At 50.5% G+C, this 115,343-nt stretch carries 115 protein-coding genes and 1 tRNA gene (2 of these 116 running past the window's edge); 31 read left to right on the forward strand and 85 right to left on the reverse strand.

Annotated elements, in window-relative coordinates:
• Positions 1–267 carry the 3' portion of a GNAT family N-acetyltransferase gene (locus NGM66_RS00305; protein WP_208908879.1) on the forward strand. Its footprint begins 177 nt before the window's first position, so 267 of the gene's 444 nt are visible here — the last part of the coding sequence; the start codon falls outside the window, past its left edge; its stop codon occupies positions 265–267.
• 354 nt (positions 268–621) lie between these two features.
• Here the strand turns inward: NGM66_RS00305 and NGM66_RS00310 are convergent, their stop codons facing one another.
• The 3 genes from NGM66_RS00310 to NGM66_RS00320 form a co-directional block, all read right to left on the reverse strand.
• A complete protein-coding gene (locus NGM66_RS00310) occupies positions 622–2,199 on the reverse strand; it encodes an APC family permease (RefSeq protein ID WP_258115295.1) in 1,578 nt (525 codons plus the stop codon).
• Positions 2,200–2,522: 323 nt separating this feature from the next.
• Positions 2,523–3,230 (reverse strand): VIT1/CCC1 transporter family protein, encoded by a 708-nt coding sequence (locus NGM66_RS00315; protein WP_208908875.1) that lies wholly within the window; start codon positions 3,228–3,230, stop codon positions 2,523–2,525.
• A gap of 13 nt (positions 3,231–3,243) precedes the next feature.
• On the reverse strand, positions 3,244–3,930 hold the full coding sequence (locus tag NGM66_RS00320; RefSeq protein WP_208908872.1) for a VIT1/CCC1 transporter family protein: 687 nt from the start codon (positions 3,928–3,930) through the stop codon (positions 3,244–3,246).
• A gap of 411 nt (positions 3,931–4,341) precedes the next feature.
• Here NGM66_RS00320 and NGM66_RS00325 point away from each other — a divergent pair, with 411 nt between their 5' ends.
• Positions 4,342–4,839 carry a Fur family transcriptional regulator gene (locus NGM66_RS00325; protein ID WP_208908870.1) on the forward strand — a complete coding sequence of 166 codons (498 nt, stop codon included), beginning with the start codon at positions 4,342–4,344 and terminating at the stop codon, positions 4,837–4,839.
• Between the two features lie 560 nt (positions 4,840–5,399).
• On the forward strand, positions 5,400–6,482 hold the full coding sequence (locus NGM66_RS00330; RefSeq protein ID WP_208910997.1) for a peptidoglycan recognition protein family protein: 1,083 nt from the start codon (positions 5,400–5,402) through the stop codon (positions 6,480–6,482).
• Between the two features lie 921 nt (positions 6,483–7,403).
• Here NGM66_RS00330 and NGM66_RS00335 read toward each other — a convergent pair.
• The 3 genes from NGM66_RS00335 to NGM66_RS00345 form a co-directional block, all read right to left on the reverse strand.
• Positions 7,404–8,189: a YibE/F family protein gene (locus NGM66_RS00335; protein ID WP_208908868.1), complete on the reverse strand. Its 786-nt coding sequence runs from the start codon at positions 8,187–8,189 to the stop codon at positions 7,404–7,406.
• Positions 8,186–9,301 carry a YibE/F family protein gene (locus NGM66_RS00340; RefSeq protein ID WP_208908866.1) on the reverse strand — a complete coding sequence of 372 codons (1,116 nt, stop codon included), beginning with the start codon at positions 9,299–9,301 and terminating at the stop codon, positions 8,186–8,188. The genes NGM66_RS00335 and NGM66_RS00340 overlap by 4 nt, the downstream gene beginning before the upstream one ends.
• 667 nt (positions 9,302–9,968) lie before the next feature.
• Positions 9,969–10,394 carry a universal stress protein gene (locus NGM66_RS00345; protein WP_208908864.1) on the reverse strand — a complete coding sequence of 142 codons (426 nt, stop codon included), beginning with the start codon at positions 10,392–10,394 and terminating at the stop codon, positions 9,969–9,971.
• 252 nt (positions 10,395–10,646) lie between these two features.
• Between NGM66_RS00345 and NGM66_RS00350 the strand changes: the two genes are divergently transcribed.
• From NGM66_RS00350 to NGM66_RS00360, 3 genes are all read left to right on the forward strand, one after another.
• Positions 10,647–11,531 (forward strand): hypothetical protein, encoded by an 885-nt coding sequence (locus NGM66_RS00350; protein ID WP_208908862.1) that lies wholly within the window; start codon positions 10,647–10,649, stop codon positions 11,529–11,531.
• 279 nt (positions 11,532–11,810) lie between these two features.
• Positions 11,811–12,314: a MarR family transcriptional regulator gene (locus NGM66_RS00355; protein ID WP_208908860.1), complete on the forward strand. Its 504-nt coding sequence runs from the start codon at positions 11,811–11,813 to the stop codon at positions 12,312–12,314.
• A gap of 285 nt (positions 12,315–12,599) precedes the next feature.
• Positions 12,600–14,516 carry a M13 family metallopeptidase gene (locus NGM66_RS00360; RefSeq protein WP_209280013.1) on the forward strand — a complete coding sequence of 639 codons (1,917 nt, stop codon included), beginning with the start codon at positions 12,600–12,602 and terminating at the stop codon, positions 14,514–14,516.
• A 512-nt stretch (positions 14,517–15,028) separates the two neighbouring features.
• Here the strand turns inward: NGM66_RS00360 and NGM66_RS00365 are convergent.
• The 11 genes from NGM66_RS00365 to NGM66_RS00415 form a co-directional block, all read right to left on the reverse strand.
• Positions 15,029–15,625: a cob(I)yrinic acid a,c-diamide adenosyltransferase gene (locus NGM66_RS00365; protein ID WP_208908855.1), complete on the reverse strand. Its 597-nt coding sequence runs from the start codon at positions 15,623–15,625 to the stop codon at positions 15,029–15,031.
• Positions 15,626–15,727: 102 nt separating this feature from the next.
• Positions 15,728–17,977, reverse strand: coding sequence for a ribonucleoside-triphosphate reductase, adenosylcobalamin-dependent (gene nrdJ / locus NGM66_RS00370; protein WP_258115336.1), 2,250 nt, complete (start codon positions 17,975–17,977; stop codon positions 15,728–15,730).
• Between the two features lie 1,022 nt (positions 17,978–18,999).
• Positions 19,000–19,617: a hypothetical protein gene (locus tag NGM66_RS00375; RefSeq protein ID WP_208908853.1), complete on the reverse strand. Its 618-nt coding sequence runs from the start codon at positions 19,615–19,617 to the stop codon at positions 19,000–19,002.
• A gap of 397 nt (positions 19,618–20,014) precedes the next feature.
• Complete coding sequence (locus NGM66_RS00380; RefSeq protein WP_209280001.1) at positions 20,015–21,028, reverse strand: LacI family DNA-binding transcriptional regulator; 1,014 nt, start codon at positions 21,026–21,028, stop codon at positions 20,015–20,017.
• A gap of 123 nt (positions 21,029–21,151) precedes the next feature.
• The gene (locus tag NGM66_RS00385) at positions 21,152–22,615 is read right to left on the reverse strand and encodes a UDP-glucose--hexose-1-phosphate uridylyltransferase (RefSeq protein ID WP_208908851.1); all 1,464 of its coding nucleotides are present in this window, start codon (positions 22,613–22,615) and stop codon (positions 21,152–21,154) included.
• A gap of 2 nt (positions 22,616–22,617) precedes the next feature.
• The gene (gene galE, locus NGM66_RS00390) at positions 22,618–23,619 is read right to left on the reverse strand and encodes a UDP-glucose 4-epimerase GalE (protein WP_258115304.1); all 1,002 of its coding nucleotides are present in this window, start codon (positions 23,617–23,619) and stop codon (positions 22,618–22,620) included.
• Between the two features lie 238 nt (positions 23,620–23,857).
• Positions 23,858–25,027 (reverse strand): galactokinase, encoded by a 1,170-nt coding sequence (locus NGM66_RS00395; protein WP_208908847.1) that lies wholly within the window; start codon positions 25,025–25,027, stop codon positions 23,858–23,860.
• A gap of 172 nt (positions 25,028–25,199) precedes the next feature.
• On the reverse strand, positions 25,200–26,639 hold the full coding sequence (locus NGM66_RS00400) for a glycoside-pentoside-hexuronide (GPH):cation symporter (protein ID WP_208908845.1): 1,440 nt from the start codon (positions 26,637–26,639) through the stop codon (positions 25,200–25,202).
• 61 nt (positions 26,640–26,700) lie between these two features.
• Entirely contained in the window at positions 26,701–26,943 is a 243-nt protein-coding gene (locus NGM66_RS00405; protein ID WP_208908844.1) for a hypothetical protein, read from the reverse strand.
• A gap of 347 nt (positions 26,944–27,290) precedes the next feature.
• Positions 27,291–29,024 (reverse strand): phospho-sugar mutase, encoded by a 1,734-nt coding sequence (locus tag NGM66_RS00410; protein ID WP_208908841.1) that lies wholly within the window; start codon positions 29,022–29,024, stop codon positions 27,291–27,293.
• 681 nt (positions 29,025–29,705) lie between these two features.
• A complete protein-coding gene (locus NGM66_RS00415; RefSeq protein ID WP_208908839.1) occupies positions 29,706–30,728 on the reverse strand; it encodes an aldose epimerase family protein in 1,023 nt (340 codons plus the stop codon).
• 252 nt (positions 30,729–30,980) lie between these two features.
• Between NGM66_RS00415 and NGM66_RS00420 the strand changes: the two genes are divergently transcribed.
• The 3 genes from NGM66_RS00420 to NGM66_RS00430 are packed head-to-tail and all read left to right on the forward strand — an operon-like array spanning position 30,981 to position 33,883.
• The gene (locus NGM66_RS00420; protein WP_208908837.1) at positions 30,981–32,102 is read left to right on the forward strand and encodes an acyl-CoA dehydrogenase family protein; all 1,122 of its coding nucleotides are present in this window, start codon (positions 30,981–30,983) and stop codon (positions 32,100–32,102) included.
• 10 nt (positions 32,103–32,112) lie between these two features.
• Positions 32,113–32,904: an electron transfer flavoprotein subunit beta/FixA family protein gene (locus NGM66_RS00425; protein ID WP_258115311.1), complete on the forward strand. Its 792-nt coding sequence runs from the start codon at positions 32,113–32,115 to the stop codon at positions 32,902–32,904.
• A 13-nt stretch (positions 32,905–32,917) separates the two neighbouring features.
• Complete coding sequence (locus NGM66_RS00430) at positions 32,918–33,883, forward strand: electron transfer flavoprotein subunit alpha/FixB family protein (RefSeq protein ID WP_208908832.1); 966 nt, start codon at positions 32,918–32,920, stop codon at positions 33,881–33,883.
• Between the two features lie 341 nt (positions 33,884–34,224).
• Here NGM66_RS00430 and NGM66_RS00435 read toward each other — a convergent pair whose 3' ends face one another.
• The 3 genes from NGM66_RS00435 to NGM66_RS00445 all read right to left on the reverse strand — a co-directional run bounded on the left by NGM66_RS00435 (position 34,225) and on the right by NGM66_RS00445 (position 37,885).
• Entirely contained in the window at positions 34,225–34,566 is a 342-nt protein-coding gene (locus tag NGM66_RS00435) for a hypothetical protein (RefSeq protein WP_208908830.1), read from the reverse strand.
• Positions 34,567–34,800: 234 nt separating this feature from the next.
• Positions 34,801–36,519: a phosphoenolpyruvate carboxykinase gene (locus NGM66_RS00440; protein WP_208908828.1), complete on the reverse strand. Its 1,719-nt coding sequence runs from the start codon at positions 36,517–36,519 to the stop codon at positions 34,801–34,803.
• Positions 36,520–36,997: 478 nt separating this feature from the next.
• Complete coding sequence (locus NGM66_RS00445) at positions 36,998–37,885, reverse strand: LysR family transcriptional regulator (protein WP_258115314.1); 888 nt, start codon at positions 37,883–37,885, stop codon at positions 36,998–37,000.
• A gap of 165 nt (positions 37,886–38,050) precedes the next feature.
• On the opposite strand from NGM66_RS00445, the gene NGM66_RS00450 reads away from it, so the two are divergent.
• From NGM66_RS00450 to NGM66_RS00470, 5 genes are all read left to right on the forward strand, one after another.
• Positions 38,051–39,283 carry an MFS transporter gene (locus NGM66_RS00450; protein ID WP_208908824.1) on the forward strand — a complete coding sequence of 411 codons (1,233 nt, stop codon included), beginning with the start codon at positions 38,051–38,053 and terminating at the stop codon, positions 39,281–39,283.
• An 87-nt stretch (positions 39,284–39,370) separates the two neighbouring features.
• Positions 39,371–40,222: a quinate/shikimate dehydrogenase gene (locus NGM66_RS00455; RefSeq protein ID WP_208908822.1), complete on the forward strand. Its 852-nt coding sequence runs from the start codon at positions 39,371–39,373 to the stop codon at positions 40,220–40,222.
• A gap of 14 nt (positions 40,223–40,236) precedes the next feature.
• Positions 40,237–41,055, forward strand: coding sequence for an SDR family NAD(P)-dependent oxidoreductase (locus NGM66_RS00460; protein WP_125574997.1), 819 nt, complete (start codon positions 40,237–40,239; stop codon positions 41,053–41,055).
• Positions 41,056–41,281: 226 nt separating this feature from the next.
• Entirely contained in the window at positions 41,282–41,635 is a 354-nt protein-coding gene (locus NGM66_RS00465; protein ID WP_208908811.1) for a hypothetical protein, read from the forward strand.
• An 83-nt stretch (positions 41,636–41,718) separates the two neighbouring features.
• A complete protein-coding gene (locus tag NGM66_RS00470) occupies positions 41,719–43,956 on the forward strand; it encodes an SH3 domain-containing protein (RefSeq protein WP_258115317.1) in 2,238 nt (745 codons plus the stop codon).
• Between the two features lie 108 nt (positions 43,957–44,064).
• On the opposite strand, the gene NGM66_RS00475 is transcribed toward NGM66_RS00470, so the two are convergent.
• Entirely contained in the window at positions 44,065–44,994 is a 930-nt protein-coding gene (locus NGM66_RS00475) for a hypothetical protein (protein ID WP_258115318.1), read from the reverse strand.
• Between the two features lie 157 nt (positions 44,995–45,151).
• Between NGM66_RS00475 and NGM66_RS00480 the strand changes: the two genes are divergently transcribed.
• The gene (locus NGM66_RS00480) at positions 45,152–45,589 is read left to right on the forward strand and encodes an ASCH domain-containing protein (RefSeq protein WP_208908806.1); all 438 of its coding nucleotides are present in this window, start codon (positions 45,152–45,154) and stop codon (positions 45,587–45,589) included.
• Between the two features lie 70 nt (positions 45,590–45,659).
• Here the strand turns inward: NGM66_RS00480 and NGM66_RS00485 are convergent, their stop codons facing one another.
• Positions 45,660–47,072 carry an MFS transporter gene (locus tag NGM66_RS00485; protein WP_209280000.1) on the reverse strand — a complete coding sequence of 471 codons (1,413 nt, stop codon included), beginning with the start codon at positions 47,070–47,072 and terminating at the stop codon, positions 45,660–45,662.
• Between the two features lie 190 nt (positions 47,073–47,262).
• Here NGM66_RS00485 and NGM66_RS00490 point away from each other — a divergent pair, with 190 nt between their 5' ends.
• The 3 genes from NGM66_RS00490 to NGM66_RS00500 all read left to right on the forward strand — a co-directional run bounded on the left by NGM66_RS00490 (position 47,263) and on the right by NGM66_RS00500 (position 49,719).
• Positions 47,263–47,436: a hypothetical protein gene (locus NGM66_RS00490; RefSeq protein ID WP_208908804.1), complete on the forward strand. Its 174-nt coding sequence runs from the start codon at positions 47,263–47,265 to the stop codon at positions 47,434–47,436.
• Between the two features lie 142 nt (positions 47,437–47,578).
• Complete coding sequence (gene map / locus NGM66_RS00495; RefSeq protein WP_125575000.1) at positions 47,579–48,373, forward strand: type I methionyl aminopeptidase; 795 nt, start codon at positions 47,579–47,581, stop codon at positions 48,371–48,373.
• 629 nt (positions 48,374–49,002) lie between these two features.
• Positions 49,003–49,719 (forward strand): demethylmenaquinone methyltransferase, encoded by a 717-nt coding sequence (locus NGM66_RS00500; protein WP_208908801.1) that lies wholly within the window; start codon positions 49,003–49,005, stop codon positions 49,717–49,719.
• A 235-nt stretch (positions 49,720–49,954) separates the two neighbouring features.
• Here NGM66_RS00500 and NGM66_RS00505 read toward each other — a convergent pair whose 3' ends face one another.
• The gene (locus NGM66_RS00505) at positions 49,955–50,806 is read right to left on the reverse strand and encodes a helix-turn-helix domain-containing protein (protein ID WP_258115319.1); all 852 of its coding nucleotides are present in this window, start codon (positions 50,804–50,806) and stop codon (positions 49,955–49,957) included.
• Between the two features lie 306 nt (positions 50,807–51,112).
• On the reverse strand, positions 51,113–51,742 hold the full coding sequence (locus NGM66_RS00510; RefSeq protein ID WP_208908781.1) for a DNA-3-methyladenine glycosylase: 630 nt from the start codon (positions 51,740–51,742) through the stop codon (positions 51,113–51,115).
• Between the two features lie 55 nt (positions 51,743–51,797).
• Here NGM66_RS00510 and NGM66_RS00515 point away from each other — a divergent pair, with 55 nt between their 5' ends.
• Positions 51,798–52,190 carry a DUF488 domain-containing protein gene (locus NGM66_RS00515; protein WP_208908779.1) on the forward strand — a complete coding sequence of 131 codons (393 nt, stop codon included), beginning with the start codon at positions 51,798–51,800 and terminating at the stop codon, positions 52,188–52,190.
• On the opposite strand, the gene NGM66_RS00520 is transcribed toward NGM66_RS00515, so the two are convergent.
• The 6 genes from NGM66_RS00520 to NGM66_RS00545 all read right to left on the reverse strand — a co-directional run bounded on the left by NGM66_RS00520 (position 52,144) and on the right by NGM66_RS00545 (position 58,257).
• Entirely contained in the window at positions 52,144–52,821 is a 678-nt protein-coding gene (locus NGM66_RS00520) for an HAD-IA family hydrolase (RefSeq protein ID WP_245155314.1), read from the reverse strand. The two genes, NGM66_RS00515 and NGM66_RS00520, sit on opposite strands and share 47 nt — an antisense overlap.
• A gap of 171 nt (positions 52,822–52,992) precedes the next feature.
• Complete coding sequence (locus NGM66_RS00525) at positions 52,993–53,451, reverse strand: universal stress protein (protein ID WP_208908775.1); 459 nt, start codon at positions 53,449–53,451, stop codon at positions 52,993–52,995.
• Between the two features lie 263 nt (positions 53,452–53,714).
• Positions 53,715–55,328, reverse strand: coding sequence for a BCCT family transporter (locus NGM66_RS00530; RefSeq protein WP_373418439.1), 1,614 nt, complete (start codon positions 55,326–55,328; stop codon positions 53,715–53,717).
• Between the two features lie 311 nt (positions 55,329–55,639).
• Positions 55,640–56,251 carry a sugar O-acetyltransferase gene (locus NGM66_RS00535; RefSeq protein WP_208910992.1) on the reverse strand — a complete coding sequence of 204 codons (612 nt, stop codon included), beginning with the start codon at positions 56,249–56,251 and terminating at the stop codon, positions 55,640–55,642.
• Between the two features lie 548 nt (positions 56,252–56,799).
• A complete protein-coding gene (locus tag NGM66_RS00540; protein WP_208908773.1) occupies positions 56,800–57,270 on the reverse strand; it encodes a VOC family protein in 471 nt (156 codons plus the stop codon).
• A gap of 117 nt (positions 57,271–57,387) precedes the next feature.
• The gene (locus NGM66_RS00545; RefSeq protein WP_208908771.1) at positions 57,388–58,257 is read right to left on the reverse strand and encodes a ribonuclease H family protein; all 870 of its coding nucleotides are present in this window, start codon (positions 58,255–58,257) and stop codon (positions 57,388–57,390) included.
• A gap of 26 nt (positions 58,258–58,283) precedes the next feature.
• Here NGM66_RS00545 and NGM66_RS00550 point away from each other — a divergent pair, with 26 nt between their 5' ends.
• Positions 58,284–58,469 (forward strand): hypothetical protein, encoded by a 186-nt coding sequence (locus NGM66_RS00550; protein WP_258115320.1) that lies wholly within the window; start codon positions 58,284–58,286, stop codon positions 58,467–58,469.
• Between the two features lie 247 nt (positions 58,470–58,716).
• Complete coding sequence (locus NGM66_RS00555) at positions 58,717–59,190, forward strand: hypothetical protein (RefSeq protein ID WP_208908769.1); 474 nt, start codon at positions 58,717–58,719, stop codon at positions 59,188–59,190.
• A gap of 82 nt (positions 59,191–59,272) precedes the next feature.
• Here NGM66_RS00555 and NGM66_RS14360 read toward each other — a convergent pair whose 3' ends face one another.
• The 3 genes from NGM66_RS14360 to NGM66_RS00565 all read right to left on the reverse strand — a co-directional run bounded on the left by NGM66_RS14360 (position 59,273) and on the right by NGM66_RS00565 (position 61,512).
• Entirely contained in the window at positions 59,273–59,518 is a 246-nt protein-coding gene (locus NGM66_RS14360; protein WP_208908767.1) for a DUF1720 domain-containing protein, read from the reverse strand.
• 436 nt (positions 59,519–59,954) lie between these two features.
• The gene (gene codA, locus NGM66_RS00560; RefSeq protein ID WP_208908765.1) at positions 59,955–61,190 is read right to left on the reverse strand and encodes a cytosine deaminase; all 1,236 of its coding nucleotides are present in this window, start codon (positions 61,188–61,190) and stop codon (positions 59,955–59,957) included.
• Positions 61,191–61,215: 25 nt separating this feature from the next.
• Positions 61,216–61,512, reverse strand: a complete 297-nt coding sequence (locus NGM66_RS00565) for a hypothetical protein (RefSeq protein WP_208908763.1) — start codon at positions 61,510–61,512, stop codon at positions 61,216–61,218.
• 119 nt (positions 61,513–61,631) lie between these two features.
• On the opposite strand from NGM66_RS00565, the gene thiD reads away from it, so the two are divergent.
• Entirely contained in the window at positions 61,632–62,450 is an 819-nt protein-coding gene (gene thiD / locus NGM66_RS00570; protein WP_208908761.1) for a bifunctional hydroxymethylpyrimidine kinase/phosphomethylpyrimidine kinase, read from the forward strand.
• A gap of 369 nt (positions 62,451–62,819) precedes the next feature.
• Here the strand turns inward: thiD and NGM66_RS00575 are convergent, their stop codons facing one another.
• Positions 62,820–62,999, reverse strand: a complete 180-nt coding sequence (locus NGM66_RS00575) for a hypothetical protein (protein WP_208908759.1) — start codon at positions 62,997–62,999, stop codon at positions 62,820–62,822.
• On the reverse strand, positions 62,992–63,687 hold the full coding sequence (locus NGM66_RS00580) for an NAD(P)H-dependent oxidoreductase (protein WP_208908757.1): 696 nt from the start codon (positions 63,685–63,687) through the stop codon (positions 62,992–62,994). Before NGM66_RS00580 ends, NGM66_RS00575 begins: the two co-directional genes overlap by 8 nt.
• Before the next feature lie 175 nt (positions 63,688–63,862).
• Between NGM66_RS00580 and NGM66_RS00585 the strand changes: the two genes are divergently transcribed.
• Positions 63,863–64,624: an SDR family NAD(P)-dependent oxidoreductase gene (locus NGM66_RS00585; RefSeq protein ID WP_208908750.1), complete on the forward strand. Its 762-nt coding sequence runs from the start codon at positions 63,863–63,865 to the stop codon at positions 64,622–64,624.
• Between the two features lie 103 nt (positions 64,625–64,727).
• Here the strand turns inward: NGM66_RS00585 and NGM66_RS00590 are convergent, their stop codons facing one another.
• Both NGM66_RS00590 and NGM66_RS00595 read right to left on the reverse strand, forming a co-directional pair.
• Entirely contained in the window at positions 64,728–64,877 is a 150-nt protein-coding gene (locus tag NGM66_RS00590; protein ID WP_208908748.1) for a hypothetical protein, read from the reverse strand.
• A gap of 161 nt (positions 64,878–65,038) precedes the next feature.
• The gene (locus NGM66_RS00595) at positions 65,039–65,356 is read right to left on the reverse strand and encodes a hypothetical protein (RefSeq protein ID WP_208908739.1); all 318 of its coding nucleotides are present in this window, start codon (positions 65,354–65,356) and stop codon (positions 65,039–65,041) included.
• A gap of 126 nt (positions 65,357–65,482) precedes the next feature.
• On the opposite strand from NGM66_RS00595, the gene NGM66_RS00600 reads away from it, so the two are divergent.
• Positions 65,483–65,556, forward strand: a tRNA-Arg gene (locus NGM66_RS00600).
• A 232-nt stretch (positions 65,557–65,788) separates the two neighbouring features.
• Here the strand turns inward: NGM66_RS00600 and NGM66_RS00605 are convergent.
• From NGM66_RS00605 to mutY, 7 genes are all read right to left on the reverse strand, one after another.
• On the reverse strand, positions 65,789–66,070 hold the full coding sequence (locus NGM66_RS00605; protein ID WP_208908737.1) for a helix-turn-helix domain-containing protein: 282 nt from the start codon (positions 66,068–66,070) through the stop codon (positions 65,789–65,791).
• Between the two features lie 97 nt (positions 66,071–66,167).
• On the reverse strand, positions 66,168–66,515 hold the full coding sequence (locus tag NGM66_RS00610) for a type II toxin-antitoxin system RelE/ParE family toxin (RefSeq protein ID WP_208908735.1): 348 nt from the start codon (positions 66,513–66,515) through the stop codon (positions 66,168–66,170).
• Between the two features lie 392 nt (positions 66,516–66,907).
• On the reverse strand, positions 66,908–67,150 hold the full coding sequence (locus NGM66_RS00615; protein WP_208908733.1) for a cytochrome b5 domain-containing protein: 243 nt from the start codon (positions 67,148–67,150) through the stop codon (positions 66,908–66,910).
• Positions 67,151–67,329: 179 nt separating this feature from the next.
• Entirely contained in the window at positions 67,330–67,533 is a 204-nt protein-coding gene (locus NGM66_RS00620) for a cold-shock protein (RefSeq protein ID WP_024746588.1), read from the reverse strand.
• Between the two features lie 189 nt (positions 67,534–67,722).
• Positions 67,723–68,337 (reverse strand): alpha/beta hydrolase, encoded by a 615-nt coding sequence (locus tag NGM66_RS00625; protein ID WP_208908731.1) that lies wholly within the window; start codon positions 68,335–68,337, stop codon positions 67,723–67,725.
• 10 nt (positions 68,338–68,347) lie between these two features.
• Entirely contained in the window at positions 68,348–68,668 is a 321-nt protein-coding gene (locus NGM66_RS00630) for a hypothetical protein (RefSeq protein ID WP_208908729.1), read from the reverse strand.
• 79 nt (positions 68,669–68,747) lie between these two features.
• Positions 68,748–69,887, reverse strand: a complete 1,140-nt coding sequence (mutY, locus tag NGM66_RS00635; RefSeq protein ID WP_208908726.1) for an A/G-specific adenine glycosylase — start codon at positions 69,885–69,887, stop codon at positions 68,748–68,750.
• Positions 69,888–70,495: 608 nt separating this feature from the next.
• Here mutY and NGM66_RS00640 point away from each other — a divergent pair.
• Positions 70,496–72,151 (forward strand): peptide ABC transporter substrate-binding protein, encoded by a 1,656-nt coding sequence (locus tag NGM66_RS00640; protein WP_245155313.1) that lies wholly within the window; start codon positions 70,496–70,498, stop codon positions 72,149–72,151.
• A gap of 598 nt (positions 72,152–72,749) precedes the next feature.
• Here NGM66_RS00640 and NGM66_RS00645 read toward each other — a convergent pair.
• Together NGM66_RS00645 and NGM66_RS00650 are read right to left on the reverse strand one after the other, a co-directional pair.
• A complete protein-coding gene (locus tag NGM66_RS00645) occupies positions 72,750–73,070 on the reverse strand; it encodes a DUF7671 family protein (RefSeq protein ID WP_208908724.1) in 321 nt (106 codons plus the stop codon).
• Complete coding sequence (locus NGM66_RS00650) at positions 73,067–74,107, reverse strand: lipoate--protein ligase family protein (RefSeq protein ID WP_208908722.1); 1,041 nt, start codon at positions 74,105–74,107, stop codon at positions 73,067–73,069. Before NGM66_RS00650 ends, NGM66_RS00645 begins: the two co-directional genes overlap by 4 nt.
• Positions 74,108–74,292: 185 nt before the next feature.
• On the opposite strand from NGM66_RS00650, the gene NGM66_RS00655 reads away from it, so the two are divergent.
• Entirely contained in the window at positions 74,293–74,673 is a 381-nt protein-coding gene (locus NGM66_RS00655; protein ID WP_208908720.1) for a glycine cleavage system H family protein, read from the forward strand.
• A 37-nt stretch (positions 74,674–74,710) separates the two neighbouring features.
• Here NGM66_RS00655 and NGM66_RS00660 read toward each other — a convergent pair whose 3' ends face one another.
• Entirely contained in the window at positions 74,711–75,322 is a 612-nt protein-coding gene (locus tag NGM66_RS00660) for a histidine phosphatase family protein (protein ID WP_208908718.1), read from the reverse strand.
• A 126-nt stretch (positions 75,323–75,448) separates the two neighbouring features.
• On the opposite strand from NGM66_RS00660, the gene NGM66_RS00665 reads away from it, so the two are divergent.
• On the forward strand, positions 75,449–76,543 hold the full coding sequence (locus NGM66_RS00665; RefSeq protein WP_208908716.1) for a helix-turn-helix domain-containing protein: 1,095 nt from the start codon (positions 75,449–75,451) through the stop codon (positions 76,541–76,543).
• 310 nt (positions 76,544–76,853) lie between these two features.
• On the opposite strand, the gene NGM66_RS00670 is transcribed toward NGM66_RS00665, so the two are convergent.
• The 30 genes from NGM66_RS00670 to NGM66_RS00815 are packed head-to-tail and all read right to left on the reverse strand — an operon-like array spanning position 76,854 to position 102,461.
• On the reverse strand, positions 76,854–77,561 hold the full coding sequence (locus NGM66_RS00670; RefSeq protein ID WP_208908714.1) for a uroporphyrinogen-III synthase: 708 nt from the start codon (positions 77,559–77,561) through the stop codon (positions 76,854–76,856).
• A gap of 12 nt (positions 77,562–77,573) precedes the next feature.
• The gene (locus tag NGM66_RS00675; RefSeq protein ID WP_208908712.1) at positions 77,574–78,164 is read right to left on the reverse strand and encodes a histidine phosphatase family protein; all 591 of its coding nucleotides are present in this window, start codon (positions 78,162–78,164) and stop codon (positions 77,574–77,576) included.
• Positions 78,164–78,922: an adenosylcobinamide-GDP ribazoletransferase gene (locus tag NGM66_RS00680; protein ID WP_208908710.1), complete on the reverse strand. Its 759-nt coding sequence runs from the start codon at positions 78,920–78,922 to the stop codon at positions 78,164–78,166. Before NGM66_RS00680 ends, NGM66_RS00675 begins: the two co-directional genes overlap by 1 nt.
• Positions 78,923–78,931: 9 nt before the next feature.
• The gene (locus tag NGM66_RS00685) at positions 78,932–79,519 is read right to left on the reverse strand and encodes a bifunctional adenosylcobinamide kinase/adenosylcobinamide-phosphate guanylyltransferase (RefSeq protein WP_208908707.1); all 588 of its coding nucleotides are present in this window, start codon (positions 79,517–79,519) and stop codon (positions 78,932–78,934) included.
• Between the two features lie 2 nt (positions 79,520–79,521).
• The gene (locus NGM66_RS00690) at positions 79,522–80,268 is read right to left on the reverse strand and encodes a hypothetical protein (RefSeq protein WP_208908705.1); all 747 of its coding nucleotides are present in this window, start codon (positions 80,266–80,268) and stop codon (positions 79,522–79,524) included.
• Positions 80,261–81,556, reverse strand: coding sequence for a glutamate-1-semialdehyde 2,1-aminomutase (gene hemL, locus NGM66_RS00695; RefSeq protein WP_208908703.1), 1,296 nt, complete (start codon positions 81,554–81,556; stop codon positions 80,261–80,263). Before hemL ends, NGM66_RS00690 begins: the two co-directional genes overlap by 8 nt.
• Positions 81,543–82,538, reverse strand: a complete 996-nt coding sequence (gene hemB, locus NGM66_RS00700; RefSeq protein ID WP_208908701.1) for a porphobilinogen synthase — start codon at positions 82,536–82,538, stop codon at positions 81,543–81,545. Before hemB ends, hemL begins: the two co-directional genes overlap by 14 nt.
• A gap of 2 nt (positions 82,539–82,540) precedes the next feature.
• On the reverse strand, positions 82,541–83,464 hold the full coding sequence (gene hemC / locus NGM66_RS00705; RefSeq protein WP_208908699.1) for a hydroxymethylbilane synthase: 924 nt from the start codon (positions 83,462–83,464) through the stop codon (positions 82,541–82,543).
• A complete protein-coding gene (gene hemA / locus NGM66_RS00710; RefSeq protein WP_308706584.1) occupies positions 83,454–84,728 on the reverse strand; it encodes a glutamyl-tRNA reductase in 1,275 nt (424 codons plus the stop codon). The genes hemC and hemA overlap by 11 nt, the downstream gene beginning before the upstream one ends.
• A 14-nt stretch (positions 84,729–84,742) precedes the next feature.
• Positions 84,743–85,204: a precorrin-2 dehydrogenase/sirohydrochlorin ferrochelatase family protein gene (locus NGM66_RS00715; RefSeq protein ID WP_208908695.1), complete on the reverse strand. Its 462-nt coding sequence runs from the start codon at positions 85,202–85,204 to the stop codon at positions 84,743–84,745.
• Entirely contained in the window at positions 85,201–86,721 is a 1,521-nt protein-coding gene (locus NGM66_RS00720; protein ID WP_208908693.1) for a cobyric acid synthase, read from the reverse strand. Before NGM66_RS00720 ends, NGM66_RS00715 begins: the two co-directional genes overlap by 4 nt.
• A complete protein-coding gene (locus NGM66_RS00725) occupies positions 86,718–87,566 on the reverse strand; it encodes an energy-coupling factor ABC transporter ATP-binding protein (RefSeq protein WP_208908690.1) in 849 nt (282 codons plus the stop codon). Before NGM66_RS00725 ends, NGM66_RS00720 begins: the two co-directional genes overlap by 4 nt.
• Positions 87,563–88,258, reverse strand: coding sequence for a cobalt ECF transporter T component CbiQ (cbiQ, locus tag NGM66_RS00730; RefSeq protein ID WP_208908688.1), 696 nt, complete (start codon positions 88,256–88,258; stop codon positions 87,563–87,565). Before cbiQ ends, NGM66_RS00725 begins: the two co-directional genes overlap by 4 nt.
• Positions 88,259–88,286: 28 nt before the next feature.
• Positions 88,287–88,625 (reverse strand): energy-coupling factor ABC transporter substrate-binding protein, encoded by a 339-nt coding sequence (locus tag NGM66_RS00735; RefSeq protein WP_208908680.1) that lies wholly within the window; start codon positions 88,623–88,625, stop codon positions 88,287–88,289.
• Positions 88,622–89,374, reverse strand: a complete 753-nt coding sequence (locus tag NGM66_RS00740; protein ID WP_208908678.1) for an energy-coupling factor ABC transporter permease — start codon at positions 89,372–89,374, stop codon at positions 88,622–88,624. The genes NGM66_RS00735 and NGM66_RS00740 overlap by 4 nt, the downstream gene beginning before the upstream one ends.
• Positions 89,361–90,086, reverse strand: coding sequence for a cobalt-factor II C(20)-methyltransferase (locus tag NGM66_RS00745; protein WP_208908676.1), 726 nt, complete (start codon positions 90,084–90,086; stop codon positions 89,361–89,363). The genes NGM66_RS00740 and NGM66_RS00745 overlap by 14 nt, the downstream gene beginning before the upstream one ends.
• Positions 90,083–90,868: a sirohydrochlorin cobaltochelatase gene (locus NGM66_RS00750; RefSeq protein ID WP_208908674.1), complete on the reverse strand. Its 786-nt coding sequence runs from the start codon at positions 90,866–90,868 to the stop codon at positions 90,083–90,085. Before NGM66_RS00750 ends, NGM66_RS00745 begins: the two co-directional genes overlap by 4 nt.
• Entirely contained in the window at positions 90,840–92,258 is a 1,419-nt protein-coding gene (gene cobA, locus NGM66_RS00755; protein ID WP_208908671.1) for a uroporphyrinogen-III C-methyltransferase, read from the reverse strand. The genes NGM66_RS00750 and cobA overlap by 29 nt, the downstream gene beginning before the upstream one ends.
• Positions 92,255–93,007 (reverse strand): precorrin-6A reductase, encoded by a 753-nt coding sequence (gene cobK, locus NGM66_RS00760; RefSeq protein WP_208908669.1) that lies wholly within the window; start codon positions 93,005–93,007, stop codon positions 92,255–92,257. Before cobK ends, cobA begins: the two co-directional genes overlap by 4 nt.
• Positions 93,004–93,729 carry a precorrin-3B C(17)-methyltransferase gene (gene cobJ, locus NGM66_RS00765; protein WP_208908667.1) on the reverse strand — a complete coding sequence of 242 codons (726 nt, stop codon included), beginning with the start codon at positions 93,727–93,729 and terminating at the stop codon, positions 93,004–93,006. The genes cobK and cobJ overlap by 4 nt, the downstream gene beginning before the upstream one ends.
• Before the next feature lies 1 nt (position 93,730).
• Positions 93,731–94,810: a cobalt-precorrin 5A hydrolase gene (locus NGM66_RS00770; RefSeq protein ID WP_258115324.1), complete on the reverse strand. Its 1,080-nt coding sequence runs from the start codon at positions 94,808–94,810 to the stop codon at positions 93,731–93,733.
• Positions 94,794–95,573 carry a cobalt-precorrin-4 methyltransferase gene (locus NGM66_RS00775; RefSeq protein ID WP_208908662.1) on the reverse strand — a complete coding sequence of 260 codons (780 nt, stop codon included), beginning with the start codon at positions 95,571–95,573 and terminating at the stop codon, positions 94,794–94,796. The genes NGM66_RS00770 and NGM66_RS00775 overlap by 17 nt, the downstream gene beginning before the upstream one ends.
• A 5-nt stretch (positions 95,574–95,578) precedes the next feature.
• Positions 95,579–96,139: a decarboxylating cobalt-precorrin-6B (C(15))-methyltransferase gene (locus NGM66_RS00780; protein ID WP_208908660.1), complete on the reverse strand. Its 561-nt coding sequence runs from the start codon at positions 96,137–96,139 to the stop codon at positions 95,579–95,581.
• On the reverse strand, positions 96,132–96,728 hold the full coding sequence (locus NGM66_RS00785) for a cobalt-precorrin-7 (C(5))-methyltransferase (RefSeq protein WP_208908658.1): 597 nt from the start codon (positions 96,726–96,728) through the stop codon (positions 96,132–96,134). Before NGM66_RS00785 ends, NGM66_RS00780 begins: the two co-directional genes overlap by 8 nt.
• A complete protein-coding gene (gene cbiD, locus NGM66_RS00790) occupies positions 96,725–97,858 on the reverse strand; it encodes a cobalt-precorrin-5B (C(1))-methyltransferase CbiD (protein WP_209279999.1) in 1,134 nt (377 codons plus the stop codon). Before cbiD ends, NGM66_RS00785 begins: the two co-directional genes overlap by 4 nt.
• Positions 97,859–97,867: 9 nt before the next feature.
• On the reverse strand, positions 97,868–98,527 hold the full coding sequence (locus NGM66_RS00795; protein ID WP_208908648.1) for a cobalt-precorrin-8 methylmutase: 660 nt from the start codon (positions 98,525–98,527) through the stop codon (positions 97,868–97,870).
• Positions 98,524–99,492: an adenosylcobinamide-phosphate synthase CbiB gene (cbiB, locus tag NGM66_RS00800; protein ID WP_208908646.1), complete on the reverse strand. Its 969-nt coding sequence runs from the start codon at positions 99,490–99,492 to the stop codon at positions 98,524–98,526. Before cbiB ends, NGM66_RS00795 begins: the two co-directional genes overlap by 4 nt.
• Complete coding sequence (locus NGM66_RS00805) at positions 99,479–100,852, reverse strand: cobyrinic acid a,c-diamide synthase CobB (RefSeq protein WP_208908636.1); 1,374 nt, start codon at positions 100,850–100,852, stop codon at positions 99,479–99,481. Before NGM66_RS00805 ends, cbiB begins: the two co-directional genes overlap by 14 nt.
• A gap of 26 nt (positions 100,853–100,878) precedes the next feature.
• Positions 100,879–101,949 carry a threonine-phosphate decarboxylase CobD gene (cobD, locus tag NGM66_RS00810; RefSeq protein WP_208908634.1) on the reverse strand — a complete coding sequence of 357 codons (1,071 nt, stop codon included), beginning with the start codon at positions 101,947–101,949 and terminating at the stop codon, positions 100,879–100,881.
• A complete protein-coding gene (locus NGM66_RS00815; protein ID WP_208908626.1) occupies positions 101,949–102,461 on the reverse strand; it encodes an ECF transporter S component in 513 nt (170 codons plus the stop codon). The genes cobD and NGM66_RS00815 overlap by 1 nt, the downstream gene beginning before the upstream one ends.
• Positions 102,462–102,884: 423 nt before the next feature.
• Between NGM66_RS00815 and NGM66_RS00820 the strand changes: the two genes are divergently transcribed.
• Positions 102,885–103,457, forward strand: coding sequence for a cob(I)yrinic acid a,c-diamide adenosyltransferase (locus tag NGM66_RS00820; RefSeq protein WP_208908624.1), 573 nt, complete (start codon positions 102,885–102,887; stop codon positions 103,455–103,457).
• A gap of 132 nt (positions 103,458–103,589) precedes the next feature.
• On the opposite strand, the gene NGM66_RS00825 is transcribed toward NGM66_RS00820, so the two are convergent.
• Positions 103,590–104,036, reverse strand: a complete 447-nt coding sequence (locus NGM66_RS00825) for a flavodoxin (RefSeq protein ID WP_208908616.1) — start codon at positions 104,034–104,036, stop codon at positions 103,590–103,592.
• Between the two features lie 416 nt (positions 104,037–104,452).
• Here NGM66_RS00825 and NGM66_RS00830 point away from each other — a divergent pair, with 416 nt between their 5' ends.
• Together NGM66_RS00830 and NGM66_RS00835 are read left to right on the forward strand one after the other, a co-directional pair.
• Entirely contained in the window at positions 104,453–104,668 is a 216-nt protein-coding gene (locus NGM66_RS00830; protein ID WP_125575030.1) for a P8 family protein, read from the forward strand.
• Positions 104,669–104,814: 146 nt separating this feature from the next.
• Complete coding sequence (locus NGM66_RS00835) at positions 104,815–105,567, forward strand: SDR family NAD(P)-dependent oxidoreductase (protein WP_258115326.1); 753 nt, start codon at positions 104,815–104,817, stop codon at positions 105,565–105,567.
• Positions 105,568–105,638: 71 nt separating this feature from the next.
• Here NGM66_RS00835 and NGM66_RS00840 read toward each other — a convergent pair whose 3' ends face one another.
• From NGM66_RS00840 to NGM66_RS00870, 7 genes are all read right to left on the reverse strand, one after another.
• Positions 105,639–106,268: a histidine phosphatase family protein gene (locus NGM66_RS00840; protein WP_208908614.1), complete on the reverse strand. Its 630-nt coding sequence runs from the start codon at positions 106,266–106,268 to the stop codon at positions 105,639–105,641.
• A gap of 11 nt (positions 106,269–106,279) precedes the next feature.
• The gene (locus NGM66_RS00845) at positions 106,280–107,191 is read right to left on the reverse strand and encodes a DMT family transporter (protein WP_208910990.1); all 912 of its coding nucleotides are present in this window, start codon (positions 107,189–107,191) and stop codon (positions 106,280–106,282) included.
• Positions 107,192–107,965: 774 nt separating this feature from the next.
• Positions 107,966–108,640: a methionine ABC transporter permease gene (locus NGM66_RS00850; protein ID WP_373418441.1), complete on the reverse strand. Its 675-nt coding sequence runs from the start codon at positions 108,638–108,640 to the stop codon at positions 107,966–107,968.
• 9 nt (positions 108,641–108,649) lie between these two features.
• Positions 108,650–109,714, reverse strand: a complete 1,065-nt coding sequence (locus NGM66_RS00855) for a methionine ABC transporter ATP-binding protein (RefSeq protein WP_208908610.1) — start codon at positions 109,712–109,714, stop codon at positions 108,650–108,652.
• A 57-nt stretch (positions 109,715–109,771) separates the two neighbouring features.
• A complete protein-coding gene (locus NGM66_RS00860) occupies positions 109,772–110,581 on the reverse strand; it encodes a MetQ/NlpA family ABC transporter substrate-binding protein (protein ID WP_208908608.1) in 810 nt (269 codons plus the stop codon).
• Between the two features lie 519 nt (positions 110,582–111,100).
• Entirely contained in the window at positions 111,101–111,649 is a 549-nt protein-coding gene (locus NGM66_RS00865; protein ID WP_208908606.1) for a DNA-3-methyladenine glycosylase I, read from the reverse strand.
• Between the two features lie 146 nt (positions 111,650–111,795).
• Positions 111,796–113,436 (reverse strand): peptide ABC transporter substrate-binding protein, encoded by a 1,641-nt coding sequence (locus NGM66_RS00870; RefSeq protein ID WP_208908604.1) that lies wholly within the window; start codon positions 113,434–113,436, stop codon positions 111,796–111,798.
• Positions 113,437–113,878: 442 nt separating this feature from the next.
• On the opposite strand from NGM66_RS00870, the gene NGM66_RS00875 reads away from it, so the two are divergent.
• On the forward strand, positions 113,879–115,343 hold the 5' portion of the coding sequence (locus tag NGM66_RS00875) for a glycoside hydrolase family 3 C-terminal domain-containing protein (protein ID WP_208908602.1). The gene runs 791 nt beyond the window's last position; 1,465 of the gene's 2,256 nt are visible here — the first part of the coding sequence; the start codon lies at positions 113,879–113,881; its stop codon lies beyond the right edge, outside the window.

Consider the following 115,343-nt stretch of genomic DNA (forward strand, 5'->3'; position numbering starts at 1 on the left):
ATCGAACGCCGGCGCATCCACAAACTGGTCGCCTGGGGCGGCTTTCGCGAATTGGACCTGACCGCCCACACAGGTAAGATCGGCTTTTATGGCAAACGCCTGCCGGCCAGCGAGCAACAAGAAATCGTCGACCGCCTGGTGCACTTTGGTCATGAAGAATTACAGCTGACCACGCTAACACTCGCCGACGCTGGCAAATTAGACACAGCCGTCCTAGCCGCCGCGGGCTTCCAGAAACACGCAGATTCCTGGCAGTGGCGCGCTTAACCCCGTCTCTTCTGGATTGCCTCACTGCTCACCGGCGGCCATGCAGTAATTTTTAAACAAAATAGTCATCAGGATGTTTGCCAATTGCAAACGTCCTTTTTTCGTTCAACTAACTGCGGTTTAAAAACTGGCAAGAAACGCCAGCTGACCGGAACGACACAGCTAGCGAATCGATAACTAAAGGTTGCAAGCTCGAAAGTAGCCAGATTTATGGTGACACCAGGGTTTACGGGGATAAAACTAGTCTTTGAATGCACCTTGGTCCGTGCTGGCCGCCTGACCGTTCGCTAACCTAACAAAACGCACCCCAAGAAAAAAGGCCGCCCCGTGGACGACCCAGAACGAGCGTCAGACCTAGTCCTCGCTCACCCGTTGATTTAATTCTTCTGCAATTTCAAAGGATTCACTGACATACGCATCCCGCACGCCCAGATAGTAACAGGCTAGACTACCGACCGCAACGAACACGAAGTCCAGTGGGTATGGCAACCAGCCCGCGCCACCGAACTCGTGGCTCCCAGCTAACGACATGACCGTTAGCCAGACCATTTCGACCAGCAACCAGCGACTGCCCTTGAGACTGGCGCGCAAGGCTTGCCACCCCGCGGGCCGGCGTACCTCGTAATACACGTAGAAGACCAGTCCCAGGGCAATCACGCCAAAGACTTCAATGGTCGTCGGCCACTTGGCCCAGTAAATGGCGAGACTCGCCAGGACATAAGCCAAGGGGGCCCAGCCACGCAGGCCGTGTAGGTGAAATGGCCGCGCGAACTGTGGCGCCTGTCGCCGAAGAGCTGCGACCGTCACCGGCCCAGTCAGGTAGGCGATCAGCGTCGACGTGGAAATCACGTTGGACAGCGCACTCCAATTCCGGAAGCCCGCCACCAGGACGACTCCCAGGAGCATGTTGACGACCATGGCGCGCCGAGGCGTTTGGTATTTGCGGTTGACTTCACCCAGCCGTGTCGGCATGTGCTTAGTCCCCGTCATCGCCGCTAAAGCGCGACTGGTCGTGGCCACGAATGAGACCCCTGTTCCAAAGGGCGACACGAAGGCATCCAGATAAAGCAACGTCGATAGCCAACCTAGATTCAAGAGAATGGCCAGGTCCGCAAATGGTGACTGGAAGTTGACCCCTTGCCAGCCCTGCAGCAATTTACCCTGTGGCACGGCCCCAATGAAGGCCACCTGAAGCAGCGTGTAGATCACGGTACTGATACCAAAGGCAATGACGATGCCCCAGAGAATGTTGCGCTCGGGATGCTCGATTTCATTGCCCATGTTGATAGTCGTTTGAAAGGCGTTGTACGAAAAGATAATCCCGGCCGCCGTGGTAGCTGAGAAGATCGAAGCCGTTCCCCCGGGCATGAATCCCGCAGTCTGACTGAAGTTGTGCACGTCAAAGCCGGTCCAGATCAAGACGATGATCGTGACGGTCGGAATCAACAGCTTAAAGATTGAGATAAAACTGGTGAATCGCGTCAGTAATTTCACCGACCAAAAGTTAAGCAGCGTGAATGCCAGGATGAACAGGAACACCACGATCAAGCCTTCGTTGGTGATGTTGCCCTGTCGAATAAATCCTCGCGTCCAGTTGGCCCACGCCCATGGCCACGACGCCATGTACTGCACGGCCGCCACGGCTTCGATGGGAATAATCGTCAGCAGGGATAGCCAGTTGGCCCATCCGGCCACGAACCCCAGTAACGGTCCGTGGGAGAAGGCGGCGTACTGGCTCATCCCGCCACTCGTGGGAAACATGGTCCCCAATTCAATGTAATTCAATGCAATCAGGCCAATGACAATGGCCCCTAAAATCCATGATAAAACTGCGGCTGGGCCAGCGATTTGGGCTGCCATTCCAGCCCCAAACAACCACCCCGAGCCAATGATGGCACTCAGCGTTAGCATGACTAGAGAGAATAAACTCATCTTGCGCTTCAAGCCAAATTCCTCACTTTCAAAAAATAATCCGCCAAATGGGACCGGGTCTGATTCCCCCGGTTCACGGTGTTTCCGAATAATAGCGCGTGGGGTCTGGGACAAAAGTCTCAGGCCCTTTGTGTCTCCGAATATCTGGTGTTGAAACCTGGGCCAAAAGGCAGCTGGTTCCGCTTATCAGCCTTAATGCTCGCCAACTAACCGCCTTTTGTCCCACTCTCCAAACGCACACACATTGGTTCACCCATTTGACGTGTTCGATACATTGTACACTTGCTATCTGACAATGCAATAAGAAAGTGAGAATAATCTGCTTAGAAGAATTGACCGACGTAGTAGTGAATAAACATGGTAATAATGCCGACGATCACGTTGCGGATAATGGCTGTCTTGACCAGACCGTGCCCTAATTTAGCACTCAGAAACCCGGTCAAGGTCACGGACAATAGGACTGCTACGATGGTTGCAGGCCACTGCGTCGCGGCCGGGAACAAGGTCATGGCCGCCAGCGGAAAGATACCGCCCATGGACGCCGCAAACAGTGAAGAAAACGCCGCGTCCCACGGATTCATGTAGTGCCCGAGCTGGATATCATCCTTGACGTTGACCACCGTACCCAAGGCGTCCTTGGCCATCAAGTCCTTAGCGATGGCTAGCGACGTGGCCGCGGTCACACCACGGTCCTCGTAGAACTTTTGAACAGCCGCCTGCTGATCGGCGTAATTGCTCTTCAACAGTCGCGCTTCCTTATCCACGGCCGCTTTTTCCGTATCCTTTTGCGTGCTGACGGAGGCGTATTCCCCCGACGCCATGGAAAAGGCACAGGCCAAGAGGTCGGACAAGCCGGCAATGAAAATCGTAAACTGATTGTTCGTGGCTGCGGCGACACTGAACAGGACCCCCACGACGGTCAGGATACCATCATTGGACCCAAGCACCCCGGCCCGTAACGTATTCAGTTTTTCATCCATCGTTTGGTGTTGCTTAACTTTTTTCGTGTGTAATTCTTGATTGGCTACCATTTAGAACCCTCCCCTAGGCAAATAATCGGCCGATGCCGTAAGTGACCAGCATGGTCAAGATACCGGCAATCACGTTACGCGCCGTGCCATTGCGCCGGTTAGCGTTGCCCAAAATGGCGGCCACGTAGCCGGTGATCGACAGTGCGATCACGACGGCCAAGAACGTGCCAATGATCCGCCAGCTCTTCGGCAAGAGACTGATGGAGACCAGCGGCAAGATCGACCCGGTTGGAAATGAGATCATCGAGGCAATCGCCGCGGAAAATGGATTGGTATACTCCCCCACGTTGAAGCCAAAGCGCTCCCGCACCGTGGTCTTCAACGGATCCTTGGTCATCATTTCGTGGGTCGCTTGTTCGGCCAGTTCCGGCTTGATACCGCTAGCCAGGTACTTGTCCCGAACAAAGCCATATTCCGTGTCGTAATCCCGGTCCAACGCATTGGTCTGCGTTTGAATCGCCTTACGCTGCGCATCCTTTTGCGTATTGACCGAAACGTATTCGCCCATGGCCATGGATACCGTCCCGGCGATCATCCCGGCGATTCCCGAAATAAAGATGGCATAGCTGCTCGTTGCCGCACCGGCCACACCAATGACAATGCCGGCCACTGATAAAATCCCATCATTTGCGCCCATCACGCTGGCCCGCAACACGTTGATGCGTTGTGCCAAGGTGGCTGGTTTCTTCGTTCTCTCCATTGCTATCCGCCCCCAGATAAGTTTTGTTACATCCTTTTTTATTCTAACACTGTTCGAAATAAAAGTTCGGGATAACTAATAATATTAGCTACTTTAGAATCATTATTATCTGTCGCTAGACCCATTGTAATCATCCACTCGGGAAATGTAAACTCTCAATTCCCATATTTTGAAATTAATTGCGATTCATTCTAAATAAGTCGTTTTACTGGAAGTCTCGGCCAGGTGTGGTTTAATAGAGTCAGGCTAGAGTGATTCTCAAAAAGCGCTTTGCGTTTGCGCCGGAGATGGTTATAATGGTCAAGTTGTCCTTTCCAGTGGCAACGCCCGTGACTGAGGGGTCATCCCCTCAGTAGTGAACCACTGACCCTTTACTGACAGTAACACGTTCAATCCAAGGAGGGATTTATCTTGGCTGGTCAGCAGCAGCTTCTTACTCATGCTTTACAAACCTTAAAAGACCACCACGTTCGGGTGACGCCACAGCGGCAGACCATTCTGACCTACCTGGTGACGCACCACAATCACCCGTCCGTGGATACGATTTTTAACGCCTTAGCCGTTGAGGCGCCTAACCTCAGCATGGCCACGGTCTACAACACCTTGAATCTGTTCGTGGACCTGGGCATCGTGATCGAGCTTCCCAACGACAACGGTGGGATTCGCTACGACTTTTACGGTCGGCCCCACTACCACGTGATCTGCGAAAATTGTGGTAAGATCACCGACGTCTTTACGCCTGACTTTTCTAAGATTGAAAATGAACTGAACCAACAGGCCAGCGCACAGACTGGCTACCTGGTAACCAGTAATCACGTTGAGGTCTACGGTCTCTGTCCGGAGTGTCAACAAAAGCTCCACATTGACCCGGAACGGCAAAAATGGGCTCAGGAGGCCAATCACCTCTAAGTCCGTCAATCACATAAACAATCCGTTAGGTGGCCAGGGCACTCGTCTTGGCCCCTTTTTTCGTGTGGCCATCACCGGAATAAATTTACTGAACCGTTACCAAGTCAAGGCCTGGTTCCTTTCACAAGGATTTTCATGAAAGAGCCATTCAGCCCCGCCACGGCAATGTTACAGCCACATTACAGGTGTCGTTAAGTTTTAATCTTTTTGAAAACACCCCGAACAAAAGCCGTGGCTATCGTTATTACCATCGTAATATTGGCCATGAAGCCCCGTCTGGCGCTTGTCGTGGCCGCTGATAATGTATATAGTTGATATCGGATATTAATCGAAGACGACTGAGCGAGAGTGGGACAAAAGGCGGTTAGCTGGCGAGCATTAAGACTGATAAGCGAATAATCCCGGGTTTGGATTGTTTGCTTATCAGTTTTAAGCGGAACCAGCTGCCTTTTGTCCCAGGTTTCAACACCAGATATTCGGAGACACAAAGGGCCTGAGACTTTTGTCCTAGACCCGTCGTAAAAATGACTAGAAAGATATGAGGGATGATCAGGGTGAAAATGCACAAATTTGTTTTAACTGCACTGGCCACGTTAGGTGCTGCCGGAATCTTAGGTTTATCAACGACGACGGCTTCTGCCGCTACTTCTAAGGTCAACAGCTATATTGATAGCCAAGACATCAAGCCAGCCAAGGTGACCAAGTCGATCTGGAGTGGCTTCCCTAAGAACAAATACCGTCACGGTAAGGCCAAGCCAGAGGGTGTCGTCGTTCACGAAACGGCCAACCCTTCCTCCACCATTTACAACGAAATCGCCTATATGAAGCGTAACTACAACAACGCGTTCGTCCACAGTTTCGTTGATGGTTCACGGATCATTAACATCGCCAACACCGATTACCTGGCTTGGGGTGTCGGCTTCCCTGGCAACGCGCGCTTCGTTCAATTTGAACAAGTCGAAGTTCACAGCAAGTCCGCCTTTGCCCACGAAATCGCTAACGCTTCTTGGTACACGGCTTACCTGTTGAATGAATACAACCTGAAGCCTAACGATGCCGCTTACGATGGCAAAGGCACGGTTTGGTCCCATGGTTCCGTCGCTAAGCACCTGGGCGGCTCCACGCATACCGACCCCGTTGGCTACTATGCCAGTGCCGGCAGCAAGTACTTTGGGCAAAAGTACACCATGGCAATGTTCTACACGATGGTTAAAAAGTACTACAACGCCATGAACGTGTCACACACCAAGCTGGTCTCAGCCAAGTACACCTCTGTGAACAAGCAAGCCACGTTAAGCAAGAAATACAAGAAGTACTACCTGTACAACCACCTGAAGGGTGCCAACAAGAACGCCAAGCGTCAAAGTTGGTCTAAGATCTCCCCTAAGGTTGGCAAGACGTACTACATCGACATGGTTGGTAAGAAGAGCACGGGCCAAACGTGGTACCGGATCAAGCCTTCCAAGAACACCAAGAGTAAGACGCGTTACTGGGTCTACTCCAAGAACTTGTCTGGCGTGAAGAATGTCCCAACCACGACCAGCGAAAGTTCCAGCTCCGCCAGTTCTAGCAGCGTTGCCACCGCAGCGGCATCCAGTGCCAGCGGCAGCACCACGGCAACTAGCAGTGCTAGCAGCAACTAATTTAACGGTTAAATCAAACGACCACTCGGAGTTTTCCGGGTGGCCGTTTTTTTGACGACAATGTTCTTTGGCTGCGACACTGTATCGCGCTGGCCGCCTTGCCGTTCGCCAAATTTGGACCGTGACGCTATGGTAAGGACCAGTCGAAGCCAAAGTGCGGTCTTCAAACTCGCTTCGAGCCGAAAACCACGTCTCGAAGACGCCCGTTTCCAAGTAGGTCACTTGAAAACGCCCACGGCTGAGTCCAAATTTAGCTCGCTCACGGCTACGTGGTAGACTACCCCACTAACGTAGCTGAACGTTGTCATTTCACAACGATAGTCTGATTAACTTCGTGAGCGCCCTAACCTGAGATAGCTAGCGGTGGCGGATGCTTAAGCCATAAGTCCTGGTCGAATGGCCTTCTAACCGCTAAACCAAAAGCTCTGTCTGCTCTAGGAAAATGGGCTTCCGGTTCACTTGCGCCACTGAATACCAGCCGACTTCAGCGAATCGGTACTTCTCGGTGAAACTGAATTGGGCCAGCGTTTCTGTAACCCACCTGCTACCCAGCATTAAACTGATTGGTGGTTAATCATCCCCATAGCCGGAGTTCGCCAAATATGGGTTCAGCCGTGGGAGTTTTAAAAGCGACATGGTTCATGCCGCTTTTAAAACTGGCGTCTTTGAGACGTGAATTTCGGCTCAAAGACGAGGCGTCGAGACCGCCCTCTGGCTCGACCCGTCCGCCCACCGCGTTCCGACCCATATTTGGCGAACGGGAGGCGGCCAGTTCGGACCATGCGGCGGCGAATAACCCGTCTTATCGCACTGAGTTGGACGACAATAATACTTCTCAGTTTACAATGCCCAAAAAGACGTAGACCAGCAATCACTATCACTCGCCTACGTCTTTCTCAATTAATTGGTTAGGTGCATCCCCTATTTATCCGCAGACGCATTTTTAGCCGCTCGCTTGCGTTGACCCGCGACGGCCCGCGTCATGACCCAGGTCGTGATGGGTACGGTCAGGATTACGCTGACCATGGCGAAGAGGATCATGAGGATTTCTGACACAAAGATTTTATCGTTTAAGATTTCACCCACTGAGTAATGGACGCCGGTGAACCAGATGAACAGCGCGAGGAAGCCACCGAAGAAACCGAAGAACAGGGTATTAAAGGTCGTCCCGATAATTTGTTTGCCCACGGCGATGCCATCCCCCAGCAAGCTCTTTAAAGTGACCTGTGGGTGCTGCTCAAGGATTTCACTGAGCCCTGCAGCAATTGCCATGGCTGCCTCAGCAATCGCCCCTAACGTGCTTAAAATGGCCGTAGCGGTGGTCACCTGGACAAAGTTGACGCCAACTAAGACGGACAGGCCTTCCAAGTCCTCACTATCTTCAGGGCCGAATCCCTGGACCAGCGCCCAGTGCTCGACCGGCACGATCAACAGGACCAAGACCACCAGGACCACCGCAGAGGCGATAAAAGCCACCGTGCTGGAGAGGTCGTCGCCACTGCTCATGAAAATGGTCAGTGCCAAAACCAGCATGCCCACGACCAACGTCACGATCAGCGGTGGAAATTGAAAGGCCACCAAGACGATGGCTAAGAACAATAGACCAAAGTTCAGCAGTAACGCCAGAAACGATTGGGCCCCAGCCTTGCCACCCACCAGAATCATCAAGACCAGTAACACTAGCCCCAACACATTGATCGTACTCATGCGCGCACCTTCTTTTCCATGAAACGACTGGCTAAGAAACTGGCAAGTGGCACGGCCAAGACGATACCGATCCCACTGATCAGGCTTTGGACGACCCCCATCGACATGTTCATCGAGAAGGTATAGCCCCAGCTATTACCATTCTTCAGATATAACATGGCCATCGGGAAGGTGTCGGCCACGAAGATGAAGAACAGCACGTTGATCAGCGGCCCCATGATGGTACTGCCAATCTGCCGGCCGGACTTGAACACCTGCGCGGCTGAGAGCTCCGGCCGTTCCCGTTTCAACGCGAATAACGAGGAAATGATGTCGGTCGACTCGTCCATGACCGCTCCCAGGGATCCCAGTAAGGTCTCGGCCAAAAATAGCGGCCGCGGCAATTGGGTGACGTACTGCATGGATTCGTAGAACATCCCCCGCTCATGGGTAAAATGAAAGACTAGCAACGCAACCACAATGGCGATGGCGGTCCCCCCTAGCGTCGTCGCCAGGGTGATCAGCATTTGCCGATTGGCACCGAGCACCAACCATAGCGTTAGCGCCGCAAAGACCACGGCCAGGCTACCGAAGATCCACAAGACCTGAGCGCCTTGCGTCGAACCATTTAGCAGAATCGCGATCAAGAACAGGACGCCGTTGGCCGCCACACTTAGAAAGGCCATGAAACCACTGAATTGCATGATCAACAACAATAAGCCCACGACTAGCCAGATCATGAAAAGCAACGGCGTATCCCGCTTCAAGTCTTTGGCCGTGGCCGTCAGGTGAGCACTCTGATGATCATGGACCACCACGAAGAGTTGGCTGCCCACGCGGTAACGCTGATCCATGGCGCCGGAACGCGAGTACGTATTGGTCACGGTCAGGCGTTGGCCACGATAACGGCCGTTTAAAATTTTACCGTGCAAGGTCTGCTTGGTCTGGGTATCCGTGTTGTGGAAATCATCGGTTTCCTTGCTCGGCTGCCCCGTCGTGACCTGTGTGACCTGCATGATCGGGTCGTGGTACAACGCCGCATCGTGCTGCGTCCCCCAGACGATCAAGCCGCCCAGTAGTAGCGTCACTAACCAGGCCAGCGCACGCCCCCGGTTTGTCTTTAAGAATTGCATGTTCCCGTCCCTTTCTTGCTATTTTGTGACAACGAATCTAATATACCACTCTCTGACAGGTTAAATTCCCGTTACCAAAAATTTTAATAAAATCACAGGAACCCGCGGGCTGTCAACCCTCCTGACCGGAAAAGTCTAGCGAAATCCCGTGAAAGCCTTGCATTTTGGCTTAAAAACCAGTACACTTACAGTCGATTGTTATTTTAATTAAGCGAGGGTTTTTACAATGAGAAAAGCACATCCAAATGGCGTACAAGGCCGTCGGAAGGTTAACCGTAAAAAGGACCGGAAGCGCCGCGACGAAATTTCAGACTTACAACGTTGGTTAAAGAACAAGAAGTAAGCTGAACGCCAATACCGTAAAACGCACTGACACTGTCGGTGCGTTTTATTTTGGGCCTAGGACAAAAGTCTCAGGCCCTTTGTGTCTCCGAATATCTGGTGTTGAAACCTGGGACAAAAGGCAGCTGGTTCCGCTTAAAACTGATAAGCAAACAATCCAAACCCGGGATTATTCGCTTATCAGCCTTAATGCTCGCCAGCTAATCGCCCTTTGTCCCACTCTCTCTATTTTGGTCTAAATTCAGTGTACCAAAAAAGGGACTGCCTCGTGTTCCTGCAGTCCCGGATAATAGCTATTTAATTAAGACACACCTGTTAACTGCTGTTAGTCCACGACCAAGACGCTGGTTTCGGAGTTGTGAACCACGTAACTGGTAGTTGACCCCATGATGGCGCGACCCAAGCCATGAACCCCGGAACGGCCGATTACCGTCAAGGACGTGTGCAAGTCAGTTGGCAACGTCTTGGCAATCGTTGGTTTTGGTAAGCCCACTTGGAATCTGGTTTCCACGGGAACGCCTTGTGCCTTGACCTCTTTGACCGCACTCTCCAAGAATTTGCTAGCGGCATCTTTGAAATGCGTCACGATTTCGCTACCGAATTCCGCGCCGTAGTGGGCATAGGTCTGATCACTGGCGACGGAAACGATGAACAATTTAGACCCCAGCTCCTTGGCTAATTTCGTGGCCTCAAGCAGTGCTGCGTGCGCGTTTTTACTACCATCCATTGGTACTAAGATCCGTTCATACATAATATCCCGTCCTTCCTATAGTAAACCATCCATGTGGTATCGTTTTCCACAACTTCATCATACCAATTCTGACCAGTGCCGGGAAGCCTTTTGCTTAATTTATCACGAGATTTTTAGGCTCGTCCACGAAATGTTAGCCAATTCTCATAGTCCCCCGTAACAAATTAGTGGCTTAGGGTTTGTCCCTACAAAATACCCCGGATTGTGGTAAGATAGTGCAAGTAAATTAATCACTGAGGGATGGATATCAATATGAAAAAAATTCTGTTGGGCGCCCTGGGTCTGCTTGCCTTGACCCTTGCCGGCTGCTCGAACAACGCTCTGACGACGAACAAGACCAGCTACCACCCAACGGCGATGACCGCGGTGATTAAAGGAAGCGCCAAAGCTAAGACGATCACTTACCAAATCAACGGTGGTGCCAAGCACCAGGTCAAAGCCGACGGGGGCACGTACTTCTTCCAGGTACCGGCGTCCACGAAAAACCAAACGGTCAAGCTAACCGCGGGCAACGCCACCAAGACGGTCACGGTCAAGAAGGTCAACGCACTGGCAACCTACAAGACATTTGCGGCTAAGTATAACCAGATGGTGATTGCCAGTCATTTGCCAACTAAGGTCCAACAGCAGCTACAACAAGCCCAAAAGACCCAAGCCGCTACTAAGAAAAAATTGACGGCACTGGCGAAGACGGACCCAGCCGCTGCGGCTGTCGCGGCTCAGCAACAACAGGCTACCGCCAAAAAGCTACAAGCACAAATGGCCACGGCCAAGAAACAAGCCAAAGATGAGCTGTTTCCCACCACGACCAAAGCGGGCCTAAAGAACCTGGTCGCTACCAAGGACGTCACCGTTCGGGGCAACGTGCAACACGGCAAGCTGATGGGCTTGTCCCTAATCGTGCCCACCAAGCAAATGAAGACCAAGGCTGGTCAAAAAGCCTTCGGGACGACCTTTGCCCTGTTAGGGACCACGTTGAAGGCCAAACCTAAGGTCGTTATCAACAAGTTTGAAAAGGTCCTGAAGGATGCCAAGAAGAACAGTTCCTCGACGACTACCAAGACGATTCGCTCCAATGGTATCCGGTTCAACACTGGCTTCTCAACCGACCATCTGTACATCTACATCACCAAATAATAGTCTACTTCTAAACGGGACTCGGCGTTGGCCAGTCTCGTTTTTTTGCGCGCCGAAACACCTGACCACCATCCCCGTTTTAGTGCGAAACAATCACTTACCTTTTTGCATCTGAATACAAACTGACTTATCTTATCCACTGTCTCCAAGCGCAATTGTTTTTATCTCCACTCGTCAGGCCGCATAATAACGGTATGCTGAGGTAGTGAAGATGAGCCGTCATTGACCTGCCCAACTTTACTAATCCGGCTACATTCGTTTTTCTAGGGGGAGTTTTTTATGCAAAACGAAGAAAGGGTATTTGAGACGTTTCTTCGCCAGTACCGCGAAATCTTTCGTGTGCTGATTAATGCGGCCGAACAAATTACCAGCCAATATTCGGTTAGCTTCGAACAATATTTGTTGCTGAAACAGATTCACGAGCAACGCAACATTACGTTAAGTGAACTGGCTGATTCAACGCGGACGACCCGTTCCGCTGCTGCCCGTAAACTGCGGGCGCTGTTGCTCGACGGATTCGTGGAACAGGAAGCAAAGATGGACGACCGCCGAGTTAAGTATCTGCGGTTGACCACCAAGGGGGCCAACGTGGAACACGAAATCCGGCAAGCCTTTCTGCAAAGTGCCACGACTTGGGAAGAAATTCCTTCCAATTTAAGTGGCGCTGACATCAATGAATTCTTTACGCAGTATCAACGCAACGTTGCGATTTGGGACCGGACACGGCCGAAGTTCCGTCGTCCAGTACTGCGGGCCAAGAAGAAGACCGCGGGGAAAGATTAACTTGCTTGGCTGCAACGTAATCACTATCGGGGGCGGGACAATACCCGGCCCCCTTTGTGTTACCCTGGGTTAAACGACCTTGGATATTGGTTTAACCTCCCGCAGTCCATCCCAACCCCGCCAACTAACCTGACAACCACGCTGATATTCACCCTTTATTAAAATTACGTGATAAAACAGTTTTCTTTTGCCCTTGAAAGGGTTAACCTGTTGTTAACAAATAGTTTTTAAGGAGGATTCTGTATGCGACTTGACAATTATTCGTCCAACCAAACCCTGCCGACCATGGCGAGCGGCTTTCCGGTGGACACCGACCGGCTGACTGATGATCTCTACGAGGCCGTCAACGGCAAGTGGGCTGAACAAGCCACCATCCCGGGGGACCACTCCTCGACTGGGGGCTTCATGGATCTGGTCGACAACATCGAACACACCCTAATGCACGACTTCGACGACCTGTTAGCTGGCAAACTCACGCCGGCCAATGATGAAATGGCTGAGTTCAAGAAGCTCTACACGTTAGCCCTGAACTTTGACAAACGTGAAGCTGACGGCGTGGCACCCTTGAAGCCTTACCTGGACAAGATTGAAAACTTGACCGACCTGGCTGACTTGAGTGCGCACCTCACCGAATGGTACCTAACTGGGCTGCCAACGCCCGTCACGATTGGTGTGGAACCCGATATGAAGGACACCGACCACTACGCCCTGTATTTGGACGCACCGAGTCTGATTCTGCCTGACAAGACCTACTACGCCAAGGACAATCCGGCGGCCAAGCAGCTCTTGCCAATCTTCACGTCAACCGCCGAAAAGCTCTTACAACTCTGCGGCTACAGTGAAGACCGCGCCAAGACCATCGTGGCCCAAGCCAAGGCCTTCGATGCCCAAATCGCCCCTCACGTGAAGTCTGCCGAGGAATCCGCCGACTACGTGAAGATGTACAACCCATTCCCACTGGCCGACGTCGATGCCAAGACAAGTCAACTGGACCTGACCGGCGCCATCAAGGGCTTGATCAACGATACACCAGCTCAAGTTATCTTGCCACAACCAACCTACTTCGACGCGTTAGACGGCTTACTGACGCCTGACAACTTTGAAAACTTAAAGAGCTGGATGTTAGTTGACACGGTCTTTGACGGGACCGGTGCCCTGACCGAAGAATTCCGTCAAGTCGGTGGCACCTACCGCCGGGCACTGTCTGGCCAAAAGGAAGCCCGTTCGCAAAAGAAGGCCGCTTACTACCTGGCAACAGGCACCTTTGGCCAAGTCGTTGGCGACTACTACGGCCGTAAGTACTTTGGTGAAAAGGCCAAGGCTGATGTCCGTGACATGGTCCTGAAGATGACGGCCGTTTACCAGCGGCGATTAAAAACCAACGATTGGTTGAGCGCCGCTACCCGGGAAAAGGCCATCGTCAAGCTACAGAAGCTGACCATTAAGGTGGGCTACCCAGATGAAATCGACCCGCTCTACCAACAATTTAAGATCGACGAGCACGCCTCATTATTTGAAAACCTCCAGCAAATTTCTGAGATTGCTATCAAGCATCACTTCGGCCACTGGGGGCAACCGGTCGACCGGAAGCGCTGGGATATGAGCGCCAACACGGTCAACGCCTACTATTCTCCTGACAACAACGAAATCGTCTTCCCCGCTGCCATCCTGCAAAAGCCATTTTACAGTTTGGAGCAATCCAGCAGTGCTAACTACGGGGGCATCGGGGCCGTTATCGCCCACGAAATCTCCCACGCCTTTGACAACAACGGGTCACAGTTCGATGAGTTCGGGAACATCAATAACTGGTGGACCGACTCTGACCTGGCCCATTTCAAAGACCTGGCCAAGGCCATGATCGACGAGTTCGATGGCATCGACTTCGCCGGGCAGAAGGTCAACGGCAAGCTGACCGTTTCCGAAAACATCGCCGACGCCGGTGGCTTGAGCTGTGCTCTAGAGGCCGCCAAGTCAGCCAGCGAAATCGATCTGAAGGCTTTCTTCATCAACTGGGCCAACGTTTGGCGGATGAAGGCCACGACGGAATACATGCAACTGCTACTGTCGATCGACGTTCACGCTCCGGCCAAGTTACGGGCCAACGTGCAGGTCAAGAACCTCGACGACTTCTACACGACCTTTGATGTTAAGCCAACGGACAACATGTACTTGGCACCTGACAAGCGGGTCAAGATCTGGTAAATTCAACTTTGTCTAAAATTAAAGGGTAGCTACGAGAAATTCTCGCGGCTACCCTTTTTGGTTTAAATGTTTTTAGTGGCTGACGACTTAGGCGCGTGCTGGCCGCCTCCCGTCCGCCAAATATGAGCCGGAACGCTGTGGGCGGACGGGTCGAGCCAAAGTACGGTCTCGACACCTCGCCTTTGAGCCGAAAGACCACGTCTCAAAGACGCCAGTTTTCTAAGCGACATGAACCCGCTTAGAAAACTCCCACGGCTGAGCTCATATTTGGCGGACTCCCGGCTACGCTAGTGGTTATCAGTACAACTCGTTTTCTCCCACCTACTGAAAATTTCTGGTAGTGGGTGAACTATAGTCTAGTTTGACCTGATCCAGTGCCACTGCTTAGCGCCGATTCATTGGAATTAGCCAGCCGTCAGCGACAACTATGTCCATCAAGTTAGATGGCGTTTTTTCTAGATTACTGGATAGAACAACCTGAGAGTCAGGCGAACTTCGCTGGGCTTTCAACCTCAATCCTTAGCCTTTTCCGCCGCCTTCGCCGCACGCCGAGCTGCTCGGGCGGCCTTTTGCTCCGCCTTTTCCTTGTTGCTTGGCACTTCTTGATAGCCATCCAAATGGTTGACGTACCGTGCCATGGCAAACAGATAATCGGATAACCGGTTCAGGTAATTTAAGATGGCCGGCTCCAGTGGTTGTTCCAGATTCAAGGCAACCGCCGATCGTTCCGCACGCCGGGCGACTGTCCGGGCGTACTGCAGTTGAGACCCTGCCGTGGAGCCGCCTGGTAGGATGAATTCAGTCAATTCTGGTGTGTTGGCCATGAAATAGTCCACCCGTTCTTCCAAATGGGTCGTGTCATCCAAGGTTATCTCTTGGTGGCGCTTGACACTAATATCTGCTTCCAACATGTAGAGCTTTCGTTGAACCTCACTCAGCTCATCGACCAGGTCTGGGTGCGCACTCAGACTGGCCACGACCACCCCTAAGTACGACTGAAATTCGTCAATGTCACCGAGCGTCACGATTTGGGCATCGGTCTTCGAGACCATCTTACCGCTGACCTGCTTGGTCATACCTTGATCGCCAACTCGTGTATAAATTTTCATTTTCCTGGGCCACCTTCATTAAATGTTTTCGCTTACAATTCTGATAATACAAGAAGCATTGATCAGATACAATCAATGCTTCCCAAAAAATCAAATTAATTTTTACCGAATTGGGCAAGCCCCACCGGCACAGTCGGATTGGTCGACCAGTTCGATATCCTTTTGGTCGTGGTTCCCGGTCATGGCCGCAAACGTTTCGGCAACATCGGCCGTGATTTCTGCGCACTTAGCCGCGTAAGTGTCAGCGGTGATAGGTTCCTTCGGTGCTTGCTTGAAGTCGGCGCCGCTGTATGGCAACAGGGACGTGGACTTGATGGTGTTGCGGTATTGGAGCAACAGGTCGCTGATCTGGTCGCCCTCTTCTGGTTGGAAGGTGACGGTGCAGCTGACCGCGTTGTCAGACCAGTACGTCTGCAGGAAGGCCTGGGTGGCAAATTGTTCAGCAATCGACACTTCCCCAGCGGACGCAAAAGCAGCGTTGTCGGCGTGAGCGGCCTTCACTGGGAATTCCACGCACATCGTGTTTTGGCTGTAAACGTCGGGTTCGACCTTGTAGCCACTGGCTTCCAGGGCAGGCAGTAAGGGGTCGCTGTCCTGGAAACGAATCCGTTGAATCAGGTAACGGGCGTAGTGGAAGTGCATCCCCTCGGAGACCCCGGCTAACTTGGCCACAGTCCCGGATGGCTTCACGGTCGTGTGCTTGATCGATGGTTGGCAACCCAACGTGTGTGAGTAGTCCTTGTCGGCTTGCACAACGGCATCGTAGAGGGCACTGACCCGCTTCACAGCCGCCTGGTTGTAAATTGGTGCCATGAACGTCTTGCCCGTTTCCGCGTCATGCTTGGCTTCAAAGCCCGTGACCACGCGTTGCTTGAAGGTCTTTAAGATCCAGTCTTGAATCCCGGACATGGAGACCCCAATCCGCCGGTTCTTTTGAATAGCGTCGCGTGAAACTTCCCAGTCGTAATGACTAAACGTGACGCGCTTGGTGTACCGGGCGCCCAAACCAAAGGCGTCTTCGAGCTGCCAGCCCTGTTCTTCGGCCACGCTCGGGAAGATTTCAAACAGGTTGCAAGGTTCCCCGTTGCTTAAGGAAATTTCACCACACGGGTTGGTCCCTTCCACGGCCTCATCAATGCCTTCTTGACGGCCATCGATCAAGCGGCCGTAGTTGCGAGACAGACCCAGGTTGACAATACCTGGTTCACCGTTGTGTTGGATGGAATCCGCAATTGGTTGGTAATCAGTGAAGGCACTGTCCACGGCCACACTGTTATTAGATGCCCACCGGTGATGGTAGAGCTTGTCCTTGTCTTGTTTCATGGTAATAAAGTCATCGTCTTCGGCACCACCGAGCGCCAGTTCAGCGGAGCGCCGCACGTTACCGGCCACGACGGTCTTGCCGATCATGTTGCCCATGTCCGTGCAGTCAACGGCCGTCAACTTGCGGCCCACGGCACCGTTCAGGATGGTGTTGATATCAAAGAGCATTTCAACTAATGGCATTGGGCCGGAAGCCGTACCGCCAAACCCATGAATCGGTGCATCCTTGGGCCGAATATCACTGATGTCTAAGACGACCTTGGTCTTGCCATCGGGATTGGTGCTGTCAAAGTGGGCATCGATCATGTTGGCGTTGGCCAAGACCCAGCCTTCACGGGTATCCGGCAAGCGGTAGTAACGCGCATCGGCTAAGGAGTGGCCGTGCATCCATTCGGACCGGTCCACGGCGCCTAATTTAACAGACGCATCGTAAGACTCGCTTTCAGAATCAATGACCACCGTCAGATCCACGGCATTATCGACTTTTGGCATTTGTTGTACATTATCTGGCGTTACGGAGAACCCAACGCCGCCGCCCTTCATCAATTGGTCGAACATGAAGGAAAATGGCATCGAAGCAGCGACCTGTTGCGGCTTGAGGTAACTTGGGATGATGTGGCTGTCGCCGTAGGGTTGTGGTCGCACGGCGATGAACCAGCAGTTGTTCAAGGCATCGCCATTACGGTGTTGGTAGTCGGTCCCAGAGATCCACAGGTTCCGACCAGAAGGCGTTGCGGCCAGACCATAGATCAGCCGGAACAGCTTTTGGGCTTCCTGCGTCAGATCAGCAATCACTTGGGGGTCAACGTCCTTGGCCTGCAAGCGGGGGTCTAAGTTGATATTCCCCTCAACGACCCGTTGAACGGTCTCTGGCCATTCTTCATTACGTTGTTGATCCGGGAGCCAGCGCGCGTAGGTCCGCTTGTAGGTCACCCAACCGAGTTCACCCCAATGTGGTGTTACCTCATTTTCAATTTTGGCGATAAATTCAGGCGTCAGACGTACTGGCGCAGCGGTTTCTACGTTCATCATATCAATCTCTCCCGTTCTTTAAGCTTGTACCACATATGGTATCGCATTCGCCAATCAAATACAATATATGGAAAAAGTAAATTGTCCCTAGACATTTTCAAACGAGCCGCTACTAACAAATTTGGCTTAAAATGCAACTTTTTTTGTCCGCCCAATTAATTGTAATTGGACAATGACGCTGCTCCCTACAAGAACGCCCCGTCTGGCCCAGACAAACGACCGACACTCGGCGGTAGTAAACTACCCACAGTCCTGGCCAATCAAGTTGGTGAATCAGCTGCGAACAAAATAAAAAAATTTTCGTCTGGTCAGTCAGCAACCTAACTGCCCCAAATATTGACGTCCACCTACCATATCTAGGGGCAACCTCCTGTCGACGCCTAAATATGGTAGTGGGTGGCCCATTCACTGGCGCGTCACGGGGCCTGACAAGCTGTGAGTCGCCGGACAGTCCCCGGCGAGGATGCTGACTAGTAATGGTAGGAAAATGGCTGACGCAGCCGCTGAGAGCGTCTGTGGGCAGTAGCTAGCTGGAGAATATAATTTTATTTATATAATTAACACCATTGACTTTCTTAGTTGGATATGAGAAAGTAGCTTTACCCCCAAAATACGAAAAAGCCTGGACCAGTTGTCCAGACTCCTTGTCTATTCAATATTCAACTCATGGTGTTAAGATTAGTCGTTTTCAGTTTCTTAGTGAGAACTGGCCGCCTACCCGCCAAATATTGGCTAATAACAGTCGTTTTAGCCTCAGTTAGCAGCTGATTTGGCAGCAGTCTTTAGCGGATACAGTATTGCTAAAAATCAGCAATCCGCTTGGAGACAGTCTCTTTTTCATTTCACAATAATCAAAAAGATTTACAACCACCAACACGCTTACTTGAGAATCTTCACCAGATATACAATCCATCCAACAGATACTCCAATGAATAACGCGTTTAAATTGAAGAGCAGAAATATAGCTGACAAAAATGTCCAAGTTAAAATCGACAAGATAAGCTTTTTCTTGTTAACTGTCATTGTTGACCATACTTCACTAACTTTGATTTGCTGAATTCAAACCATGCGCCTTTATTAGATGGGATACTTCCAAGTGCACTTCCAATCACAGCACCTACTGCCGCAGATGTTCCAGCTGACAACGGTGAAATTGCAACTAAATAGGCCGCTACCCCGATATAGCCATATTTAATACCCTTAACAATTGCACTGTTGATGTAGATGCGGTAATGACCATGTTTCTCTTTAACATATTTAGTCGTTCCCTGACGCATCATATCTTGTCGCAATAAACCTTGAATATAAGACTGTGGCATCTTACTATAGCCAATTGGATCTAATACTTGTAGTCTTTGCAACAATTCAGCGTTAGTCATATCAACCTGTTCAACATTGGAATCAATAGGTGCCACTACACCACCAGAACTATCGTCAACAATCGTTGATGTAACTTCATTGGTATTAACGGTATCTGCACTTGCTACTACTTGTCCGCCTGCACATACTAAGGTACTAGAAATTGCCAATACACATGCCCCTGAAACTAAATATGGAAAAACATATTTTTTACAAAACATATAATCCATCCCCCTTTTTACAGCATTAATATTATAACTATAAATCAATTTTGTCAATTATTTATGGATGCCTCATTCATAGCAAGATACTAATATTATCGCGTATTGCTAATATTAGTATTTCCAAAATTACCGAACCAATTTATTTGATGAGGTAATCATAGACAATCAGTTATTAGGTGCTTACCAACTTTCTATTTATTAGCATGCTTATATAATTAATACCGTTGACTTTATTAGCTGGGTATGAGAAAGTAGCTTTACCCTAAAATACAAAAAGCCCGGACCTGTAGTCCAGACTCCCTGTCAATTCAAATTTAACTCGTCAATAACTACATAACTAAGAGTGAAGTTCACTAACTGTCAAGACTGCTTCTCGACCTGTCCACCCCAGCGTTCCCAAACGGTAGGCGGCCAGCCTTCAATATGACGCTGTAACCCACTCATCTCATAGTTATGACTCCCGTGTACTCTCGCGCAACATCAGCTCAGTCCCCACAGTAACCAACTGCGGCGTTGTCCGACCAGTCTGCAAGCGGTTTTCGACCAAGTCCACCGCCGTTGCGCCGAGTAATTCCGTGTTCACGTGAACACTGCTCAACTCGGGGAAGACGTATTTCGCTATCGTCGTATCATTGAAGCTAAAGAGACTCACGCGTTGTGGCACATCAACGTTATTTTCGTGGAGCGCCTTGAGTGCACCCGCGGCCATTGGATCATTGGTCACGAAGAAGGCACTTGGCAACTGGTCCCCTAGCCGGGCAATCGCCGTCTGCATCTCCTGGTAGCCCGAGTGATTGGTGTAATCACCGGCAAAGACCAAGTCAGAATTGAAAGCGTTGCGCGCCGTCATCTCCCGTTTGAAGGCCTTGTAACGTGGGTCCACGACTTCTAACTTACCGTCCGTGGTCCATTCGGAACCGTACAACAAGCCAATCTGGTCATGTCCTTGTTTGGCGTAGAAATCAATCACTTGTTCCACGGCGAACCGGAAGTCCGTGACCACGCTGTCATAGCCGTGGCACAGCTGATCTTGGTCCACAAAGACCAGGTTCGGCGTCAATTGGGCTAGCGCGCTGACCTGTTGATCACTGAATTTCCCAATGGCGACAATCGCATCGACATCCGGATCAATGGCCGCTAAGTCATTTTGGAACGTCCGGGTCGCCAGAATACGCCGTTCCTCACAACGCTTTTCCAGTCCCAACCGAATCGACATGTAGTACAAATCATCCAGCTCTTTGGTTTTCGAATACCACTGGACGATGGCAATCTTCAACTGCTTACTTGGTGTGGCCGTGCGGTGTTTCATCTTGGTATAGTTCAGTTCTTCTGCAACTTCAAAAATCTGTTTACGGGTCGACTCACTCACTGATAGCGTCCGGTCGTAGTTCAAGACCCGCGACACGGTGGCCAGTGAAACGCCCACGGACTTGGCAATATCCTTTAGCGTGGCTGCGATTGCCATCACCCCCTTCATTTCTTCATTTCATTTTACCATAAGACGTCACATGGGGTTGATGCCGCTCGGCACGGCTACTGCCACACCCAGCCACGACAACCCCATGGACAAGAATCAATTTAATTCACGTTAAATTTGGGCAATGAACTTGTCCAAAGCGGCTTGACCAGTTGCGTCACGCTTGAAGACACCGGCATCAGCCAGTACCCGAGCGAAGACGTTACCAATTTCTTGGTGCAAGACCTCAGTGACGTTCTCTGGCGTCAACTGGTGGTTTTGCTTGATCTCATCGGCCCAAGCCTTGTGCATGTCCGCAATTTGGTTCGGTTGGTCCAGCAAGTACTTGGTGACCTCGGCCATTTCAGCCTTCAGTCGGGCTGGCAAAATGGCACGGCCCATGACTTCGATCAATCCAATGTTTTCCTTCTTGATGTGTTGGACATCCTGATGCGGATGGAAAATGCCGTCAGGATACTGCTTGGACGTCTGGTTGTCTCTCAAGACTAGATCCAAGACGTAGTCATCACCATCACGGTAAGCGATTGGCGTAATCGTGTGGTGACGCGTATCACCCGTGTAGGCCCGCACATCAACGGATTCATCGGAATAGCCGATCCAGCTGTTTAACACCTTGGTAGCGGCATTGATCAGTGGCTCCGGTTGACTCCCGGTCAGCCGAATATCGGTCATTGGCCAAGCGACGACCCCAGCAGTGACGCCAGCCACACCCAAATCAATCTTGCGGTCGATAGGTGCCTTCATCATTGGGAAGTTGTGCTTGCCGCCTTGGTAGTGGTCATGGGTCAGCATAGACCCACCCACGATTGGCAGATCAGCGTTACTACCGACGAAGTACGTTGGCAGGGTCCGCACGATTTCCAATAGGTTGGTAAACGTATGCTGGTTGATGATCATTGGCCGGTGTTCCTTGGCCAAGAAGATGGCGTGTTCGGAGAAGTAAGCGTACGGCGAGTATTGGAAGCCCCAGGTCTCGCCACCCAGCGTCATCCGGATGATCCGGTGATTACTGCGGGCAGGATAACCCAAGCGCCCTTCGTACCCTTCGTTGGTCATGCATAATTGGTCCAACGGATAGCTGGTACTCTTGCTCTTCAAGGCAGCGGCAATCGCCTTGGGGTCCTTTTCTGGCTTGGACAGGTTGATGGTGATTTCAAGTTCGCCAGCAGGTGTCTGGGCAGGAAAGACCACGTTTTTGGCAATATTGCGCGTCTTAATGTAATTATTGGCCTGACTCAACTGGTAGAACCAGTCGGTCGCCTTGCTGGGACTTGATTGATACCGGTCCCAGAAGCCCCGGTTCACGGCGGATGGCAGTGGCGTCATGAAGTTCATCAAGTCGGCTTCCAAGATTTCCTTGGGACTTGGGGCGTCTTCAATCTTGCCATTGGCAATCGCCGTGTCGATCATGGCGTTGACTAGATCAATGGGTTCACCGGAAGCCGCCGCGCGGGCCACACCATCGCCAATCAAGGCAAAGATGCGGTTGGTGACGTACTGCCGGTCCAGCTCCGTGTATGGTGCTGGGGAGGCAACGACGTGATCAATGAAAGTTTGAATTGTGTCTTTAGCCATTTTTACTTCGTCTCCCGATCGTTGTAGCCTTGTGGATGCGTTTGCTTCCAGTTCCAGGCCGTGCGAATAATGTCTTCCACGTTGTTGAATTGTGGTTGCCAGTTCAAGACTTCACGGGCCTTGTCACTAGCGGCAATCAACGTGCTTGGATCACCAGCACGCCGTGGGGCCATCTTGGCAGGGATTTCCTTGCCCGTGACCTTACGAGCGGCTTCCAGCATTTCCTTGTTGGAGAACCCAGTTGAAGAACCAAGATTGAAGGCATCACTGTCGTGACCGGCCTTCAGGTATTCCAAGGCTAAAATGTGAGCATCGGCTAAGTCAACGACGTGCACGTAGTCACGAACGTTGGTTCCGTCTTTGGTTGGGTAATCATCACCGAAGATCGACAATTCCTTGCGTTCGCCAGCAGCGACTTGCAAGATAATTGGGACCAGGTGGGTTTCAGGATGGTGGTCTTCACCAATGCTCCCGTCTTCCTTCGCACCGGCAACGTTGAAGTAGCGTAACGCCACAAACTTGATGCCGTAAGCTTGGTCGGACCAGTGCATGATCTTTTCCATCATTAACTTGCTTTCACCATAAGGGTTGGTTGGAATCTGAGGATCCGTTTCCTTGATGGGAATCTGCTTGGGTTCACCGTAAGTCGCGGCCGTCGATGAGAAGACGATGCGCTTAACGTTGTGCTTGTTCATGACTTCCAGCAGAGAAACCATGCCGGCCGTATTGTTGTCGAAGTACTTCAATGGCTTTTCCATGGATTCTGGGACCACGGAGAAGGCAGCGAAGTGAATAACCCCTTCGATATCTTCTTTATCAAAGACGTCGTTCAAGAATTTTTGATCCCGGACGTCGCCTTCGTAGAAACGGGCCTTCTTGTTCACTGCGGCCCGGTGTCCTGTGACCAAGTTGTCGACAACGGCAACATCGTAACCCTTTTGTACCAAACGATCTACGGCGTGAGAACCGATATAACCGGCACCACCTAAGACTAAAACTGTCATTGATCAATTCCTCCTCAATTATGTAACATCACGAATCGCTTACGCACGACCCGCAATGTAAGTCTAAACTTATTGCTTATTTGTGTTAAGGTGTTTCGACCGGCCAATTGGCTGGCTGAAACGTGCCACTACCGGGCGGCCGGTTCCGTTTAACCCCACTAAGCCCGAAATCCAAAACCAGAATTTCTGACTTAGTGACGTTAATGCTCGCCGGCTAACCGCCCTTCGTACCACTCTTTTACTTCGTTAATTCCTTAGGGCCGTCCGCAATTTCTGCAACGTAGAATTCAGCCTTGTGGCCGATGGTATCTTCGTAGACCTTACCGACCTTTGCTTCAAAGTCCTCGACGTTTTCCTTCTTGACGATGGCAATCGCACAGCCACCGAAGCCGGCACCAGTCATCCGGGCACCTAAGACACCAGGTTGCTTCCAAGCGGTTTCAACTAACGTATCCAGTTCCTTACCCGTAACGGCAAAGTCATAGTTCAGGGAAATGTGAGAAGCGTTAACCAAGTGGCCAAAGGTTTCCAGGTCGTTGTCTTGTAATGCCTTGAAGGCCTTCAACGTCCGTTGGTTTTCGAAGACGGCGTGACGGGCCCGCTTGATCAAGGTTTCGTCGTTGATCAAGTAAGCGTTTTGATCGAATTGGTCTTCGTTCAAGTCACCCAAGGTCTTGATGTCCAACTTCGTTTGCAGACGACGTAAGGCTTCTTCACATTGGGCCCGACGTTCGTTGTACTTGGAGTCGGTCAATTCCCGGCGCTTCTTGGTGTTCATGATGACGACCACGTTGTCGCCCAATTCTAGGGGTGCGTATTCGTAATCCATGGTGTTAGTGTCGAGCAAGATGGCTTGATCCTTCTTACCCATGCCAATCGCAAATTGGTCCATGATCCCGGTGTTCAAACCGAAGTAATCATTTTCAACTTGTTGGCCAACCTTAACCATTTCAACTTCATCCAACTTCATCCCGTAAGCGGCGTGAAGAATTTCGCCCATCAACATTTCCATCGAAGCGGATGAGGATAAGCCGGATGCATCTGGCAGGTTCCCATGAACGAAGAGGTCAAAGCCATGGTCGATGGTTAAGTTCTGCTTAGCCAGCTCGAACAACATCCCCTTGAGGTAGTTGGCCCAGTTGTCAGCCTTGTCAAATTCCAAATTGTCCAATGAGAACGTCAACATCCCGGCGTCCGGCACGTTAGCCGAGTAAACACGGAATTGCTTGTCATCACGCGCTGAGTAAGCGGCGTAAGTTCCCATGCTGATGGCAGCTGGGAAGACGTGACCACCGTTGAAGTCGGTGTATTCACCGATCAGGTTGATCCGGCCGGGGGAGAAGAACACCCGTTGTGGTGCGACATCAAATTTTTCTTGGTATTCAGTTGCTAAGCTGGCGAAATCCATGGCGATTAACTCCTTAATAAATTTTTAGTAAAACTTTACTGTAATTATCATAGTCGTTTGACACGACATTGTCAACGATTTTGTGAAGCGCTTTCTTGTAGACCAGTTCTAGCATCCAAGCACCCCACCCTACACAAAAGCCCCAGGCATTTATCCTGAGGCCCAATTTTAATTAGTTAGCGGAATCAGCTTTTTCTTCGGCTTCTTCTTCAACCTTTTCAGTTTCCAACTTGCTTTCCAACTTCTTAACGATTTCCGCGTGCTTCTTTTCGGACAAGGTCACCTTGAATTGGTAGATCAAAGCGGCAACGACCAACAAGATCATTGGCATGTAGAAGATGAATGAGTGGAAAATAAACATACCGTGGCTGGTAATGTCACTAGGCTTAGCGTTACCAGTCATGCCCGCGTGAACGGCGGCGATAACGACGATCCCAGTGGAGAAGGCACCGGCTAATTTATCAATCAAAGGCCGAACTGACAGCGTCACGGATTCGTTCCGCGTGCCGTTCTTCCATTGCCCGTATTCCACACTGTCAGTGATGGTCATCAAGGCGGCCAAGAAGATCATTGGGTATGGGAAGAAGAAGATCGCATCAGCGATATACATCATGATGGCACTATCACCGGCGAAGTTAAACAGAATGTAGCCGACTAACATCATGCAGATACCGCCGACGTAAACCCCACGCCGCGTAATCTTAGCAACGATGATTGGGAACAGTGGTACAGAAATGATCCCGAGAATGGCGGTAACCACCCCGATAACACTGTAAGCCGCCGCGTTACCGATGACGTAACGGAAGTAGTAAATCAACAGCGAGTTCGTAACCACGTAGCTCAAGGCAAACAGTAAGTAAGATAGCCCTAACCACATCAATTGGTCATTTTCACCGATAACCTTGAAGACATCGCGGAACCGGGTCCGTTCAGTGTTTTCACGAATCAAGTTCTTGGTTTCTTTGGTACCAAAGAAGGTAGCCAAAGCCCCTAACAGAGAAACTAACCCGATAACGGTCGCAAACCCTAACCAACCGGCACGGGTCTGGGTACTGCCGTGCGTACCAGAGAATTGTTGTGAGAAGTAGATAACCAATGGGGTAACCACGATGATGACCCCTTGAGAACCTAAGGTAGAACCGAAACGACCAACTGTCCCAAACCGGTTACGAACCTTGGTATCAACACTCAAGGCAGGCAACATGGACCAGAACGAAATATCTTTGAATGAATAGAAGATATCCATGATGACGAAGACGATCCCGAATACCAGGAAGTAAAGCGAGGCGTTGGAGTCCGCTAAACCAAACAGACTAGAGAACATCAGAATCAAGCCGACGGAACTGACAATGGCCCCGGCCAGTAACCATGGCTTGAACTTCCCCATCTTGGTGTCGGTGTTATCGACCATCCCACCAATCATCGGGTCAAACGCGATTTCAATCAACCGAATGACAACAACCATCGTAGTAACGATCCCGGCCTCAGCCGCTGAACCTTTACCGACAAACAAGGCACTGGTAACAAAAATAGCAAAATAAGTATTAAGTGTTGCGTAGAAGGCATCGTGTCCGAATGCCCCTAAAGCATATGAGAGATATTGCTTAATCATTGTGTTCTTCCACACCTTTCAACGGGAATCTTAGCTAACAAGTAACGGCCACCAGTAAGGACTAGTGATACCGGCGTTCAATAATCTTAGAGAGAACGTCTTCCCGTTGTTGGGCCTTGGCCATATCAAACTGGGATTCTTCCAGCTTGTTGAAGTCTTGCGCCAGTAACGTGGCTTCCAAATAAAGGGTCAGTTGCCGTTTGATGTACAACTTGTTCTCCTCATCGGGATATTGCGCGTTACCACCCAAAACAGCCGCAGCGAACTCAGCGGGGTCTAACGTAATCTTGTCATTCTTAGCCATTTTGAAACACCTCTGATTTCTAAAATAGAATAATAAATTCGGTAAAATCGCACTTAACTTTAACTAAAATGTAAGCGCTTTACAGTCATTATTCTAAGGACCTATCCGGATAAATGCAACCTTTTTCATTGTGAAAAATATTCTAAATATCTCGTAGCAACGCAACTGTAAGCGATTGCAACCGGTTGCTTTTTCTTGATAAAAAATTTAGTAAAGGTTGCAATAAAATGCGAAGATTCAGCTTTTTGCCGTTATTGCGCGACCCCACCCGCATGAAAATCACTGAAAGACAACAAAAAAGCAGCCAACGACAAGGTCCACGTTGGCTGCAATCAAGCATTATGAATTTATTTGACGGAATCGACGTACTGCTTCAACGCTGTTTCGTAACTGGCTAACCGCTTTTGGGCTGCGGCGTCCGTTTGGTCACTGGTCCCGATGTAGAATTTGACCTTGGGTTCAGTCCCAGATGGCCGGATGCAGATCCAGGTGCCGTCACTTAGCCAGTACTTCAAGACGTTGGATTGTGGCAGATCAATCGTGCTGGTCGTGCCATCAGCCTCAGTCTTGGTGCTGGTCGAGAAATCTTCGACCGTTTCAATCTGGCTGTCAGCAAAGGACTTAGGCGCGTTCTCACGGAATTCGCTCATCAGGTGGGCCATTTGGTCAGCGCCATCGACACCAGGGAATTCCTCAAACGTGGTCTTTTCGGCAAAGTAGCCGTAGGTCGCGTAGAGTTCTTCGATGCCGTCGTACAGGGTCATCCCGCGTTGCTTGTAGTCCGCCGCCACTTCGGCCAACAGGACCGTTGACTGAATGGCATCCTTGTCACGGACGAATGGCTTGATCAGGTAGCCGTAGCTTTCCTCGAAGCCAAACAGGAAGGTGTGGTCGCCGGACGTTTCGTACTCGTGAATCTGTTCGGCGATAAACTTGAAGCCGGTCAAGACGTTCTTCATTTCTACGCCATAGGCCGCCGCAATCTTAGTCGCCAGTTCGGTCGACACGATGGACTTGACCACGCGACTGTTAGCCGGCAATTGGCCAGCTTGCTTGCGGGCCTTTAAAATGTAGGCCAGCAAGATCGAGGCAATCTGGTTCCCCGTCAATAGTTGGTACTCGCCATCAGGTTGACGCACGGCGGCACCCAGCCGGTCAGCGTCAGGGTCAGTGGCAACTAGCAGGTCAGCGCCCTCTTTCTTCCCCAAGGCAATCGCCATGTCAAAGGCCTGAGCGAACTCAGGGTTCGGGAACGGCACCGTTGGAAATTCCGGATCGGCGATGGCTTGTTCGGGCACCATGGTAAAGTTCTGGAAGCCAGCCCCCCGTAAGGCCCGTTCGCCGATGACTTTCCCGGTCCCGTGCAGTGGCGTGTAGATCAGCTTCATGGTCTTCCCCACGGACTTGACCAAGTCATGGTTGATGGTGACGCTCTCAACATTTTGCAAATAAGGTTGGTCGACGTTTTCACCAATGATCTGGAGCGTCTTGTCCGCACGTAAAGCCTGTTCGTCGGCCACGGCAATGGCGAAGACGTCCTTCGCTGACCGCACGAAATCCGTGATCATGTCAGAGGCCTTCGGTGGCATTTGCCCGCCATCGGGCCCGTAGATCTTGAACCCATTGTATTGCTTCGGGTTGTGGCTGGCCGTGATCATGATGCCCATGGCCGTGTGCAGGTGCCGCACGGCAAAGGACAATTCAGGCGTGGGCCGCATGTCGTCGAAGACAAAGCTCGGAATGTGGTGGGCACCCAAGACGTGAGCCGCCTCGTGGGCAAATTCCCGAGAGTGGTACCGCGAATCAAAACTGATGGCCACCCCTTGTTGCTTGGTCGCGTCATCCAAGGTGTCCAAATAGCGGGCCACCCCTTCGGTCGCTTGACGGACAGTGTAGACGTTCATTTGCCCGATTCCTGGGCCCACGACACCACGCATCCCCGCGGTCCCAAAGCTCATTGGCGCACTAAAGGCTGCCTTCTTGGCGCTATCGTCATTGGCGATGGCATCCAAGTCATGCTTAATGTAAGGAATCATCGTTGGTTGTTGTTGCCAAACTTGATAATTATCTTGCCAACTCATTGTTCAATCTCTCCTTGTTTTTTTAATGTTCATTGATAATAAATTGTGGAAACCAGTCGCCTGCGGCTGTCAGGGGTTCCGCCTGCTATGGGGGACACCTTCAGCCAAAGTGCGGGCTTCCGGTTCGCTTTGAAGCCTGACAAAGCCCGCCAGTCTCCAAAGCCGCCCCACGCTGTAGGCTGAGACAAAACCTCAGCCAACACCGTCGACACAGCTGGCTCCACCCCTGACCTCCTCCGGCTCAAGTTATCGTTTTCCCATTGAAGTAACCTGAGCCCAACGACCATCAAAGGCCAAAATGAGACCCAAGGCAGAGCAGCCACACCTAATCATAGCATGCTCCCAGCCAATGCCAACTCATAAGTAGCCACGAGGGCCAAATAGTTAAGCCACCACCATCCAGCCCTCACTACTCAGCAGATCAAGCCAGCATCACCCACGAAGCAGCGGACCACTATTGTAAATGACATACACTAGTCTGAGCTGCTGGTGGGTAGGTGCGGATGCCTGTGTCGTGTTTCTTAGGTCGGGTGATTTCCCCGGCCTTAGAAACAGGGACGTCTTGAAGACTCACGGGTTTAGTGAGGCTTCAAGCGCCTCGGAAGACCGCTTTTCGGCTTCCGGGGTTGCCCCACAGGGTGGAGCTACCTGGCCGCCGAAGCGGTAATTCGCGACTAGCCGTTATTTACGCACGTATTGGTAGCTGATGAAGTGGGTGACGGGTTGGTTGGCAGGTAAGATGACGTCGCCGAAGTCGGCATGGTGAATCGCATCCGGTAAGGTCTGTGCTTCCATCGCCAACGCATTGTAATCCCGTGCATCGGCCCGCTTAGCATCCGTTGGGTTGGCCGTGAAGACCACTAACCCATTGCGGTCAGAGAAGACTTGGACTTCGCGGTGACCGGCTTCATCGCCGACCGTGGCGATTGGCGTATCCTTGCTAGGTTCCACGACAAAGGCATCATCGTATTCGACCTGACCCGTTTGATGCAACTGGTCCAAGCCATCCTTGATGGTCCGTGGCTTACTGAAGTCGTAACCGGTGCCGGCCGTCTTGGCCATTTCACCAGTGGGGATCTTTTCGCTGTTCAAGACCAATCGCTTGTCACCAGACAGCTTCAGCCATTGATCATCCAGGCTGTGTTGGCCGTCGGTGACGTTAAAGTAGGTGTGAATCGTTGGGTTGAACAACGTAGCGGCATCACTCTTGGCGTCAAAGGTGATGTCCAAACGGTTTTCTTCCGTCAAGGTATACGTGATGGTCGTGTCCATGGTGCCAGGGTACTTGTCGTCGGCTTCCGTAGACGTATGGGTCAAGACCACGCTGGCCGTGTCGGCCGTTTGCTTCGTCGTGGCGTCCCAGTTGGCAAAGGTAAAGCCGTGTGGGCCACCGTGACTGGCGTTAGGCTTTTCATTTTGGTCGAGGTGAACGGTCTTGCCGTCGAGGTCAAATTGTGCACCGGCGATTCGGCCAGCGACACGGCCTAAGGCTTGGCATAAGTAATACGGGTTGTGATCGTAACCCTTTAAGTCAGGCAGGTTCACGATCAGTTGGTGCGTCTGGCCATCTTCAACTACGCTAAATTCTTGCAAGGTGGCGCCCCAAGTCAGGATGGCCACGCGGGTCCCCTGTTGGTTGGTCAGTAAGTATTTCGTGACTTCTTGCTGGTTCAAAGTCCCAGCGACACTCTTCGTAATTTCCATAAATGTTGCACCTCCATAATAGAATCCGCTTTCATTGTAACCTAACTGCGGCGTGAGCACCAACATTTTTACTAAATTTTTCTAGAACTTTTACCAATCGCCATGCCTGGCAAGAATCCATTTTATTCCCGCCAGGCATGACGGATATTCAACAATGATAAATTTTCACTGGACTTATCAATTGATTATTCGCTATACTGGCCTCAATCGTGCAAGACTACACAAAAAGTGCTCGCTAAGGAGGAAATATTTATGCCATCTACAACTGCTGCCGCCGAGAAACTGCTCTTACAAATGGTCGACAACTACACGGAACGGGAAATCAGTCCCTACGATATGTCTATGGACGCTGCACAAGACTTCCCAGAAGGGTTTATCACCAAGTTGACTGAAACCGGTTTCTTAGGCATCATGCTACCCCAAGAATTCGGTGGTGCCGGCTTTGGTCCTGAAGTCACCGCCACGGTGCTCAACCATATTGCGCGGGGCAATGCTAGTACGGCAGTGACCCTCGAAGGGCATTTTAAAACGATCGATCAGATTCTGAAATTCGGGACGCCGGCCTTGCAACAACAATTGTTGCCCAGCGCGACCGACCGGATCTTTGCCTTTTCCATGACCGAAGCTTCCGGTGGGTCCAACCCCATGGGAATCAGTTCCACCGCTACTCGTGAAGGAAATCACTGGGTCTTGAACGGCGATAAAATTATGATCACGAATGGTGGCTTGGCCCAGGTCTACTGTGTCCTGGTCAAGACTGCCCCCCAAGAATTATCCGTCTTCGTCGTGGACCAAGACATGCCTGGCTTTTCATTTGGCAAACGCGAAGACTTCATCGGTCTGCGCGGTACGCCCGTTGGTGAAATCGTGATGGATCACATCATTGTCGACGATGACCACCTACTCGGTAAGGTCGGCGATGGCGGTCTCATTGGCGACTCTGCCCATGACGACGCTCGGATCCTGATGGGTGCCGTTCTGACCGGTATCATGGAACACGAATTGAAGATTGCCACCGACTACGCCAAGGAACGTAAGGCCGGCAACACACCGTTGACCGACCTGCAAGTCACCCACCGCAAAGTGGCTGACATTGCCCTGCGTAAGGAAACGACCAAGCTGTTGTATCAACGGGCCGCTCAACTCAAGGCCGCTGGTCAACCGTACAGCGAAGAAGCCGCGATGGCCAAGGCCCACGGTTCTAGGGCCGCCGTTAGCGCCGGTGACGACGCACTCCAAATTCTCGCCGGTTATGGCTACAGCCGTGAATACCCGGTCGAACACCTGATCCGCGACGCGCGGGCCATGGAGATTGCTGAAGGGACCGTCGAAAAGATGCGTTCCGCCATTGCCACCGCTGAATTTAACAAATAGGAGGTTCCCCATGAAAATTGTGGTTTGTATCAAACAAGTCCCAGAAACCAACGACGTTACGATCGACCCGGTCACCCATAACTTGGACCGGCGCGGTCTGGCGGGCGTGATGAATCCCTTTGACAAGAACGCCATCGAACTGGCCTTGACCCTAAAGGACAGCCGTGACGACGTGCAAGTCGCCCTACTGACGATGGGTCCCGACGATTACGCGGAATCCCTACGTGAAGGCATGGCCATGGGGGCCGATGAAGGCTACCTCTTGTCTGACCGGGCCTTTGCCGGTGCCGATACTTTGGCCACCGGCTACGTGATTGCCCAAGCCTTGAAAAAAATTGACGATGCCGACTTGATTTTATTTGGTCGCCAAGCCGTCGATGCCGATACCGGTCAAGTGGGTCCCATCGTCGCCGAATTTCTCCAACAACCGCAAATCACCTACGCGGCGAGCCTGCGTCTCAGCGGTGCCAACGAAGTCACGGCTGAACGCTTGTTAGAAGACACCAAGCAAACGTTGGTCGCCCAACTCCCCGCTGTTGTCAGTGTCCGTAGCGAGCTCAACACCCCACGCTACCCCACGCCGCGCAACATTCAGTTGAGCTTTGATAAGCCCCTGACCATTTGGCACCATGACGACTTGGACCTCGACGATTCACGGTTGGGCCAAGCCGGCTCACCGACCATCGTCACCAAGGTCTACGCGCCAGAACCCGTCAAGCGGGAACTGACCCCACTGACCGGGACGCCAAGCGAGGCGGCCAGTCAACTGATCACGGCTCTGAAGAACCGGCAATTAATCTAAGGAGGAAGCTGCTATGTCAAAACCAGAATTATGGGTCATTGCGGAACGCCGCTTAGATCACGTGGAATCCACGACCCAACAATTGATTACTAAGGCCAAAGGATTAGCCGGCGACCATTTCAGCGTCGTCACGATTTTACTGGAAGCCACGACCGACCATTTGGAAGACGAACTCAGCGCTTACGGTCCGGATGAAATTCGGATTGCTCGCGATGACCGCTTCCCAACCGCCACAGATGCCGAACTCGCCGATGCCCTCAAGCAGTTGGTCGACCAATACCAGCCCAACTCGATTCTCTTCGGTGCCACCATCACCGGCCGCTCCATCGCCCCACGGCTCCAGGCCAAGCTCCAGACCGGTTTAACGGCCGATTGTCTGGACCTGCGTTTCGATGACGAGACCTTAGTCGCCACCAAGCCGTCTTACGGGGACAACATCATGTGTGAGATCATCTGCCCTGACCACCGGCCACAAATGGCCACGGTCCGGCCCAACACCTTTGTGGCGGCACCCGCTGCTGGTGCGGCGACCGTGACGGACAGCCCTGTGACCTTCCATCCGGTTAGCCGGCTTCACGTCACGGCGGCAACACCGGTAGTCAATACCGCCACCACGGTCGGCGATGCCAGTCGCGTTGTGGCCTTAGGTCGAGGCGCAGCTAGTGCCGCCACCGTTGACAGCGCTACAAAATTGGCGGAAAAGCTCGGCGGTCGTATCGGCGTTTCCCGACCACTGACTGACCAGGACCGCTTCACTCACGACGATCAAATCGGCCAAAGTGGAAACACCATCCATCCCGAACTGATCGTTAACTTCGGGATTAGCGGTGCCGTGCAGTACTTGGTTGGCATGCAAGATTCCCAGACCATCGTCGCGGTCAACGCCGACGAGAATGCGCCAATCTTTGACGTGGCGGATTATGGCTACGTCGGCGATGCCCAGGCATTCATGACGGCCTTGCTGGCACAGTTTAACTAAGCTTCAAATTCGTTGGCGAAACCAGACGCCTGCGTCAGCTAGGGGTTCCACCTGCTATGGGGACCACCTGCAGCCCCAGAAACGGGCTTACGGTTCGCTTCAAAGCCTCGCAAAAAACGCGAGTCTCTGAAGTCGTCCCGCCCAGTAACCTGGCAAAAAACGCCAGCTAACTGGGCCGACACAGCTGGTTCCACCCCTAGCTGACTCCGGCGAGACTTAGTGCCTATCATGATGGTCCGGTATCCAGCAGGTCATCAAGATTTCAAATTCTAATAACATTTAAAACGGTAGACGAACGAGCCCAGTGGCTTATTCGTCTACCGTTTTTTCGTGATCCTGGCTCATTGCTTCCCGGAATCAGGAACCAATAAATTCCCAATCACAAGCAATGGTGCGGCTAAAAATACCAGCGCCGCTTTTATGACATACCGAACAGTTCGCGAGCCTGACGCTTCGGTTCGCTGGTCTGATTGGGTTGCGACCTCGCGCTGCCACCGTTGCACCCTGTCAGCGGCCCACGGAAATGCCAAGTAGCTGCAGACCAAGTACCAAGAAACTTCATTCCAGGCAAATAGCCCGCGACTCAAGACAAGCCGTCCCGTCACCCACAAGGATACGGCTAACCAGGGTAACGCCCGCGCATCCCAGACCAGATAGCGCGTCAACCGATTCGTGTTTCGCAACGCCCTCACCTTCTTAGATACCTTCAGCATAGTCCCACTTGCTTGCATTACCAGCATTCTGAAATGGTCAGCGAGCGTTCGTTTAGTCAAAATAATAATAGTGGATTAGTGATTTAGGGGCATATTTGTTTAACACATCTTGGCCAACTTTAAATAGCCAACGCGTGCTGAATCGCGGCCGCTCTCATTCAACGAAAAAGAGCCCGGGAACAGCTCCCAGACTCATGGTAAACCTTACATTTTCAACAATACTTGCAACAATTCCCGCGCCGATTCATTCAGCTTGTCTTGGGACTTGTCATTGCCCAGATGGGTAAAGATTTCGCCCACGTAGACGTCGTCGTGGAACAGCTGGTCAAAGACCGCGTCGATCACGGGCTGGGTTGCGGCTTGTTCCTGAACGGGGCCGAATGGATTGGCGAAGAACGTTGTGCTCATCCCCACTTCATCCGTGGTGCCCAGGGCCTTACGTTTACCAGCCACGAAGGTCGCCTTAGCCGATGCTTGGTCCTCGAACCGATGAATGCCGATAGCGTCATCGTAGTTGTTCGCGTAGACCCACATGTCGATTTCGTGGTGCGCCACGATCCGCGGCCAGGTGTTGGCCGGGATGATGACCCGCGCGTTCTTTTGTTCAGGGTTCATGTACACCCCACGGTCCATGTTGTTGAAGGCCACTTCGCTGCTCAGGTCATCCAAACGGACAAAAGCCCCAGTCTCCGTGCCTTGCGCGTAGAGCTTGCCGTCAGCCAGCGTGAAACTCCCCATATCATCGAAAATCGTTTCGATGTTGACAATCTCTTCGTCGGCCACGTTTTGCAGCGCCTCGATGGATTCGGACTTGCCGGCCCCGGAATCGCCGAAGAAGACCACCGTCTTGGTTTTCCCGTTGGCAAAGGTGATCTTGACCATCGACCCGTGGATTGGCAGCTTCTTTTCGGCAATCATGTGGAGGTTGTGCAGCGTCAGACACATCTTCTTCATGTAGCCGAAGTAAGTCGTCTGGTCGTTGTACGGCACTTGACCGACGTAGATGCCATTGGCGGCGTCGTAGAAATAATGGCCGTTTTCCGGCTGGTCGTCACTGGCCACACCGGGAGTCCCAAATAACAGGACCAGGTCCGGCTTTTGCCCAACGATTTCCTTACTGTCGGCAAGCTGGAACAAGTTGGCCAGCGCAATCCCGGAGGCCAAATAATCCCGGTGGAAGTAAATGTACGCCAGGCTCTCGCCAATCTTAGCGGGGTAACAGAACCAATCATCCTCGGTCCCCTGGAAATTCTCCAGCGGGTTGACCTTCGTCGCGGTGAACAGGCCCTTACGCTTGTTGCTCTTGGTGTGCAGCATCATTGGTGGCCGTAGCATCAACCGATTGATGAAACGAATATTTTTGAGCTTTTCGTAGCCGGCGGGTTCTGGCCACTGAATCTGTTCTAGCAAGACACACGCACTGGACCCAGCGCTAATTTGCCGGTAAACGTGGTTGGCGTGTCCTTGTAGTTTTTCTTCAATCGTCCGGTACAGGCGAATGACCAAGTCATTGAATCGTTGGTCGATCGTCATAAATTCACTGCTGACCACGTCGTTTTGCCGGACCGTCATCGTGGCGACCCGCAGATACGTCCGGTAGTACGAGTACAGGTCTTCGATGCTGGCCAGAATCTCGGCCGCCGGGAAGTGACTGTAGGCGTCTGGGTGGTCGGTCAAGATGGCTTTGACTGTGTTCAAATACGTTTCCGGTGAGACCAGGTTAAATGTGGCGGCCGGATCTGCGTCAGCCGGCACCTTATCGCGTTGTTCATCCAAGAACAACCGGACGAAGCTGGCCAGCTCCTGACTGTTGACCAAATCAAAAATACTGGTAATGAAGCGGGCGTTATAGTTCAGCACCGCCACACTCCGGTCTGGGTTCGCGTAAAACGCGGCTAAATCAATCGGTTTTGGTGTTTGCATGCAAAAACCCCTTTCAAATTATGTAAACCTATCGGTGCTGGCAAAATATAATCGTTGGCTAAGTCATGCCTGCGGCTGCCAGGGATTCCACCTGCTATGGGGAACGCCTGCAGCCCAAGCACGGGCTTCCGGCTCGCTTGAAAGCCTCGCTAAAACCACGAGTCTCCCAAGTCGTCCCACACACTAAGCTGACAAAGGACGTCAGCTAACTGTGTCGTCACAGCTGGTTCCATCCCTGGCCTCCTCCGGCGTATACGACTAATATTAACAGATATTGACCTTAATACATTATTCTAGCGTAATTTTACGCCAGTGGGAAGCAACTTCATTAGAATCAACTTGTATCTTAAACTCATTAGCCCAGCGTACTGCTATGATTGCTGCATGAAGTTGGCCGCACTTTGATTCGCCTCGCCGCACACCAACCTCTCTCTAGCGAACGAAGACGGCCAGTTTCCCACCACATCACGGTCATCCCCTACTTTTGCCCCGCCGCCTGAAACACCCGAAACAGCTGGCGTAAGGTCTCGTGTTGCGGATTATCCGCACGGTACATGGCGTAAATGACCCGTAAGTCTTCGGGCACATCGACCGGGATCTTGACCACGTCGAACGCTTCCAGATACAGCGTGTCCGCAACCAACCCGACCGCCGAGCCAGATTGGACCATCCCCGCAATCGAGATCTCATCCGGATAGGCCGCATCGACCTGGAGCTGATCAGCCACGCCCTGCCGGTGCAAGGTGCGCTGAACCTTTTGCCCGATCAATAGGTCTGGCGTATAGGTCAACACTGGATACTCCGCCAGGTCCGCTAAGGCCAACCGTTTCTTGGCGGCCAGCGGGTGGTCGGGGGCCACGATGACGATGAAGGCTTGCTTGAGCAGTGGCTGATACAGTACGCCCGCTGCCCGGCTGTCCGTGGCGGCGATGCCCAAGTCGTATTGCTTAGCCGCCAGCCCCGTCTGGATTTTTTCGGTGGTCACACTGTGGAGCTCAAAGCGGACTTGTTGGGTGTGGGCCTGTTCAAATTGATGCAAGACTCGCGGCAAATAGGTCCCAATCACCGTGGGGATGCAGCCGACCCGCAGCGTTACCGGCTGTGTAGCGTGGGCCGCCTGAATGCGCGCCACCCCGTCGTCCAGTGTTTGTAGGCTCTGCTGGACCACCTGTAGGAGCTGGTTACCTGTGGCGGTTAGCACAATGTGGCGTCCCTGTTTGACAAATAAGGGCAAATCCAACTCGTCTTCTAGCTTATGAATCGCGGTCGTCAAGCTCGGTTGACTGACGCGTAACTCTTGGGCCGCTTGGGTGTAGTTCTCCAGCCGTCCAACACATTCAAAGTAACGTAATTGATTTAGATTCATCTTCGTCCCTCTGTTCTATATTTCACAATCTATAGTCATAGACTATGAATCGTTGACCAATCAGTAGTGGTATTTTCCTCTCCTCAACCTTAACATAAAGGGCGTAGAAAACGTTTTCTAATTCGAACTTATTCATCCATATTCTATTCAAGGCGGTGTTCTATCATGGAAGCAACTCACACAACTCCAGTATCCGGCCACCGACGGCTCATCTTTACCGCGGCCTTTATCATCATCTTCTGCTGTTCCGCATCCGCAGCCTTTTCCGTTTTCGCCGACACCCTGGTGAAAGCCACCAGCGCCACGGCCTCACAAGTGGCGCTGACCCTGACGATCTATCAATTCTTCATGGCAGCCTTCGGAATCCTGTCCGGTCGCATCATTGACCACTCCTCGCCCAAGAAACTGATGTACGTCGGCGGGTTCATCTTCGGGCTTGGCTGGTTCCTCGGGGCCTTCGCCCACAACATTTGGTTCCTATACTTCTCCATCGGGATCCTCGCCGGTAGTGGGAACGGCCTGCTGTACAACCCGTCTCTCCTGACGACGTTGAAATGGTTCCCCGAAAAACGCGGGACGATTTCCGGTCTGTTGCTAGGGGCCGCCTCACTCGGGCCGCTGGTCTTAGCGAAGGCTGGCGCTTGGCTCTGTGATACCATGGGCGCCAACGGCTTGATGCCGATTGGGATTGCCTACTTGGCCCTGATCTGGTTGGTCGGCTGGTTAATGGCTTCTCCCGAAACGCCCACGCAAGACACGGATCAACCCGCCCCAGCCACGACGGGCAAGTCACCAAAGCAAATGATGTGGTCCTTAAACTTCTGGCTCTTGCTCCTACTCTTTGCGATTGCCTGCACGGCCGGCATCATGTTGATCGGATCGCTGTCCTCCATCGCTCAGATTCAGCTCCAACTGACCCCTATCGTGGCGGCAAACTTCGTGGTCGTCAACACCCTGGCGAACTTCTTCGGCCGGATGATCACGGGTCGGGCCGTCGATAAATTAGGTGAGACGCGCACCCTGCTGGTCATCTTGTGCCTGACCATCATCGGCTTGGCTGGTCTGCGCTTTGCCACCAACATTACCATCTTCACCATCTTCTTGATCATCTTGGGCGCATCCTTTGGTGGCGTACTGGTCGTCTTCCCAACCTTAACCGGTAAGACGTTTGGCCAAAAATTCTCCGGCACCAACTACGGCATCATGTTCTTCGGTTATGCCATCGGCGCACTGATTGGCCCGCAGATTGCGACGCTCTCGATGAACGCCGGTGCTGGCACCCACGCCTACTACGGTTCTTACCTGGTCGCTATTGGCGTGGCCGTCATCGGGATTCTGATCGACCTGTACCTGATCCACCAAGGCATCGGTAAGCACACGCAACCCGCCACAGACTAGTTCTGGGAATCAACGCGTTCGGTCTACTTTCAAGCTTTTGATGCTAACTGTAAAATCAAAACCAATTATAGAAGGAAGTCATCTTTCATGGAAATCGATGGACATACGAAATTAGTGGGCTTAATCGCCCATCCAGCGGGACATTCGAAGTCTCCTGCCATGCACAATGCGGCCTTTGACCTGGACAATATCAATGCGCGTTTCTTGGCGTTTGACGTTGAACCGGATCAGCTACCCGCCGCCGTTAACGCCCTGCGCGCCTTCAAAATGCTTGGGGCCAGTGTCTCCATGCCATTCAAGCAAGCCGTCATCCCTCTGCTCGACCATCTCGACAAGACGGCGGAATTGGTCGGTGCCGTCAATACCGTGGTCAATCACGATGGCGAGTTGACCGGCTATACCACTGATGGTATTGGCTTCGTGGAAGCACTAAAGGATGACGGCGTGCAGTTGGCCGGTCAAACCATGACGCTAGCCGGTGTCGGTGGTGCTGGGACGCCGATTGCGATTCAAGCGGCGCTCTCCGGCTTAAAGACGCTCAATGTCTTTAACATCAACGACCCATCCGTACAAAACGCTAAGAAGATCGTCCAGATCATCAATGACCAGACTGATTGCCACGCCACCTTCTATCCACTGGAAGACCGCGATCAATTTAAACAAAAAATCAGTGAAAGCGACGTCTACACTGATGCGACCGGCTTGGGGATGGGCAAATTAGTCGACCAGACCTTGGTGGACGATCCCAGTTGGTTCCATCAAGACATGACCGTCTTTGACACCGTCTATGCGCCGAGCGTGACCAAGCTGATGGGCGTGGCCAACCAAGCCCACGTGGCCCACGTCATTAACGGTCAGGGCATGCTCCTGAACCAAGGGGCCGCAGCCTTTAAGTTGTGGACGGGCCAAACGATGCCCTTAAAAGATATGGCACTTTAGAGGAGGAAAAGCACATGGCAGATTGGTTAGGATTAGCAGAAAAAGTTTGTGTCGTCACCGGCGCGGTCGGTGGCATGGGCACTAAGATTTGTGAGGCACTGGCTGGGCAACACGCCACGGTCGTTGCCCTGGATATGGATCAAGACAAGACGGCGGAACTGGTAACCACCCTGATTAACGATTACCATATCGCTGGACTGGCAGTCACCTGTGACGTGACCAAGGAAGCCAGCGTGCAACGCGCCGTTGACCAGGTCAAGGATACCTTTGGTCACGTCGACGTAGTTATTAACACGGCTGGCATTTTAAAGTTCGACCCGTTAGAGGACCTGGATTACGCCACCTGGAAACAGGTTTTAGACGTCAACCTAAACGGCTATTACCTGATCACCCACGAATTCGGCAAGTTGATGATCGCCCAAAAGCACGGCACCTTCGTCCACATCTCGACGGTAGCCAGTGACATCCCCGAGACTTACAGTGGTGCTTACAGTACCAGTAAGGCCGGTGTCAACATGCTCTCTAAGCAGGTGGCCGCAGAATGGGGGATGTTCGGCATTCGCAGTAACGTCCTCGAACCGTGCCTGGTCAAGACACCGATGTCGGCGGCCTTCTACGCTGACCCGGAGGTGGAAAATGGCCGTAAGTCCCTGACCGCCAGCAAGCGCATTGGGACCACGGATGACATCGCTAACGCTATCTTATTCTTAGCCAGCGACCGCTCCAGCTACATCAACGCAACCGGCCTGGCCATTGATGGCGGCTTCAGCGTGATGATGCAAAATCAAATTCCCAAGCCCGGTGGCCGCCGCGGCTTTGCGGAAACCCATTAAGAAAATTGAATCGAAAAATCCCGTTGATGTTGGTGTAAAGCCAGCATTGGCGGGATTTTTTGCGTCATATGGCAGAATTGTCGCAGTAAATTAGCACAAAAGCGGCATTCCCCCAGCGGAAAACGCAATGCTCTCCGGCTTATTATGATAACGTACCAAAGAATCAAGAAAACTTGAACTCACCTTCTAGCAGTGAGTACTCGTCTTCTTAGAAAGGAGAAAATGCATGCATCCGCTTGATTTCACAACTACCAGTCTAGTCTCATTAATTACAGCTGTTGTGTTTACTAGTTACTACGCTATTAGACCGTTACTGCTTGCAAAAATCAAACTCACGCAGCATCACCAGCTCTTACAGGCCCTGAAGGTCACGGAACAATTAGCTAACTTTATTGTTCCTGAATTAGCTGTTATGGCTGAGCTTGATAATGCAGGTCGAAAGGCAGAAGCGATTCGCTTCGTAACTGCTAAGCTCAACGAACAGGGTATCATCGTCAAAGCCGCTACAGTCTCAGCAGCTGTTGAGAATGCTTATCAGCTCTACAAGCACGTCATCAACGGCGATCAGCACAATGCGTAACTTCATCTAAACAAGCATCTCACTGAACCATCTCAGCGGGGTGTTTTTTTGTACCCAAAATTAAGAAAAGAAGGTTAATAATTATGTCTATTGATGTTAGTAACACTCCCGACATGTACAAAGTCTACACGTCCGGCCGCTTTACCTTTAATACCAAGTGTCGGGTCCGCAACACTCCTGATATGAGTGACCCTGGGATTGTCACTTATCAAATCGGTGAATCTGTCAATTACGATAGTAAGGTCAAAAACGGCAATCACTTCTGGCTATCCTACATGAGTAATTCTGGTCAACGCCATTATGTGCCTTATGCCAATACCGATAAGGAAACTTACTTCGGCAGTGATTCTAATCCTGGCAATCCAATTAGACCAGCTAACTCTAATACCTCTGATGGTAACGCAACTGATCATCCCGGACACTTACTGGGAACCTTGACTGACCAAGCCGGCGCAGATGTCGCCGATCAGACACCCGATGGCACCCTTCTGGTGATGAAAGGCTCATTCACTTTTGATGAGCCAGCACGTGGTCGTGACCGTACTAACATGACAACTGCCAACAAAGTCGATCGTTTCTTGTCTAGCCAAACCGTCTATTACAACGCCAAGATCAAAGCTGATGGTCATTACTGGTTCCGGTACATTCACACTAGCGGCGCTACCTATTACGTCCCTTATGCAACAATCGAACCGTTCCGATACTATGGGACCGATCATAATCCTGGTGATCCAGTTCTTACGCAAGATAGTTCTGGCTCAATCAGTACTGGCGGCAGTGACGGTGATTCTGGAGATGTCAATTCCGGAAATACTATCTCAGAAGGCAATCGTCCACAAGGTGGTCAGGATACTGGTTACCCTACCTTTCAGAGTCAAACGACGGACTTCGACATTGCCAACAACTACATGCCAGCTCATGGGAAAGCAACACTGGTAGACAACGGGGCTTGGTCGCGAAACCAACCTTACATGTCAGCTACCAAATTAACGCACTATGCTAAGGGCAGTACCGTAACCTACACTGGCAAGCTTCACTCCGATGGTCGTATCTGGTGCATTGTTAATGGTCAATACTTGCCAATTGGTAAGTTATCGACCCCTATTCACGAACTATTTGGCCCAAAGGATGGGATGAAACATCACCACTCCAAGTTCAGCTACACGGAAGACACCAACGAGCATCAGCCTTGGTCAAATATCTGGCCTTACACTGGCGAAGATGCTAATCGTGATGATCGGCAAAATATGCTACAACACAGTAGCCCACGTCAAGAACTACAACCCACCAGCTATGAATCTCAAGAACTGGCCCGCGTGCATGATGTTGTCCAATCTGTCTCGGCACCTGACGCTGTCACGGTAGGGTTCATTACGGATACCCACTTTAGTAGCTACAATACTCCCGCCACGGCACGAGTCCTTCGTCAAATGAAGACATTTAGTTACTACGCCAAACACTTTGGGATGGATCTCATGGTCCACGGCGGCGATTTAAACGATGGTGTTACTGAAAAGAAGTACGAGATTGAAGACGTCAAGCGTGGCATGGATGCGCTTCGATTAGGACAACGTCCACTCCTGGTAGCGCAAGGAAACCATGATGATAATTCTGGATATGCCCGTGATAAGGATGGGTATTATCCGCGAAACATTATCACCAATACTGAAGTCTATCCCTATCGCCTTGGGTCTTTTGCGCATTTACTTGATACGCGTGGCAATACTGCTAACCGGGCAGCCTATGGTAAATACAAGATTCCAAATAGTAAGGTCAACGTTATCCTACTGGATGGCTTCGATCAGAGTGATTACTACACTACTCCGGTAAAACTTCGCCGACAGTTCCGTCATGGTTGGATGCACTTCAGTGTGCAACAACAGAACTGGTTACGGAGTACCTTAAATGCCATCCCCAATGACGAGTTTGCTTTAGTTGTGACCCACATCATGTTCAAAGGCTTGAAGTTCTCTAAAAAGAATGACTTTGCCGAAGCTCCTCTCGACGGAACTCCTGCCCCTGGTACATTAGAGAGTGAAAATATTCGTAATATTTTAATTGACTACAACAATCGTACGAATAACCTAATTGCAGTCATGGGTGGTCACACGCACCATGACGATTACTCCAATCAATTTGGTATTCACTGGATTGTTTCTGACTGTGCTCTTAGTGACCGAGGAGACGGAAAATCCAACACTCTGTTACACACCAAGGATGAGCAAGCATGGGATACCTTAGTCATTAACACTTCTGAACGCAAACTGCATCGAATCCGGTACGGTCGAGGAAAGAAGAAAAAACAAGCCTATGCATTTTAGCGAGACTCAATCTATTCAATATCTTTACTGCGACTAAATTATCCAGTATGTAGAACGCCCCGGAAAATCTCTCCTTGATTTTCTGAGGCGTTTTCTTAAGCAATTCGTCTAACTAAAATTAGTTGGTGGTACTAAAATCACTTCATACGTCATGGGATGTTCATCTGGATCCCTAAACGAATCATAGTTAATATTACTGTGATCTTTTTCATCGTCTACAAAGTTCAGGCCAATATACCATCCCTCAAACCCCCTTCTCTTTTTCTGAGTTAAACCTGCAGTGTTCATTCGCTCTGTAATCCATTTAATTCTTGACGACATTGGCAGCGTCTCTGTTGATTCAAACTCGCTCCACAAATTCCCAACATGCCAACTTACAATTCCCTTTGTATCAGTCAATCCTTCTTTTTCAAAGCCCTTGAAATCTTCTGGTTTAGTTGAATCCATCATGCTACCGTATGCTGTCATCTGTGACAACCAAAGATTTAACTTAGTTCCGGGAAACAACGCCCACACATGCTTAGCTAGCGCATAATAATCCTGCGTTTCAATTGCGTTTTGATATTCTGCGGTGCTCTTGGCGCTAAAGAGCGTTACCTTCGGATAGGTTTCTGTTGTTTCCGACTCGTTCGTGCTACTTTGCTGACTAGCCATCCCCGCTGTCAAATATCCCCGCCAGATCCAACCACCATGCTGCCCATCTCCACTTTTCACATGGTAGTAAATGGCGGCTGTGTGCTTCTTCTTGTTATACAGCTTCTCGTGGGCTTCTGTGTACCAGGTCACATCTGGTAGATCATCATTGGTACTATACTTGACGCCAAGGTGTTTTGAATACCGCGCGCCTTTCACCGTATGGTAAGCGTGACGTCCCATATGGTGCCGCCACACTAGCCGGACCGAGTTGGCGCGTCTGGCGGAATAGTTACTAGCAGATGCTGTAACAATGCCGCCGAATCCCAGCCCCACGAAGGTACTGCTCAGTAACAGACTCTTGATCAGTGGTCGCATGTGTCTCTCCCCTTCTCCAATTGCCATCAATGACTAACAATGGATTAAGCATACCGCTAAAGCCACATTTAGTCTAGTGCGTATATTATTAATATAGTTATAATTATGCTATAACAAATATAATATTGGACTTACCCTTCCCAGTGGCGTACAGTATTCTCAATACATACGAGGAGGCCGCCCCATGGACGCAGAAACTTTCTGGCAACAATTTAAAGCCACACATCCCGAAGTCACCACTAATCATCACGACACCTATGCGTTTGGTAGTGATGACGTCGATGAATTAGCTCACCTGGTCAAGATTGGTCGCAAGACGGCCACCACTTCGGCGCTCGACCTGTATGAAGTCGACGAACCGCTGCCCTTCGTTGGTGAATACAACGTCATCTTAGATGGTCATGATCAGCCGGTGTGCATCACGCAAACGAAGGTGACCGAGGTCGTTCCCTTTGATCAGGTCACCCAAGAACACGCCTACCACGAAGGTGAAGACGACCGGACCTTAACCAGCTGGCGCCAAGCCCATCGTGACTTTTTCACCGCCGCTTATCAGAAAATGGGCCGGACATTTAACGAGCAGATTCCTTGTTTCTGTGAGGTCTTCGAGCGCGTGGATTAGGGTAACCAAAAAGGAGCGGATCCCGCGTGGGGTTCGTTCCTTTCTATTGACGTATCTATTTTACCAAGCGTTACGCTTTTTGCTTTCGCCCATCGCGCAACATGGCCGCGAAGAGCCAGCCCACCACGGCAACGACCAGGAAGGTGGCAAAGACAGCATGGTAGCCGGCTAAGTCAGCGGCGGCGTGGCCCGCGACCTTGAGGTGATTGGCCGTGACCATCGCGAGAATCAAGGTGGCAACGGCGACCCCGGTCGACCCCAAGATTTGCCGGACGGTCGTGATGACCGCCGTCCCGTGAGAGATTAATTGGTCGGGCAATGAATTGGCACCTAACGTGACCGCCGGCATCATGACGAAGGCGTTGCCCCCTTCAATCAGGGCGGCCGTGAGAATCATCGCGACCAATGACTGTTGACTGTGGACCAAAGTCAGCCACAGCCAGCCCAGTACGATCATGGTCATCCCTGTTAACATGGTGGCCTTGAAGCCAATCTTATCAGCCAATTTCCCAGTCAACGGATTTAACAGGCTCAAAACGACCGCGCCGGGAACCAGTGCCATCCCGGAGGCAAACGGCGAAATGCCCAAGACTTCCTGATAGTACAGTGGGAAGATGATGGTGACGACGATCAAAGCAATGTATGACGCCCCCGTCAACAGGACGGCCAAGTCGAAGTTAAATGTCTTTAAGACCCGCAGATCCAATAATGGTGTCGCCACGTGGAACTGCCGGTAAACGAAGTAAGCGACTGCCAACAAGCTGACCACCAGCAGGCCACCCATGGCCCCCCAGTTCACAGCTGTCTTGCCAATTTGGTTGACGACGTAAAGAATGCCAATGAAACCGACGCTACTGAGCACGGACCAGTAATCCAAGTGAGCCTTGTGTTGTGGCATCACATCTTTGATGGTCTTTAACGCGATCACGAAGACCACGGTGATGATGACCATGAAGACTACGAACAGCCCTTGCCAAGTGGTATAACGCAAGACGATTCCGGAGATGATGGGACCGACCGCTAACGCCGACCCCATGACCAGGCCCGCGAAGCCCATGACACCGCCCCGCTGTGCCTCCGGCGTGATCCGCAACATGACCGTTTGATAGGACGGAAACATGATGCCGACCGCCATGGCCTCCATCACCCGCCCCAGCATCATCAACGGAAAGCTGGTGGCCAAGTAAATGATGAACGTCCCCACATCGAACAATGCCAAGACACTCACGAACAAGACTGGAAAGCGGATGTTATTTAACAACCAGGGGCTGACTGGCATCATGACCACCATCACCAGCATGAAGCCGGTGGTCAGCCACTGCACCGTCGACGCCGGAACGTTAAAGTACTTCATTAACGTTGGGTACGCGGTCGATAGCGATGATTGACTGATGGACATGGTGAACGTCCCCGCTAGCAACGTCCAAATAAAGGCCAGGTGGCTGTAGGGCCGCCCCTGTAAATCGATTGGCTGTTCTGCCATGTAACTCACTCCTCATTCCCACTTTAGAAACATTATCAACTAGTTTCTATCCTAGTCCTTTTCCACGTTGCTGTAAACCAAATGAACGCTAGCTGTTTAACGAAGTTACTTATTGGCTAATCTTTGTTACAATGGGGTTAATCACCGTAACGATTCGTTGCGAACTACGGAAAGAATTGAGGGCAAAACCATGGACTTAGTAGCATATTTAACCGATGAAATTGATTTTCTCACGGAACAAATGGACCGGGCCAAGCAGGAAAAGGACAACGCCATGAATTTCTTATGCGATGCCCGAATTACGGAAGCCAAACGCATCTTAGACCAAGTCAACGCTGGCAAGATTACCAGTCTAAAGGCCTAACCTGTCCGAGCCGAGCGCCAGGGGCGTTGGGCTTTTTTGATTGGTCGCCTTCCTGTGACCAAAAGTTTTGGCCCAGTCATTCGCCGAATGGGGAAAATAGGTGTACATTAGAAGTAGTTAAAAATTTTTAGGAGGTCACACATTGATTACAATTAAATCAGACCGTGAAATTAAAAAAATGGCGGAGTCCGGTGCCGTTTTAGCTGGTGTCCACAAGGGCTTACGGGACATCATCAAACCTGGTATCTCCAGCTGGGAAATCGAACGTTTCGCTAACAAATACATTGAAGAACATGGCGCCACCCCTTCCGAAAAGGGCTTCGAAGGCTACAAATATGCCACCTGCGTTAGCGTGAACGATGAAGTCGCCCATGCCATCCCCCGCAAAGAACTGTTGTTAAAGGAAGGCGACATTGTGGCCGTTGACATGACGGTCAACCTGGATGGCTTTGAAAGTGACTCTTGCTGGACCTACGCGGTTGGTAAGATCAGTCCTGAAGCCCAACACCTGATGGACGTTACCAAGAAGTCCCTTTACCTGGGCATCGACCAAGCCGTTGTCGGTAACCGTATCGGTGATATTGGCCACGCCATCCAAGCCTACACGGAAGGCCAAGAACACATGGGCGATGTCCGTGAACTGATTGGCCACGGTATCCAACCAACCATGCATGAACAACCGAACGTGCCGAACTACGGGGAAGCTGGCAAGGGCCTGCGGTTACGCGCCGGCATGACCATCACCATTGAACCCATGATTAACTTGGGCACTTGGGAGATTGCCTCACGGGAAACGGCCGACAAGTCCTGGGAATACTACGTCACCGCCGATGGCTCACTGTCCGCACAATACGAACACACGCTGGTCATCACGGATGACGGTCCGAAGATCTTAACGTCTCAAGGCGACGAAATCGACAAGAAGTACCTGCTGTAAAACTTAACCATTGGCGTCAGGATTTGGTTCATTTCCTGACGCTTTTGTTTTACACTAAAGATTGCAAGGCAGAAATTGGTTAGAATTATTGTCATCATGCGACTCACAGTGAGAGCTGACCGCCTACCATTCGCCAAATATGGGTTGGAACGCGATGGGCGGACGGGTCGAGCCAAAGTGCGGTCTCGACACCTCGCCTTTGAGCCGACGTTCACGTCTCAAAGACGCCAGTTGTCTAAGCGGCCTGAACCATGCCGCTAAGGCAACTCCCACGGCTGAACCCATATTTGGCGAACTCTCGGCTACAAGGCTGATAATCAGTAACGATTAGTTTAGCCCTTGATAGCACCTAATTTCTGTCACTGTAGTGTTGCTGATAGGCCCAACTCGCCGGGGGCAACTAGGGGTGGCGCCAGCTGTGTCGACGGTGTTGGCTGAGGCCTTTTCTCAGCTTACAGCGCGGGGCACTTTGGCGACTTGCGGGTTTGTCAAGGCTTCAAAGTGAACCGGAAGCCCGCTTCCCAGGCTGGAGGTGTCCCCCATAGCAGGCGGAATCCCTAGTTGACGCAGGCAGCTGGTTTATCCAATCTTACTCATCAGCAACTTAAACTTATTTAGGGGGCATCACCATGACTTTAACCAATCACACACCGGAAGACACGGTGCAAGACATTTTTAACCGCATCGCACCACAATATGACCAGATGAATAGCGTGATCAGCTTGGGGACGCACCGTTTGTGGCGCCAGCAGGTCATGCGTGCCATGACGCTTCATGCCGGCGACTTTGCCTTGGACCTGTGCTGCGGGACCGGCGACTGGACCTTGGCCCTAGCCAATGCGGTCGGCCCCAGTGGCCACGTGGTCGGTCTGGACTTCAGCAGCGTCATGTTGCGCGAGGCCGACCGTAAAGTCCGCGACGCCAATCTGGCCAACCGCATCACCTTGCGCCAAGGAGACGCCATGCACCTGCCCTATCCGGACAACCACTTCAACGTCGTCACGATTGGCTTTGGCCTGCGCAATGTGCCTGACGCTAACCAGGTCTTACGAGAAATGGCCCGGGTAGTCAAGCCCGGCGGCCAGGTCGTGTGTCTGGAGACGTCGCAGCCGACGAACCCCGTGATTCATGCCGGGTGGCAAGTCTACTTTGGCCACGTGGTTCCCCTGATGGGCCGGTTTGCGCACCATTATCAGGCCTATAACTACCTCCAACAATCCACCCACCGCTTCGTGTCCGTGACCGAATTGGCGGACATGTTCACGGCAGCGGGCCTGACCCAGGTTCACTACCAACAGTTCAATCTGGGCGCCGCAGCGGTACACTTTGGGGTTAAGCCTTACTAAACCGCCTACCGGTCGTCAAATATGGGTCGGCATCCGGTGGGCGTCGGGCCACAGAATGGCCGCAATCCTCTGGCGTCGCAAAAATCACAGACTGGTGCCGCGCTTAGGTCCTATACTATTACTAACGAAATAGAATCAATTTTGTGACCCCTTCAATCCGCTTCTTAACCTTTTCTTTAGAAATCCCCCAATACCTGAAAAAACTCAGTACCGGCAACCTGCCAGAACTGAGTTTTTAGTCTTGCGGAAATGCCGCAATCTGCTTTAATAATTTTTCATTGCTGTTCAACCGGGCAAAGGCCGCGGCATCTTGCAGGTCCTGCTTGATCTTTGCCGGGTCACCAGCCTGTTGCTGCGCATTGCGAGCCCGCTGGTAGAGAATCTTTGCCAGGTAATACGTCACGTGGTAACGGGCACACACGTCTACGCCGTAATTCAACAGCTTGTCGCTGGCCTGCAGATCCCCCGTTTGCCCGTAGAACTGACCGGTGTAGTAAATAATGTTCAGTGACCGCCAAATGCTGTGGCTGTTCTTGAACGTCAGGTTGTGGATTTCACCAGCCACCTTGTTGAAGTAAAATTCCGCCCGGATGTGGTCGCCATCCTGGTTGTACGCCACGCCCATCCCCGTGTAGGCTAACAGCGAATACATGGAGTGGTGGCCCTCATCGAAGCGGTTCAGAATCTGTGAAAAGTCGTAAAGCGCATCGGCAATCGCGCCGCCGTTCAACGCCGTGATGTAGCCGCGGATGAAGTAATAGCGCATTTGAAAGTTGAGCGTGCCGTTGGCGGGGTCGCCCAGCTTATCGAGACTGGCCTGGGCCTGGTCGTATTCGCCCACCAACAGCTGAAATTCCGCTTGTTCCAGCGCTTGAGAACGCACCGAATCCTCATCATGATTCAGCGGGAAGAGGTCATTTAACGTCAATTCGAGACGGTCGCACAGCTGCAGGAGAATCTTGAGTGACGGCACCTTGCCGTTTCGTTCGAATTTACTCAGTGTCGCTTGGGTACAGATGCCTTGCGCCAATTGGTCTTGGGACAGATGAAGTCGTTTTCGCGTTTCAATAAAGATATCAATGTTCATGAATTTGTGCCATCCCTTAAAATATTATGGGCCTATTATAGCAGTAAATGATGCGCAAGCCTAGCTGGTTTCTGTCTTTCTGCTGGCTTGGCAATATTATCCCCAAAACAGACGCAACACGAACGAAATGAACTGTTCGCTTGACGTCTGCTTTTAGGCCCTTGATGAACATCACCCATCATTCTTTTCCTTTCCCACTGGTGGTACTTCACGCGGATTGTACCCCAGGTCCTGAAACTCCTCGTTAAGTATTTCAGAATAATCATAATCGTTAAATTTAGGATCTGACCACAAATCGTACATCGCCTACTCCCGCCAGCCATGCTGTTCCCGGTCCCAATCGCGCTTGCGACTGCCGGAGACAAACGGATTACCAGCCACAATGTAGCGTAGTGGGCGTTCCTGCCAGCTACCGGCACTGACGCCGACCCGCGATGTGGCCGCAATTTCCTTGGGCTGACGCGTGACTTGTTCTGTGATCGTCAGGTTCTGTGCGCCCAGCATCGTACGGTTCAGGTCCTTCGATTGCAGGCCCAACGCCGCCGTTAATTTACCCGGGCCATTGGTGATATCCGGCACAGGCTTGGCCCGGTGCTGTTGCATGAGGTCCAGGCCCTGATGGGGTTCGATTCCCCGAATCAGGATTCCTTGTGGGGTGCCCGCCGCTTGGGTCGCCACGTCCAACATGTAGTACCCGCGTAGGATGTAAATGTAAATCGTCCCGGGCGCATCATACAGGGCCGCATTGGCCGCCGTGTAGCGACCGTTGAAGGCGTGAGCCGCGGTATCCTGCTCCCCTAGATAGGCCTCGGCCTCAACAATCCATCCGCTCATGGTGCCCGCTGGGGTCTGGTAGATCAATTCGTGGCCCAACAAGTCCTGGGCAATCTGGGCCGTGGGGCGGCCGGTAAAGAATTCAGCTAACGCGGTAGTCATGGTTTTTCTCGCTTCCCTTTCACTATGGTAGAATTGACCCATGGAGATGGTCAATATGGCAATTAAACTTGAACGAATTTATACAAAACCCGCAGATCTAGACGGTTATCGTGTGTTGGTCGACCGCTTGTGGCCCCGCGGTATTTCTAAGGTCAACGCCCAATTGGCGTCCTGGGAAAAAGAAATGGGCCCATCGACTGAACTACGGAAATGGTTCAATCACGAGCCGGAAAAGTTCCCCGCCTTCAAGGAAAAATACTTAGCGGAACTCGCAGCCAATGCGGCCCTACCGGACTTCTTAGACCTGGTCGCAACGCAACTGGCAACGCAAGACGTTATTTTCCTCTATGGCGCCAAGGATGAGACCCACAACCAAGCCGTCATCTTAAAGGAACTGGTCCTTAAGCGTCTGGCTGACCGAGTGCCCGCAACACGGCTGGCAGACTGAGCTCGCGCGTGCTGGATAACTGCGCATCGGCACCGGGTAGCGGATCAACGTTGATGGCCACAGTCAGGCACCCCGCTGTCTTGGCGGATTGTACGCCGGTCACGGTGTCCTCCAACGCTACGCAATGGGTCGGCGCCAAGTGTAAAAGCTTGGCGGCCGCCAGATATACGTCGGGGGCCGGTTTACTGGCTTTCAGGCTGCCGGCGGCCACGATGTGGGTAAAATAATCGGTTAGTTGGAGACGCGCAATCTCCGCTGGCGCATTGGTCGAGGCCGACGCTAAGGCCATGGGATAACCCGCAGCCACCAACTCGTCTAAAAAGGCGGTGACGCCGGGCAAGCGATTGGCCGGGGTCATGGCCGCGACGTATTGGCGGTATAGGTCGTTTTCGTGGTCGGTGATGGCTTGCATTTGTGTTGCAGTGAACTCGCCCTGACGATTGGCCGAGGCCAGAATCGTTTGTAACGACCCCAACCGGCTCATCCCCGGCAACACCTCCGCTAAGGCTGCGGTCCATGGAATGTGTAGCTCCGCAGCAATGGCTTGCCAGGAGGCCAAATGATACTGCCAGGAATCGGCAATGACCCCGTGCAGGTCGAATAGAAATCCTTGAATTTTAGACGTGGGCATGCGCATTTCCCCCTCTAATGACTGACTAGAATGCTTTAATTATACCACGTCCACTGTGACGTATGACATCGACTGACGTCTGGGGCCCAACTGCCCAGGCGCCTTTTTTGCGACATTTTGTTGGTAAAAAAAGATTGGTCCTTGTAGGCACCAATCTCATCTTTGACTATTCTAGCGAATCACGATCACCGAAACATCAGCCTTCTTAGTCAACCGCAAGCCAATAGCACCGGGCTTACCGTGGCTGGCAAAGTCAACGTCGGCGCCACATACGATCAAGTCGGGCTGGAAGTCAGGCACGATCTTTTGCAAGATCACGTCGTCCACGTCCCCGCCCTCAGCGATGATGGGCCGCACTTGTTCGACGCCAAAGGCCTCCGCACGCTTCGCGTAGTCCTGAACGACCTGGCGCAAATGGTCGCGCTTTTCATTGAGCTTATCCGGCATCAGTGATTCATAAATACTGATGTCATTGCTTTCCAAGACGGAAGCGATTCCCAGGTGCGCGCCGTAATCCTTCGCCTGGGTCATCGCAAACCGGAATGCCCGAGTGGTCGATGGCCGGTCATCCTCATCGATCGTAATCAAAATACGTCGGAAAAACAGCGGATCATTACTTTCATCTGCCATAATTAATTTAATTCCCTCCAATGGATGATTCGGCCCTCATTGTATCATATTTGGCGGCGGAACTGGGGGTTAATCTTTTGGTTTTTGATGTATGTGGTCAGGACAATCGCTGTTTAGCTTATTCAAATAGCTCTTTCTTACCTTTTTTCTGCCAAGATTCTCCAGCAGAGATTCTTCAGAAACCATTGCTAGACTCAATTTAACAACTAATCTAGTAAAAAAGGCCAGGACACGCGGTCCCAGCCTCAGTCAATTTCAGTTAATTAGTTTGCGTGGTCCGGTGACAAGATCATTGGTCCACGGACAGCCCGTGGTAATTCGACGGTAATGCGGCGCACCACAACGGGTTGCGGTACGACCACCGGTGCTGGCTTGGGTTTGGCCGCCAGCATGTGCCAGATGGAATGCAACAATAAGATGCAGACAAACATCAATGGGAAACCGGCAATCGTCGAGACGGTTTGCACGGTCTTGAAGCCGCCGACCATCACGATTCCAAAGGAGAAGATGATGAAGACGACCACCCAGATCATCCGGTTCCAGCGACTTGGTTCTTGGCCGTCATCCAAGTGCAGACTTGTAAAGGACGACACGATGAAGGCGGACGACGAAATCGTCGTGGCCAAGAAGATAAAGCAAGAGATACAGTACAAGGCCAGAATGATCATCTTAAATGGCAGCGTCGCAATCACCGTGGCAACTACGGCAGCTTGTCCTTGGGTATTTAAGATGTGGACCAAGTTGACTGCGCCAGTCCGTTGGAGCCACAGGGAGTAACCCCCGAAGATAGCGTAAAAGCTCATGCAACCTAATGCCCCATACGTTAACATCCCGACTAAGACCTGACGAATCGTCCGCCCCTTAGAGATACGGGCGATAAACAATCCCATGACCGGCATGTAGGACAACCACCAGCCCCAGTAGAAAATAGTTTCCTGCTGCGCGGTACTGTCCCCACCATTAGGCAAGGTGTTGGTCGACATCGAAATGAATTTCTGGGCCATCAACCCTAAACTATTCGTTTCAGAATTTAAAATATAAATCGTTGGTCCAATAATTAAAATAATGGCTAACAATCCCAGCGCCGTCCAAATGTGGGCGGAACTCAGGCGGTTGATTCCCCCGTTTAACCCGTGGAAAACCGTGACCGCAAATAAAATAAATAGGACAATGAAGAGCTCGATTTTTAGCATCAAGTTATCTTGCACACCCGTAAGCCGGCTCAGCACTTTAGAAATAATCGGAATTTCCATCCCAACAGATGAGCCAATTCCGCCCATGATGCCAAAGACGACCAGGAAGTCAACGACGTGGCGGGCAATCACCTTGCCCTTACTATCGCCTTGCAGGCTGGTGATGGCGGCACTGACACGTTGGACCTTGGCGTGCTTCACGTAGAGCACGTAAGCAATCGCAATCGTCGCGGGCGCAAACATCATCCAGGCCATGGGCCCCCAGTTGAACTGTCCCAACATGTGGGCCGCCCCGTATGCGTTGCTAGAAAATGGCTTGAAGCCAAACGCGGGGTGTTGCAGATAACGCAATGGATCCACGATGGACAGCATCAAAATGCTGGCATCGATGGCCGTTGCAAAGACCATGCTCCCCCACTGAAAGTTGCTGTAGTGGGGTTTGTCCTCGGGGTCACCTAACTTTACCTTACCAAACTTACCGAATGCCAGATACATAAAAAATAAAAAGTTGACGACGTACACCATCAAATAGGCCCATGACATGCGAGTATCAATCCAGTTCAATAATGAACTGAGCGTGGCCTGTAACTGGCCACCGCCTAAAATAAATAGCAATGACGCGAGTATAAATAAAACGATGGTTGGTACGAATACTAACTTATCAATATTTTTACGCGCTAAAATAAATAATCCTCCTCATTTGTTTCCTGCGAGCCAAGCTCCCAGCGGATGGTACTTCAATTAGATTGTACGAAAAAAGCGCGTGTCCAGGGTCGTTATCCGAGCTACCTGTACAGCGCGCTACCGTTAAATACAAATTGCTTTCGAAAATCTTTTTAAAGCGATATCCAAAATCTATTATACGCGGTCATTTAAATTAGTAAAATCTTGCTAGACGATAAGTTTTTTCTGTCGAAAATAAACCGGTTACAAGCCACGTCATGTTAGTAATCTAAGAATTTGATTAGAATTTAGATTGGCGGCCAAAATTACGGCTATTTATCCAATTTATCCGGCCACTTGGCCCGAGCCGCTGCGTCGCCAGTCTCGCTGTTATCAATTTCCTTGATGACCCGCGCTGGGTTGCCGGCAATGACCACGTTGTCGCCAAAAGACTTGGTGACAACGGAACCCGCACCGACAACCACGTTGTTGCCCAGCGTGACGCCCGGCAGAATCGTGACCCGGCCACCTAGCCAAGCGTTATCACCAATCGTAATGGGCGCGCCCATTTCCACATCGTTGACCCGCGCCATGGCGTTCAACGGGTGAACTGGCGTGTACAGCCCAATGTTGGGGCCGAAGTAGCAGTGACTGCCAATCGTGATGGGACAGGTATCCAGGAAGGTCATATCGTAGTTGCCATAGAAATGGTCGCCGATATGAATGTTCCAGCCGTAGTCAAACGTGAAGCTGGCCTCGACGAAGAAATCATCACCGGTGTCCGCCAATAATTGTTTGTAGGCCGTGTTCCGCGCCTGATTGTCCGGTAGCTGATTAGCCGCCTGTAAGGTCTTGCGGGCCAGTACACGCCGGTCGATCAGTTCCTTGTCGAATTGATTGTAGGGTTGCCCGGCTGTCATTTTTTCTCGTTCTGTTGCCATGATTTATCAATCACTCCTCTTGGTTTCATGATACCACTGATGGTGAGGCGGCGACAAAAGGTCAGTTAGCCGGGAGACGCTAGACTGGCCAAAGCAGATTCTGGCATGTTGCCAGCAAGACAGTGATTTGGCAAAAATCTGGACGCTCTGAGGCGCCTTCACCAATCGCTTGGTATCAGCGTTCCAAAGGATCTGAGAACCGCTGTTACTCAAAAACGCCGCGGTAACCGAGAAGTTATTCGGGGCACCGCGACGCTTTGCTGATTGTTCAAAATTAACAGATGCTTTATTCGGCCAGCCAACTGCCACTAGTAGCTAAAAACCAGTGCTGACCCATTGCGACCAGTGTAGCCGAGAGTCCGCTAAATATGGGTTCAGCCGTGGGAGTTTCTTTAGCGGCACGATTCATGCCGCTTAGGAAACTGGCGTCTTTGAGACGTGAATTTCGGCTCAAAGGCGAGGCGTCGAGACCGCCTTTTGGCTCGACCCGTCCGCCCACAGCGTTCCGACCCATATTTGGCGGACGGTAGGCGGTCAGTGTCGCCAACTGTCTAAGCTTCGGTAGTTGCTTCGCTAGGCTGAGCGGGCCAGGCTTGTTCGCTGAGAATCCAAGTGATGCCATAAGCATCCACAATCTGCCCCATTTTGCCGCCCAATGATTGTTTGGCAAAGGGACTGATCACCTTGACGTCGGACTTGACCAGGCGCTGGTACAACGCGTCCAACGCCTTGACGCTGGCACTGTCATCCTCATCGACTGCCAACATCAGTGAAATCAAGGTGGAAGACGTCGGTTGCCCCATCAAGGCATCCGCACATTGAATATCCAACCCCATGACTTGAAAGCCACCGCGCATCGTCATCTTTTCCAGGTCAACCGCGGGATCCAGGCCAAAACGCTCGGCTTCATCCACGGTTGGACTGACACGGTAAGCATTCGTTGCGCCAAAGACACTCTGATAATAATCAATTGCCTCTTTGGCATTTTCAAACTCCAAATACGGAATTAACTTTGCTTGCATCGTCGGTACCCCATTCAATCCTTAATATTTGCTGGACCTAGGCTAGCCCCTAAATCCTTGGGTGCTGGTTCCCCCAATTAGATAACGTCTACAATCTCTCTAGTTGTCATTATACCCTTAATCATCTGTAAACGGTAGGTCCCGTAAACTACGCGCGATGTCAGCCACGGATTGTTCGGCTGATTGGTGCGTCATTTCAGAGTCCGGTTTAGCCGCTGCGGCCTTGGTAGGCCGGGCTTTCGGTGCAGCAAGTGTGGTGCGCGACCGTGACGCCGGCTTCGCACCAGATTTGGTCATCTGGTCCATCGTTTGATTGAGCAAATGATCGACGAAGACGTTCCCCTGATTAGTGGCGTGGCCCTTGGTCCAACGATAGTGAAGGTCGGTAAATTGCGGCAACAGCCGATCCACATCTTGCCAGAGCTCGGCGTTGACTAGTGGTCCTGCACTACGCTTCCAACCGCGGCGTTTCCACCCGGCCAGCCAGCCCTTGGTGACGGCGTTCAAAACGTACTGGGAATCCAACACGAACAAGATGCTTTCGCGCGTCTGTCCCAAGTCGACCAGGTGTTGCAGGGCATTGCGAAAGGCCATGATTTCCATGCGGTTATTAGTCGCGCCAAATTCACCGGCCGACCCCGTTTCCACACTATCGGGTAATTCAATTCGGTAGGCCCAAGCGGCCTTGTCAGCGACGCGGACGTGGCCGCCAGCGACGTTGCCCGTGTTACGGGAACCACCATCGGTATAGACCGTAATCGTTGTCTGAGCGGCTGTGGTGGCCGTTGACGCCGACTTGGTGTGTGCGAATCTGGCATGTGCCGGCTTGCTCGGTGACTCTTGCATGAAGGCCTGGGCAGCCGCTTCAGTCGTAAAGCTCTTGTATTGCGCGCCGGAATAGCCGTTGACTTGCTTTTGCGTTTCTGGCCAGGTCCGGTAGATCCCCGGCTGTTTGCCTTTACGGACCGCATAGTATTTTTGTGCCATCTTCGTTCCTGCTTTCAAAATTTGTTTTGGATAATCAATTGGGTGTTAGTTATCATAGTCGGCGAATTGGTCTTGGTGATTCTGGCATCGTCCGGTCGGACAGTCACGTGATTGTCGCCCAGCCAACTGGGAGCCGACTGCGGTATCACCCGCAATCACGACGGTTTCGCGCGACCAGTGCCCAGTCGTCTAATTTCTTAAACTCGCCCTAGTTTACCATACTTTTTCGTCGATTTTTTAAAATCTGCTATTACCAAATTTATGAATACGACACCAATGCCAGTAGGTTCTCGCGCAATTTTTTGCGAAAAAATTAATAATCCGGAAAATCCAGAATTTCTAAGGTTAAATTGTTTCCATAACTTTTAGATTATGCTAATCTAGAGGGTGTGAAATAATGACCGGAGAACACTGTTTTTTCCTGCATTTTTTAAATTTTTGAGGGGGTTTTCGTTTTTCATGAAGAATCCGATCCGTGCGACCATTATAACCGTCGACCAAGCCCGTGCCATGCTGAAGGACCAGCGTGACCAACGCGACGAACGTTTTCCAGAGCTAGCCGCCTCCGGTCAATTCATCTTACCAGACTACCGGCTGACCCGTAAGCGTGAAGCCTTTAAGATTCGGCGCCACACGTTTTTGAAGAAACATTTCCGTTCCTACGTGGCGTTTGATTCCGACAATGGCCAGACGCTGTGGATTCACAACTTCCCCAGCCTCTCTGAAGCCTGCTTCTGGTTGAACACTGGCCTGAAGCCCACTGACACGGACTCCACCAGTTCCTATCAGGAATGGAAGACCAAGCACACTGACGAAATCGAGGTGTTGAAGGCCCAATTGCGCGCCCAACACCACGAGAAGAAAAAGCCCGTCGCCGCTGCCAAGCCAGCGCACGTCTCGGCCGTTAAAAAAGTTAAGCACACTAAGAAGTAATGCCAACGCCGCCACTCCCACAGTGACCGGCGTTTTTTGTTTGGACAAATGGTACCTGCCAGGGATTGTGGAAACTGGCCGCCTACCGTTTGTGCATGCCCGTTGCCTGCGGCTGCCAGGGATAGCAACAACTGGCCGCCTGCCGTTTGTGCATGCCCGTTGCCTGCGGCTGCCAGGGGTTCCACCTGCTATGGGGGACGCCTCCAGCCTGAGAAGCGGGCTTCCGGTTCGCTTGAAAGCCTCGCCAGAATCGCGAGTCTCTCAAGTCGCCCCACGCTGTAGGCTGAGACAAAACCCCAGCCAACACCGTCGACACAGCTGGCTCCACCCCTGGCCTCCTCCGGCATGATAGTGGCCCTCAGTCAGCAACACAGCGTAACCGTCGGCCAGTCTAACGACTCCTTCGAGAAACTAGCGTTGACATGATTGTCAGGGTAAGCACAATCGTAGCCGAGAGTTCGCCAAATATGAGCTCAGCCGTGGGGTTCCCTTAGCAGCGCTTTTCGCTGGTTAGGGAACGGCGTCTTTGAGACGTGGTCTTCGGCTCAAAGCGAGAGTCGAGACCGCCCTGTGGCTCGGCCGTCCGCCCACAGCGTTCCAGTCTCATATTTGGCGAACGGTAGGCGGCCAGTTTCCACAACCCCTGGCAGCCGCAGGCAACGGTTTCCACAACCCCTGGCAGCCGCAGGCAACGGTTTTATACAATCTAAAAAAGCAGGCTGGCCATGATGCGCCAGTCTGCTGAGATTTGAGATGCGTTAATTTTAGAGATCCAGGTGAACCTGCTTCGGGTCGGTCTTCACGATGACCTTACCGTGGTGGATCGAGTACAGCACTTCGGAACGCTGGTTCAAGGCGTTGTAGAAGTTGTCATTGTTCATGACGACCAGGTTAGCTGGCTTGCCGACTTCAATGCCGTAGTGGTCGGTCACGTGCATGGCCTTGGCGCCGTGAGTCGTGACGAATTGGTAAGAGTTCATGATGTCGTCGTAGCCCATCATTTGCGTCACGTGAATGCCCATGTGTAGGGAATCTAGCATGTTGCCATCCCCCATTGGGTACCAAGGATCCTTGATGTCGTCTTCCCCGAAGGCCACGTTGACCCCGGCGGCGTTTAACTCCTTGACCCGCGTCAAGCCACGCCGCTTCGGGTAGGTGTCGAACCGGCCGCCCAAGTGGGTGTTGATCAGGGGGTTGGAAATCATGTTGATGTGTGACATCTGTAGGAGCCGCATAAGTTTATAAGCATAGGCGTTGTTGTAAGAGCCCATTGCCGTGGTGTGACTGGCCGTCACTTGGTCACCCAAGCCGGTCTCCAAGGCTAATGTCGCCAATGTTTCCAAGCCGCGGGAAGCTGGGTCATCGATTTCGTCACAGTGGGCGTCGACCAGTTTGCCGTACTTTTGAGCCAGTTCAACGGCGAAATGTAGGGATTCCACGCTGTATTCGCGGGTGAATTCGAAATGCGGAATGGCCCCAATGACGTCAACGCCTAACTTGGCAGCCTGTTCCATCAATTCCTTACCGTGCGGGAACGACAGGATGCCTTCTTGCGGGAAGGCGACCAGCTGCAGTTCAATGAAGTCTTTGACCTCGTCACGCACTTCAATCAAGGCTTTGAGCGCCGTCAAACTTGGATCCGTCACGTCAACGTGTGACCGCACGAACTGAATCCCGTTTGCGGCTTGGCGTTCCAAAGCTTGCCGAGAACGCGTTTTGACGTCTTCAATACTCAACGTCTTTTTCCGTTCCGACCAGATGCGAATCCCGTCAAATAAGGTCCCGGACTGGTTCCATTCGGGGTCCCCAGCCGTCATCGTACTGTCCAAATGGACGTGGGGGTCAACGAATGGTGGTAAGATCAATTTGTCCGTCGCATCGATCACCTGTTCATTATCCTTTGGTGTTAAATGATCGGCGATGGCGGTAAACTGCCCATCTTCAATCCGAATATCCTGTGGCTGCTTTGCATTTTCGATATGCCCTTGTTTAATTAACATGCACGCTAATCCTCCTAGTCGCATTTCAGTAAAATCCTGGGATGGTCAAGCCGAGCGCTAGCAAAGACCCGTCCGTGACGATGCCCGCGATGACAGCAATAATCGCCACCGTCGCCGGTACCAGGCCCCACTGTGGTCCCCGTCGTGCCGAGCGCACCAACCCATATAAGCTTATCACAGTTAGCGTCAATCCGAGCGCTAAAGTCAGCGGTTCATTGGGAATTAGTAAATAAAGCTGGTCAAAAGCCCCAGCAATAGCAATCCAACTCGCCGCAGCGCCCCCAACGCTCCAGAGTAAAACATTTCTGCCCCCAGTGGTCATGTTCCCCACTCCCTTTTCACTTTTGTTAAACTATCCGTGGCCTTTCAATGGAAATTTTCATGGGTTCCATGGTATGCTGAATGCAACTCAAGTTTAAGTCACGGAGGTCCGATCAAATAATGATAAATTCATATCCACAAGCCTTAACGATTGCAGGTTCCGACAGCGATGGTAGCGCCGGGATGCAGGCCGACCTGCACACCTTCTTTGCCCGCGGCGTCTACGGTGCGTCCGTCATGACTGCTTGCGTGGCCGGTAACTCGTATGGCATCCACGCCAGCGTGCCCATGCCAACCGACTTCATCGACCAAGAGTTTGCTGACCTGGCGGACGACTACCACATTCGCGCGGCTAAGACGGGGATGCTCGCCGATTCCGAACTAATTGAAGACGTCGTCAAGAATTACCAAGCCGCTGATTTCGGCCCACTGGTGGTCGACCCGGTCATCATGACCAAGCACGGCAATCAGCTGTTAGAGGAAAGTGCCTTTAACACCCTGCGGACCAAATTGATTCCGTTGGCAACGGTCCTAACACCGAACTTTTATGAAGTCCAAAAGATCGCTGAAATGACCATTCACAACGACGATGACATGATCATGGCCGCCAAGAAGATGCAAGCCATGGGTGCCAAAAACGTGGTCGCCAAGGGCAGTCACGCCGATGAACATCAGCCGACCGTCCGTGACTACATTTTATTGGCATCCGGTGAGGGCTTCTGGCTCAGCGAACCTTATCACCAGACTGATCGGGTCAACGGCACCGGCGACTCCCTGTCCGCCTGCATCACCGCCGAATTGGCCAAGGGCACGCCCATGAAACAAGCGATTGAAATCGCCAAGCAATTTGTCAACACGGCCATTGGCCACCCCATTGAAGTCGGCCACAAGTTTGGCCCCATCAACCACTGGGCGGCTCAGGACCGTTCTTACAACTAAACCGTTAACTAGAGGCCATTTGAGGGCCTCTTTTTTTACGACGTTGACAGCTTGTGCGTTAAGACGCCATTGGTCTAAACACCAATGACGGCCACCTGTTGCCACATATTGGGAAAATTCAACCAATTTATTTGACTGACACCACCGTAGCCGAGAGTTCGCTAGATATGAGTTCAGCCGTGGGAGTTTTCTTAGCAGCTTGCTGGTTAGAAAACTGGCAACTTGGAGACGCGGGTTGTCGGCTCCAAGTTGAGGGTCAAGACCGCTCTTTGGCTTGGCCCGGCGCCCACCGCGTTCCGACTCATATCTAGCGAACGGTAAGGCGGCCAGTGCGGCCAATGTGATGGCCACAAACAACCGCGGAGAGCATTACCACTTGTCTGGGCGCCAGGTGCGGCCATCGACTTCGCCGCTCAGCTGGTCATTGCGCCGGTCCTGTTCACGAACCATTTTCTTGAGCGCCAACCAGAAAGCCCGGTCGGTGAACTTCGACTGCTGCTCCGCTAACTTGTCGATCTGCAGTTGTAACCATTGCGATTGCTCAGTCATCGTCTCGCTCCTTAATCAAAGACAAGGTATCCGCCAACGCCTCGATGTCGTCCTGTTGTTGAGCAAACTCGGCTTCAATCAGCCGGCCCGTCGCCTGTTGTTCCGGCGGCAATTGGTCGATCATCCCGGGGAGCTTTTGGGCAAACCAGGTTTGGCGTGCTTGTAAGCTGTCCGGTTGGCCTTGCGTCAGGTAACGCTGATAATCAACAACTAGCTGGAGTTTTTCCGGCTCCTCCAGGTAGGCAAACTGGTGAATCGCAAACGTCGGTAACCAAGTCATTTTCGCGCGGTGGGCCACTGCGGCTAAGGGCGCCAAAGCGGCGTCTAACGTGAGCCCCTCGGCCCCGCCGCGTTGAAACGCCTTGGCTGGCATTCCAGTGGTGACCACGATCCCCAGTTCCTTGTCGGCTAAGGGGTAACGGTGGTCGCCGTAGACAAAGGTCCGCGTCAACACCGTGTCCTCCCAGGCTTTTAGGCCAGCGGGGGCCGCGTACCAATATAATGGAAATTGTAAAATGATCCGGTCCGCTTGCCGTAGCTGTGCCTGTTCCTTGGCAACGTCCAAGTGCGTTTGACTTTCAATGTGTTCCCACACGATATCCGTGTTCTCCGGCAGACTCGCCTTTAAAAATTGCTGGCTGGTCGAGTCGGCCAAGTGCGGATGGGAAACCAATACAAGGGTCGTCATGACCTCATCTCCTTTGACTTCTTCTCTAAAACTACTCTATCACAAAACGGCCAGCCAACGGATCTGAATGCCCAGTTAGTTTGTGACCTTTTTGTGAAATCGCTTACAAAAAGAAAAATAACGTGTATAATTGCTCGCTGATAAAACGATTAACTTATATCAGGAGGGACTACCTATGACAGTAAAATGGGACGTCGAAGGAAAAAGTGTGATCATTACCGGTGGCGCCGGCGGGATTGGTTTAGGCATGGCCACGGCCTTCGTCAAGGCAGGGGCACAGGTTTTGATCGTCGATGTTAGCGACGAACACCTGCAAGCGGCCGCTAAGGAGCTTGCACAATTTGGTACAATCGAAACGTTAAATCTGGATATTTCTTCGGTAGAAAATGACCGCCAGATTATCGACACGGCCGTCGCCAAATTTGGCAAGCTCGATGTGTTGATCAACAATGCCCACGCCTCCCGGCAGAAACCCTTTACTAGTCTGACGGACGACGACTTTGCGTTGTCCTTCAACACCAGTTTTAATCCGACGCGCCACCTGATGTCGTTGGCTCACGACCAACTGAAGGCCACCAAGGGTTGCGTCATTAATTTTGCCTCCGGCGCCGGCATTCGTGGTCAGCAAACCCAAGCTGCCTACGCCGCTGCTAAGGAAGCCATCCGTGGCTTGACGCGGGTGGTCGCACATGAATGGGCTGCCGATGGGATTCGGTTGAACATCATCTCCCCCATCGCTGAAACGGCCGGCGTAAAGCAGTGGCATCAAGCCGCGCCAGAACAATACGATCATCTGGTCAACAGCATTCCGCTCCACCGCTTGGGCGACCCCGAACACGACATCGGCGCCGTGGCCTTGTTCTTGGCCAGCAGCGCCAGCGCCTACATGACCGGGCAAACACTGATGGTCGATGGTGGCGACATTCAACTGTATTAAAATATGTGATTCACAGCAGGTGCTTGGGCAATTTTGTCTCCAGCGCCTGCTTTTTCTTGTCCAAAGAAAAACGCCCAGCCACAAGACTGGACGACCCTAATTCTTAACTTAACCGGCGATTGGTATCGTCGTGGAATTTACTGCGAGTGGCCAAATGCTTACTCTTCTTCCGAAAAGCCGCCCGGTTATTCAGGTACAATTGACCCACTCCGGCAACTACCAAAATCAGTAAAATGATCGCTACTGCATGCATAAGAATTCCCCCCGTCAACATTAGGTTACAAATATATTATCCTAATGTTACAGAAAGATTGCAAGCGGTCGACCCTAAAAATTAGACTTTCTTGATAATTTCGTGACGGCAATTGGTTAATGAAGACCATACCTTAATCGCCACGGCCGCCAGTCGCTAATTTACTTATTGCTTGATTGCTTAGCTGAGTCGCTTGATGATTTTTGCTGTGACTCTTTTTTCTCGGATTCTTTTTTCTGCTGATGCTTCTTCTGGACCTTACGCACCTGATCAGAAATCTGCGTTGACGGGTTCACGGTCTTCTTCCCGGATAGATTGGAAACGGGATAGGCAATGAACAACACGACAGCGAAAATGATTAAGTAACGGATATTTTTCTTGCGGTCGCCAAGCGCCTGTGTGATTTGGAAAAAATAATAAATTAATAAAATAGCTGCAAAGAACACGATGACTTCGGCAACGATATGGACAACACCCACTAGAAACCCTCCTTCACTAGTTTAGCCTAACTTTACTGGAACCACCGCCCCCTGTCAAATAACCGGACAGAACAGTGATTGACACGACCCGTTTGCTTCTCTATAATTAAGAAGTTATGGGATTTTGTCGCAATAGCTCAGCTGGATAGAGCAACGGTCTTCTAAACCGTAGGTCGAGGGTTCGAATCTCTCTTGCGACATAAGATGGGGTTCTACATGCTTCCGTATAACTTCAAAACAGCGTGAAATCAGCATTCTTGGTTTTTGCAGAACGATATAAAGGCATATAAGCCCAAAATGAAGTGGACAAAAAGTGGACAAGATTCCTAGGCGAGGAAGACAATAAAAGGTCATCACAAATTGTGGTGGCCTTTTATTGTCTTCCTTTTTGTGGCAGAGTATCAACCGACAGCAATTGTTTGTTCAGGTTAACTAGTTTCCAAATCGAATATCTAGCGGCTGATCTAATGCATCTGCAATTCGTGTTAACGTCTTCAATGAAGGATTGCCGTTTCCGTTTTCCACCCGACTGATTGCATTTTGACTTGTACCAACCAAGTCTGCTAACTGCTTTTGTGTTAACTGGGCGTTCTCTCTCGCCTTCATTAAGCTAACCGCTAAGTCTAGTTTTGCCTTCTTATTTAGCATATTTGCTTTAGTCTTTTCATCCTTCATTCTTTGCTCAATAATTGAATCAACATAACCTGTTTTCATAATAAGGATCCTTCTCTAAAAATACTTTAAATGTTATTGACTGATCATTCGCTCTTGTTTAGTAGCTTAAATATTCTTTCTAATCATCAGCAATATCTTACGATTGCCAACGTTTACGTACTTCACGTGCATGCTTCTTTTCCTTTTCAGGTGTCTTATTCGTTTTTTTCTTAAATCCGTGTGTAATAATATAACGACTGCCCTCAGCTTTAAAATATAGTCCTCTTAGCCAATGCTTATTCTGTTCCGTTCTAATCTCGTACAAATTATTTTCAATTTTGCTAACCCATTTTAGCTTTCTTGCGACCTGCAATCCATGCTCTTCAATTGCTCGAATAACCATCAAAAGTTTATCTGCTTCTTCAGCAGTCAGTGAGTCTAGAAAATCTTCAAACTCAGAGCTCCCATTAGCCCGCTTTGCAAATTCAAACCTCGGTTTCTCCATCGGTTTAACTTCCCTACGTAAAATTGAATTAATTAACAATCATGGTACCAATCTCCAATGAAAATATATCATATATGGTGTTAAACCACAACAAATTCACCCTAACTTTAACAATATCTGACGCACCTATTAGAGATTTTTCTTCCTGCCTCCCTTAAGACAGCTTTACCAAGGAAGCATCCTGCGAGTACTAATCTCTATGCTCACATAAGCTTAAAGGGGTCTTCCCAAGAAATCATACGATTTCTTGGGAAGACCCCTTTACTTTACAAGTTAAGAGTTTATATCAAGCCCTGATGTGCGTGTTTACTAAGTTCTTAAGATGACCTCACCGAGGAAGTATTCAGTCAGTAGGACAACTGTCACTCATTTGAAATCTGCCTAGCCACACCTTAGTCTTGATACTGACCAACGACTGGCAAGTTCTTTAACACCTTGCGGCCGTGGGGTGACTTGCCATCAATCACACTGGTCAGTTCTTGACCGGCCAAGTTGCCGTGATGCTTGCCGCCAGCCCAAGCGTCAACGCCCGTGACATCATAAACGACGCCGGCTACTGCCACGTAGGCGGGCTGCCCGTCTTGCCCATTAAACTTTGCTAATTCTGTTTGATCAAATACTTTTTCTGCACTCATTGAAAGCACCACCTTCATTATTTGCTTTTATCATAACCTGAAATAGTTCGGATAACAACTAATTCGTTTGTCACTCGATAAGCCAACTAGTTAGCACTGCTGATCACTAAAAATGAGCGCAAAAAAACCACTAACCGAAGTCAGTGGTTTTTACTAAGCACGATTTAGGCTAATGTAAATTAGTCAACTACCGTAACGTTAGCAGCTTGTGGGCCACGGTCGCCTTGTTCTACATCAAGGGATACGTGTTGGCCTTCTTCAAGAGTCTTGAAGCCTTCACTGTTGATAGCAGAGAAGTGAACGAAAACGTCTGAGCCGTTTTCCAAAGTGATGAAGCCGTAACCTTTATCAGCGTTGAACCATTTAACAGTACCTTGTTCCATAAGAATGAAACCTCCATGCGCATAGCGCAATAATATTTGCATTTGAAAGCTGGGGTAAAAAGGAGCCATTCTTAAAGAACGTCGAGCCTTTAAAACTTCCGAACCATAAATACATTAACCATAGGATAACAGGTATTTCCCAGAATAGCAAATGCAAAGTGCTATTTTTTGAAATGTTTTTTGGGACCCCTATAAAGCGTTTACCATTAGCCATTGTTGTGCTGCCAGCACCTCTTGCGGCGTCAGCTGGTGGGTTCCGCCGGTTTCTTCCAGCGTCGTGGCCACGCCAATGGCCGCCAAATTTGCCAAAACTTTTTTTACCGTGGCGACCGTCACCAGGGGATCATGCGCCCCCGCTGACAACCAGGCGTGATAGCCGGGCCGAGCAGCTGGCTGAGCTACCGGCAACAGTAAGGGGTGAAACAATAAGGCCGCCTGCCCAGGCAATTGCCCCGTTTGCACGCCGTACGCCGCCATGGCCGCACCGTTGGAGTAACCCACGACGACCAGCCGATTGCTGTCCCAATGGTTCTCCTGGCAGATGGCTTGCGCCTGCTGACCTAACCAGTCAGCCTCCGTGGCAATCTGCTGGGGATTGACGGGCCCGGCTGCCGTTTGCGAATAGTATTGCCGTTGTTGGCCCTGACCCTGGCGCCCACCAATCGTGATCAGCGGACTCTGTGGCGCCAACCGTCTACCAAAGTTCAGCATCTCTCGGTTCGTGCCACCGGTCCCCTGCAACAACAGTAACGGTGGGGCTGTATTGGCGCCCGGCATGGTTTCAATCAACTGTTCATCTGTCATTTGCCTGCTCCTAACGTGCCACGATGATTTCGATTTGCCCTTTCTGGGGGGCAAAGTTGAGACCCTCGCAGTGTTCCGTCAAAATCTTGCTGTACTCGGCCAACACGTCCGCGGGCAGCGGTGTGTGGGTCCGCAGGTGTTCAATCAGATCCGCCGCGGAGGCCAACTCGGTCAAGGTCACGAACAACAGCGCATTATTCATTAAATCATGTAATAGGTCCGTCAATAGGCCATTGGGCTTGCCAGCCGCATCAGTCACAACGACTTGCGGGCTCTCAACTTCTTGGTGATTCACCGAAATATGCTTCAACACATCAAAAATTGTTTGCACAATTGATCGCTCCTTCTTATTAATTCCGCCGTGCTGGGATTGTTGCTTAAATCATACAGCTTTTTGCCGACAACGGAAACTATTTCTTGGCAAATGCGTCCGGATAGCCCTGATTTTGAAATCTAGTCATGACTTTTTCCTGAACTTTGGGTAGTGGCAACGCCGCGATGTCGGCCCCTGCCACCCATTTCCCAGGGAAAAATGCCAATGACGGCGTCGTCGGGAGTTCGGCCACCAGTAATTTCACCCGCCACCGTTGATGGGTGTAGGTGTGACTCACCGGCTGACCACCGACGACCGTTAAATCCAAGTCAAGTTGGTAATCCGTTTTAAATTGCCGCGTAATGGCCGCCAGGTCCTGAGCCAAGTCATTAGGCTCAGTGGCCTTTTCAGGCGTCAAATCGGCCTGTAAAAGCAGTGGAAACGTCCAATAACCCGTTAACATCTGGGTTGCATCGCGCTGAACCAGCAAATACCCGACCGGTGAGTGGACGATGACCGCGTAATACGGCATCAGCTTGGGCCGCGGTGCTTTAGTCTTGACCGGAAATGCTTCGACCTGCCCCGTTTGGTAAGATGCATCAAACGCCTTGACTGGCGAGTGAGCCGGGTCGGAATTCTTGGCTCGCATGTAGCTGGACCCCAGATCCATGATGGCCTGGTTGAAGGCACCAGGCCGCTGGGGATCAACGATGGGCTGGATGGCCTGCTCAAACACCTTGCGTGTCTGTGGCTTGGCAATGTCATCGTCGATCAATAAGAGCCGGGCAAAGACACGAAATGCGTTGCCATCCACCGCCGGCACCGCCTCACCAAAGGCAATGCTGGCAATGGCACCCGCCGTGTAAGGCCCGATACCCACCAGGTCCGTCAGCTCAGCAGCCGTTCGTGGCCAATTGCCATGATAATCCGTAATGATCTGCCGAGCCGCTCGCTGCAAATTACGGGCCCGTGAATAATAGCCTAACCCTTGCCAGGCCTTCAACAGCGTTCCCTCATCGGCATTTGCCAAGTCGGTCACCGTCGGAAACGTCGCCATGAAATTTTGATAGTACGGAATCACCGTGTTGACCTGCGTTTGTTGGAGCATGATTTCACTGACCCACACGTGATACGGGTCGTGGTCCTGTCGCCAGGGCAAGTCGCGCCCCTCTTGATCATACCAAGCCAATAATGTCCGGCGGAAATCCCGGATCGTGGCCGCTGACCAGTTTTCCATCAGCTCGCCTCCTCGTTTGTTTTTTCTTATTCTAACGAATTCCGCTCCCCGCCACAAGTAACCCTTGACGCCGCTGGTCTAGTCCCCTATCATCAGGAAAGAATACCATCGATTACGACATGGATGCGTACCGCCGCCTACCGTTCGACCAATATGGGCCGGAACGCGGTGGGCGGACGGCAAAAGCCTGAGAAGCGGTCTTTTACCTCGCTTTGAGCCGAAGACCACGTCTCAAAGTCGCCAGCTCCCTAACCGGCCAAACCCGCCGCTAAGGGAACTCCCACGGCTGAGCCCATATTGGTCGAACTCCGGCTACATTGGTGGCTCGTTTACTCATAGTAAACTGAACCTGCCTATAATTTGTACGAACTAATACTTGAAAATTTATAAATGATTGCTGTACTAACCTAATTAATCGTCAAGTTACTTTACTGGCAACCCGGAGTTTTGGAGACACAGCTTCCGGCGCGCCTCACGTCTTTGACCCGGTCTGCCCGCCACGTTTCCGCTCATATTTGACGGACGGCAAGGCGACCAGCAACCGCATGACAGACACCATTACATAAAATTACTTTTAAAGAAGACTATCAGATACAGGAGTGGTAACCGTGAAACATTGGGGCTTTATACTAATTTTGTTACTGGGATTGGGGCTGACTGCTGGGTGTCAGATGCAGCCGGAGACCGAATCCGCCAGCGACAGCCAGGGGGTCATGACCAAACGCCAAGTCGTCACGTTGGCCACGTCACAGCCGTTGACCACCTTGGATACCGACAAGCTGTCCCAATTTGGGCGGCTGAATAACACGATTGAAGGCCTCTACTCCGCGACCGGTGAGGGGCAGGCGCAGTTGGCCCTGGCCAAAAAGGTTCACGTCAACGCGGATAAGACGGTCTATACGTTTACCCTTTATAAAGATTCTTATTGGAGCAATGGCGACGTTATCACGGCCCGGGATTTCGTTTACTCCTGGCAACGGGCACTGGCCCCGACGACCAAGGCGCCTAACGCGGATCTGTTCGTCGGCATCAAGAATGCCCGTAAGATTTTGGATGGCAAATTACCGTCCACACAGCTGGGCGTTAGCGCACCGTCCAAGTTCACGTTGGTGGTCCACCTAGATCATCCCATGGCCGAACTGCCACAACGGCTGACATTTCCCCTGTTCGGGCCGCAAAACCAACGCATCGCGCGTAAATACGGCAAGCGCTATGCCACCAAACCGCAGTATCAGGTCTACGCCGGACCATTCATGGTCGCATCTGAGGGCAACACGCGCCGACACTGGCACATGGTCCCCAATCCCCACTACTGGGACCGCGAGCACGTTTATTTGCAACGCATCAACGTCGATGTTTACCATAGTACGCGGCAAATGTGGCGGGCTTACCGCCGTGGGACGCTAGACGAAATGCGGCTGGTTGGCATCACCAACATCAAATCGTACGAAAAGCAAGCGGCCTACACCGCGCGGCCGTATTCGAAAATGGTCTTGCTCAACTACCGTCAGTTGGGCCGGAATCCGACCATCGACCACCTCTTGAACCAACGGCTCGCACGGCTGGCAATTTCCCACGCCATCAATCGCAAACAGTTGGGGCAGGACTCTTACGGCAACACTTCGCTAGTCGCTCAAGGCGTCGTACCGGCGGGTCTCAGTCGCGGGCAAAAGGGCACGGCAGACTTTGCGGCGGCCCAGCCGGACCAAGAAACGCTGACGTATAACGTTAAATTGGCTAAGAAACAGTGGGCCACCGCGCGTAAACGTGCCGGCCTCGACCACGTGACGCTGTCGTTGAGCTACCTGGATGCGCCTTACAGCAAGAAAATCGCAACCCTGCTACGTGACCAACTGCAACACACGCTCCCGGGGCTACGCATCAACCTTAAGACGCGTGAATGGACCATCAATCGCGCGGATGGCCCGGCCAACGCGGACCTGGCGCTAACCACGCAGCACGCGCAGTACGCCGACCCACTGGCCATGCTGGCCCTATTTACCAGCGACAACGCCGCCAATACCGGCTACTGGTTCAGTGAGCGCTACGATGAGCTGATCGCCCAGGCTAGCAATGCTCCGGCCTTCAACAGTCAGCGCTGGAAGACACTGCTGAAAGCCGAGGGTGAGCTGATGAAAGATCAGGGCGTCACGCCGCTGTTCCAGCCGGCCAGCACGTACCTGATCAACCCCAAGCTTAACGGCGTGCAGTACAATACGGTGGGTACGCAGTCGAACTTCAAGGGCGCCTACTTTGTGAAATGATTTGCCCCTAAAGTTTGCAAGTCGCTAGATAGTTGTGACACCAGGGCTTATGGCGACAGGATTAGTTCTTGAACGCCAGGTAGTCCGTGCTGGCCGCCTTACCGTTCGCCAAATTTGGATCGTGACGCTGTGGGAAGGACCGGTCGAAGCCAAAGAGCGGTCTTCAACCTCGCTTCGAGCCGAAAACCACGTCTCGAAGACGCCAGTTTCCAAGCAGGTCACTTGAAAACTCCCACGGCTGAGTCCAAATTTAGCTCACTCACGGCTGCCTGGCAGTTTATCCACAAAGTTAGTAGGACCGTTTTCTTCAGTTTACGTCGTGAAGCGTATTCGGAGATTGACGGGGTTTGCCAAGCTTCAAACACAGTCAAACCGCTTCTTAGGTCGCGAGCGTTCTCCCCGCAGCTACCAGAATCTCTGGTTGACGCAGATGTTGCATGCGACCTACTTTAATGGCCAGAATCCCTGTCAACTGGGTCTTTTTACACTCGCACCCCTAATACACTAAAGGCAGCGTCCCACCCGAAATCGGTGAGGCGCTGCCCTTTTAGTTTCCTTTAAATGGCGTTATCCACAAACTTGTCCACAACAACGCCGCTCAGTCGTCTATCTCTAGCGTTTGCCGGACCGTTTGGACCAGGTCCTCGCTGACAAACTCGCTAGTCAGCCGTTGCATCGGCGTGTAGTCGTGCCGTTGCTTATAATCCAGCGGGTGCGCGACGATGACGGCCACGCGCAGGTTGTTTTCGGTCAAGAATATTTGGCCAACGCCCTTGAACTTGCCCTTGCTGTGGCGGCCAGTTCGCCAGTCGTGGAGCTTGAAGCTGCCATCCGGATCGCGTTTGATTTCGTACTGGCCGGAGGCGTTGGTCTCGACCGGTACGCCGCTGTAGACATTCACGTCGTACTTGGCCTTCATTGGTGCGCCTCCCCCGTTAGAATCGCGGTGACCGGCGCAATGGCGTCTTCACCCAAGATGGCAACCGTCTCTGGTTGTTGGAGCACCGCACCGACTGCTTCAGGCGTGGCATCGATACCCGTCAGCTGCTCTGAAATGGCGTGAAGTTCCGCTGGCGTGCCAACCGCGCCAAAGAGCATGGCCGTCCGCAATTTGCCGGCGTGACGCGTGAAGTTCACGTGCAATTGACCCTTGGCGACCGTGAGCTTTTCATATTCGCGGAATCCCGGATTGGCGCCATAATTCCAGGCATCGGTATTGTACTTTTCCGCCAGGCGTTGGTCAATAACCGCCCAGTCGTGGTCGGTCAGGTGGTACGTGTCGATTTGGTCTAACCGGTCGACCTCAAAGATGTGGCACAGCAAGGCTTCCTTGAAGGCCTGAATGTCCAGATCTTGGTATGCCGGGGCCAGGTATTGCCGCAGATTAGTGATGGGAACGCGGTTGGAATCCACGCCCCGGTGTGGCCGCTCGCTGGCGGGCAAGAGCGCCGCGTGGGCAGCATCGACGTTCAGGTCGTACATGATGGTGCCACCGGCCGCGTAACCGTCACCGTTTTTGAACATGGTCATGCCGGAAAATTTCTTGCCAGCGACCGTCAAGGCACTCTTGTTACTGATGCCCAGGTCGGCGACACCCATGGCCTTGAGCGCCCGCAAAACGGGTTCAGCAAAGACCGTGTAGTCGCCAAATTTGGACCCATCTTGCGGATCACCATTGATGATGTGCTCAAAAATCAGGTTACGCTCGTCATGGTAGACGGCGCCCCCACCGGACGTCCGCCGCACCAGTTGCACATGGTGTTGGTCTAGGTAATGGAAGTCCACCTCGGCACCCACGGTTTGGTTGATGCCGACGATGACGGCTGGCTGATTGACGTACATCATGAGGCCGTGACCCGGCAATTTCAGGTCGTTCACGAGGTAATTGTCGATTGACTGATTAACGATGGCATCGGTGACCACTTGGCCATTACGGCTGGTATCGATTAAAAACATTTTGGGTAACGCTCCCTTCACGCTTAAACATCGGCAGCAGTTGACCACCGAATGAAATTATTTTCAGTGTAGCATAAGCCACCTGTAGCAACAACTTTCCGTGCCCGTGAGCAAGTTATTGTCAGCGGTTACATGGAAAGGGTATACTAGATGTTAAACACGACATACTAGGGAGGAATTCTATCATGGCTGCACAACAATCATTTTGGCAACGCCTCATTAATTGGTTCCGCGGTGACAAAACACCAGCCGCACCAGCAATCACGGTGAAAGATGGGGTCTGGCTGGAACAACGCGACCAGGGTCACTACCGCCTGGGATTATCCAGCGACGCCCTCGAACAGATCGGCGACATCAGCTTCGCCGACCTGCCCATCTTGAGTGAAGACGTTCTGGCCGCCGGCGACGACATTTTAGAAGTCGAAAGCGACAAGGCCGTGGAAAATTTCAAAACGCCATACGCCGGCACTGTGGTTAAGGTCAATGATGATTTGGTCAATGACCCAGCGAAGATCAACAAGAATAAGCAAGCGGATAATTGGGTGCTGGACTTGCAGGTGGTTTGATGCCATCAGTAGCTTTCACCCACAATGATATTCTTGGCTAGAACTTTGCTTGGACACAACGATTATAATAATCTAAATAGTAAGTTTCACTTTGACCATCCGTCGTAATTTTCGTAACACTCGCGTTATCTGGATCCATGATGCCCTGCGCCTCACCCCCGGATAACGCCATACATAGCACCATTTTAATTGTCCACCCATGCGTCACGATGAGTAAGCTTTCATCAGGATATTTCTGCGTCACCTCTGTTAAAAACGTCTCAATCTGTTCACTTTTATACCGCAAAGTTGGTGCGGGGACGACCCGAATATCCTGTGTGTGCGGGTCAAAGCACGCTGGGTGTTGATGCAATAACTGACGGGTTTCCAACCCATCCCCCGTACCATAGGACAGTTCTGCCAGCTTATCATCAACTAGGAGAGGCACCTGTCTCGTTTGATTCAGGATGGCCGCTGATTCTCTGGCACGTTGTAACGGGCTACAAATAATCCGATCAACGCCAACCATCGTTAGGGATTGCTGTAACCGTTGCATTTGTAGCTGCCCTTGAACCGTTAGTTTTGTACGGTCATCATTGAGCATGCCTTGCTTGATTCCTTGTTCATTTGCCCACGTCTGACCGTGGCGAACAAAATAAAGTACCGTCATCCTGCCTCTCTCCTTGCTGACGTCTATTTTCCCGTCGTTAGCTATTCGTATCGACTCATTCGGTCATTAAGTAAATCCTATTAAAAATTAACTATCCTCTTCCGCTATTTACAAGGAGCCTTTTGCATGTCCAACCAGCTTACCAGTGAAAAAACATTAGACAAAATATCAACCGCCCTTGACGACTTTGTTAAGCTGTCACAAATATCAGCGGTCTTTTTCAATCTTGACGGGCTGTTTGTCCATAACCAAACCGTCTACACGTCGTTTAAAGAATCTCAATTCAGCGTCCACTTTCCGCACCCCATCTTTTTCCCTTTAGCAGTCGACCATGAACTCATTGGTTTTGTTGTCTGTGAAAATAAGAATCTTCTCCCGCAACGCATTAAACTTTGCCGCCGGTACCTTGAACGCATCATTGGCACAGCATTTGAATCACATATTCCGGTCAACGTTTGGGCTGCCTTATCCCAAAGACAAGAACTCTTATTAAACTATCAATTCAACCAGATTCTGCAACCGACCACTGACAATGAGCTCAGTCTCCAACCGCATCTTGCCCCATCCACCACAGTAAATGAGGACGTAGAAGTCGTTCATGCCCCAACACAAGATGCGACCCAACGGATAATCTCCAAAACCATCCAATTCATCGAGAATCACTTGACTAAGTCCTTTTCCCTCGAAGACGCTGCTCAGTACGCCTTCCTGTCTACCTCTTACTTGAGCCGCCTCTTTAAACAAGTTCTCAACGTTAACTTTGGTGACTATGTGATGATTAGAAAGATTGTTTTCGCCCAAGAACTGCTGTTAACAACAGAACAATCTATCCAGGACATCTCCACCGCCTTGGGGTTTTCACAGACCAGTTATTTTACGCGGGTATTTAAGCAGCGTACTGGGATTACCCCATCTAAGTACCGCTTGCAAAATGGCAATACTTCTACGGTATATACCATCGCCCGACCTGTCACTTGTTCTGATTCCGACTCCGTCTATGATTTGACCAAACAGTATTTGACCACGCACCATATCAAATCGCTAACGCAATTATCAAACGGTTATCCCTATATTCAGTCAATCAATGGCTTAACGAACATCCCCCATCAGCGTGGTTGGGTATACCTAGTTGACGGCCGCCAGCCATCAACCCCTGCTAGCGAAGTTCTAATTGCCAATTGTTCCGTCGTGCAATGGATCTACACGACCAATATTTATTGATTTTTCGGGCTAGCATACGGTTTTGAGCCTCGGTAACACCTGTTTCAGTCAAGTTGTTGAAAACGTTTTAAATCAATACTTTTTCAGCTTAGTGGTCAAAGAAGGGCCTGGGACAAAAGTCTCGGGCCCTTTGTGTCTCCGAATATCTGGTGTTGAAACCTGGGCCAAAAGGCAGCTGGTTCCGCTTAAAACTGATAAGCAAACAATCCAAACCCGGGATTATCCGCTTATCAGCCTTAATGCTCGCCAGCTAACCGCCTTTTGGCCCACTCTCTTTTTTAATGCACCAACTGCGCTGACGACTAACTGACTACTCGGCTGCGGCGCACATCTTGTTAATCATTTGCCGGAGCACATCATGCGGTTGGCTTGGCATCACGACAGGCAATTGGGCAGACTGGATTACGGCCGCACTGGTATGGCCCAACACATAATAGGTTGCTCGTGAAAAAGTCTCCGGTGAAAGTTTCGCTTGAACCTGCCGCAATCCAGCAAAATTACTAGGACTCGTCACCAAGACTTGCGTGATTTGACTATCTTTCAGTTGTTGGACAACCTGTTGATTAGCGTCTACTGGCCAGTCGTTCCGATAAATCGTCATAACTGCATCCGCACGAATCGACTCGCTTCGATGTGCCAGATTACCCAACAACCAACAAATACGTCGATTTGGTCCCAGTCCCGCGAGCTGTGTGGCTAGCCCCTGCTGGGATTCGACCGTCGCAATTTGAATCGGGTTAGCCACCCGACCGACCAGGTAATTCGCCGCTTTCTTGCTTAACACGTGTAGCGTTGCCGTTTCGTTCAGCGTCATCAACTGTTGTAAATACACATGAATGCCAAATTGGCTCGTCAAGACTAAATCAGTACTGGTTCTAATCTTTTCTTGATCTGTCGGCGTAAGGAGTGTTGCCGTCAGCACCCGACAAGGACAGTAAAAAGTCGGCTGCAAGGCTTCTAGCTTAGTCTGTAGATCTGGTGGTACTTGATCTCGTGGATACGTCAATAAGAATGCCATTGTCCCATTTCCTTATACGTTTAACTTTTTTAACACGATACTTTTTCCGATAACCTCATAGTAAGAATAAGTGCCTGCGTCAAAATGAATATCCCAAAAATTAGTTTTGGGGCTGCATAGTAATTGATGCATCACCCGTAACGTCCCTAGATGCGCCACCAGGAGGATTTGGTCATTGGGCTGCGCATTGGCCAGGACCCTCGCCATTCCTGCTGCGACGCGGCGTTTAAACACCGCAAAGCTTTCGACTGTCGGCGGGGTGAACGTCAACGGCTCGTTCAGCCATTTTTGCCAATTCAATGGGTCCTTTGCCTGAATCTCATCAGCATCCAACCCCTCCCAATTTCCAAAACCTTTTTCATTCAGTTCTGAATACACCGTCACAGGCACCGCCGGATGTTGGATCGCAACGGGACGTAAGGTCTGCTCCGTCCGTCTCATCTGACTACGTACTAACTGCGTCAGTGGCACATCAGTAAGCTTGCGTGCCAGCATCTGTGCCTGTTTTTCCCCTTGACTGTCGAGCGGTACGTCATCACTGCCATAAAACTTTTTCTGACGATTGTAAGCCGTCTCACCATGACGAGCAACAAATAATTTCATTAGGAGAACCTCACGGCCACCAAGTAGCCCAACAGGAACACAACTTGTGCAAGATTCGCGTATGCCCCTACTGTGTCGCCGGAAAAGCCACCCATGATACGAATGATGTGGTGCCGATAGAGCCAAGCAACCACAACCACGCACACGTAGCCAACGATCCCCTGCCACTGCAAAGCAGCACCAATGACAATGATGGAAAAGAGCTGGGCAACGATGACCCGCCAAGTTTTTACGCCTGTCCAAATACTGGCCAAGCCGCCCTTACTTCCAGCATAGATCATTTTGTAGAACAATAAGGACACCCCGGTCTTGGTTAACATGATCATAATGGCTGCTAAAGCCATCATGGTCCACAGATCGAGATACGCACTCAACGCAATGCCACAACCAATCACGGCCATATAGAAATACAGCAGAGCCAGGCTGCCCATTGTGCCTAATCGGCTATCCTTCATAATCTCAAAGATGCGATCAGTGGTCCGCGAAGAAAAGAGTCCATCAGCTGTATCTGCCAAGGCATCTAGGTGAAAACCTCCCGTGACGAAGCCATCCAACACCCAAAAGAAACACCATGACAACCAAATTGGAAAAACTAGGCTCAATCCACCAAAGACTAAAGCTTCCAGAATCCCCAATAAGAAACCAAACAAGGTAATGTACTGAATGCTTGTTTTAAACTTATTCGTAACGTCATCAATTTCCACAGGAATATAAATCCGCGTGAAAAATTGTGAGAACAAAATTAATGACTTTATCATTGCGACCTCCTATTTAAAGCGTTGTGGCAGTCCGCTTATGACAAAGTAAACTTCATCCGCAACGTGCGCTAAGAACTGATTCACTTCACCATAAATATCACGCAAAATCCGTGCCTGCTTCGTCGCCGGTACGAGGCCCAACCCCACTTCATTGGTGACCATGACCATGGTCGTTTGCTTTTGTCTAACCGCTGTCACAATCTGGTGCCACTCCGTTAAAATCGTCTGGCGGATATTGTCCAACTCTTCTTTAGACATTTGTTCTAGCAAGCGATCAAAGTCGCCATCAGCAGTCAGTTGTTCACCCAAAATTGCATAGAACTTATTTGTCGTCAACATGGTCACATCATCTAACAAATAGTGATCATAGTTATTTTGCTTAATAAATTCCGGAACTTGCTGAAATCGTTCTTCTGTCACCCAAATATGCGGTCGGCGTTGTTGATGATGCTGAATCCGTAGTGTCATTTCCGCATCCGGCTGCTGCATCACCCCAGTGGCTAAATAACAGACAATCTGGTCGCTGGGACTTTGGGCTTCAGCAAAAGCAGACTTGCCACTCTTAGCGCCTCCCGTTACCAATACCAGTTTACTCATCGTTATCCCTCCAACCTAGCAATCCGCGGTAATTCAGGGAAGGCCTTCGCAAAGGCGGCTGCGGCCGTTTGGCGAACTGCAATGACGACAACCGTTGCCGGCCCCGCAGAAGCCGTGATTCGGGGATCATTGCGATCAATCAGCCATTGCAACCGCGTATGGCCTTGTGTCCGGCTAATTTGGGCAATCTCGTAACCCATTCCCTTTGACCCCACCGGCAGCATGTCTTGTACGCCAGTGAACGCCCGTATTTGCCGCACCGACTCGTACGAGAAGATTTCGGCCAAATGCGCCACTACTTCATTGCCGACGTAGGGCTGGCCTAACTGAAAAATTTCCAAAGCCTCAGTCGTTGCTGGCAGTAATGCGTCGTGCCGCAATTTTCCTAATAATGTCACCCCTACTGATGTTGTCAGGGTCGTCATATTATCTTCAGTACTGCCATTCAACGGCAGATCAGCGAGGCCCGCCAGTGCCAATTCACTGCGAATTCCTTGAATGACCTTCTGACCCGTAGGCAACATTTCGTTGCCCACGGTGTCCACCGCAGCAAATGGTTGCGCACCGAGGCATAACAGCTCCAATAACGGCACGCGAATCGTAAAGGCCGCCATAGTGGTTGGCGCAACCGTCACTTGATCATCTTGCTTCAAGCCAATGCCAGCACTGCTATCACATGCAATCACTAATTCATGAGTGGCATCTAATGGTAGCCTGGTCACATCACGGTATTGCTGTGCATTAGTCATGAGCCGTAACCACATCAAACGCCGCATCAAACGCCGCAATGGTCCGTTCAATGTCAGCATCCGTATGCTTGGTTGACAAGAAATTCGTTTCGTACTGTGAAGGTGCTGTGTAAATGCCCTGGTTCAGCAGTTCCTTAAAGAATCGTGCAAAGAAGGCAACGTCACTTTGATTCACGTCATCAAAGTTGTTGACGGGACCGGGATTAAAGAAGTAACTCCACATCGTGCCAACATGATGAACTGTCACTGGCACACCGTGTTTATCGGCAGCGGCCTTAATGCCTGCCGTCAAACGAGTAACCTTCTTATCCATGGCAACGTAAACATCTGGATTTAGTTGATGAATCGTACTAATGCCCGCCGTCATCGCTAATGGATTCCCAGACAGCGTCCCAGCATGGTAAATCTTACCTTCAGGCGTGATCTCTTCCATGATATCTCGCCGACCGCCAAAGGCGCCGACTGGCAATCCACCGCCAATGACTTTGCCTAGCGTTGTGAGGTCTGGGACGATACCCGTCAACCCTTGAACGCCATGATAGCCTGCACGGAATCCAGACATAACTTCATCAAAAATCAACAATGCCCCATTGTCTGTCGTTAATCGCCGCAGAGTCTTCAAGAAGTCCATCGTTCCAGGAATGACACCCATATTACCGGCCACGGGCTCAACGATGATGCAAGAAATTTCTTTACCGTGTTGGGCAAAGAGTTGTTCGATGGCAGGAATATCATTGTATGGCACCGTGTAGGTATCCAGCGCGAATTCATCTGGCACACCAGGTGACGTGTTAATGCCAAAGGTGGCGAGTCCAGACCCCGCATCAACTAACAGTGAATCGCTGTGACCATGGTAATTACCAATGAATTTCACAATTTTATCACGATGGGTATAGCCACGTGCTAAGCGAATGGCACTCATCGTTGCTTCAGTCCCGGAAGAGACCATCCGCATCATTTCCATTGAGGGCACAATCTTTTGAATGTCTTCGGCCAATTGTGTTTCCAATTCCGTTGGTGCCCCATAACTAGTCCCACGTTCAGCTGCTGATTTTAACTGATCAATCACATAATCATCAGCATGGCCTAATACCAGTGGCCCCCAGGACAGGACGTAATCAATATACGTATTGTCATCAATATCTGTAATGTATTGATTTTTCCCCTTCTTAATAAATAAGGGATCACCACCAACATTTTTAAAGGCGCGCACCGGACTGTTGACACCTCCTGGCATGAGTTGACTAGCCCGGGCAAAGGCTGCTTGTGACTTTTTAATCGAGCGCATTGACTTCTCCTCCTTGATTCATCCGCCGAGCAACATCTTTTGCAAAGTAAGTAATGATCAAATCAGCACCTGCTCGCTTCATGCCGACCAACGTTTCATTCACGATCTTATCTTCATCGATCCACCCATTCTGAGCGGCCGCCTTGATCATGGCGTACTCTCCAGAAACATTGTAAGCAACGAGTGGTAGGATCGTATGATCTCGGATTTCCCGCATAACATCTAGGAAGGCCATGGATGGCTTGACCATCACAAAATCGGCCCCTTCTTTTTCGTCACTGACAACTTCACGCATGGCGTCCAAACGGTTAGCTGGATCCATTTGATACCCCTTACGATCACCAAATTCTGGTGCGCTGTTAGCAGCATCCCGGAATGGGCCATAAAAGGCTGACGCATACTTAACAGCATAGGACATGATCGGTGTGTTCTTGAAGCCAGCTTCGTCCAAGCCGGCACGAATGCTAGCCACATAACCATCCATGGCGTTAGACGGCGCGATAATATCGGCTCCTGCACGAACTTGGCTGACAGCTGTCTTCGTAATGTAAGTCAAAGACTCGTCATTTAAGACTTCCCCGTTCTTCACGATACCGCAGTGCCCAGTACTGGTGTATTCGCAAAGGCAGGTATCCGCAATCACAATCAAGTCAGGGTAAGCAGCCTTGATCTTTCGTGTAGCCGCTTGAACGATACCATTGTCTTCCCAGGCACCAGTCCCGACTTCGTCTTTGTGATCTGGTAACCCGAATAAGATAATCGCTTCGATACCCAAATCAACAATGGTCTTCACTTCATCCAGAATGCTGTCCAGACTGAATTGGAAGACGCCAGGCATTGAAGAAATCTCTTTTCGATCTTTGATGTTAGCATCTACAAACACCGGCATGATCAGATCCGATTTTAACAAATGCGATTCACGCACCAAATCCCGCATAGCTGCACTGCTCCGTAAACGACGATGACGATCAAAAGTAACCATAATTATTGTTGACTCCCTTTCATAATGCCAAATTTATCTTGTGCTAATAAGTCTGCTGCAACGATTTTACCTAGATGATCAGCTAAGACACCTTGTTTAGTTTCTCGCAGTAGGTGTTGACCATCCGGCGAAGCAATCAAGCCTTCAAAGTTGACCTGTTCGCCCGCGACAATGGCATACCCCCCGATTGGGAAGGTACACGTCCCGCCAATCGCTCGCAGAAATTCACGCTCAACCCCCACGCAAGCCGCACTGTGCGGATCATTGATGGCCTGCAACAAGTCTTGCACTTCCTGATCCGCTCGTCGACATTCGATGGCCATAGCACCTTGTCCCATCGCTGGTAATAAGACATCCCGTAGCGACAGGCGATGTTTTCCACTAAGATCCACCGTCAACCGATTCAGACCGGCCTCAGCCAAAACCACTGCATCCAGGTTCTCCGTCTCAATTTTTTTAACGCGGGTATCGATGTTTCCACGAATCGGGACGATTTCCAAGTCCGGCCGTAAGTGCAGTAATTGCCCCTGCCGGCGAGAGCTATTGGTCCCGACACGTGCGCCCTGTGGCAGATCAGTAACCTGCTTTAAGGGCGCACGACTAATCAAGCAGTCATACGGTGAGTTGCGCTTGGGGATGGCCCCCAGCATCAAGTCGTCAGGAAGCGTTGGCATAACATCCTTCAAGCTGTGAACGGCAAAATCAATCTCTCCAGTCTGAAGTTCATGCTCGATTTCCTTAACAAAGACACCCTTGCCCCCAATCTTCTGTAAGCTATCTTTTAGATTTACATCACCCTGGGTGACGATCTTCTTAATTTCGAAGACCACTTGGGGAAATTGGGCTTGTAATTGCGCAATGACTAACTGTGTTTGGGCTAAAGCCAGCTTACTTTGCCGGCTCCCCACGATCACTTTATCCTTCATGCACTTTCTGTCCTTCCGTTTCAATTGGTGTCAGGCCAAAGATTTGGCAAAAGAAGTTAATGTCTGCAGCGGCTGTTGGATCCACTGACAACTCCTTAATTTCTTTAATTGGGCCCTTAATCATTTGATTGATGATTCCTTTCATATGCTTGCTGATGACCTTTCGTTCGTGTGCGTTTAATTCAGGAAGCTGCCGCAACAGCCCGTCGTAAGAAACGCTCTCCACTTTCAAGGCGTGCTCCCTGAGCGTACGAATGACCGGCACAATATGTAACTGCTTCTGCCAAGCAAAGAATGCCGTGATTTCTGGCGCCACAGCCGCTTCCATCCGCGTAAACATTTCCTGTTTACGCTGCTCATTAGCGGAAACGATGGCGCTCAAATGATCAATGTCATAATACGCAATGGCAGCGTTTCCTTCATCCATCTTAACATTGCGGGGCATTCCCAAGTCGACTAAAATCAAATTTTTTGCAGGCGTGATTTGGGCAGTTCGAATGACCGGCTGTGGTGCTGCAGTGGCTAAGATGGCAGCATCACTATCCTGCAGCGTTGTCGCTAACGTTTCCCACGGCGCACTGGTCACTGAACCGGCATTTTCCATCGCAATTTTTCGTGCTTTGTCCGCATGCCGGTTAACGATCGTAATACGGTCAAATCCCATAGTACTGGCATTTCGAACGACTTGTTGCCCGATTTCACCAATGCCGATCACCGCTAGCTTTTTCCCTTTTAACGTCCCCAATTGCACCTTGATCTGATGAAGCCCCGCCTGACTAGATGTCTGAGCAAATTCACTTACCCGGTATTCCGTATGCATCCGCTTGGCAAATGTCACAGCCTGCCGGAATAAATGATTAAGCATTACCCCTGTGGTTTTCTCCTGCTGGGCGACTGCAAACGCACGTTTAACCTGACCTAGGATTTGCGGCTCACCTTTAATTTGCGAATCCAGTCCTGCACTCACGCGAAGTAATTGTGTGATGGCCTGCTCTTGAACTTGGACCACCGCATAATCGTCCAGCTGTTCGACGGTCAAGTTAAACCAACCCGCAATAAATCGCTTGATATAGTAGCGGCCCGTATGTATCTGATCCACAACGGCATAGATCTCAGTCCGATTACATGTCGCCAAAATAACATTTTCCAAAATACTTTTTTCTTGATTAAGTTCCCGATTGGCCTTTGGCAACACAGCCTTATCGAAAACGAAGCGTTCACGCAATTTGACGGGTAGTCGATGATAATTCAGACTCACACACATCATGTACATTTCCATTAACTCCTTTCATGATTTCCAAAATTTTGTTGCAACCACCCCTGTAATTGCTTCTTGATTTTTTTCGCTAACGTTGGTGACTTACCATTCGTCGAGACCGATACCATGATGCCATTTTCTCGGACAATGGCAACGTTAAAAAAGTCCGATTGTGTTTGATCACTGGTATTATTCACCCACTGTAGGCTATCTGCTTCATCGACAACCTGTTGATTAACCACTGGATCATCCGTACAAGCAATGATTAAAGCCATTTGATCCACATCTGCTCGTTGATAGCCGTGTGCTAGCCAATGAACCCGTCGCACGTCAATTTGGGGACTGATTGCTGGGCTGATGACCGTTACATCAGCTTGTACTGACAACAATCCTTTAATCTTACGTGCCGCAACTTGGCCACCACCAATAACGGCAACTGACTTATGGGCCAAGTTCAGCATCACTGGATATGGCTTTTTCATTTGTCGCCCTCCATTTGTGGACCTGCTGACTCGGCTAAAATACGGTCAAGTTCCGCCATATCAATATTCTCCGTAAACACCTGCGCCAATCGATTGTATTGTTCTTCTTTATACGCACTTAGGGGCAGCGACGTGTCTACCAGTGGGGCCAGCCCCTTAACCTGTCGCAATTGGTTCAACAACTGACGCGTCCATTTCGTATTATCGAAAATGCCATGGAGGTAAGTCCCCCAGACGGTCCCATCAATCGCCACTGCACCATCCAGTCGGTTCGTTGGCTCACCATTTGTCCGGATAATCTGCGCAAATGGTTTTGCATTAGGTCCCAAGGTCGTCGTTCCCATGTGAATCTCATAACCCTTAAGCTGTAAATGCCCCTTCTGAGCAATGGCCTGCGTTGTGGTCTTAACATGGTTGAAGACTGTCTTTGTATCTAGCAATCCCAGTCCCGCTTGGTGCATGATCATCGATTCAATTTCATCTGGATCACGTAGTTGTTGCCCCAGAATCTGGTACCCACCACAAATGCCTGCGACCATGCTGCCACGTTGGTGTGCGCGCAAAATTGCTGTGTCGAATCCCGTTTCTTTAAGCACCCGCAAATCCTCGTTGGTATTTTTACTGCCTGGAATAATCAACAGGTCTGGTGTTTCCAATTCGTCTGGGTAGCGGACGTAACGAACAGAGACATCCGGTTGAATCTCTAGACTGTGAAAGTCCGTGAAATTAGAAATTTTAGCGAGATCGATAACGGCAACATCCAACGCCTTACTTTGGTCACGTTGCCGTGGTTTCCGGGTCAACGCGACACTATCCTCTTCATCTAAATCGACATCGGCCATCGGGAGAACCCCAATGACCGGGATACCCGTAAGCTTCTCAATCATCTTATTGCCAGACACTAACAAACGCTTATCTCCGCGGAATTTATTAATAATAATGCCTTTTACCCGTTTCTGATCCGCTTCTGGTAAGAGCTTAATCGTGCCATAGATAGCGGCAAAGACACCGCCTTTATCAATATCAGCCACTAAAATCACCGGGGAATGGGCCATCTCCGCCATCCCCATATTCACGATGTCCCGGTCATTCAGATTGATTTCGGCAGGACTACCAGCCCCTTCCAAAACCATGACATCATTCTCTGCGGCTAGATTCTCATAAATCGCTTTAACCCTTGGCTTTAACTTTGGCTTGTAATTGTGATAGGTTACAGCGCTCATATCAGCTAGGACGTGGCCCATAACAATTACTTGGGAGTCTTGATCTGTGGATGGTTTTAACAAAACTGGATTCATCCGCGGATCGGGTTTAACGCCGGCGGCCTCGGCCTGAAAGACCTGAGCGCGCCCCATCTCATCACCCTTTTCCGTGATAAATGAATTCAATGCCATATTCTGCGACTTGAACGGTGCCACCTTTAGACCTCTTTGTTTCAAAACGCGACAAAGGGCGGCCGCCGCCCAGCTTTTGCCGGAGTCAGACGCCGTTCCCTGAAACATGATTGATTCAGTCATTCAGACATCTCCCTTCCCGTTAACGCTGTATGCAAATTCACCTGAAGACGGTGATCTTCAAATAATTGTTCTGGACTGAAATACAGTGGTAATCCCAACTGCTGATGAAGTTTCACCAACCAGGGTTGCTCCAATTTACTTTGATTCAGTAAGTTTTCGTCAGCAAAGACTTTATCTTTAGTGCCTTCTTTGACAATTTGACCATTATTTAACAAGTAGAAGTAATCGCCAATCTCATACATGAAATCCATGTCATGACTGGAAAGAATAATCTTCTGCCCCCGCGAAATGAGTTTCTTAATCAGAATCAACATGCGCTTCCGTCCGTCGGGGTCCAACCCCGAAGTCGGTTCATCCAATAATAGCCATTCTGAATGCAAGACCAGGATACCCGCAATCGCCACTCGTTTCTTCTGCCCACCACTGAGGTATTGGATTGGCCGATCGCGCAAGTCTTCAATGTCTAGCTCCTTAAGCACTTGTGTTACCCGGCGATCAATTTCATCTTGCGGCAACTTTAAGTTGTGTAGGGCAAAAGCAATATCATCTTTAACGATTGAATAGAAGATCTGTTGATCGGAATTTTGAAAAACAATGCCGATTTTCTTGCGCAACTTATTTAGGCCACGCTTGGTATACCGAATCGGTTGGTCATCCACAAGAATTTTGCCACCGGTTGGCTTCAGTACGCCGACCAAATTTAAGAACAATGTCGACTTACCCGAGCCATTAGGCCCAATCAACCCAATGACATTTTGATTCGGTTGGCCCAGCTTTAATGAAATATCATGCAAAATTTCACGGTGACTGTCATAGTCAAAGCTTATATGCTGTAATTCAATCACTTTTTCTCCCGACCTTTCACGTAAAATTCTCCGTCATACAACTTTGCGTCTAGCGCGTAAGTCATATTCTGATAATTGACCATGACTTGTTCAAACAGCATCTTCGCTAAAATGCCTGAGGAGTGAATCATCAATCGAATATTATCGTAACCAAACCGGAGCTTTTGGGCCTGATGAATTTGCTCAAACGCCTCAACAAAGATAAAAATGAAGCGGTACATCAACATCGTTTCTTCGATTAAAATATTGGGTAAATGCAGCCATTTCAAAAAGGCAATAATCTGTTGAAACGGGGTAGTCAATGCGAACCAGTAGGTGCAAACAATTGCTGTCAGCGCCTGCAAGGTAATTCGCAGCGCCTGGGGCAACATGCTACGAGATACACCCCAATACAGATTAAACAGATGTACTGGCCCATAAATGGTACGTGCATCATGAGATACCGTGAAGACGATACCCACGATACTCAAGAGCAAAAAAGGAATGATTGCGTAAAACCACTTTAGATATTGATGAAACGAGACCTGTGTCAGGTACATCGTGTTCCACGCAACGAGCACCAGTAAAATTGGTTTTAGCCATAGGAGCGGCTGAAATGCAATCACCATCCCTAGTAACCAAAACATTGCTTTGCGCTGTGGTGACCAACCCACGATGCGATTGGTGTACGCATACTTATCAATTACAAGCATCCTAACCCCCTCTTTGCCTTGAAACCTGCTAGTCTTTCTTTTCCATCTTCTTGTTGGTCTTGTCATTGGCTTTAGCTTGCTGTGCCAAGGCCTTTTTCCGACCATGCGCATTTCCAATGACGTAAGCAATAATCCCGGTCCCCAGTGACCCCTGGAGTGTGAATAAAAGGCTTTCGATTTCACCGGAGGGCGGTGTCCAAAGCGGATGAGCCCAGACTTTATAACTCGGATCATTTTTTAAAATTTGGGCCGTCCCCTGATCATCACTGCCGCTGTATTCGCCCTTGTTGGCCACAAAAAATGGGGTAATGACTAAAACGATGACTATCAATAATAAAATCAAATTTTGTTTGGTTTTTTTATTCATCCCAGTGCACTTTCCTCCCATAAGTTATTGCTAAGAACCAAGTTATAAACAATCACTGTTAATAATCCTTCAGCAACGGCTAACGGAATTTGTGTCACGGCGTAGATGCCCAAGAACTTCACAACCGCTCCCCACATCCCCGTATTCGGATCTGGGAAAACCACGGCCAGCTGAAATGAGGTTGTCACGTAGGTCGACCAGTCCGCTAACATGGCACACAAGAAGAGTGACACAGAACGATTGACTTTGCATGCCCGACAAATTTTCCAAACGGCAAACCCAACTAATGGCCCGACAATTGTCATGGAAAATTCATTAGCACCTAACGTCGTCAACCCGCCATGAGCTAAAAGCAACGCTTGAAACAATAGCACGATGACACCCAACACGGCCATCACACCAGGTCCAAACATGACCGTCCCCAGTCCCACGCCAGTCGGGTGCGAGCAAGATCCCGTCACAGACGGCAATTTTAACGACGAGAGCACGAAGACAAATGCCCCGCACAACGCGAGCATAATTTTGGCATTTTGTTGTGATGACGTCACGATTTTACGCATTCGATATAGGCCATAGATAAAGAATGGTGTACAGATTGCAAACCAGAAAATACACCACTTAGGTGGGAGCATGCCCTCCATAATGTGCATCGCGTACGCATCTTGCGGGTAAAGCGTAAAAAACAAAGCAGATAGCCCGGCTAGCCCAATCGACCCGCGAGTAAAGTATTTCGTTTTAAACAATTTCATGAGCCATCGTCTCCCTTAAAGAATGCTTTTTTAAAATCAGAGTTGAAAAGTAAGGGATCGCAGCATCAGGCGTTAAATCTGCAAGTTGCTGAACTTTTTGATCTGCCATAGATGCCTTGCTGACCAATACACAACGGGCCAACAAATTCCGTGCTGCTAGTAAGCCATAGATCTGTTGAAAGTTAGCAGAGATTTTCATAATGACCACATTATCATTGTGATCAATTGCTGCTTTCACCTGATCTACTGGCGCCGTAGCCGGTACCACGGTCAAGCGTTCATCATCTAAAACCAACGGTAGCGACACACTGGCGGCAATCTGACTGTAAGAAGAAATTCCGGCAATCGTTTGGACCGGGACCTCATCTTCTATTAGCTGCATGATATAACTATATGTACTGTACACAGACGGGTCGCCCAACGTGAGGAAACCAACTTGTTGGCCAGCCTTGACATCCTGAATCACTTCTTGTGAAATGGCCTGCCATGAATGAATTTTGGTCACCCAATCGCCACTCATAGGAAAGTGCCGCCGTTTGATCGTTAAATCGGTCGGCAGATAGGGTTGCGCAATTGTTTCCGCGACACTGACACCGTCTTTATGTGCTTGTGGTGTATATAAAATATCTAGTTGTCGAATCGTTTTAACTGCTTTGATGGTCAGGAGATCACTGTCTCCTGGTCCAACGCCAATACCCCAAAATTTACTCATTGCGTATCTCTCCTATTCACTGCATTTCTCAGGTGTCGTACGAATAATTGCTGAATTTCTGAATAAGCACCTAGACCTTGTAACACAGGCGTGACCTGTATACCAGCCGCCTCCAGTTGGCTCTGCCATGAATCCGGCTGAGACGAGGCCATGTCCTGGTGGGCATGATTTCCGGCAACCAACATGAAGGGCTGTAAGGTCACCCGCTCAATGCCGTCATGCTTTAACCGACGTATTTCTAAGTCAATTCCTGGGTAACTCTCTACGGCACCCACATACTGCTTGGACCCCCACAACATGTGGTCCAAGCAAGCGTAAGTCGCAAAGGTCTGGTGCGCCGTACCGTGACCCATCCACAGCACCCCCGCATTTGCCTGCGTGTCTGGATACCATTGTTTCAAGTCACTCACGACCTGCAAAAAGTCAGCCTGGGTATCTAGCAACGGAGGCCCCACGACCACACTCTGAAATGTGGAACGGACACGGTCAGCCGCCGCGACTACCTGCTCATACTCAATGCCAGGAATGAGATGTAAGGATTGAATCCACAGCTGATCAAAGCCCTGCGCTTGAATCTTCGTGAGCGCCTCATCAAGTGAATCAATGTGAAGACCTTCATGACTTTGAATGCGGTGTATCACAATCTTAGACGTGAAAGCTCGAAAAATTTGTGCTTGCGGGAAGGCCTGCTGAATAGTCTGTTCGGTCGCCCCGATCGTCGCTTGACGCGTGGCGGGATAGGTTGTGCCAAAACTAACTGTTAAGATTGCTGTTTTTGTCATGGCTGACTCTCCTGCTTTCCAATTGATCAATTACATCATCGATGGTCTTGGCTTGTACAATTGGCTGCGTGATACCCGCTTGCCGAAGTGCACGTGCGACCTGATTTCCCATGGCAATGACAGTACAGTGCAGCATCTGCTGGCGTTGCGTGTCAGTAAGTGTGGCGACAAAATCATGAACGCTTGCGCTACTAGGAAAAATAATGGCTTGAAATTGTTCCAGTGGCCACGAGATGGCTGTCGACCGCACAACTGCTCGGTAGGTCGCCAGAAAGTTCTCTCCTGTGTTGCCTTGGTTGGCTTCACCAATCGTCAGTGTTTTGCCAGTTGTGGCAGCCGTTGACTGAACTGCATCAACAATAATTCCGCGGCGACGCAAGCGTTTTGCCACAGCCTGATTGGCCGCGGTAAAGGATAACCGGGCCAATTGTCGTTGATCTTGTCCTTGGTCAACCATCGCTGTCAGCAGCGCATCATAGGCCTGACTGTCTAAAACCAACAGCTCTTGATACGATTGCCAATCTGGCAAGGTGACTGCTAGCGGACGGCTTGTGGCCCGTTCATAGAAATCAGCCGTTGCCCCGCGGTCCTGTAACTTGGTAAACAGTCGTGAACTGGCAGAATACGGTAATAGCACGTGCGTCCCCTGCAACGACAGTTCTGGCTGCAACGCCTGCGTAAGCGTGACGACATTACCCACGACGATCAAAGCCGGGGCCCCAATCTTTTTAGCGGTCGCCCGTTCAGCAATGTTGGCTAAGGTTCCCGTCACCATCTGTTGACGCCACTGCGTCGCCCACTGAATGATGGCCACCGGTGTCGACGCTGTACGGCCATTGGCCACCAACTGCGTACAAATTTCTTCCAATGCGGCCATCCCCATTAAGAACACCAGGGTTCCTTCTTGATGGGCAATATTTGGCCAATCGAGTTGCTGGCCGTCCGCCTGATGATGCCCCGTAATAACGTGAAAACTAGAGGCATAGTCCCGATGGGTGATGGGGATTCCGACAGCTGCTAACCCCGTAATGGCACTGGTTAATCCGGGGACAATTTCAAACTTCACGCGATGCTGATGAAGAAATTGACCTTCTTCACCACCACGGCCAAAAACGTAAGGATCCCCCGCCTTAAGCCGAACGACCTGCTTACCATCCCGGGCATAATCCACCAGTAATTGATTGATGACAGACTGTTTAACTTTATGGAAACGCGGTAGCTTGCCAACGTCCACTCGTTCAGCATCAGCCCGCATAAAAGCTAACAATGATGGATTGATTAACCGATCATACAAGACGACATCAGCTTCTTGCAGCCGGCGCTTACCCAATAGTGTGAGTAGTTCTGGGTTGCCAGGACCCGCGCCTAACAATGTCACTCTGCCCGTCATGGTGTCACCTCCAAAAATTTTGCTAACGCCGGCACATCTGAAACCTGTTGCGGATACGTCATCACTGGTCGCCGAATGACCAGGCAAGGAATCTTCAGCTGTTGTGCCGCGGCAATCTTCTCTTGCACGCCACCCTGTTTGCCACTTTCCTTCGTTACCACTACCGCCGCATGTGCACGACGGAACAATTCAACATTCAACGCTGTCGTGAACGGCCCACGAATCGCATCAATTTGGGTGGCATCAAAGCCAGCGGCCGTCAATTTCGCCAATACAGTCGTCGTGGGAAGCACCCGCACATGCAGCCGGTCTAACCCCACTTCAGTTGCAAAGTCAGCCGCTGTCTTACTACCAGTAGAAAGATAAATCGTACCGGCTATCTGCTTCAAGCGCACGCAGGCAGCTGCAAAATCGTCGACTAACGTAACGCCCTGATCTTGCGGATAGACAAGCCGCCGCTCAAAACGTAAGTATGGCGTTCCCGTTTGTTCAGCCACAGCCATGGCTAGTTTAGAAATCACCCTAGCAAACGGATGGGTCGCATCGAGAATCAACGTAACGTTTCGTTGCTGAATGAAATGCTTCAGGGTATCAGCCGTAAATAAGCACTTCACAACCTGTGTCGCATGCGCACTCGCAAGATCACGACCATAATCTGTCGTCACGGTTAAAATGAAGGAATGATGCTGCGCCGTCAAAAAGTCAGCCACCGTGAGACTTTCCGAAGTACCTCCCAAGAGTAAAATCATAGGGTATAGCCCCGGGGAGTCACCATGCGCCCATCTTGCACATAGGTATTCTTATTGCCAATAATAACGATAGACGTCATATTAACTTCCGTTTCATCTAACGTACCAATCGTCACGACTTTATCAATTTCCTTGGGCCGCGCAACGTCTTTACCCAGGCCTACGATTGTATCTGGTGACTTGTATTTCAAAATAATGTCTAGCGCTTCACGTAAGTTGTTCGGCCGCCCCTTGCTACGCGGGTTGTACAGGCAGATCACAAAGTCAGCCTGGGCCGCCGCGTCGACACGCTTAGTGATTACTTCCCAAGGCGTCATCAAGTCGCTCAAACTAATATGGCAGAAGTCATTCATCAGCGGTGCGCCTAACGCAGCGGCAGCAGCAATGCTGGCCGTTACGCCAGGAATAACTTTCACATCGATGTGCTTGTCTTGTTTACCACACAGTTCAAAGATCAGGCCGGCCATGCCATAGATACCGGCATCCCCACTGGAAATAACTGCGACGTCCTTCCCCGTTGCTGCAATGTCAATGGCTTTCTGGCAACGCGCAACTTCACCGCGCATACCAGTGACTACTAATTCTTTATCGGTCAACATATCTTCAATCAGCCGAACGTAGGTCGCATAGCCCACGATTGTGTGTGTCTGCTTGATTACTTCAATAGCTTCCTGAGTCATCAGTCGTTGTGAACCTGGACCTAACCCAACAATGTACAACATCTTATTCACTCATTTCTGTTTGTTTTTTCCGTCCAAGGGCGAAAGTAATTTCATGACCGGCATAACGTGGCGTAACTACCCGCTGTCCACTAGCAAAATCTGCCGCTGCACAAGCCACATTACCGATACCTACCGTCTTTTTAACAAAGTCTGATTGGGCATAATGTGCTGAACTGGCGCGTAACTGATTGGCCGAGTAAAAAGTCGCGGGAACATCTAAGGTTGCGGCTAACTCATGAATGGCCGTTTCATGAGCTTTCTTTTCAATAGATGCAATCTGATCAATCGCGTGCCAGGCAATCTTTTCTTGCTGGCAAAATTCACTAAAGGCCGCGAACATCATGGCATTGGTGACGCTCTTCCGGCACCCCACTCCTAAGACATCTAGCCTAGGAATCATGGGAATCAGATTGTCACGTTTGACCGTCAGCTGCTGATCCGTAACGGCAATTAATGGGGCCGTTGGGTCAGCAGCTGCCAAGTCAGTCACCACCTGGAATCCTCGCGTGTTTGTCACTTGCGATTGAAACTCTGGGGCGATCCACAGTGAGACTGGTTTGCCCGCAGCCAGACGTCCATTAATTTGTTTGGTATTCCGCTTAAACTCGGGGTACCAGGCATGCAATTGTTTGGCTAGAACATCCAGCGCTTGAACCCCCGCCACATCCGTTGCCGTGGTAATGACTGGATCTGCTTTAATCAGCTCGCTAATCCACTTGGTAAACGCATTGGCGCCACCCACATGTCCCGACAATAAACTGATCACGTGCTGCCCACGTTCGTCCATAACCAGTACAGCTGGATCACAACGTTTGTCCTGTACTAGCGGTGCTAGCGTGCGTACCACAATTCCCGTTGCCATGATGCAAATCACATACGCACTATCAGTAAAGGCCTGTCGAAACGCTGATTTGAACTGACCAGACGCATAGCTTTGCTCACGACCTTGGGCAAATTTGGCTGGTAGGACTACCTGAACAGCTAGTTGCTGATCACGCAATCGTGATTGCAACCGCCGCGCCAACGTCACACCTGTTGCGGTCAATGCCAAAATGGCTACGCGTTTATTTGGTCGTGTCATCAGCGACTGCCTTGTGACGATACATATGACTAAAGTTCGCGTCATACAGGTGGGAATAGTTATACTCGTCTCCTAGGAACTCACCAACCATGATCAGGGCCGTTCGCCGAATGCCGGCTTCGTGTACCTTCTGCGCAATATCAGCTAATGTCCCTTGAACCTTCTTTTCGTCTGGCCAAGTTGCCTTATAGATGACGGCCGCTGGTGTATCTTCAGGGTAACCACCGGCACGCAATTGCTTGACGACCTTTTGAATGCCCTGGACGGAAAGAAAAATCACCATTGATGTCTGATGCTTGGCCAAAGCCTCGAGGGATTCGGATTCTGGAACTGGTGTCCGTCCTGCCATTCGTGTAATGATGACACTTTGTGAGACTTCCGGAACCGTGTACTCGACCCCCATACTGGACGCTGCGCCTAAGAATGAACTGACGCCAGGAATACATTCAAACGCGATTCCGCGCTTTTTCATTTCCTCAATTTGCTCACGAATCGAGCCGTAAATTGAAAAATCTCCAGTTTGCAGCCGCACGACTGATTGATTTTGATCGACTGCCTGTTGCATGCAGTCAATGATCTGTCCCAGATCCATGCCAGCGCTATCATATTTGGCTGCGCCATCCTTGCAATAGTCCAATAAAGCCGTGTTGATCAGTGAACCTGCGTAAATGACAACGTCCGCCGCGGCCAATCGTCTGTACCCCTTCAACGTAATGAGATCCTTTTCACCAGGGCCAGCGCCTACAAAACTAACAATTGACATATCGTTCATTCCTCTCGTGTTGTACTCATAATAATGGTCGGGTTCTGAGGCTTAAAGAAGTGGCCTTTACCCAGGGCATGCAACCGTTTGACGCTCACATCAACCACTTCAATCTTCTGAAAGCCAACCTCTTGCAGTGTTTGGTAAGCAGCTAGTGCATTTTCTAACAAAATGAAGTTCAACACTAGATTGCCTCCCGGGATCAAATGCGCATAAGCAAACTGGATAATCTCATCCAACTGTTGGCCACTACCACCAACAAATATGGCATCATAGTTGGTTACCGGGATCTTGCTTGGCGCTTCACCAGCCACTAAATCAATCGTGGTCGTCCCAAAATGACTCATGTTCTTTTGCATAATTTCCAAGGCAGCCGGATTATTCTCCACCGCCGTCACCTGCAGTTGGGGGTGCTCTAAGGCAGCTTGTAAGCTGATGCTCCCGGTACCCGCACCGACGTCAAGCAAGTGCCGTTTAGTCGCCAATTGCAGCTTGTCCAAGCTAATGGCCCGGACTTCTGCCTTGGTCATCGGCACCTTTGTTCGTAAAAATTCTTCATCACGCATTAGTTATAATCACCACGTTCATGCCAAATTTCCGGTCAGGAACTGTTTCCTCCGTAAATTGGCTTATTTTTTCAGACGTATAGCTCAAGTTTTCACCTATGTAGAGGTGTCGGTGCTGGTGACGTTCCCGAATAGCCGCCGCGATCTGTACGGGGCCAATCTGCTGGTCAGTCACCATGCCCACCTTGTCATGTTGTAATAAGAAATCGAAGTCTGGCTGCCGTCCGTGACTGCTGGTCAAGTAAGTATCATTCATGGACAATCCCAGTTGATTAAAACAATACTGAATCGAACTAATTCCTGGAATGATTTTGACATCATCAGCTGGCACCTGAGTCAACAACCAATTACCAATGCCGTACAGCAACGGATCTCCTGACGCCAGCAACACAATGTTTTTCTGTCGATGTGCTTGCAAGTAAACCGCCAATTCCTTTAAATGCGGTAAAACCAGTGTCTCTTGTTGAGGATTGAATTCTGCCAGTTGCCGCTTTGATCCAATCACCAAGTCTGCCTGAGCGACCAACGCCTCTGTTCCAGCTAACCGCAAGCTTGCGGCCCCTGGACCAATACCAACAACTGTGATCATCGCCATTCCGCCTCGATTTCTTTCAGCGGTTTGGAGGACGCTAACAAGCCTGTAGACCGTGAAAAGATGACAGCATCTATCGTCACTGTTGGTTTTCGGTGCGCCAATAATTTTTCCGACCGTAGCTTAATCTTGTCCACAATTTCTTGGTAGACCGCCTGGTACCCTTGCTGGTTAATTAAATCAATCATTGAGATTGTGGTCAGACAAGCATAGACCTGTTTAAGCAGATCCACGGGGGCACCCAGTAGCGCCAGATTGGCGACCATTACCTCAGCCCGTGCATCCGCATCTTTACTGTGCGTTGAGAAGATACCGGCTGAAACCTTAATCATCTTCCCCAAGTCACCGACCATCAACACGTGTTCAAAGCCCAGCCGCTGTGCCTCTTTTAAGACGTAGCCTACAAAATTACTCATCTGGACCTGTTGCGTTACTGGAATCTTCATCGTCTGCGTCAGAAAATCCTCACCATAATTTCCTGGCGTTAGGATAATCCGCTTATCACCCCGTTGCTTGTGAATGTTCATCTCAATTGAAATGGAATGCTTCCAGCTCTCTTCAGACATCGGTGTGACAATACCACTGGTCCCCAGAATAGAGATCCCGCCAACGATGCCTAGCTTCGGATTGTAAGTGAGCTTGGCTACTTCTTCGCCCTTGGGCGCGGAAATCACAATATCTGCGCCACGATTAGCCCCCAGCAGCTGCCGCACACTTTGCTTGATCATCCGCCGAGGCGTCGGATTGATGGCTGGCATTCCGGGGTCATTAGCCAAGCCTTTTTGCGTGACACGCCCAATTCCCTTGCCACCATCCAGCGTAATCTCACTATCGTTTCGTAGCGTGACCGTCGCATAAATTAACATCCCATCTGTGGCATCTTGATCATCACCACCATCCTTGGTGATGGCGACCGAGGCTTGCTGTTCATCGAACTGATCATCCTGCACATCGAATTCAACTTGTTGGCCATTAGCCGCTTTTACCGCAACGATGGCCTGGGGTTCTTGCTGCAACAATGTTTTAGTTGCTGCGACCGCTGCAGCCGTGGCTGTCGTGCCTGTCGTAAATCCCTTCCGCAGTTTTCGGCCGTTATAAAAAACGTAATCGTCATCCGTCGTTGACACCGCTCTCACCTATCCTTCAGTAGCTAAATCTAAGTTGTACATGATGGCATTCGTCAGGGCTGCGGCCAAATTGCTGCCGCCCTTACGTCCTAAGGCAACAATGGCTGGAATGTCGCTATCGTACAACGCCTGCTTGCTTTCTGCCGCTTCAACGAAACCGACCGGCACACCAATAACTGCCGCTGGATCTAACCGACCTTGTTTAACCATTTCTAAAATTTTATATAGCGCTGTCGGTGCGTTGCCAACGACAAATAGTTTTTCCGTCTTGACTGTTGCGGCAAGTTCAATAGCAGCCATTGACCGGGTAATACCTTGATCTTTAGCAATCTCAAATACCCGGGGATCCCGAATATAGCAGTGATAATGAACGTCTAGCTCATCAAGCTTCCGTTTGTTCATACCAGCTAACGCCATGGTCGTATCAGTAAAGATCGTGCCACCGTGTTGCATGAGATGCTGAATCTTAGTAATGACCTCATGTGAAAATTTAAGGTTTTGCAAGTAGTCAAAGTCAGCTGTCGTGTGAATGGCTCGCTTAATAATGGCTTCTTGAACGGGGCTATCAAACGTGTATCCAGGGGCAATCTTATCAATCTCATCTTGAATCATTTGAAAACTCTTATCCGTAATCTGATTGGGAACTGTGATGTAGTCACGTGTTTTCATAACGTCAATCCTTTCCATAACATAAGGCGTCCCCCCACACAAAGTATCAGGCACATCCATGAGGCAACGTAAAGTAAACGAAGCGTTAACCGAATATCCGTCGTCGTCGCTGATTTGGCGGTTGCCAGTCCAATAAACGGTTTGGTAACCAACTCACCAAAATAATAATGCGGGCCACCTAAGCGTAGATCTAACGCGCCTGCGACAACTGATTCTGAAAAACCACTGTTCGGGCTACGATGTTTCTTACGATCACGCTTGCCGACGACAAAAGCTGTTCTGTAGTCGTACCCCAGCAGCATGCTACTGGCCATTAGCAGTAACCACGTTATTCTGGCTGGTATGTAGTTGATCACATCATCGGCCTTTGCTGAAAACCGACCAAAGTCTTGATATTTTTCGTTGCGATACCCAACCATTGAATCTAACGTGTTCACTGCTTTGTACATCAAGCCAAGAACCGGTCCGCCAATGATCAAATAAATCAATGGCGCAACAACCCCATCGCTTGTATTTTCTGCAACCGTCTCAATCGTTGCTTTACAGACGTCTTCGGGGCCCAATTGCTCAGTGTCTCTGCCGACAATCATGCCGACTTGATGGCGTGCTTGTTGCAAATCATTTGCACGAAGACTCCGCATAATTTTGTGACTCTCAATAGCTAAGCCGCGTACAGATAAACATGCGTAACAGATGTAGGTCCCTATAATGAACGAAAGCCAATGATTCAGACTAGACGCCCACATCACAACTGCTGTAATCACCCCAGTACCACCCACGATAATCACCCATAACACGATACCCAACCAGCGTCGCTTAAGTGCTGAATAAGTCTGCTTATTGAGCCAGGTTGTCAGATGGGCAATCGCGTGGCCAATCACTTTAACCGGATGTGGCCAAGTCGGCGGGTCTCCCAATATGAGGTCCAGGATAAAACCCAGAGTCACCATACTAGCAATCTGCATGTTCCGTCGCCCCTAACTGTGTCAGAAATTGATTCAGAAATTGTTGACTTTGATACAGGTGAACATGAAGGTACCCAGCATACGTCCGTCGATATTGATAGCTACCTTGCCAATGATCAACCACCTGCTGGTCGCGGATCTTCTGGAGATCAAGAACAGGTTGGAGGTCTGCTGAGCGTGGCGTGAAGGTAGAATGATGAAACTCATGACCGACCACAGTTGTTTGGGCAGGGGCCAACAAAGTGTCTCGCTTAGGCGTGGCGTAACAGTAGCCAAATCGTTTTAAGCGCGGCGTCATCACACTACTACCATCAAAGATTCCGACCATCGGATAGCGAGCTGATTCGGTTTGCAAGTCTCTCCCTAAATACATCAGGCCCCCACATTCCGCATAGATTGGTCGTCCACGCTTTGAAAACGCTTGGATAGCTTGCCGCATACGTTGATTTTGCGCCAAGTCACAGGCAAATTCTTCCGGATACCCACCGCCTAAGTACAAGGCATCGACTTCAGGGAGCCGGTGGTCTGCAATGGGACTAAATGGAATCAATTGCATGCCACAGCGCTCCATTAATTCCAGATTATCGTGATAGTAGAAGTTGAACGCCTCATCCCGCGCTACGCCAACACGGCATGATACTTCGGGCAAATCATACGGTAATGGTGTCGTCGAATCAGTTTCTTGCGCAAGCGCTAATAACCGTGACAGATTCACATGCTGCTGAATCAGTTCACCTAGTTCAGCTATTTTACGATCCACACCAGGTAACTCCTCATCCGGAACTAACCCCAGCTGACGTGACGGTAAACTAACTTCTTTCTTGTGCGGTAAATACCCTAGCACTTCGACATCGGTATACCGTTCAATTGCCCCCTTCACCAGTTGATAGTGGTTCTCACTCATCACATTGTTAACGATCACTCCTACGATTTTGACCGCGGCATCCATCACTTTAAAGCCCTGAATGATTGCCGCAGCAGAAGTTGATGTGGCCCGAGCATTCACAACCAATACCACAGGAACGTCTAGTTGTTTAGCCACACTTGCGGTCGAGAACGCATCCTTATCTATTCCCAAGCCGTCGTACAACCCCATGACGCCTTCGATCAAGCCAAGATCAACATCGGCAGTATCCTTGGTGAATAAATAGTTTAACGCAGCCGCATTGGGCACCAGAAAATTATCTAGATTACGTGAACTACGCCCCGTAATCCGTGTATGAAACTTGGTATCTACGTAATCCGGACCAACCTTATAAGGCTGAATCGTCAAACGTTTACTCAGTGCCGATAACAGTCCCAACGCCACACTGGTCTTTCCGGCACCGCTGGTCACCCCCGCAATTAATATCTTCTTCATTGACTAGCCCCCCTTTCTCAAGCTCGCTATTCAAGTACCCGCAACTGTTGTACCAATTCTTGATTTGCCTCATGACTTTTCACAGCCATCCGATAATAGCCTGCATCCAACCCAACATAATCCCGACAATCCCGAATCAGGATACCGACCTGCCATAACTTTTCTCGTAGGTGCGGCACGGAACTATAAACTAAGTAATAATTCGTCACTGATGGAAAGACGTGCAGAAATGTTATCTCTTGTAATTGCTTTCCCAACCAGGGTTGTTCAGTTTGTAGCCAATCTTGCGTTGCTTGAATATAAGTTCTATCCTCAAAGGCCCGTTCACCAAACCGTGCTGCCACCGTGTTAACGCTCCATGGCTCACTTTGGTCTCGCATCTTTTGTTGAAGTGCACTGTTTTTCGTAACGGCATACCCCAGTCGTAACCCTGGAATTGCGAAAAACTTGGTTAGCGACCGGACAACAATGACCGGGTCACTGGGACTCAGCTTCGGTAGCCAGCCCTCATTCGGTGAAAGGCTCAAGTCCATAAAGGCTTCATCCAAAATCACCCAAATCTTCTGTTGGCGGCAGTAGCTCACCAATTGATCCAAGTCAGCGTCATTCAACATCGTCCCAGTTGGATTATTAGGATTACCCAGGCACACCAACTTCACTTGGGGCTGGTCCTTAAGCGCTTGGATCAACTGTGCACCAGTCAACTGAAAGTCGTCGTCACGAGTCAAAGAAAAGTGTGTGACCTGTGTGCCAGCCTTTTTCAACGCCCGTTCATACTCACCAAAACAAGGTGCTAGGACCATTGCGGTTTGTACGTGTAGTGCCAACGCCGCATCAAAAATCAACTGTACAGCACCATTACCAACGACTATATCTGTGGCTGCTACCTGATGGTGTTTCGCAATGGCTGATTTTAGCCGTGGATACTCTGGATTGGGATAATCACTCAGTTCAGTCAGTGCAGCTGATAACGTTGCCTTTAACGCTTGCGGTACCCCCAGCGGATTAATGTTGGCGCTAAAATCTAATAGGCTCGTCGCCGGTCGTTGGATTAACGCCGCAATCTTTTCTCGGTTACCCCCGTGAATAACGGTCATTAGCCTTTACCCACGATAAAATCCGCTTGCTTGACACTTTGTGGTAATACCACATAAAGCAATTCACAAATAACCAGATTAACAATTGTCGCGATCGTTAGTGGAATAAATAACGCAATGATTGCCCCTTTCAATAACGGATAGAGTAAGGGAATTTCTAACGGAACGTTGATAATATAAGCAATGACATCCGAGAGAATAACCACAACCACACGATTGAGCCCTAATTTTTGACGAATATAGCCGAATACAAACATGCAAACTGCCATCATTCCCCCAACAATCAAATGAACGGGCAACGTAAGCGGAAATCCGGATAACATCGCGGACGTCATATGACCAAAGAAGCCTAAGAAGGCGCCCACCCAAGGTCCCAAAAGCAAAGTTCCTAAGAAAGCAGGGGCAGAATCTAGCGCAATTGACCCTAAAATTTTGATGTTGGCGCCAATAATACACAGTGCCAATAGTAAAGCGGTCAATGTTAAGCGTTTTAAAGCACGATTGTTTCCCATGACTAAAACCTCTTTATTATGTATTGGCGATAACTTTTAAGTAATCGCTTACATACGAAATTACACTGTTTTATCTATGACCGCAATAACTCAGCGATTTTTCCTCAACAGATAAAGTGTACACAATTCCATTTGAACAAGAGAATAACATCACAAAGTAAAAACTTGTCTTTTTCATTTGCATCAGCCGATTTTAAATGACAATTTCCCGTCGAAATACGCGTATTTATCATATTTATCTCTAAATCAATGAGATTCACGCCATCTCCTTACCAGCTACTTATCTTTTAATGCTATAAAATGACTGGTTATTTCACCAATTTATCATTCTCTTGTGGTCACATACTTTCATCTTGAAATAGGGTTGTAATTCTAAAACTGAATTGGCATGCTTATCTTAGTAACCATTAGGAGGGTAAAACTATGAAGATTTATACACGAACTGGCGACAAGGGTCAAACACGGATTATAGGTAAAACGATTGTCGATAAGGATGATACCCGTGTTGAAGCGTATGGGAGTGTTGATGAGTTGAACTCATGGGTTGGCATGACGATTTCCTTGCTGACACCTAAAACAGCCGTAATGAAGCCTGAACTCGAGGAGATTCAACAACTGCTCTTCGATGCTGGTCGGGATCTTGCGACCTTAAAATCAGATACACGTCATGACTTTATTTTTTCCAAACTCAACGATGGCGCAACCGATTGGCTAGAAAAAAAGATCGATGACTACACTGCAAAAGTGCCACCGGTCAATAAGTTTATTTTGCCAGGGGGGACACAACCCGCTTCCGCACTGCAATACGCCCGTACAGTTACACGACGAGCCGAGCGACGTATCGTTTCCCTGCAAAAAAATGATGCTAGTAATAACGATGTCCTAATTTTCATCAATCGGTTATCAGACTACTTCTTCGCCGCTGCACGTTACGCTAACTTCTTAGACAGCTACGACGATATTCTCTATCGCAATAGTCGGCCCGTTTTTAGATAAACCATCGTATCGTGGCTCACTTGTGTTTATTGAATACCTATTACAATGATGTCAAAGCAAGCTAAAAAGGCCTGGGATACGCATTCCCAGACCTTTTCGTTATCACTTGTATGCCGATAGCGTTGATTTCTTTTAACTCGCTTGAGCAACCAATTCCTTGGAAAATTGCGCCAGTTTCTCGACGTCTTCTTCATACGGTTCCAAATCAATCTTGACGTTCGCAGATCCGCGCGTTGCTCCAGTCTGTTGAAATGCTTCGTCAAAATGATCTACAGTCGTGTTGTAGTACTCACCATAGAATTTATCGCCAGATCCAGCAACACCATAGACTTTCCCTTTAAGGTCCAACTCCTGTAGATCTTCGTAAAAATCCATGCCTTCTTCTGGCATTTTGCCTTCATCGTATGTATAAGCACAGACCACTAAAATATCTGAGCTCTTCAAATCAGCCGCATCCGTCTGCGAAATTTCTGTTTCTTTTACCTGGACGCCCGCCTTCTCTAAACTTTCAGCAACAATATCAGCCAATTCTTCATTGTTACCGGTGATTGTTGCGTAGACCACGTGTGCTAACAGCATTTTATATCATTCCTTTGTGTTTTTTGAAGCGGTTTCATAATAGCATAATTGCCGTCGCAAACCAGTCATTTTCGCAAAGACAGCAAAATTATACTATCCCGTTTTGCCCCCGCCACGCTACCGCATTTTAAAAAATACCGTTTGTCAGTCAAGTTACCAACCCGACCGCACTAACAACGGGATTCACCAGTCCCCAAGGTGGCCAAATCCCTGCCATCTCACATTAAGCGTGTCAACTCATTTCACTCTAACACGATTGGGAGTGCTAATTTAGGGCCTTATTATCGGGAAACTTGACCGGCTTAAACAAATTATTTACCATTTCCAAGTTTTAGGACTACTATGAAGATGAAGCCGGTGGCGCATGCCAGTAACAGAACCGCTGACCCCAATATTCATTTTGGAGGTAATTGGTTATGGCTGTTGTAGAAAAGACTGCTTTATTGGATGAAAAAATGAGTGAAGTATTCGACTGGTCAGATTCAAAGCAACCAGTTCGGGATGCTCTTTGGAACCACTTTATGGAATCCAATGGTCACAACACCGATGAAACTGAAGCTTCGATGAAGGAAATCGACGCGAAGTCCGACGATGAAGTTCGTTCTTACGTGGAAGATAACCTCAAGAAGTAAACCGGCTGTTTCAACCTAAAAATAACCCTACCCTCGTGGCGGGGTTATTTTTCTTTGGGTAAAATTCACGGTCAAGCCGGCCGCATTAGTTTTATTTGTGATATAATGAACATGTACAATTATCTTACATACTGGAGGTTCTTAGAATGACTGAACGACTTGATGGTAAAATCGCCCTGGTAACCGGTGGCGCAGCAGGAATTGGTTTGGCAACGGTAAAACGCTTCTTAGCAGAAGGTGCGACCGTTGTTTTCACAGATATTAACGTAAAAGCTGGCGAAAAAGTTGCGGCTGACCTCGATTCACCTAAGGCCGTCTTCATGCCACAAGACGTCAGTCAGGAAGCCGATTGGGAAAAGGTCGTCAAGGCCACCCTTGATAAATTTGGCACGATCGATATTCTCTTCAACAACGCCGGCATTTTCCGTCTGATCAACCTGCCAGAAATCACAGAAAAACAATGGGATCAGCTGATGAACATCAACGTGAAGGGCGTCTTCTTTGGCATGAAGCACGTCATTCCAATCATGGCGGCCAAGAAGAGTGGCGCCGTGGTCAATACGTCATCCATCGCTGGATTGGCCGGTTCACCACAAGCGACCCTGTATGGCGCTAGCAAAGGCGCCGTCCGCCTGATGACCAAGGATGCCGCCATCGAATACGCCCCATCCCAAGTCCGGGTCAACTCGGTGCACCCTGGCCTGATTGAAACGGAAATGGCGGATTACGCCTCAGACGTTTACGCCGCACCTAAGACCGACCTCGGCAAGATGCACCCACTGGGCCGGTTAGGCAAGGCCTCAGAGGTTGCCGCAACCGTCGCTTTCTTGGCCTCCGATGACGCTTCCTTCATCACCGGCGCCGAGATTCCTGTCGACGGTGGCGTCACTGCCCAATAAGATTAGACTAAAAAAAGTTGCGTAGCCCAAAACGGTTACGCAACTTTTTGTTTACAGATTCGTGCATGTAGTTAAGATGACCTGAACTGGCCGCTCACCGCGTATGACTGCAGGTACCGCTGGCCCGTTACCGGATCGATCACCATCCGGGTCAGACTGGTGTTGCCCGGCTCTGGCAACGCGGTCGTTGCCGGGGCCGCCAACATTAGTAGTGCGGTCGCCTTGATAGTCAACCCGTGGCTCACCACCAAAATGTGGTCGTCCGGATGATCCACGACCTCTTCGGCCAGCCACTGGCCCACGCGGCGTTGCACGTCCAGGTAAGTCTCCCCACCGACCGCCGCCAGAGTATCCGGCAAGGCTTCACCAGTCAACGCATCAAAGTCTGCCGGTTGTTGCGCCCGTAGCCCTTGAAAATTGGCACCGGTCCATTGCCCGTAATCGGCTTCCATCAACCGCTCGTCGAATTGGGGCAAGACGTCTAGCGTCGCCGTTAAGGCCGCCGTCGTTTGCCGGGTCCGATGTAAGGGGCTGCTGACCAGCTGATCGTAGTGGCTGTTTTTGAGCCACTGCGCCAGTCGTTCGGCCTGCTGTAAGCCGTTGACCGTTAAATGCGTGACGGCACTATCCAATTGTCCTTGCATAATCTGGTCAACGTTCGCTTGCGTTTGACCATGACGCACCCAATCAAAGGTCGTCATCTGCTCACTTCCTAATTTACACGTTCAAATTGTGTGACGATTTTCCGCCGCCCCCGTTGTAGCAAGTAAATTGCGACAATCACCAGAACGGAGCCGATAATTTCGGCAATCGTAATCTTTAAGCTTAAGAATAAAATCGATAAGACGAAGGTCACCACTGGTTGCGTGGCGTCGACGATACTGATGACGTCAGACGGCGCAAAGTGGGTGCTGTAAAGGATTAACGAGAACGGCAAAATAGTTCCCACGATGATGACCGTGGCCATCGACCCAATCAGCGTGCCCGTAATCGGCGGCATGTTCAAAAACACGGGATGATATAAGTTGAAGACCACACCCGCAATAAACGTTCCCCAGCCTAACACAGTAATCGGCGCATGACCATAGTCACGGACTAATGGCCGGGGTAAAACGACATAACATGCCGCTGTGATTCCAGAACCAATGCCCCACAACAGGGAGTCCACGGGGATGGCCAATTGGGTGATGTCCCCTCGCGTAATGGCCAAGAAGACGCCCACTAAAGCAACCACAAAGGCAATCAGGTCACTACGTAACGGCCGTTCATGCTTGAATAGTAAGCTGCCCAGCACGATGAACAACGGGCTGAGGTACTGCAGAATCGTGGCAGCGGCCGCGTTCCCCGTTTGCACGGCAATGTAGAACGTCAGGAGGTTGGCGCCCAGCCCAATCAGCGCGTAGGCGACGATCCACCCAATTTCTTGCCAACTCTTAAAAATCGTGAACGTCTTTTTTCCATACAATACCAAACTAATCAACAACAAAATAACGCCGGCACCCATGGTTCGTGCAGATAAGAACCAACTGGTCGGAATCGATTGGCCTTGTGAAATGAACTGCAGGACGGTTCCGGAAATCCCAAACATCGCCGAAGCCACGGTTGCCCAGAAGATTCCCTTCATGACATTTTCAGTTGGCGCACCTAAATTCTTCAAAACCCGATAAATCCTTTCTCTCTCATACCCGTAACGATATGCATCATAATTTTTCTATTTTACCGGAAAACCATTAGAATTCGGCGGCAAAATGAGCGTTGTTTTAAAAAAATTTCAACTTCCCAGTAACATCCAGTTAAGACCCTGGTGCAACGATATCAATGACAACGCTCACCTCTAATTATCTCAATGATTCACAACAGATAAGCTTAGTCAGATAAGCCAATTTGTCGAAAAATTGTTCATGCCGAATAGTTTCTTACAAAATCACAATGAGGCCAGGGCATGCGCCCTGACCTCATTGTGATTTTACGTATTAATTTGTAAAAGTTACAAGCTTGAAAGTAGTTAAAATCATTGTGACACCAGAGCTTGTTGCGACAAGAACTTGTCTTTGAACGCAATGTAGTCCATACTGGCCGCCTTACCGTTCGCCAAATTTGTGGTTAATCACCGACGTAACCGGAGGAGGTCAGAGGTGTAGGTTGCTGTGACAACGGTGTTAGCTGAGCGCTTTTACTCAGCTTACAGCGTGGGACGTGTTTGGAGATTGACGGGGTTCGTCAAGCTTCAAACCGAGTCGGCGGACCGCTCCTTAGGCCGCCGGCGTTCCCCATAGCTACCGGAATCTCTGACAGCCGCAGGTGGCGGGCGTGGACTAATTTCATGTTCACAGTCCTTGTCAGCTGAGTACTATCAGGTGTTTTTGTACTTGCAACCTTTAGTTGATTTGTAATCTGATTAAGCCGTGTGATCCACCTTACGTGCCCAGAGGTCGCCAATCAATTGAATAGCGAAGACCAGCACCAGGATGATCAGCATAGCCGCGATCGTCACATCATTTTCGAAGCGACTGTAACCGACGTTGATGGCCAAGTTCCCGAGGCCCCCACCACCGATGGCACCGGCCATGGCAGTCAGGTCGATCAGACTGATCAACGTTAGGACTGAGGAACGAATAATGTCCGGTAAGCCTTCGCGCAGGTAAACGCGGAAGATAATTGCAATGGGACCGGAGCCAACTGACTCGGCCGCTTCGATCACGCCACGGTCCACTTCGGACAGGGCGTTTTGAATCTGCCGGGCGTAAAACGGTGCGGAACCAATGACCAGCGGCACAATGGCAGCGGTCGTCCCAATCGCCGTCCCCACGATCAAGCGGGTCAGTGGCGCAATGACGGCCAGCAAGATGACGAAGGGAATTGACCGACACAGGTTAACGATTTTATCAAGAATGTTATAAACAACGCGATTTTCCAAGATGCCACCCGGTTGGGTCACAATCAACCCGACCCCAATGGCCATCCCGATGATGCCCGCCACAACAGCCGTAACAAACGTCATGTACAGCGTTTCGCCCGTGGCCTGCACGAACTCATCTTTCATGGTTACAGCATTAGGAAAATATTTCGCAATAAAATTCAATTAGGCCACCTCCGAATCTGTTGGCTGTAAATGGGTCACGGTAATCCCGGCATCCTGGCAATACTGCCAAGCAGCAGCTAACTTGTCGGGGTCCCCGGTCATCACAACGATCAGGTTGCCTAACGGCGTATCCTGCAGAATTTCCACGTTCCCGTATAAAATGTTGGAGACCACACCGTAGCGTTTGTACAGCTCGGTGATCAGCGGCGCATCGGTGCTGGCGCCCACATATTGGAGCTGAACCAGCTGTTGATGTTCGTCCAGCCCCAGCGTTTGGGCCTGCTTGTAAATCTTTTCGAGTGCCTGGTTGATCTGCGTGGCCGTGTTAATAAAGTCTTGGGTCAGCGGCTTTTCCGGGCGACTGAAGATGGTAACCAAATCACCGCGTTCGATGATCTCGCCATCGTCCATGACGGCCACCTTGTTGCAGATTTCCTTAACAGCTTCCATTTCGTGGGTAATGAGCACGACCGTCAACCCGAGTTCACGGTTCAAGCGTTTCAACAATTCCAGAATGGATGACGTGGTCTTGGGGTCTAGCGCACTGGTCGCTTCGTCACTGATCAGGATCTCGGGATCATTGGCTAACGCCCGCGCGATGGCCACCCGTTGTTTTTGCCCCCCGGAAAGTTGCGCGGGATAATCCGCCGCCTTTTCCGTTAAGCCGACCAGGTCCAGCAAATGGGCTACTTTGGCTTGACGCTCTTCATGGGACAAGTCGCCCCCCTTTAAGGGGTAGCCTACGTTGTCCGCAATCGTGCGTGACGCCATCAGGTTAAAGTGTTGGAAGATCATGCCGATCTTTGTCCGCGCCACTCGCAGTTCCTTGGGCTTGAGGGCCAAAATATCCTGACCATTAACTTCAACCGTACCGGCAGTTGGCCGTTGAAGGCGGTTAATGACCCGAACCAACGTACTCTTCCCGGCGCCGGAATACCCGACGACCCCGTAAATGTCCCCCCGTTCAACCGTGAGTGAGACATTTTTCACGGCCGTTACGGTTTGGCCTTTATTATGGAAGGTCACGTCAATATCTTTTAATTGAATAATCGCTTCATTAGTCACAGACTCATTCTCCTTACTCGCCAATGCCGGCAGTTTCTAAGTTAACGAACGCGTTGTTTACCAAGCTGGGACAGACAACCCGTTGTAGTACTTCTTGATCAATTTCTTCGTTTGTTCAGACTGGTAAGCCTTCACAATCTTCTTGTAAGTCTTGTTATTCTTGTCAGCCTTGTTCGTCGCAATGATGTTGATGTATGGAATCGAAGCCTTGTTCAGCTTTTCCTTGTAAATGGTTTCGCTGTTTGGCAACTTGGCTTCGGCCGCGAATTCGTTGTTGATGACGGCACCAGCAGCATCACTTAAGGAACGTGGCGTTTGGGCAGCGTCAACTGGCGTAATCTTCAAGTTCAGCTTGTTTTGCGTAATGTTCTTTGGCGTTGGCAAAGCCAGCTTGTTGTTGACCTTGATCAGCCCAGCTGATTGAAGCAAGTGTAAGGCCCGACCTTCGTTGGTAGAGTCGTTAGGAATCGTGATCTGCGAACCCTTCTTGATGTCAGCAACGCTCTTGACCTTCTTGGAGTACAACCGTAATGGGGCCCGCATCGTCTTCCCAATGGAAACGATGTTGGTCTTGTGCGCCTTGTTCCATTGTTGCATGAAGTAAGTGTGTTGGAACGAGTTGATGTCAATTTCGTGGTTGGTCAACGCGGCGTTGGGCTGGTTGTAATCCGTAAAGGTAACCAACTTGATGTTCACGCCTTGTTTCTTTAACCGCTTTTGAATTGGTTTCCAAATCTTTTCATCGGAACCCATGATGCCGACCTTCACCGTTTTACTACTGCTGCTGGATTTGCCACAGCCAGAAACGATCAACAGTGGAATCAATAACAATAACAACCAACTAAAATGCTTGAATGATTTCTTCATACCCAATAATCCCCTTTATCTACTAAATTCTATTTGTAAAAATTGAAACGCCGCGATTGACTTTGTGACCAAAAGAAAAAGTCCGCTCCTAAATTAATAGAAACGAACTTCGTCGTGGTACCATTCTAAATTCAAGTCAGGTACGAATACCCAGCTCCTCATTAACACTCGCCAGCTTGCGCCTTGAAGTGCGTGCACGATAATGAGTGCCGGACATTACCGCCTCATCCCAAGGACTCAGCGATACCAATTCATTTCAGGCCATCTTCACCCCGCCGTGGGTTACCCGCTTGCAGCAAATCACGGGCTCTCTTCAAACCATTGACGGTGGTTACTCTCCTGATCACATTGTTTTTTCAATCGTTTAATTTATCTGTAAGTCTAATGCAACTTTAATCAGGTGTCAAGACAAAGTTGTTATAAATTTATTCATAGCGAATCGCGTAATACCGGCATTCCCTTACCCATGTTCCCTGGAAACCGTTTGCGTGCCAAATAAATTTCTCACCTAAATTTCACTTAATCGTCGATAATTTGTTCACGTAAAATTCCGGCGGCTAGGAGGAACATGTGGGTGACCACCGGGCCGACAAAGCTGAAGCCACGGCGTTTGAGATCACGAGCAACCGCGGTCCCAATGGTCGACTGGTTGGTCAGCTCATCACGGGTCACGGCCGGCAATAAGAGTGGCGTGCCATTGACGAATTGCCAGAGATAGTGGCTGAAGCTGCCAAATTCTTGTTGGACCTGAATAATCGCACGGGCATTGTGAATCGTCGCGCGGATTTTGCGGCCGTTACTGATCATCGCGGCGTCACGAGCAATCCGTTCGCCATCCAATTCGTCTTCAAAACCAGCCACCTGGCGCGGGTCCATCCCCGCAAAGAGTCGTCGATACACCGGCAACTTGCTAGCGGCGGCCTGCCAGCTGAGACCAACTTGAAACACCCCCACCGTCAGCAGCTCAAATAACACGTGGTCATCGTGCGTCGGCGTGCCAAAGTAGGCCGAATATTCCTGAGCTCCGTTGCTATCCCAGACGTGACCATCGTTGGGTCCAATCGCCATGTCGCCATCCCCTCTCTGGGTCCATGATACCAGAATACGCGCCGAGGTGGTTAGCCGGGTTCAACACCAGTTATTCGGCGACACAAAAGGCCTGAGACTTTTGCCCCAGACCCTTTCTAGCAGTATTGTATGTCCTGCCGTATTGACTACTTGATATAAGCGTATTTGTAACTCCACTGCGTTCCCGCCGTGTTGTGGATGATCCCATGGACATCGGAACGCGTCAGGTAGGCGTAGTTGGCCTGGTACAGTGGCGTGAAGCTCTGCGTCTTGTTCAACAATTTAGCTGCTTGAACCATGTCTTGCCAACGCGCTTCATCGTTGCCGGCATCTTGGCCTTGTGCCTTGTCGATCAGCGCATCATAACGCTTATTCGACCATTTCCCGTAGTTCAATGAGTTAGAGCTGACCGGAATCTGTAAGAAAGAAATCGGATCGTTGAAGTCGGCTCCCCAGTGAGACAGGTACAAATCAAAGTCACCGCTGGTCGAACGTGATTGTGCCACGGAAGCAGGAACGTTTTGAATCTTAAGACTAAAGCCCTTCAGATTTTTTTCCAGCGCGCCCTTCAGGTATTGGGTCACGGTGCTGGCGGCCACGTCATCGTTTCCGGCCATGATGTTCAAATTAACCTTTTGAATGCCCAATTGCTTCAACCCGGCTGCCCACTTTTTCTTAGCCAAGGTTGGGTTGTACGTGGTCGTGTTCTTCACGGCCTGTTGCTTGGCGAAGTCCTCGCCCGTCTTGGGGTCGTTAGCTAAACCACTGGCCACAAATCCAGTTGGGGTCACGGAACCATCACCCAAGACTTTCTTGGTCAATTGGCCACGGTTGATGGACAACGCAATGGCCTGGCGAATATTTTGGTTACTCATGATCCGCCGCTTGGCCTTGTCGGCGTCTTGGAAGTTGTATTTCAAATGAATCACAATGGAGTACGGATATTGCTGGAACTCTTTATTATTCTTGTAGTTCTTCACCTGCTCGTTGGACAGCTGCGCAAAGTCTAGCTTCTTGTTTTGGTACAGGCTCAACCCGGTCTGTGGATTGGTGACCACTTGGTAATTGATCTTGTGTAGCTTCACGACTTTGTGATCCCAGTACTGATTGTTCTTGACGAAGGACCAGGTGTTGCCCGTCCCATTCCAGCCTTGAATCTTAAAGGGACCGCTGTAGACCATGTATTCAGACTTAGTCGCGTACTTCTTGCCGTACTTGTCGACCACCTTTTTATTTTGGGGGGCAAACAGTGGATAAGCCATTAAAATTTTAAAGTAAGCGATGGGCTTGTCCAGTTGAACGACGACCGTCTGCTGGTTCTTGGCGTGAATTCCAATGCTGCTAGGATCTTTCTTACCCGCAATAATTTGATCGCCGTTTTTGATGCCAGAAAACATGGTCATGTAAGACGATTTCGTCGATGGTGTCAACGTCCGCCGCCAGGAATAAACGAAGTCTTGTGCGGTGATCTTATCGCCGTTGCTCCACTTGGCATTGTCGCGAACGTGGAAAGTCCAGGTCTTCTTGTCCTTGGAGACGCTGACCTTATCCGCCAAACCTGGCGCAACTTTCCCGTTCTTACCCAGGCGATAAAAGCCTTCAAAGACGTTCCCCGTCTGGCCATACCCCGTCGCCTTGGCGAGGTCGATCGTATCGAGTGCCGCGGTCGCTGGCAACCGCAACTCCTGCTGCGGCTTGGCCGTTGATGATGTTTGCCCACAAGCAGCTAACCCCATGCCTAGTGCGACAACTGCGGCGACTAACCCAATTCCAGTCCATTTTCTCATCAGATAACTGCTCCTTTTTTCCTCAATTTTTTTGGCGTGCAATCCACAAAAATTTTATTTTAAAGCCGAAAAAACGGGCTACCTCCCTCACGACATTCGTGAAAGCGGTAACCCGTTGGACACTGCCAATCTAGATTGGCGCTATGTACTGCTACGGTTTAGCCGGAAGATCACGAATTGTGGTAACGCAAAAAGACACGTTACATTCGCAACATGCGGCCAGTTGTCCTTGAGTTTGGTAAGCGCTGTTCAACATTGTGATCTTCCTCCTTTACTTATTTTTTGTGATTAAGTGAATTGCACAAGATTAAAGTTAACCCATTCTTCGCCGTTTGTCAAAGAATAAGTTCAGGTCGCGTAAAATTATCGACAGAGGGTAACATAACGGGATTGAAAACGGTATACTGGAAATAAGTTTAACTAGTAGAAAGGATTTGAACGTATGGACATCGAACGAACGCTAGCTGCACTCACGTTACCAGAGAAGGCTGCCTTGGTTTCAGGAAAAAAGAGTTGGTATACCGCGGCGATTGACCGCCTCGACATCCCCGCTCTGATGATGACGGACGGCCCTTCCGGCTTACGGAAGCAGACCGCAGATTCAGGTACCACCAACATTAACGATTCAGTTCAAGCCATCACCTACCCCGCGGCTGCGCTGAGTGCCAGCTCGTGGAACACCCACCTGCTTCGCCAATTAGGGGAGCACCTGGGCGCTGAGGCCCGTGCAGAACAGATCAGTCTGTTGCTCGGCCCCGGTGTCAACTTGAAACGCTCCCCACTGGGTGGTCGTAATTTCGAGTACCTGTCCGAAGACCCCTTAGTGGCCGGCAAACTCGGCAGCGCCTACGTTCAAGGCGTTCAATCCCAACACGTGGGGGTCGCCGTCAAGCATTTTGCCGCCAATAACCGGGAAAACCAGCGTTTCACGGCTTCCAGCGATATGTCGCAACGGACCCTGCGCGAGCTATACCTACGCACCTTTGAGATCATTGTCAAGGCGGCCTTTCCCGCAACCGTCATGACCTCCTATAACAAAATCAACGGCACACTGAATTCTCAAAACCGACGTTTGCTCCGCAGCATCTTGCGCGACGAATGGGGCTTCCACGGCGCCGTCATGTCTGATTGGGGCGCCGTTGCCAACAACGTTCAAGCCTTACGGGCCGGCCTTGACCTAGAAATGCCAGGCCAAGGACAAGCTTCCGTCGACAGCATCATTCGGGCCGTGGAGACCGGTGAACTGGACGAAGGTACCCTCAATAAAGCCGTCCGGCACCTCCTACACATCATTGAAAATTGGTTGCCAGCAGATAAACCTGGCACTTACGATCACGCTGCCCACCACGACTTTGCGCGCAAACTAGCAGACGACAGCATCGTCCTCCTGAAGAACCGGCACAACGAATTGCCGTTGACGGCGAAGGATGCGGGCAATATCGTCGTGGTCGGTGAACTGGCTGACCAACCGCGTTACCAGGGCTCTGGTAGCTCACACGTCAACCCGACTAACCTGGTCACCCCGTTGATGGCACTGCAAAACAGTGAACTCACGGCCAACTACTACCCCGGTTACCGGCTTGACCAAAGTGAAACGGACGACAGTCTGGCAGAAGCGGCGTTAGAAGCCGCCAAATCAGCGGATCATGTCATCATTTTTGCCGGTTATCCCGAAAATACGGAATCGGAAGGCTTCGACAAGGCATCACTGATGCTCCCTGAAAATCAAGGTGAACTGATCGGTAGCCTGGCCAAAGTCAATGAACACGTGACCGTCGTCTTGCAAAATGGTTCTGCCGTTGAAATGCCGTGGATTCACAACGTCGACGCGGTCGTGGAAACCTACCTGGCCGGTGAAGCAGTCGGTGAAGCAACCTGGGATATTATCACCGGTGCCGTCAACCCAT

The organism is Levilactobacillus yiduensis (assembly GCF_024718525.1).
Lineage (GTDB): Bacteria > Bacillota > Bacilli > Lactobacillales > Lactobacillaceae > Levilactobacillus > Levilactobacillus yiduensis.

Excerpts from the sequence above, each read along its gene's own strand:
- NGM66_RS00310 (WP_258115295.1), bottom strand. The coding sequence starts at position 2,199 with ATGAGTTTATTCTCTCTAGTCATGCTAACGCTGAGTGCCATCATTGGC.
- NGM66_RS00315 (WP_208908875.1), bottom strand. The coding sequence starts at position 3,230 with ATGGTAGCCAATCAAGAATTACACACGAAAAAAGTTAAGCAACACCAA.
- NGM66_RS00320 (WP_208908872.1), bottom strand. The coding sequence starts at position 3,930 with ATGGAGAGAACGAAGAAACCAGCCACCTTGGCACAACGCATCAACGTG.
- NGM66_RS00330 (WP_208910997.1), top strand. The coding sequence starts at position 5,400 with ATGCACAAATTTGTTTTAACTGCACTGGCCACGTTAGGTGCTGCCGGA.
- NGM66_RS00335 (WP_208908868.1), bottom strand. The coding sequence starts at position 8,189 with ATGAGTACGATCAATGTGTTGGGGCTAGTGTTACTGGTCTTGATGATT.
- NGM66_RS00340 (WP_208908866.1), bottom strand. The coding sequence starts at position 9,301 with ATGCAATTCTTAAAGACAAACCGGGGGCGTGCGCTGGCCTGGTTAGTG.
- NGM66_RS00345 (WP_208908864.1), bottom strand. The coding sequence starts at position 10,394 with ATGTATGAACGGATCTTAGTACCAATGGATGGTAGTAAAAACGCGCAC.
- NGM66_RS00350 (WP_208908862.1), top strand. The coding sequence starts at position 10,647 with ATGAAAAAAATTCTGTTGGGCGCCCTGGGTCTGCTTGCCTTGACCCTT.
- NGM66_RS00355 (WP_208908860.1), top strand. The coding sequence starts at position 11,811 with ATGCAAAACGAAGAAAGGGTATTTGAGACGTTTCTTCGCCAGTACCGC.
- NGM66_RS00360 (WP_209280013.1), top strand. The coding sequence starts at position 12,600 with ATGGCGAGCGGCTTTCCGGTGGACACCGACCGGCTGACTGATGATCTC.
- NGM66_RS00365 (WP_208908855.1), bottom strand. The coding sequence starts at position 15,625 with ATGAAAATTTATACACGAGTTGGCGATCAAGGTATGACCAAGCAGGTC.
- nrdJ (WP_258115336.1), bottom strand. The coding sequence starts at position 17,977 with ATGAACGTAGAAACCGCTGCGCCAGTACGTCTGACGCCTGAATTTATC.
- NGM66_RS00380 (WP_209280001.1), bottom strand. The coding sequence starts at position 21,028 with ATGGCAATCGCAGCCACGCTAAAGGATATTGCCAAGTCCGTGGGCGTT.
- NGM66_RS00385 (WP_208908851.1), bottom strand. The coding sequence starts at position 22,615 with ATGGCTAAAGACACAATTCAAACTTTCATTGATCACGTCGTTGCCTCC.
- galE (WP_258115304.1), bottom strand. The coding sequence starts at position 23,619 with ATGACAGTTTTAGTCTTAGGTGGTGCCGGTTATATCGGTTCTCACGCC.
- NGM66_RS00395 (WP_208908847.1), bottom strand. The coding sequence starts at position 25,027 with ATGGATTTCGCCAGCTTAGCAACTGAATACCAAGAAAAATTTGATGTC.
- NGM66_RS00400 (WP_208908845.1), bottom strand. The coding sequence starts at position 26,639 with ATGATTAAGCAATATCTCTCATATGCTTTAGGGGCATTCGGACACGAT.
- NGM66_RS00405 (WP_208908844.1), bottom strand. The coding sequence starts at position 26,943 with ATGGCTAAGAATGACAAGATTACGTTAGACCCCGCTGAGTTCGCTGCG.
- NGM66_RS00410 (WP_208908841.1), bottom strand. The coding sequence starts at position 29,024 with ATGAGTTGGCAAGATAATTATCAAGTTTGGCAACAACAACCAACGATG.
- NGM66_RS00415 (WP_208908839.1), bottom strand. The coding sequence starts at position 30,728 with ATGGAAATTACGAAGAGTGTCGCTGGGACTTTGAACCAGCAAGAAGTC.
- NGM66_RS00420 (WP_208908837.1), top strand. The coding sequence starts at position 30,981 with ATGCCATCTACAACTGCTGCCGCCGAGAAACTGCTCTTACAAATGGTC.
- NGM66_RS00425 (WP_258115311.1), top strand. The coding sequence starts at position 32,113 with ATGAAAATTGTGGTTTGTATCAAACAAGTCCCAGAAACCAACGACGTT.
- NGM66_RS00430 (WP_208908832.1), top strand. The coding sequence starts at position 32,918 with ATGTCAAAACCAGAATTATGGGTCATTGCGGAACGCCGCTTAGATCAC.
- NGM66_RS00440 (WP_208908828.1), bottom strand. The coding sequence starts at position 36,519 with ATGCAAACACCAAAACCGATTGATTTAGCCGCGTTTTACGCGAACCCA.
- NGM66_RS00445 (WP_258115314.1), bottom strand. The coding sequence starts at position 37,885 with ATGAATCTAAATCAATTACGTTACTTTGAATGTGTTGGACGGCTGGAG.
- NGM66_RS00450 (WP_208908824.1), top strand. The coding sequence starts at position 38,051 with ATGGAAGCAACTCACACAACTCCAGTATCCGGCCACCGACGGCTCATC.
- NGM66_RS00455 (WP_208908822.1), top strand. The coding sequence starts at position 39,371 with ATGGAAATCGATGGACATACGAAATTAGTGGGCTTAATCGCCCATCCA.
- NGM66_RS00460 (WP_125574997.1), top strand. The coding sequence starts at position 40,237 with ATGGCAGATTGGTTAGGATTAGCAGAAAAAGTTTGTGTCGTCACCGGC.
- NGM66_RS00465 (WP_208908811.1), top strand. The coding sequence starts at position 41,282 with ATGCATCCGCTTGATTTCACAACTACCAGTCTAGTCTCATTAATTACA.
- NGM66_RS00470 (WP_258115317.1), top strand. The coding sequence starts at position 41,719 with ATGTCTATTGATGTTAGTAACACTCCCGACATGTACAAAGTCTACACG.
- NGM66_RS00475 (WP_258115318.1), bottom strand. The coding sequence starts at position 44,994 with ATGGCAATTGGAGAAGGGGAGAGACACATGCGACCACTGATCAAGAGT.
- NGM66_RS00480 (WP_208908806.1), top strand. The coding sequence starts at position 45,152 with ATGGACGCAGAAACTTTCTGGCAACAATTTAAAGCCACACATCCCGAA.
- NGM66_RS00485 (WP_209280000.1), bottom strand. The coding sequence starts at position 47,072 with ATGGCAGAACAGCCAATCGATTTACAGGGGCGGCCCTACAGCCACCTG.
- NGM66_RS00490 (WP_208908804.1), top strand. The coding sequence starts at position 47,263 with ATGGACTTAGTAGCATATTTAACCGATGAAATTGATTTTCTCACGGAA.
- NGM66_RS00500 (WP_208908801.1), top strand. The coding sequence starts at position 49,003 with ATGACTTTAACCAATCACACACCGGAAGACACGGTGCAAGACATTTTT.
- NGM66_RS00505 (WP_258115319.1), bottom strand. The coding sequence starts at position 50,806 with ATGAACATTGATATCTTTATTGAAACGCGAAAACGACTTCATCTGTCC.
- NGM66_RS00510 (WP_208908781.1), bottom strand. The coding sequence starts at position 51,742 with ATGACTACCGCGTTAGCTGAATTCTTTACCGGCCGCCCCACGGCCCAG.
- NGM66_RS00515 (WP_208908779.1), top strand. The coding sequence starts at position 51,798 with ATGGCAATTAAACTTGAACGAATTTATACAAAACCCGCAGATCTAGAC.
- NGM66_RS00520 (WP_245155314.1), bottom strand. The coding sequence starts at position 52,821 with ATGCCCACGTCTAAAATTCAAGGATTTCTATTCGACCTGCACGGGGTC.
- NGM66_RS00525 (WP_208908775.1), bottom strand. The coding sequence starts at position 53,451 with ATGGCAGATGAAAGTAATGATCCGCTGTTTTTCCGACGTATTTTGATT.
- NGM66_RS00540 (WP_208908773.1), bottom strand. The coding sequence starts at position 57,270 with ATGCAAGCAAAGTTAATTCCGTATTTGGAGTTTGAAAATGCCAAAGAG.
- NGM66_RS00545 (WP_208908771.1), bottom strand. The coding sequence starts at position 58,257 with ATGGCACAAAAATACTATGCGGTCCGTAAAGGCAAACAGCCGGGGATC.
- NGM66_RS00555 (WP_208908769.1), top strand. The coding sequence starts at position 58,717 with ATGAAGAATCCGATCCGTGCGACCATTATAACCGTCGACCAAGCCCGT.
- codA (WP_208908765.1), bottom strand. The coding sequence starts at position 61,190 with ATGTTAATTAAACAAGGGCATATCGAAAATGCAAAGCAGCCACAGGAT.
- NGM66_RS00565 (WP_208908763.1), bottom strand. The coding sequence starts at position 61,512 with ATGACCACTGGGGGCAGAAATGTTTTACTCTGGAGCGTTGGGGGCGCT.
- thiD (WP_208908761.1), top strand. The coding sequence starts at position 61,632 with ATGATAAATTCATATCCACAAGCCTTAACGATTGCAGGTTCCGACAGC.
- NGM66_RS00575 (WP_208908759.1), bottom strand. The coding sequence starts at position 62,999 with ATGACTGAGCAATCGCAATGGTTACAACTGCAGATCGACAAGTTAGCG.
- NGM66_RS00580 (WP_208908757.1), bottom strand. The coding sequence starts at position 63,687 with ATGACGACCCTTGTATTGGTTTCCCATCCGCACTTGGCCGACTCGACC.
- NGM66_RS00585 (WP_208908750.1), top strand. The coding sequence starts at position 63,863 with ATGACAGTAAAATGGGACGTCGAAGGAAAAAGTGTGATCATTACCGGT.
- NGM66_RS00590 (WP_208908748.1), bottom strand. The coding sequence starts at position 64,877 with ATGCATGCAGTAGCGATCATTTTACTGATTTTGGTAGTTGCCGGAGTG.
- NGM66_RS00605 (WP_208908737.1), bottom strand. The coding sequence starts at position 66,070 with ATGAAAACAGGTTATGTTGATTCAATTATTGAGCAAAGAATGAAGGAT.
- NGM66_RS00610 (WP_208908735.1), bottom strand. The coding sequence starts at position 66,515 with ATGGAGAAACCGAGGTTTGAATTTGCAAAGCGGGCTAATGGGAGCTCT.
- NGM66_RS00615 (WP_208908733.1), bottom strand. The coding sequence starts at position 67,150 with ATGAGTGCAGAAAAAGTATTTGATCAAACAGAATTAGCAAAGTTTAAT.
- NGM66_RS00620 (WP_024746588.1), bottom strand. The coding sequence starts at position 67,533 with ATGGAACAAGGTACTGTTAAATGGTTCAACGCTGATAAAGGTTACGGC.
- NGM66_RS00625 (WP_208908731.1), bottom strand. The coding sequence starts at position 68,337 with ATGACAGATGAACAGTTGATTGAAACCATGCCGGGCGCCAATACAGCC.
- mutY (WP_208908726.1), bottom strand. The coding sequence starts at position 69,887 with ATGGAAAACTGGTCAGCGGCCACGATCCGGGATTTCCGCCGGACATTA.
- NGM66_RS00645 (WP_208908724.1), bottom strand. The coding sequence starts at position 73,070 with ATGAAGGCCAAGTACGACGTGAATGTCTACAGCGGCGTACCGGTCGAG.
- NGM66_RS00650 (WP_208908722.1), bottom strand. The coding sequence starts at position 74,107 with ATGTTTTTAATCGATACCAGCCGTAATGGCCAAGTGGTCACCGATGCC.
- NGM66_RS00655 (WP_208908720.1), top strand. The coding sequence starts at position 74,293 with ATGGCTGCACAACAATCATTTTGGCAACGCCTCATTAATTGGTTCCGC.
- NGM66_RS00660 (WP_208908718.1), bottom strand. The coding sequence starts at position 75,322 with ATGACGGTACTTTATTTTGTTCGCCACGGTCAGACGTGGGCAAATGAA.
- NGM66_RS00665 (WP_208908716.1), top strand. The coding sequence starts at position 75,449 with ATGTCCAACCAGCTTACCAGTGAAAAAACATTAGACAAAATATCAACC.
- NGM66_RS00670 (WP_208908714.1), bottom strand. The coding sequence starts at position 77,561 with ATGGCATTCTTATTGACGTATCCACGAGATCAAGTACCACCAGATCTA.
- NGM66_RS00675 (WP_208908712.1), bottom strand. The coding sequence starts at position 78,164 with ATGAAATTATTTGTTGCTCGTCATGGTGAGACGGCTTACAATCGTCAG.
- NGM66_RS00680 (WP_208908710.1), bottom strand. The coding sequence starts at position 78,922 with ATGATAAAGTCATTAATTTTGTTCTCACAATTTTTCACGCGGATTTAT.
- NGM66_RS00685 (WP_208908707.1), bottom strand. The coding sequence starts at position 79,519 with ATGAGTAAACTGGTATTGGTAACGGGAGGCGCTAAGAGTGGCAAGTCT.
- NGM66_RS00690 (WP_208908705.1), bottom strand. The coding sequence starts at position 80,268 with ATGACTAATGCACAGCAATACCGTGATGTGACCAGGCTACCATTAGAT.
- hemL (WP_208908703.1), bottom strand. The coding sequence starts at position 81,556 with ATGCGCTCGATTAAAAAGTCACAAGCAGCCTTTGCCCGGGCTAGTCAA.
- hemB (WP_208908701.1), bottom strand. The coding sequence starts at position 82,538 with ATGGTTACTTTTGATCGTCATCGTCGTTTACGGAGCAGTGCAGCTATG.
- hemC (WP_208908699.1), bottom strand. The coding sequence starts at position 83,464 with ATGAAGGATAAAGTGATCGTGGGGAGCCGGCAAAGTAAGCTGGCTTTA.
- hemA (WP_308706584.1), bottom strand. The coding sequence starts at position 84,728 with ATGTGTGTGAGTCTGAATTATCATCGACTACCCGTCAAATTGCGTGAA.
- NGM66_RS00715 (WP_208908695.1), bottom strand. The coding sequence starts at position 85,204 with ATGAAAAAGCCATATCCAGTGATGCTGAACTTGGCCCATAAGTCAGTT.
- NGM66_RS00720 (WP_208908693.1), bottom strand. The coding sequence starts at position 86,721 with ATGACTGAATCAATCATGTTTCAGGGAACGGCGTCTGACTCCGGCAAA.
- cbiQ (WP_208908688.1), bottom strand. The coding sequence starts at position 88,258 with ATGCTTGTAATTGATAAGTATGCGTACACCAATCGCATCGTGGGTTGG.
- NGM66_RS00735 (WP_208908680.1), bottom strand. The coding sequence starts at position 88,625 with ATGAATAAAAAAACCAAACAAAATTTGATTTTATTATTGATAGTCATC.
- NGM66_RS00740 (WP_208908678.1), bottom strand. The coding sequence starts at position 89,374 with ATGAAATTGTTTAAAACGAAATACTTTACTCGCGGGTCGATTGGGCTA.
- NGM66_RS00745 (WP_208908676.1), bottom strand. The coding sequence starts at position 90,086 with ATGAGTAAATTTTGGGGTATTGGCGTTGGACCAGGAGACAGTGATCTC.
- NGM66_RS00750 (WP_208908674.1), bottom strand. The coding sequence starts at position 90,868 with ATGACAAAAACAGCAATCTTAACAGTTAGTTTTGGCACAACCTATCCC.
- cobA (WP_208908671.1), bottom strand. The coding sequence starts at position 92,258 with ATGACGGGCAGAGTGACATTGTTAGGCGCGGGTCCTGGCAACCCAGAA.
- cobK (WP_208908669.1), bottom strand. The coding sequence starts at position 93,007 with ATGATTTTACTCTTGGGAGGTACTTCGGAAAGTCTCACGGTGGCTGAC.
- cobJ (WP_208908667.1), bottom strand. The coding sequence starts at position 93,729 with ATGTTGTACATTGTTGGGTTAGGTCCAGGTTCACAACGACTGATGACT.
- NGM66_RS00770 (WP_258115324.1), bottom strand. The coding sequence starts at position 94,810 with ATGACACGACCAAATAAACGCGTAGCCATTTTGGCATTGACCGCAACA.
- NGM66_RS00775 (WP_208908662.1), bottom strand. The coding sequence starts at position 95,573 with ATGTCAATTGTTAGTTTTGTAGGCGCTGGCCCTGGTGAAAAGGATCTC.
- NGM66_RS00780 (WP_208908660.1), bottom strand. The coding sequence starts at position 96,139 with ATGCGTGATGAAGAATTTTTACGAACAAAGGTGCCGATGACCAAGGCA.
- NGM66_RS00785 (WP_208908658.1), bottom strand. The coding sequence starts at position 96,728 with ATGATCACAGTTGTTGGTATTGGTCCAGGGGCCGCAAGCTTGCGGTTA.
- NGM66_RS00795 (WP_208908648.1), bottom strand. The coding sequence starts at position 98,527 with ATGAAAACACGTGACTACATCACAGTTCCCAATCAGATTACGGATAAG.
- cbiB (WP_208908646.1), bottom strand. The coding sequence starts at position 99,492 with ATGCAGATTGCTAGTATGGTGACTCTGGGTTTTATCCTGGACCTCATA.
- NGM66_RS00805 (WP_208908636.1), bottom strand. The coding sequence starts at position 100,852 with ATGAAGAAGATATTAATTGCGGGGGTGACCAGCGGTGCCGGAAAGACC.
- cobD (WP_208908634.1), bottom strand. The coding sequence starts at position 101,949 with ATGACCGTTATTCACGGGGGTAACCGAGAAAAGATTGCGGCGTTAATC.
- NGM66_RS00815 (WP_208908626.1), bottom strand. The coding sequence starts at position 102,461 with ATGGGAAACAATCGTGCTTTAAAACGCTTAACATTGACCGCTTTACTA.
- NGM66_RS00820 (WP_208908624.1), top strand. The coding sequence starts at position 102,885 with ATGAAGATTTATACACGAACTGGCGACAAGGGTCAAACACGGATTATA.
- NGM66_RS00825 (WP_208908616.1), bottom strand. The coding sequence starts at position 104,036 with ATGCTGTTAGCACACGTGGTCTACGCAACAATCACCGGTAACAATGAA.
- NGM66_RS00830 (WP_125575030.1), top strand. The coding sequence starts at position 104,453 with ATGGCTGTTGTAGAAAAGACTGCTTTATTGGATGAAAAAATGAGTGAA.
- NGM66_RS00835 (WP_258115326.1), top strand. The coding sequence starts at position 104,815 with ATGACTGAACGACTTGATGGTAAAATCGCCCTGGTAACCGGTGGCGCA.
- NGM66_RS00840 (WP_208908614.1), bottom strand. The coding sequence starts at position 106,268 with ATGACGACCTTTGATTGGGTGCGTCATGGTCAAACGCAAGCGAACGTT.
- NGM66_RS00845 (WP_208910990.1), bottom strand. The coding sequence starts at position 107,191 with ATGAAGGGAATCTTCTGGGCAACCGTGGCTTCGGCGATGTTTGGGATT.
- NGM66_RS00860 (WP_208908608.1), bottom strand. The coding sequence starts at position 110,581 with ATGAAGAAATCATTCAAGCATTTTAGTTGGTTGTTATTGTTATTGATT.
- NGM66_RS00865 (WP_208908606.1), bottom strand. The coding sequence starts at position 111,649 with ATGGCGATTGGACCCAACGATGGTCACGTCTGGGATAGCAACGGAGCT.
- NGM66_RS00870 (WP_208908604.1), bottom strand. The coding sequence starts at position 113,436 with ATGAGAAAATGGACTGGAATTGGGTTAGTCGCCGCAGTTGTCGCACTA.